Raw genomic sequence first — 115343 nt, forward strand, 5'->3', positions numbered from 1 at the left:
CATCATCTTATTAATGTTCACATCCTCCGGCAACACCCCCAACCAAGCAAAATGCTGCTTTTCTTGAGGTATTCTCTTGACACTCAAGTTTAATGATGCTGTTAAACTCAAGCGTTTTAAACTCGCCTCATCGGTAATTTCTTGGGCTTCCGGTCGGTCAAAACTGGTTAATCTCGCTACCTCTTGCTGAATATCTCTCAATAGTTCATCCCAAGTCGTACCACTAGCAACTTCGGCCGCTGCAAGTTCCAACGCGAGGGGGAGATAACCAACACCTTGAGCTAAATTTTCTGCTGAGTGACGTTCTGCACCTGTAATTTCCCGTCCTAATTTCTTCGTCAGCAACGCCATAGCTTGAGTTGGTGTCATGATATCCAGGCTGTAGGTGTTAGCTGCTAAAGCATCGGCAATTGCTGCTTCACGAGTTGTGACTAAAACCTGACACCGCACCCCACCCACATTAAACGCTTGGGCATCTTGCGTATTCCATGCATCATCCACCACTAGCAACACAGCTTTGTCATAAAGCAGCGTCCGTAAATGATTAGTAGTTGCTTCTACACTAGTAGGTTTAAAGCTGTAGTCTCCTAATGCTTGTACCCAGTCACTAATTAAAGACAGCACATCAGGCTGTTGACCTAATGTAGCCCACAAAATCCCATCACAAAACCGAGTTTGGATTTCTGCATCTACTGCTAAAGCTGCGGCTAAGGTCGATTTACCCACCGAACCCAAACCATGAATCGCCGTAATTACCAATGTGCGATTATCTTCTGTGAGCAGGCGAGTTTTTAAATCATCGCTGTATTCTGGGCGTTCAACAAAGTGTGCAGGTAAAGGTGGTGCTTGAAATATGGCAAGTTGAGTTTGGGGTACAACAGCAACACCCTCATCTTCAGGGTAATTAACTTCTAGTTGTTGAGGTTTCTTTGGTTTGTTGCTTTGCCATACCTCATCAAACTTTTCCAGGTTCTTTTCTTTATCCCTTGACCATAGCTTTAAAGTAAAGTGCCACTCATCAGCACCCTTGGTTTGAATCCGGTTATCTTCCAGAATTTTGACAAAATCCTTCAGTAAATGCAGTGCGGCGCGGATTTGCGTTTTAGTTAACTTACCTGGATATTCGTCTTTTTGCGTCAACAACTCCAAAGTTACCAGAGTTGTGTTCATCGTCAGCTTGGGGTTAGGGCTATCTTCTTCTTTCCAGTGATACTCAATATTCAAATTATCTTCCGCAAATTCCCCAGCCGCAAAACCAAGCAACGCCGCCAATAGACGCTTAACTCGCGTTTTGATTACATCTCCGTAAGTAGTTTTTGGCATTGCATTTCCAAAATCGACCAAAAAGTTTGGGGCTACCCCAGTTTGAAACCACTACCCCAAGCTGATTGAATCCTGATTTTAAAGCATTTCCCCAGAGTTTGGTTGCTTCAGGACACAACCCCAAAGAGATGCTTTAGCTACGCCGACTTGGGGCATTGGGCATTGGTAACTCTTTGCTATGCCCTATGCCCTATGCCCTATTCCCCATGCCCACTTAACGTTGAAATTGCTTCAGCGCTTTATACATTTCTGGTAGCCGGTTATAAACCGCACATACTCTGAGATATAGTTTGTGGGGAATGGCGGGAGTACCAGAGACAATTTCTCCTGGTGCAACATCATTATGAACTCCTGCTTGCGCGGATGCGATCGCACCGTCGCCAATTTTGACTTGATTGGCTATTCCGGTTTGTCCAGCTAGGATGACGCGATTACCAATTTCTACGCCACCAGCCAGTCCAGCTTGTCCGGCGATCGCACAACCAAAGCCAATTTTGCAACCGTGACCAATTTGCACTAAGTTATCAATGATTGTATCGTGACCTATCCTGGTTTCGCCGACGGCGGGGCGGTCAATGGCGCTGTTAGAACCAACTTCTACGCGGTCTTCTAAAACAGTGTAGCCGGATTGTTGCATTTTTACCCACCCACTACGTGTAGGTACATAGCCAAACCCTTCAGCACCGATGACAACGCCACTATGAATAAAACAATCTGCACCAATTTGGCTGCGTTCGTGGATGGTACAGTTAGCGTGTAAGGTAGTGCGATCGCCTATGGTAACATCGGGATAAATGACGACATTCGGGTAAATAATCGCACCATTACCAATTTTTACTCGCTGCTGAATCACTACATGGGGGCCAATGTAAACATCGCTACCAATTTCGGCTGTGGGGTCAATTACTGCCGTGGGATGAATTGCGGGGCTGGGGCGGTATGGTTGATAATAAACTGCGATCGCTTTAGCAAAAAACAAGCGTGGTTCTTTAGTAGCTACCCAAACAATATTCCGTTCTTGGGCTTGCGCCTGTAAGGTTTTGTCTTCTGGAAGGATTAACGCACCAGCATTAGTTTTACCCACCCAAGAGAAAAATTTCGGCCCTTCTATATAGCTGAGATTACTACTATTAGCTTCATCAATGGCTGCTAAGGCTGTAATTTCTGGATCACTGTTGGGGTTAGTGTTGAGGCTATGGTCAGTAACAATATCATCAAATCGGCTGATAATTTCGCTGAACTTCATTGTTATTTATTGATGAGACATAAACAAAAGCAAGATAATTGTCGCTCTTTGTCAGCCAGATGTTCACGATTTACATTTTTAAAATAGTGATCGCACAGTATGATGTAGAGGCGATCGCGCCTGTAAACGCCACCATACAGCGATTGTCAGTTGCGGAGGAATTTTCTCTTCACCAGTCTCTAGTTTGTCAACGGGATAACGAAACCAACATACTTTCCAACCGTGATTTAGTTCCTCAGCTAATAGCCAGGCTTGTTCGTAGCGGACTAAATCACTGATCCAAATTGGTTCTAACCCCGCTTGCTGAGAGGTTTTGACGATAAACTCAGCAAAAGCGATCGCATCTTGTCGATGTTTCTTGATACCCTGGGGTATATAAGTTTCTGCATACTGCCAAAATAAAGTTTTGAAGTTTTTACCGAGTGCGATCGCAGTGCGTGGTAGTAGTTTTGATAATAAATTTAATCGCTTCCACTTTAGAGAATTGGCAAACAAGTTAACTTGTGGGGTAGCAAGTTGAGATAAATTCTCTATTTCAGCATCGCTTAGTCCCAATTCTGCACCAACGACTTTTGGGTTAGCAAAGAAACTGTTCCTGAATTCAGTATTAGTATACAGTTGGGCTAAAATCTGCTGCGTTTGTGCTAAACCCATTTACCATGACTCCTGGCGATATGTCGTGCTTGTTGCAGTTCTGCGACTAATTCTGCAAAGGCTGGTAAGTTTTCATCTCGTTCGAGAACCATTCCTTTGACTGGAAACTTGGCGACAACATCATCCATCAGTTGCCAAATTTCGGCTGGTGTCGAGTGGGAATGGCTATCAATCAACACACCATCATGCCAATGTCCACCGACGAAATGCAACTGTACAACACGTTCTAGGGGTAATTGTTGCAGAAACTGCTGCACATCATAGCTGTGGTTAACAGCATTAGTGTAGAGATTCGTCACATCTAACAGCAACCCACAATCAGCACGTTCTGCTACTTCTGCTAAAAATTGGGCTTCTGTCATCTCCGCACCAGGAAGCGCCACCAAATAACTAATATTTTCTAATATTAATGGCACATCAATCCAGCGACGCACTTCAGCGATGTTACGACAAACAACTTCCACAGCTTCCTGGGTATAAGGTAGCGGTGATAAATGTCCAATATCAATTCCCCCAGCTTTGGTAAAACAAAGATGCTCACTCCACCAAGGCGGGTTAAGCTGCTTAATCAGTGCTGCTAGTTTACTCAAATAATCTCTATCCAAACCTTCAGCACTACCTAACGACAAATTAATTGCATGGGGAATTAGGGGGAAATGCGCCGCCAGCAATTCTAATTCCTGCTGTTTTGCTGCGGGTGCATCTAAATAATGTTCAGCAACAATTTCTAGAAAGTCTACTGGCTGACGATTGAGAAACAATTCACTTTTAAAGAGTTCTCTAAAGCCTAACCCCACACCTAAATTCGGGAGATGAGATAACATCTTATTAGCAATTCAAAATTCACAAAGCCATATATGACAAGGTTCCAAAGTTTGCACCTGTGGCTAAATTTTGGAGAATTGGGAAGCTAAACCACATCTAATTTGCATAATCTTCAATTGTATATTTATTGTGGGGCGGGCATCTTGCCATATGTGTCAACTTAAGCTGAAAGCTATATACGGCGCGTGTTGTACAAAAACCCTCGCCCTCATCCCCTAACCCCTTCTCCCCCTGGAGAAGGGGAATTAAATCTCTTGCTCCCCTCTCCCTGTGGGAGAGGGGCTGGGGGTGAGGGCAAAACCCTGCAACCAAGCGGGTTTCACGTTAAGTTGACACTACTGGCATCTTGCCCGCCCAATCTATGCAAGTTAAATGCCTTAACAGCTTATTTAACCACTGCAGCCACCACAGCCACCACCGCAACCGCCACCGCAGGAACTTCCACCACTGCAGGAACTTCCACTACTGCAACCACTATCAGAGGAGTTGCTTCTTTGGCTACTGGTTCTAGATGTCGCAGGATAGAAAACTTTGTAGTATGAATCGTATTCAGTACCAGCGAGTGCTTCCACGCCAAAGAGTGCTACTAGCAAATTGTAATTAAATCCTGAAAGGAAGCTAGAGTTCTTCGCCTTAGTCTTCAATTGAGCAAATGTAGCTTGGAGTTGTTGCAGGTAAACTTGTCCTCGATAGCTAAGGCGCGATCGCATCCGGCTTAACCATAAAATACACATTATCGATATGACAGCCATAAATATGAGCAGGCTGACATTATGATGGTTATTTTCTAAAGCAATCAGGAGTTTATAACCACCTAAACTGAAAATAATTGTAGCCGCAATTAAGCCAACTTTATAATTCCATCTTTGCCATTCTTGAGCATATAATAGTTGTTCATTGCGTAGTTTTCCTTCAAAAGTATCGCAATATAATACTACTTTCGAGGCTATTACCCAGAGAGATTTTGCTTCTGGAGTTGTTGAATAACTAAAAAACACTTCTCTCTCTATAGGATGCAATTGCAATACATTCTCATGCTCTGATGTTTGGCTGATTTTCTCTCCAGTAATCTGTAGATAATTCTTTTGAATTAAACTCAAAATTGCTACCTTTACTACTTCTAATACTCCCTCACGAAAGTAAGCAACTTCGTAAGGATCTGGTTCGCTAGGGATTAAAGGTAAAGGTTGATTTGTTGTCGGATCTTGTACAAGTTTCCAGCAACCAAAAAGTGTCAAGCTAATGACGCTACCATACAAAAGTAAGAAGTTTGGCCCGTACATATCTGCAATTGGGTTATGTAGCAAGGCTTCCATAAGGTTTTACTCCCAATTATCACACCACTAGTACCTCAAGGCGGAAGTCAAAAGGAGCCAGTGCGTTGCGCGGGTTCCCCGCGTTGTAGCAACTGGCGTTCAAAAGTCAAAAGTCAAAAGTATTGTTTTCTCTGGCTTTGACGTTTTATAAATGGTCTATTGATTCCCGCCAATTTGTACGAAATATATTAGCTCCATATATACAAACAACAAGAGTTATCGTGTTTACGGAAAACTTTGATATTAATATCAGCAGTGCATCAGTTTTTCCGCCATAACCCACCCTACCACTGCTATTTTGAATCTTGTACAGACGCGATTCATCGCGTCTCTGCAATTCTTCATTAATTAAAAACCTGAATCCTCAAACAGAAATTAATCAGCACTCATCACGGGTAACTTGGTTCCGCATCTTTTGCAAAACCCAGCATCCGCATCGTGGTAAGCTAAACCGCACCCAGAACAATTTGCTTCTATTTGATTTGCAGTTTTTACCAATCGCTTAATTAAATCACCAACTTGCCAAGGAATTAAGGCGATACCTGTCAAAATCATCAATACTGTTAACCAGCGTCCTAATTCAGAAGCGGGTGTTACATCCCCAAAACCCACAGTTGTCATGGTGACAATGGAAAAATACAATGCATCTAAAAAAGTGGCGAAACTTTGGGGATTAACAGGATGTTCAACTTGATAAATTAAGCCAGAGTAAACAAATATAATCGCAAATAAGGTAAATAATATTCGTGCAAATATTACCCCATCTTCAGTACTGACACTACCAAAGAAAAATTTTTTATCGATAAACCTGATTAGCCTTAAAATCCGAAACCATCGTAATAAACGAATAAAGCTTAAATCTACAGCTCCTAGAAAAAATGGCAAGATAGCAATTAAGTCGATAATGGAATATAGACTAAAAAAATACTTGAGTTTATTTTCTGCGCTCCATAGACGGATGGCATATTCAACTGCAAAAACTATGAATATAACAGTATCAATAATTTGTAATTGGAAACGGAGAGAATCAGGAATATTATAAGTTTCTGCTACGAAAATTCCTGAAGATAAAAGAACCAATCCGGCGATAGTTAAGTTAATTACTTGTCCTAGTGGTGTTTCTATGTCTGTTAAATAGAATTCGGCTTTTTCTCTGCTCAGTAACATATATAACCCTAACTATTTTTCAGTATTTCGTAGAAACAACATTTAAAATGCGATATTCTTAACAAGTATCTTTTTCCACTCCTTAGGTAATATGGATCGTGAATATTTTATGCGCCTAGCGATCGCAGAAGCAACAAAAGGTGATGCACCTTATGGCGCAGTGATTGTGAAAGATAACGAAGTTGTTGCCGTAGGTCATAATACTGTAAGACGAGATCACGATCCATCTGCTCATGCAGAAATCAATGTTATTCGTAGTTTAACAGCTAAAATTCAAAATCCTTCTTTGACAGGGTATAGCATATATACCACTGCTGAACCTTGTCCTATGTGTGCAACTGCTTGTGTGTGGACGGGTATCTCTGAGATTATCTATGGTGCTTCTATTCAAGATTTAATTTCCATCAATCAATCACAAATTGAGATTTCTTGTGAAGAGGTGATTGCTAAATCATTTAGAAATATCAATGTGATTAAAGGAGTTTTAAAAACAGAATGCTTGGCATTATTTAATTAAACGCCAAGCATTCTATTTTATTTAAATAGCGATTGATTTGTCACTGATTAAAAAAGCCAGATCAATTGGGGGATTCTCCCCCAAACCCCCGATTGGGTGACGGTTGCGTCCCCCAAACCCCCTCCAAAATTATTGTTCTGTTTTCTTTATTGAGTAACTAGTTTTTTTGGTTTTGTTATCAATTAATTTTCTTAAGTGAACTGTATTTCGATATAAAGTTACTGTCTTTTCCATATTTGGATATTGAATAAAATAAATAATACAGTTTTAAAAAAAGAATGCGACATATGGGTAGGGGAACGGCACCTGTAATATAGTTGATATACCTAAAGATTGTAGATGCCGTGCCCATACAAAGAATTTATCTGTCGCAAACATTATTTGAATTTGTATAAACTTTAGTTTATTAGTAATAATTTTCATAGATAATTAATCGCCGTCATTTAAATATGCTAAAAATGTATTAGCAAAAATGGCAGCTTGAGTGCGATCGCGTAAATTGAGACGATTCAACATATTGGTCACATGGTTTTTGACTGTCCCCTCAGAAATGTAGAGTTGTTGGGCTATTTCTCGATTACTAGCGCCTTGAGCAATGAGGCGTAAAACTTCTTTTTCTCTAGGAGTAAGTTCTGCTAAACTCGGCGGAATTTCTGGTGGTGGGGTAGGTTCTAAAGTGGGAAACTGCATCAATAATTTTTTGACTATTCCTGGCCCTAATTGGGTGTAACCTTTGTGAACAGCACGAATTGCAAAAGCTAATTCTTCTGAAGGTGTATCCTTGAGTAAATAACCCATTGCACCATTCTGGAGTGCAGCTTTGACATATTCATCATCATCAAAAGTTGTTAATACTAAAACTTTAATACCGCTAAATCGCTGTTGAATTTCTCTTGTAGCTGCAACTCCATCCATAATCGGCATTCTAATATCCATCAATACTACATTCGGTTGCAATTCGGCAATTAAATTCAGTGCGATTGCTCCATTTTCCGCTTCCCCTACAATTTCTAAATCTGTTTCTAATTCTAATAAGGCTCTTAATCCTTGACGAATTAGATTTTGGTCATCTACTAGTAATACTTTAATCATCTATTCAGCCTCATTAGAGGAATATCAACTATAATTTTACAACCCTCTCCAGGTGTACTGTTAATATTAAATACACCACCAATTGCTAAAGTGCGATCGCGCATACTTTGCAAGCCAAACCCAGTAGTATTTTGCTTAAAGTCAAAACCTTGACCGTTATCCTGAACAGTTAAATGTAAACCCCTAGGAGTTTTATCTATTTCTATCCTCACTTCTGTGGCTTTAGCGTACTTAGAAACATTAGTCAATGATTCTTGAATGATGCGGTAGATAGCAATTTTAATTTCGCTAGGTAAAGGATGATCTAAGTTAATCATGCAAATTGGTGAAAAGCCATTGGCATGATGAAAATCTTCTAATAGTTGATTAATTGCTTGCTCTAATGATTGTTCTTGTAATGGATGAGAACGCATCGTAGAAATAGATTGTCTCACATCTTGTAATGCTTTAGAACCTAATTCTTTCGCTCTTTTCAAAAAATCATGAGCTTTATTAGGATTAGATTGCGACAATTTTAAAGCTGTTTCTAATTGCAGATTTAACGCTGTTAAGGAATGTCCCAAGGAATCATGAATTTCTCGCGCAATGCGATTACGTTCTTCTAAAGTTGCTTGGTTCTCAATGCGGAGAGCATATTGACGCAATTTTTCGTTAGCAACAGCTAATTCTTCCCGACTTTGGCGTTCAGATAATACTGTATTCATTAGCATTAATACAAAAATCAAACTTAAGCCAAATAATAAAGATAAACTCAGAGTTAAAAATTGAAATCGTTCTTGGACTTGGGGAATAGGAGAAAAATTCTGCCACTTACGTTGTAGTGTCAGCCAAAATAAAAGAAATGATATAGATGTAACTATTAAACGCCCTGGTAATTGAAAAATTAAGCAACTACGAGTTACTAAAATCATATAGATAAAAGGAAAGAGCCGAGAAATTCTCCCACCTACGAAACCAGTGGTAAAAATCAAAAAAACTTCAATAGCTGTAAAAATTATTTTACTTATCTGGTTGCCGGTGGGTAATCTCAAACCCATCAAACCAAAAATAATTAAACAGCCAGTTGCAACTATTAAATTCTCGGGACTGGGTTCGTGAAACCTACCAGCAAAACGTGGCGGTGGTGGAGATGGCATAATCGCAGTTAGCATAGCGATCGCTAACAGTATCCACTCTAAATAAAGTAGAAATCGAAACGGATGATTGTTAATTTGTATTGGGGGTTTCATAAAACTAAAAGTTAATTAAATGAATTAATAAAATTCTTTGCTTAAATTTTTAGTGAATAATACTTCTACATAGCAAGAGCTTGATTACTCAAATTCTTACAGCATGGTTTTTATTTACGTACATCCACCGAGTTAATTGCAAGCCTTTTAAATAGAAATACAAAAATAAACTGCTAAATCAGCAGTTTTTTCACCTTAATTTAATTTAGCTGAAATTACTAGTATGATTGCTCATGAATGAATAATGACTAAAGTCATGGGTGTATCCGTGACTTTTGCCTCATGTGTTTACCAAAGACGAGTTCGTAAGATGGTGACATCAGAAAAAGAAAAAACACACGAGGTCAATCATGAAAGTTAAAACATTATCCTTGGTAGCTGGTGCGATCGCTTTAACTTTAACAGCAACTCCCTTTGCGGCTCAAGCACAACGAGGTTTTTCTGGACATAAGCAAGTAGTTGCACAAAACACCAATGGACAACGTGGAGAACGCCCAAATAAAGGGCCTTGGCAACAATTAGGGTTAAGCGATGCACAAAAAACCCAAATTCAGCAAATTCGCCGCGATACCCGCACCCAAATTGAAGGAATTCTTACCCAAGAACAAAAAGACCAGTTAAAAGCGCAATTTGAGCAACGTCAAGCGCAAAGAGGTCAGCGTCGCGCCCAAGGTGCACAACGTCCCCAAGGTCAACAGCCTGGTGAGTTTGGCAAAAAAGGTTTTGAGTCTCTGAATTTAACAGAAGCCCAAAAAACCCAAATCAAGCAAATTATGCAGAATTCACAACAACAAATCCAAGCAGTTTTGACTCCCGAACAACGCACAAAATTACAGCAAATGCGTGAGAATGCACGTGCACGCTGGCAACAACGTAATTCTAACCAAGGCACACAACAACCATAAGTAAAATCATAAAATAAAGGCTTACTACCACTTTCTACCCCATCAAAAATAAGTGTTAATTCCTAAGATTATCTTGGTTGTTTGTTTGTTCTAAACCATTGTTAAAAACTAAATTCCCAACTTTAGCCAAGAAGTTGGGAATTTGCATATCACAATCTACAAATAGAAGATGATGCAACCTGTTACTGCTTCCGCAAATGCCATTCCTCGCCTGCAACAACTCTTAGATTTACTTGACCGTAAAGCTGAAGCTCAAGGGCTAGCTGTGCCGCAAATAGTATACATCGAAAAATTGCAGTTGCTTCCTCAAGGCACTTTTGGCAGAGCTTGGGCAGATTTATTGCAGCAAAATAACTTAAAACCCTTCACTACAGGCCCTCGTCGCAAACAACTCCACGATGGTATTCATGCGATTACAGGCTATGGTACAGACTTGATTGGGGAAGCAGAAGTACAGGCTTTTCTCTTAGGAACCAAGTTTAGTCCTATTAATTTTATGTTGGGTTTGGGGCTATTACGTGCGATCCACAGATACCAAAATCATCGGCAAAAGTTTAGTTGGGAAAAATTGTGGCAAGCATACCAACGCGGTTATCACTCCCATTTAGACCCCGATACTTGGCAACCAGAATTATTTTGGCACTTACCGTTAACTGAGGTGCAAGTTTTATTTGGTATAACCCAGAATCAATCATCAAAATTGCTGTAGAGACGCGATTAATCGCGTCTGTTGATTTTAACCTTGTTACTTTAACCCCTAGCTTTTGCTGGGGGTTTTGAGTTATGAGTTATTCAAAACTCTTTGTTGGATCAAAATGTCTAAAGAATTCATCATTGGTAGTAAAGTACGTGTTGTTGCACTACCGCCTTACGTCAAAACTGCCGAACCCATGCCCATGCTGCGCCCCCCAAATGTCATTCAACTGGGAGAAGAAGGTATAGTGATGGATCATCGTCCTGGTGGATATTGGGGTATTCGCTTTGCTAAAGGGGCTTTTCTCCTCGATAGCCAATACATAGAAAGTACAGATGTCCCAGCCGAATCTCAGCCGGAATCAGAAGAACAGTGAATAAGAACTGTAAACTTATGTTAAGTTATCATTCTTATCTGTACCATGATTTCTCGCCGCAATTTTTTAAGCATATTATTTGCCAGCTTTGTTGCTGTCAGCAGTTGGCTGAACTTTACACCAACTGCTGATGCGCTGGGTGGAAAACTACCCGCCATAAATCAACCTGCACCGGAGTTTACCTTGCCTACTAACACAGGCAACGGTAACATTTCTCTTTCGGACTTGCGTGGTAAATGGGTAGTTCTTTATTTTTATCCCAAAGACTTCACCTCTGGCTGCACCATAGAGGCGCGGCGTTTTCAGCAAGACTTACCCAAATATTTAGCCCAGAATACTCAAATTATTGGAGTCAGCGCTGATGATGTAGATTCTCACGCAGAATTTTGTGATTCTGAAGGGCTAAAATTCCCCCTGTTAGCAGATACAACTGGCGCAGTTAGTAAAGCCTATGGTTCTTGGATTGGTTACGTTTCTATGCGCCACAGTTTTATCATCGATCCAGATGGGATTCTGCGTGAGACTTTCGTTAAAGTTAATCCCAATATTCACAGCACAGAAGTACTAGCGCGGCTGGAACAGTTACAGTCAACAGCTTCTTAGGATAGACGAGGAATGAGGGGGATGAGGAGAAATATCCCATTTTGAAAAAACAACGCGATAGATGAGTATGGGCACGGCACCAGTAAGATAATTTAATATTCCAAAAGCTTGTGGTTGCCGTGCCCTGACAAAGAATTTATCTGTATATTGCCGCCTTATATCAAAATATGGAAGTTCAAAGTTGAACTCTTAACTAACGGCGACTAAATCTCTAGAGGGCGCTGCTTTAATGCAGAGATATACCAATGCGATTTTATTTTTGACAAGTCCAGAGTCAAAAGTCAACCGTTTCCCCTTGTACCCAATTACCCAATGCTCAATGCCCAATGCCCGATTCCCCAAAATTAATGTAAAATAAATATGCCCCTGGGGGGGATTTTGAAGTGTGGTATTTTAAGTAAGATAAAGTTTAGTAACAATTATTAAAAACATTGATTAATAATACATTGTCCTCATACGGTACTCCTACCGGCTCTATAGATACTGAATTGCAATCCATTAATCAAGGACGCAAAGGCATAGGTGAATTAGAAACTACACTCTCCAATTCTCCCAATTTGCCCATATCTCCGGCTTCTACAAAAGTTTGGTTAGTGTTTGCGGCGGCGGTATTTTTGGTATCTGTACCAGTATTTATCGAAGCGCCATTAGTGCGATCGCTTCCTAGTTTGAGTTTAGCGATCGCAGGCTTGTGGGTATGGCTGAGTTTTAATTTAATGTCACGTCCCGCAACATATCTTTGGGGCGATTTGCTTTTAGGTTTTAGCTGGAGTTGGCTAGCAGGGGCAATTTACTGGGGATGGTTTCGCTGGGAACCGTTATGGCATTTACCAGTAGAATCTATTGGGTTACCCTTTGCTTGTTGGTGTCTGTTCAGAAATTGGGGCAAAGTCGGTAACTGGTTTTACTTAGGTTCCTTGTTTGGGACAGTCTTAACGGATGTGTACTTTTATTTAGTAGATTTAATTCCCTATTGGCGGCAAATCATGCAAGTTGAACCAGAGGGAGTCTCAGCAATTTTACAAAATGCTGTTATTCAAGTTAGAACACCTTGGGGACAAGCATGGGCGATCGCCTTAGCTTTAGTATTATTAACAACAGGTCTTATACCCCTACTCACTAAGCAAAGACATTGGTACGCCTTCAGTGGTGCAGTTTTAAGCACTATTTTAGTAGACAGCCTATTCCTCTTCGCCGCACTCTTTGCCTAAAAAAACACTAATCCCCAATCCCCAGTCCCCAGTCCCCAGTCCCCAACCCCTCAAAGATTCAAATTCAACAATTGCGAGATTGCAGGTAACAACTTATGCCCATTTTTTACTAATCTGGCAGAAGTGGGTAAACTAGCCAACGTACCAATCAAAATCTTAAACGCAGTTCTGGCTAACCTGTGTATATGTCCTTCTTCTGGATTTTTCCCAGCTTCCGCTAAAGCCATTACCTGCTCTAATGCTTCGGCTTTATCTTCAGGTTGTAATTCTCTATTCGCTTCAATTTCTGATTGCAACTGTTTCAGCAGGTTAGCTAATTTTGCTGCTTCTGGAGAATCTAAATTTTCAAGTTGGTTAATACTACTATTAACAAGGTTATTCGCTTCATTAATAGTAACTTCACTTACCATTGATTCGCTCAATTTTTCAATGTAGCTACCACTAGTAATCACCACCATTTCATCAGTTTTAACAATTCTTCTTCTCTGTTGAGCAGCCACTAAAACGGCTTGAATCACAGAGTTTTGCGGTTGCAGTACTAATGCTTGTTTAAATTGTTCTTTTGCGGCTTCAAATCTTCCTTGTTCCATTAGTTCTTGTCCGTAACTCAGTAAAGCTTGAATAAATCCATCCTGAGTTCTAATTGGATCGACTTTATAAGCTCTAGCATAAAGTTCTACAGCTTGGTCAAAATCTCTAATATCTATGCAAATTTCAGCTAATCTAAACAATGCATCAAAATGGTTAGGATTAGCCTGTAAGACTTGCTCGTAGAGATTAGCTGCAGTTTGTAAATCGCTATTTTGAGATAACTTTACTGCTTGTTGATAAAGGCGATGAGCTTGCGAATCCAGCTTTTCTAATTCCCAAATTTCTCGCCTTAACGGATATCTTTTGACTAACCATTTACGGACTAACTCAACTGTTACCTTATAGTTATTCCAGCGTAATGGTTGAAATATTCCTGGTGTTATATTATGTAAAAAATTCCATTGCAATAATCGCTCTTCTGCTATGTGGAAAGGCTCAGTTAAAACTACACCACATTGCACCAGCAGTTTTAACGGTTCTCCTTTAGCAACAGATGTTGTTTGTTGTTGAACTTCTGCTACTGCTGAGAAGATTACTCGCTCAGTAATCGGTAAACCATCTCGGAACCACGCTAAACCAGCTTCACCAATTTCAATGGCTTCCTCAACAATATTTTGTACATCACTACGAGTTACTTGCCAGCGTTGTTCTTCTCTAGCTTGAGAGAAAAGTGCAAAGCAAATCACTTGCGTAAAATAAGGATGTCCGGCTGACAATTCTAAAATTGCATCTATGGCATCAGGCTCATATTTGAGAATATGCTGTGCAGGTTTGGTAATTAATTGTTCTGCACTTTGTCTATCTAATAGACCAATTTCTCGATTTGGTGCTTGCCTAAATAAACTTAGTAAATTTGGTAAATCATCCAATTGTCTCCCAATAACTGGAATGATAAACAGTTCTTTTTGGGAATAAACAACCGATTGGAGACAGGGAAAAAAGTCAGCAACAGAGGAATCTTGACCAGAATCACCTAAAACATCAAACTCATCCAACAAGAGTACCAAGTTTTTACCATTAATTACTTGATAAACTTGGGGTAAAAATTCATTGAAAAATATGCCTGCATCTTTTTGCAGTTGTTTTTTTGTTGGTAAAGCAAGTTGGCGGCGATGTGGATGGCGATAATCATCTAAATAATCAATAATCTCTCTTGCTAGTTCATATAAAACCTCACTTAAGCACTTTTGACTTTTACCTTCTAGCGACAAAGGTATAAAGAAAAAGTTTTCTAAATCGATAAAGTGAGGAATTTGGGACAGCACAGACGACTTACCAATCCGGCGCTGACCGTGGAGTAAAATTACTTGTGCGCCTTGGTTGAGATTGTCATAAATAAAATTGAATAGGTCTTCACGCCCAAAAAATAACTCTGGTTCATAAATTGGACGACCAATAACATACGGATTATCTTCCCAATTGGTTGAAGACACCATTCTCGCCAACTCCTCCCCAGAGGAAGTAGATCTAGCTTGTACTTTAAGCATACGGCACGTGATAATTACTTCTCAAGTAGGATCGCCCGCTAGTTTGCGAACAATCCAAACTAAAGACTGGACGATATCTCGATGCTGCCATACCCAACGAATCGCTTTTTTAACTGTACCTGCTTGTTCCCGGCTCATCAAATTGAGAAAAACTTTCTCTCTTCCTTCCAGTTGCGCCTCATTAGTGTTGTATATTTCTTGGATTACCCACCACTCCATCATTGATGAGTTAAAAGAATAGATAGTTTTCCCTTCATCTAATGTGCGCTGAATTACGCCTCGTTCCTCTAAATCTACTAGTTCCCGGCTGCGTTGGCTAAAAACTAAATCAACGTCGCCTAAAGCATAGCGAGTACTTCTGTTTAAGCGACCTTGCAACCGCACCAAGGCAATTAGCATTAAGAGAATCTGTTCTTCTTCAGTGGAAAACCTCCAAGTATCGCGGAAATATTGCTCGGTAGCGCTTTCAAAATCCTGAGCAAAAGACTGAATATCAGGGGTATTTCCTGCTAGTAGGGTGTCATACAATAAATAACCGGCATTTTGCAGCAGCGCTGGGTGTCCATCGATAATTTCTAAAACTCCGGCTCGCAAACTTCCTGGAATGGGTATGGCTAGCTGATTATTAACTTCCGTAGCCGGTAATGGTCTTAATAACCGGAAGAGATAATGATTATACCACGGCGAACCACCCGGTTTGATGGTCGGCCCTAATTCATTAAGGCGGCGAAAAGTAGTAACAATAGTTGAAAGGTATTTGCCTTCATTGCTGTGAACTGCCAAATCCCGGAACTCACTTAAGAAAGTCAGCATTTGGGTTTCGGTGTATTGCTCATTAGGTTGCAGCGCGGCATCATAATCATCTAACAGTAGCAACAAAAACTTGTCACGCTGCCCAATTTTCCGCAGCATTCGCCGCAAGTCTCCTTTTTCTACCTTTTCTTCCTGCAATAACTGTTTAATATCAGTTTGGAGAGGCTCATCATCTTCCGTTGCATCTTGCAGCAAGCTGAGGATTTCTCGCCAAAAACCAGAGGCGGTAAACGGACTGATACCTGCACAGTTAATAGAAACAATCAACGCTTTAGATATATCTCTTCCCCGCGCTTCCCAAATTTTCGGTGAAGCAATATACCGCAATAGCGAAGACTTACCCATTCCAGGACTACCATAGATAGCCAAGTGTGCGCGCCGAGAAATTTGATCAAAAGCGGTTCTGACTTCCGCACTGCGTCCGAAAAAGTATTCCGGTGGTACTGGGCCACCAACAAAGAAGGGATTTTGTGACATTAATGTAATTAAGTGAAGAGTCAAGGGTCAAGGGTCAAGGGTCAAAAGTCCAAAGACTATTATCAAGTTTTGGGTCGAATTTGACTCCATAGCCTTACAGCTAATTACATTATTAACTTGATGATGCGATCGCATCTTCCTGACGCGACAATTAGCGATCGCACTAACCAGATTATACTTCTGGATCAACACCCAAGGCTCGTAATTGAGCAGCTAGGCGTTCTGCGCGTTGGCGTTCCTGTTCTGCTCTTTCTTCACCAGTTAACAACAAATTACCTTGCTCATCCCACCAGCGCAGCCAAGGTATTTCTAGATTCTGATATTCTCCTTGCCATATACCTAACTCTACTCCCAACGGGATAATGGCATAATGTCCACGTTCATTAGGTGAGATTAATTGATATTGTCCGCCAATTAATTCATAAACTTCAACGCTGGCTTTATTCACTTCATAAATGCCGTAAAAAGACGGATGAATTACTTGTTCATAAATCCAGAATTTACCCTTCCAAGGCGTTTTATCTCGTTCTTCTGTACCATCACCAGAGACAAATTCTAATGCAATCAATGGAGCAATGAACTCTCGCCACAATACGTAAGACCTACGGATTTGCCCATCCAGCAAGGGTGGTACATTCGGCACATAAAACCAATCTGGTGCTTCTGCGCCTTTTTCTGGGGGGTCAGTCATCCGCCAATATATACCGCTATCTTGACCTATGCAGTATTGCCCATCTGGATGGCGTTTTTGCAATATCGGTTGAATGGAGTCGGTAAGTAGAATGCTTTGGGGATGTTCCTGAAAATTTTTCACGAAAGTACCATCAGACTCTGGTAGCTGCGTATGGTCGGGAAAAGGTGTGAGTTCGTCGGTGAAATTGATTGCAGAGGTCATAATGTTACCTTTGCACAGGGGTAAGAGTTGTTTTTTAGTTTAGCAATTTGGAAGAAAAAGGGCGATGTCTGCTGACAAGCAGCTGCGCGTTTACGCACCTTTAACCTCATGCAAAATATTAAGTTTCTAATTCAACGGCGAGCAATGGTTTTAAGAACTTTATTCTTCTGGAAAATTAGCTAGGTAAATAAACTGACATCTACATGAAAATAGTCCGCAAGCGCTTCTGCTTGAGTTTTACTAATAGTGCGATCGCCATTCACAATTTGCACAGCAACATCCAAAGATCCAACTACCTCTACTAATGCTTCAGTAGTCATATCGCGTGCATCCATCAGATGCATTAACATCGAATTGGGTGTACCTTTGAGCATTGGGTAATGGGTTTCTTCAAACTGCTCAATTAATGTTACCAAAAGTTGCAACAGCATTTCCTCTTCTGGTGTCCGATTAGGACGATGTTCTAAGGTTAATGCGAGTGCGATCGCTTGTTCGTTTTCTTCTTCCGTAGTAATTATTTTTGGCTGATACTCGGCTAGTAATTTACCGTAAGATTCAGGATTAAAAGTACGGGTCATTTTTCCATTTATCCTTATCATATTCGGCGTGAGTTAGGACATATTTAATATAAATTCTTTGAGTTTCGTAAACAATATCAACAATCAAACGATAGTTGTTTCCTTTGATATTAAACACGGTGAAGTTGCCAACGGCTTCTGCTTTTGGATAAATAGATTGAACTTCAAGCAGATTTTTCCATTCAGCTTTAGTTGCCACTCTATACCAATCATAAAGTGCCTCACAGACATCTGCGTGTGCTTCACAAAAATCCCGCAGAATTCTGCGACTAATAACGTGCATTTAAATTTACTCTAATTAAAACTATGAAAATTGTCTCCCAAAATATAGCTTTTAGAGATGGGTTAATTGTCCAAGCTAATCAAACAAATGTACAGAGTTATGACTACTAAGTATATCGGACTGCTTAATTGTTAGTTGTTGGGTAGGCGTAGCCCGCCGCAGGCATCGCCAAAATAGCAATTGTAGTATCCGAAGCAGCAATTGTAGTGTCAAAAGCAGCAAATGTAGTATCCGAAATGGCAATTGTAGTGTCAAAAGCAGCAAATGTAGTATCCGAAATGGCAATTGTAGTGTGCGAAACAGCAAATGTAGTGTCGGAAGCAGCAATTGTAGTATCGGAAATAGCAATTGCGACGCTGAAAACCCTATTTTGTGGTCAGAATACTACATTTGCAGGGGTAAGGGTTGTTTTTTAGTTTAGCAATTCAATGAGAAGAGAGGCGATCGCACTTTCTCTGCTTTGTCATCAGGTAAAAAATGCGATCGCCTTTGCTGTTTACTTAGTTAATACCAAATTCATGGGCTTAACTCCTGCTAAATCTAAAATCTGCGGAATTAAGTCTTCTCGCTTCACAGCCATCATGTGTACACCTTGGCATAATTGCTGTGCTATTTGCACTTGCTCGGCAGCAATTTTTACACCTTCCTCTAGTGGGTGTTTGGCTTTGGCTAACCGATCAATTATGTGCTGCGGTATATTTACACCAGGAACGCACCTATTAATAAATTGGGCATTTTTTGCAGATTTCAGCAGAAAAATTCCTGCCAAAATTGGTTTATTACAACCTGCGGCAATTTTGTCCATAAATTTCTCTAATCGCTCAAAGTCAGTAATTAACTGACTTTGAAAAAATTGCGCTCCTGCTTGTAATTTGCGTTCAAAGCGACTTTGCAAACCTGACCAACTAGCGCATTGTGGATCGACTGCTGCACCGACAAATAAATCAAGTGCGCCATCACTCAAGGGTTGCTCGTTACTGTCAGCACCTTGATTGAGGTTGCGAATTAATTGTAGCAGGCGTACAGCTTCTAAATCAAATACACTCTTAGCATCGGGGTGATCACCTGCTTTGACTGGGTCACCCGTGAGAGCTAAGATGTTACGGATACCCAAGGCGTGAGCGCCCATCAGATCAGCTTGTAAACCAATCCGGTTGCGATCGCGGCAAGCAATCTGACAAATTGGTTCAATGCCATGTTGTAACAAAATTGCTGATGCCACTAACGAAGACATCCGTAATACTGCGCGGCTACCATCGGTAACATTGACGGCATGAACCCTCCCCTTAAGGGTCGCCGCCATATCAAGCATATGTTTTGGATCTCCACCTTTAGGAGGTGCTACTTCAGCAGTTATTAAAAATTCGCCTGCTTGCGCGGCGCTGCGGAAGGCGTTCAAGACTGTCGGAATCTGGGTATCAGGCATAACATTCAGATTTCAATTTTCTTACAGGGTAAAGCAAATTACACCCAAAAGTGAAATCTTTAGAGAGGAACAGAATAGCCTAAAGCCGCTTTGACTTCTGCTAGGGTTTGGTTGGCAACTGCTTGGGCTTTTTGGCGACCATCTCGCAACACAGACTCTAAATAGCCTTTATCTGCCATTACCGCTTGATATTTATCTTGAATCGGTTTGAGAGCTGCGATCGCTGTTTCTGTCAACAAGGGCTTAAATTGTCCCCAACCCATATTTTCGCATTCTGCTGCTACCTCTGCTTTATTTTTACCAGATAACAGCATATATAGAGTTAACAAGTTATTACACTCTGGACGCTCTGGATCGTCAAAAGTTAAGCCCCGAACTGGATCGGTTTTACAACGCTTAATTTTATTGGCGATTTGCTCTGGTGTATCTAACAAATTAATTCGGCTTAATTCCGATGGATCGGACTTGGACATTTTACGGGTACCATCGGTCAAACTCATCACCCTTGCACCTTCTTTGCGAATCAAAGGTGCTGGTAGCTTTAACACAGGCTGATCTGGTGTCGCAAATAAGTGATTAAAACGGTTCACAATATCCCGTGTCAATTCTAAATGTTGCTTTTGGTCTTCACCCACAGGCACAAAATCTGCTTGGTACAGCAAAATATCAGCAGACATCAGCACTGGGTAATCCAACAAGCCGACACCAACATTTTCCCCTTGTTTTACAGCCTTTTCCTTAAACTGGATCATGTCTTGCAGCCAGTTGAGAGGTGTAATGCAGTTGAGCAACCAGGTAAGTTCGCTGTGTGCCGAGACGTGAGACTGTACAAAGATAGTGGAATGATTTAAATCCAGACCACAAGCTAAATAGAGAGCCACGAGAGTATAGGTATTAGATGCCAACTCCTTAGGATCGTGTGGCACAGTGATTGCGTGCAAATCAGCGACGAAAAGGTAATTGTCGTAATCACTCTGGGCTTCTACCCAATTACGAATCGCTCCCAAATAGTTGCCTAAATGCAAATTTCCGGTTGGTTGAACTCCCGACAGAACGCGCTGCTTGCCCATAAGTTTCCAGTTTAGTTATCTCAAATCCGCCCTATGTCCAGCGACGGTTACAAAACACATTTAATTTTGACATTTTCTAGATGCAATGGGCATGGGGAATGGGGCATTGGGCATTGGGCATGGGGTAATGAGTAATGAGTAATGGGTAATGGGTAATTGGTAATTACTTTTTCCCTCATCTCCCTCATCTCCCTCATCTTCCTTATCTCCCTCATCTCCCCCTGCCCCCTGCTCCCTGCCCCCCTGCCTCTTTCACTGCACAGCAAATATCTAGCGACTTAATCAATAAGATGATTAATGCTTAGTTGAGCGAAGGTTAAAATTCTGCTAAAAGGTTCTAATTTTAGAGAATCTAATTTATTTGACTAGAAATTATAAGGCAAGAGTTGTCTTTTTGGTTCTTTCTTGCTGCAGGCTAAATATCTTGACTTTATTAGCTTTTTGCTCTCAGGTATTCATAGGCGATCGCTTACCAGCAAGCATGAATATTCATGCTTTATATCTTCATGTATATTTAGACTTCTATCACTGAAGAGAAAATTTGACAGGCAATTATGAAAATTGGTCTTTTTTAGGCGATATCTACAGGGTAAATACATCTATTTTTTAGCTAGCTTACCTATTAGATAATTTTTTATGGCAAATTTTATACTGATATTTATTTTAGTTACTTATTTGATATAAGCTATAGCTTGTAACCTATTGTGTCTATCATCAAACTATCTTACAGATGTATATTATTAAAATTGACGTATTTTGCAATACATGGTATTAGTTAGACATAATTTCACAGAAACTTTATAATACTCTCAGAAAATCCAGCTAATATAATTTGGCCGGGATCAGAGTATACAGGGTGAAATTACCAACTTATAGATTATTAACGGGGTGACTTGGAAATAATTTCTAAGTTGATGAGGAATTTCCTCACAATATTTTTACTGGCATCTATATTCCGTAAATCGTTCTCGATAATTTTCTTTTTTAAGAAAAAATATTTGTTGTTCTCTAGTCATTAATGACTCTCTTGGAGGTGCTTTTCAGTAAATGGAAAATATAGATAATAATGCTTCGTCAACTACGAAAGATGATATTGTCAGCAGCGAGATAGAGACAGAAGCACAGGAAGAGGGAATTAACCCAGATGGGATACCAAATGATCCTTCTTATAACCGTCAGTGGGGTTTACAGAAGATTAATGCATCCACAGCTTGGGATTATACTCAAGGTAGTAAAAGTGTAGTTGTAGCTGTTATTGATACTGGTGTTGATTACAACCACCCTGACTTAGCTGCAAACATTTGGACGAATACCAAAGAAATCGCTGGTAATGGCATTGATGATGATGGCAATGGCTACACTGATGATATTCATGGTTGGGATTTTGGTGATAACGACAGCGATCCCAATGACAATGACACCACCAAAAGCAAGCGCGGTCATGGTACTCACGTAGCAGGTATTTTGGGTGCTGTAGGAAACAACAATCAAGGCACCATCGGTGTCAGCCCCAATGTTTCCATCATGATCACCAAGCATTACCGCACCAATGATTCAGTGGGGTATTTGTGGGATGTTCCCAAAGGCATCAGATACGCTGTAGATAATGGTGCTAAAGTTATCAACCTCAGCTTAGGCTCCAGTTCTTTTGACCAAGCACAATTTGACGCTCTGAGCTATGCAAACCAAAAAGGTGTTTTAGTCGTAACCTCAGCCGGTAATAATGGTCGCAATAATGATGTGACTCCGTACTATCCAGCGAACTACGATTTGCCTAATATCATTACCGTTGCATCTCTCGGTAAAAATAACAATTTAGCTAGTGACTCCAGCTATGGTTTCCAAAGCGTAGATATAGCTGCACCTGGGGTAGATATTTATAGTACCTTCGCTGATAGTAGATATGCTACATGGGGTGGCACCTCAATGGCTACGCCCTTGGTAACTGGTGCTGCGGCTTTACTGTTGGCAGCTAACCCAAAACTCACAGTATCAGAACTCAAACGTGACATCCTCGCCAGCGTTCAGCAAGTCCCGGGTTTGCAAAGCAAGGTGGCTACTGGTGGATACTTAGATTTGTCTAAATTAACGCAATTTTTGTCAACAGCAACCCCTCAAGCGAATAGTGTAACCGATAACACGACTGATACACCTGCTGCAGAGCCAGTTCCGACTCCAGCCGAAAATACTAATGATGCTAGCGGTATTAGTGATAGTGACAATATCTCTAACAATGCTAATAATCAGACTATCTATGGCAGTGTCGATAATGATAGCCTCACTGGTGCTTCAGGCAACGATACTATTTTTGGTAATGATGGCAATGACTCCATTGATGGCGGCGATGGTAACGACGTTCTGAATGGCGAAAATGGTAATGATACCATCGCAGGTGCTGCTGGTAATGATACAGCCAATGGCGGCGCTGGTGGTGACAGACTCTATGGTGCTGATGGTAATGACAACCTCAATGGCGATGCTGGCAATGACAAACTCTATGGTGATGCTGGCGATGACATCCTCAATGGTGGTTCCGGTAACGATACCCTCAATGGTGGTGCTGACAATGACACTCTCATAGGCGGTAATGGCAAAGATATCTTAACAGGTGGTGATGGTGACGATGTTTTAATAGGTGGACTGGGGAAAGACATTCTCACAGGCGGTTTGGGAAAAGATATCTTTGTCTTTGATTCTCTGTCAGATAAGAAAGATGCGATCGCAGACTTTTCTAGTTTCGAAGGAGATAAAATTCAAATCGGTTCTAGCTTTGGTACCGACCTAAGCCTGTTCAGCTATGACAATATTACAGGTGCTTTGAGCTTTAATAATGTTCAATTTGCTACTCTAAATACTGATTCTATGTTTAATCCTCAGCAGGATATTATTGTCTAAGCCAGCGTTTCCTTAAGAAACGCGATGGAAACAGGTTTCTTAAGGAAACAGTACCTCAGAATTTCTTCCCCATTACCAATTACCAAGCAACTACCTGATTTCAGACATCCACCTGTCAATAGTAGGGAAATTGCTAATTTTGGTCTTCATGCCATCTTCTATAATTTATAAAACCTGCACAAATAAATCTTAGGCATGAGACTGTGACAGAAACTGGAAGCTACAAAGATACTGTAAACCTACCCAAGACTAGTTTTGATATGCGAGCGAACGCGCTGAAGCGTGAGCCGGAAATTCAAAAATTTTGGGAAGAAAATAACATTTACGATCGCCTGTCGCAAAACAACCCTGGCGAATTATTTATACTACATGATGGGCCTCCCTACGCAAATGGCTCGCTTCATATTGGTCATGCCTTAAATAAAATTCTCAAAGATATTATTAATCGCTACCAACTGCTACGGGGGCGTAAGGTTCGTTATGTGCCGGGTTGGGACTGCCACGGCTTACCCATTGAACTGAAAGTTTTGCAGAATATGAAATCGGCAGAACGGCAAAATCTCACGCCTTTGCAACTGCGGCAGAAAGCGAAACAATTTGCTTTAGCAACAGTAGATGACCAACGCCAAAGTTTTAAACGCTATGGTGTTTGGGGCGATTGGGAAGATCCTTATTTGACTCTCAAGCCAGAGTATGAAGCTGCTCAAATTGGTGTATTCGGGCAGATGTTCTTAAAAGGATATATCTATCGTGGTTTAAAGCCTGTTCACTGGAGTCCCAGTTCTAAAACTGCTTTGGCTGAAGCTGAGTTGGAATATCCAGAAGGTCACACTTCCCGGAGTATCTATGCAGCTTTTCCCGTTACGAGTCTTGCGGAAGCTGCAAAATCGCTATTAGGTGAATATCTGCCAGATTTGGGTGTCGCTATCTGGACAACCACACCTTGGACAATTCCAGGTAACTTGGCTGTGGCGGTGAATGCAGACCTTAACTATGCTGTGGTGGAAGTTTCCCGCAAAGATGCAGAAACGCAGACGGGATTTAAATATCTCATAGTTGCGGCTGATTTAGCAGAACGCTTATCTGCAACTTTGGAAATTGAATTAACCGTAAAAGCCACATTCAAGGGGAAAGATTTAGAACATATCACCTATCGTCATCCTTTATTTGACCGCGAAAGTCCGGTTGTAGTAGGTGGCGATTACATTACCACTGAATCTGGTACAGGGTTAGTTCATACTGCCCCTGGTCATGGTCAAGAAGACTACATCGTTGGTCAGCGCTATGGTTTACCTATCCTTGCGCCAGTGGATGATAATGGTAACTTTACCCCAGAAGCCGGACAATTTGCTGGGTTGAATGTGTTGGGTGATGGGAACCAAGCGGTAATTGATGCATTAACGGCGGCGGGTTCTTTGTTGAAGGAAGAAGCTTACGCCCATAAATATCCCTACGACTGGCGGACAAAGAAACCGACAATTTTCCGCGCTACCGAACAATGGTTTGCTTCCGTAGAAGGATTTAGAGAAGAAGCATTAAAAGCGATCGCTTCGGTAAAATGGATTCCAGCCCAAGGTGAAAATCGCATCACGCCAATGGTAGCGGAACGTTCTGATTGGTGTATTTCCCGTCAGCGTTCTTGGGGTGTGCCAATTCCCGTATTCTACGATGAAGAAACTGGCGAACCACTGCTGAATGAGGAAACCATCAACCACATCCAAGCAATTATCGCGGAAAAAGGTTCCGATGCTTGGTGGGAACTTTCTGTAGAGGAATTGTTACCCGAACCATACCGGAGTAATGGCCGTTCCTACCGCAGAGGTACAGACACAATGGATGTCTGGTTTGATTCTGGTTCATCTTGGGCTGCTGTCGCTAAACAGCGTCCAGAATTGCGTTACCCCGCAGATATGTATTTGGAAGGTTCCGACCAACATCGCGGCTGGTTCCAGTCAAGTTTGCTCACCAGTGTAGCGGTGAATGGCATTGCACCTTACAAAACTGTGCTAACTCACGGCTTTGTACTAGATGAACAAGGCCGGAAGATGAGTAAATCTGTGGGGAATGTAGTCGATCCGCAGGTGATGATTGCTGGCGGTAAAGACCAGAAAAAAGAACCCCCTTATGGTGCTGATGTGTTGCGTTTGTGGGTGTCGTCGGTAGATTATACTTCCGATGTGCGTCTGGGTGGCAACATCATCAAGCAGCTAAACGATGTCAGAGGGAAGATTCGCAATACAGCGCGGTTCTTACTGGGTAGCTTGCATGACTTCGACCCGGAAAAAGATGCAATTCCTTTAGCGGAGTTACCCGAACTCGACCGCTATATGCTGCATCGCATCACCGAGGTATTTCAGGAAGTCACAGAAGCCTTCGACAGTTTCCAATTCTTCCGCTTCTTCCAAACAGTGCAAAATTTCTGCGTTGTGGATTTATCCAACTTTTATTTGGATGTTGCCAAAGATAGACTTTACATCAGCGCGCCGAACGCTTTCCGCCGTCGCAGTTGTCAAACAGTACTAAAGATAGCTTTAGAGAATTTAGCACGTGCGATCGCACCTGTGTTATGCCACACTGCGGAAGATATTTGGCAACATCTCCCCTACACAACACCCTACAAATCCGTATTTGAAGCTGGTTGGGTACAAGTAGAAGAAGCATGGCTAAATCCCGAATTAGGCGAGTTGTGGCAAACATTGCGACAACTCCGCACCGATGTCAACAAGGTGTTAGAACTAGCGAGAATAGAAAAACTCATTGGTTCTTCCCTAGAAGCGAAAGCTTTAATTCACATCCCCCACAAACAGTTAGGCGATGCAATCAAAGCTTTTGACTCTACTAAAGGTAACGGTATCGACAAACTGCGGTACTTATTGCTGACTTCGCAAGTGGAATTATTAGATTCCCCCGAGAAACTGCAAGGATTGAAATACACAGCACAAACCGAAGACTGGACAATTGCAGTAGTAAATGCAGACGGCGAAAAATGCGATCGCTGCTGGAACTACTCCACCCACGTGGGAGAATCAAAAGCACATCCCCTATTGTGCGAACGTTGTGTTTCAGCCCTAGCAGGCGAGTTTTAAGAATTGGGGATGGGGTAATGGGTAATTGGTAATGGGAATTAATCTCCTGTCCCCTCATCTCCCTCATCCCCATCCCCCAATCCCCTAAAATGAATAATGTAGGGGTTTCCACGGCGCGAGGAATTTGATGACTAATCTCTTACAAGAAGCATTTGCTGTGGTCTCACAGCTACCTGAAGCTGAACAAAATGCGATCGCTCAACTCATTTTGCAGCAACTAGCCCAGCGCGATCAATCACTGCATAAAATACCTATAGATTTTATGCAATTCGCTGGTATTGCTAGTGCTGAAGAAACTATCCTTCTGCAAACTCTCGAACGTGATATTGAAGAACAGCGATCGTTAGACTTGCAAAGACAAATTGACCTGTGAAAAAAGCTTTATTAGATACTAATATCTTGTCATACTTCCTGCGAGGTGAATTGCAAGTCGTCACAAAATTAAGTGAATACCAACAATTTCACAGCAATTTGACTTTTTCTATTCTCACTTACTATGAAATCAAGAGTGGCTTACTTTACAAAGATGCAGGTAAACTGCTTCAACAATTTGAAATTCTTGCTAATGGTAGTGAGATTTTACCACTTGATCTAGAAATAGCTAATGTTGCAAGTATCATTTACACAGACTTACGTCAAAGAGGTTTACTAATTACTCCAATTGACTTGCTAATTGCAGCATCAGCAATTCAACATGATTGTGTTTTAATTACTGCAAATATTAAACATTTTCAAAATATCTTTAACTTAGAATATGACAATTGGGCGGCACCTCCCTTATCATGAAAAACTCCATCCCCTTATGGATGGAGTTTTTCATGACTTATTTATCTCCCTTTTCCCCCTCATCCCCATTCTCTATAACTTCTGCAACAACTCCTGAGTTAATTGCAAAAATGCTTTAGAACCAGGAGATTGCGGACTCATTAAAACAGCCGGCATAAAACTATCAACAGCCTTAGCCACATTCACATCTACTGGAATTTGATTTTTACAAATTTTTTCTACACCAAAATCTTCCACAACACGATGCATTACTTGTTTGTAGTATCTGCTAGTTAGAAGATTTGAACTCGACATACTAAATACTATACCCAGCATTTTTATATCGATTTTCGCTTCATGTTCGTGACTATCTTTTAATTGTCCAATGCGTCTTTCTAACAATTGAATACCTACTACAGATAATGGTTCTGGTTTAGCAGGTAAAATATAGAAATCACTACAAGCCAAAGCACTACGAGTTAAAAGATTATAGCCAGGGGCACAATCTAAAATGATAAAATCATACTCTTGGCGAACTGCCTTTAAGATGTTATTAATTAACACCCTTTCAAAGCGATTCCAAACCATTTCAAAATCCTGCTCTCCTAATGCCACCGATTGTTGATGCAGCATTTCGGAGACGACAAATTCATCATATAAATCGATATCTCCTGGTAATAAATCTAATCCAGGTAACTTACAAACATTTGCATAAACGATATCTTGAATTGTCAATTTAGCATCCGGTTCTGGCGCTATAACTTGGTCTATTAAATATCGAAATGTCTTTCTATTTTTCCGCCGTTTGGCAAATTCCAAAGGCGACATCAAACTGAGTGTGGCGCTAATTTGGCTATCTAAATCTAGAACCAACACCCGCTTACCATGATACTTAGCCAAACAAGTAGCTAAATTGACTGTAATGGTGGTTTTACCGACACCACCTTTCATATTTGCAGTTGCAATTACATATCCCATTGCTTAAGTCCTTTGGCGACGCATCCCCATCTAGGTAGCGCACACCCCTCCTGATATATGGAAATTGTCGTTAAATTTAATATTTCTGGAATACACAAAGTACTCCAGTGATATTGCCGTGATTGAGGCAGTCAGAATTATAGCAGTGAGTAGCACATTACTAACAATTAAGAAAAAATTAGTTTTAGGCTAACGGTAGTTGAATTTTAGCTGCTAATAAACTCTGTAGACGTTGTAGCTGCGGCCCGACTTGGTAAAGTAAATCACCTTTCCCTAATAAGTAAGCTGCTAACGCTGATGTACCACCTAAAATAATTTTGGAATCTGCTTCACTTCTAGTGCTAAGGGCAATTCTTCCTGGTAAATTAGCGCGAATTAGAGGGGTAACAATCCCTGCTTCCGGACGTTGAGTGGCAATAATCAGATGAATTCCGGCAGCCCTGGCTTTTGCGCCCAATCTTTTAATACTTTGTTCTAATGCGGTGCGAATTTCTTTTTCTGCCATAAAGTCTGCATATTCATCAAAAATACAGACAATGCGAGGAAGAGATTGTGAGCAACGTTGATTATAACTACTCAAGTCAGCACAAGCAGCTTTCTCAAACCTTTGGTAACGAGACTCCATCTCTGCAACTAACTCATCCATTAGTTCAATAGCGCGATCGCTATCCTTAACAATAGATGAATATGACCAAGACATTTGCTCAAACTCTGGAAACGTCACCCGTTTAGGATCAACGAGGGCAACTTTCAGGTGTTGCGGGGAATGGCGATATAGTAAGCTGAGGAGGAGCGATCGCAAAAATTCACTCTTACCACTCCCAGTTGTACCCCCAACCAAAAAGTGACAGGTATTCGGATCAGATAAATCAGCTTCTATGAGTTCTCCTTCTAAATTTACCCCAATCGCAATTTTTACAGGTGCATTTGCGGGTAAAGGTTGCGGCTGAATATAAGTTTCAAAGTGAGCAATTTGCCGATCTGAACGTGGTAAATCTATACTGACATACCCAGCTTGTGGCGCAATCAAAGGCGGATTTGCTAAACCTAACTGCACTTGCAAATCATTAGACAACCGAAGAATAGAATTTACACTCACCCCTAAATGAGGTTTCAGTTTCACCCGAATAAAAGCAGGCCCTACAGCCGCACCTTGATAATCAACTTTAATTTTAAAAGATTGCAAGGTAGTAACTAATTGTTCACCAATTTCATCACCTAAGGTTGATGTATCCTCCTCTTCAGTCGGCGGTTTTGGAGTATCAACTTCTGCATCTTCAAAAAAAGTTTGACACTTTTGTTGCTGAGGACAAATTTCACACAAATCAGGCTGAGTAGTCCGTGGCGGTGAATTGGGCTGAGACTGTTCCCAACTTAACCATTCTTGCATTTGTTGTAATTTATAGGGAATCAACTGATGCACAGTATTTTCTAGTTGTTCCCAAGAATATTGATATTCTTTAAATTCTGGTAAAACACAGTAAACTGCTGAGTCAACAGGTACTTTTTTCTGATGATGCAGCATATAACTATAAAGAGAAACTTGAGCCAATTGTGCTGATGGATCTACAGATTGATAGGTTTTAAACTCCACTACACAAAGGCGATTCAATTCAAAATTAAAAACTAAGCAATCAAATTCACCCCTTACCAGTTGCTGCGTTCCATTAGGTAGCTGAAAGTAATGCTCAACGCTGTGTTCTCCAGAGAGAAACGTATTACTAATAACTGTTTCTGCATTACAATAGCGCCGATTAATTACTAACAATTCTGCAAAGCGTTTAATTAATCCTTGTAATCCCTGCCAAACTTGTAAAAGTGCTTGAGCTTGACTACCATCTTTCTCAACTGCTTCTTGTAGGTAGGGAAAGAATTCTAATTGATAAAATATTTGTTGCATTTGTGAGGCAACTTCCTCTACCTTTATCTGTGCTGCTTCAGATTTAAATAAAGCTTTAAATTGCGGTTCAATAACAGCTAATTTTACAAATTTATCTGCTAATTTATGAAATGGGTTACCAATACCAACAACAGTATTTGGTGGTAAAAATATTGCTTTATCTCCAAATGTATGATTGAGATAGAATAAGCGGGGACACTCAAAAGCAAGACGGACTTTCGTCACCGTTAATGATGAATTCTCAGATTTGCTTTTTGGTTGATGTGAGCCATTTTTTTTCATATCAGCATTAGATATTTCTAGTAAACGACGGTGTACAGCCGCTAAATAAACCGTATCCATCGCCGCATATTTCAGCTGCTTGCTGCTCAGAGGACGCTTTCCCCAATCGCTTGCTTGTTCTTCTATATCTACATCTGTGAAATTGCAGAGTTCTACTGCTAAAGTCTTAAGTTTTAAATCAGATACTTGCAGTCTTTGAGAGGTAATTTTTCTCGCCAATTGTAAAGTACAAGTAACATTTTTAGCTAACTTACCGCCTAAATACTTTAAATCAAAGCTAGAATTGTGAAAAATCTTTTCAATATTAGGATTAATCATGATTTGGTTAATAAAATATGCTGCCAAATCACGTTTATTTAAGACATCGAGAATATAAGCGGATTTGCCTGTTGAGTCTGTTGAGTCAGTCAACACCTGAATCAGCGATAGCTTTGGATAGTAAGTATTCCAGTCAGCAGTTTCTGTATCTAACCAAAGAATTTTAGTAGATGCTAACTTCGATATTAATTGTCGGATTTCTGTTGCTTCTATCAGGTATTGCATTGACTAAAATATTTGAGCAAAGACTATAAAGCAATCAAACAAATCAATTTGTCTTGTAACTTGGCTTTGGGATTAATAATTTTCACTTTTTTTTCCTGGCATAATAAGTCAATTAGGTCATGAATTTCACTTTCTTTTACAGTAGGAAATTGCCGGATGACTTCCCTAATTAAAGCTGTAACTCCCATAAAAGCTTGAATTTTGATTTGATTCAACATGAAATCTTTTACAAGTTTTAAATCTTGTTTTCTATTGTCATTATCCCTAACAGTATCTTGTTTCGGAACAATACCTAAATCTTGCAATAAAGCACATTTATGCAAAATCTGTAACTCCCGAATTAGAGATTGTAATTCCTTTAAAGTGATGGTTTTACGTACCAGCACTAACTCATGTGCAAGCGCCGAATTAACTAAGCTATGGTATGTAGCTAAGTAATGGACAGAACCTAGACTTGGCTTGATATGAAGATGATGAGTATATGTAAAAATCTGTCTGTAAATTTGATTTCCTGCCAGGTTTGGTTGACCAACTCCCGCAAAACGGATGAGTTTTAACTTCTGGCATAAATTATTAGAAACCACTCTCTGACAAGCATTCATTACATCATAAAATGGTTTCATACCTGGATCTTCTGTCCAGACTATCCCTACCTTTTCTTTAGTACTAGGCTGTTGATAACTTACAGAATAGCTGGCATATTTTCCACTTAGAAGTTTAGGTTTAATTTCCTGGATTTGTAAAGCTTCTAAAGCTTCCTGTACTAACCTAATTAGTTCAGGCGCTGCTAATAAGGTTATCTTAGTAATTTTCGCCTGAACTTTTTTATATTCTTGTTGCCATATTAACTGTAATTCTGCTTTGATTTCATCTGGTGTAGGCGGTGGGGGTGGTGGTGGTGTCCCATCATCTAACCATTTTGGCTTCGGAGATTTTTTATCTCTGAATAACCATTCTTTATATTCTTGAAATAATTGCTTTCCTAGCGTTAACGCCATCCGTGGTGAGGCTTTACGGCTAGGAAACGCTTTCCACAAAATTTCAGCAGTTAGGGGGTAAATTGGAGACTTAGGTAGAGAGTAAGCTTGATGATGTATTTGATAGAGTCGAGAAGCTAATAGAGCTTCTGCTTCCTCTAAAGTAATACGTTTGAGGGGTACTTTTACACTAGCTCTATCTAAATCAGAGGGTTGAATTCGCTTGTAGTTATCATTCCATGTACTAGTTCTGACACTGATAATAATTAAAAATCCTTGCCATTTACCGTTATAAATTGCAGAGTTAACGTTAAATAAAGCTTGTATATCAATAGAGCCATCTGGCAAACGAGCAATAGAATCTAAGTTATCAAAACATAAAACTATAGGCTGAGTTTTACTAGATATCTTGCTGAAATTTCCTAAAATCCCTCGTGCCGTATCTTCACTATCAATAGATTGTTTAATTTGGAGTTGTTTCAGGCTTTCTTCATCTAAATCATCCCCTTTTAACCATTCACATGCCAGGGAGTTTAAGTTTGGATCAGTTAGGTCATAAAGAACACCAAAAAATTCATTTGCATTATAAATTCCTTTAGTACCTATGGTCTTTTTAAGGATATCAACAAATAATTTTCGCTCACCTTTATTATCTGTTTTTGTTCTTCCAAAAAATCCTTTAATTTTGTCAATAAAACTTTTTTGTTCAGATTGTAATCCTTTACTGATATTAGACAAACAGCTTTTGAGCCAAAGGATTAATTGAGAATCAGTTTGTCCTTCTGGAGCATTCACCAAGCTATCAACAGTATGGCGTAAAATATGTCGCCAGATATGATCGCTTTGAGGGAAAGGCTCAATGTATGCGAAAAAGGCCTGCTCGTTGAGCCTTTGTTTCAAACGACCCATGAAATGAGTTTTCCCAACACCAGCATCACCGTAGAGAATTACAGTCCGAGTTTGATGATCTTGAGAAATCTGTTCTAAAACACTTTTGATTTGAGTTAATGCTTCTTGATGAATAGAGTCAACAGTAGAAACTGGCTTTTGTTCTTCCCAAAAGTTACCTGCTGCAAAGTTATCAAATGGGTTAAGCGATTGTTTAATAACATCGTCAATTGTCAACATAATGATATCTCTGCTTTTTTAAAACTCATCCGATTTGTAATTAGCACATAGACATTTAATTAACGGTGATAAAAAATAAGGAGCCACCGCTTATTTGAGAAATTCCAGCTTCAACTTGTTCGGGTGTATAATCACGTGGCTCTGCTAAAGTACTCAACTCAATTTTGTTAGCTTCTTCGAGACGATACAAAGCCTGATCTAATTCATCCCGTGAAAGTGGTGGTTGTAACTTTTGCCGCAAATGAAAAATAGGTACATAATTATCCGTACCCAATTCTTTATCTAATTTCTCAATAATTTGTAAAATTTCTTCATCACTTATATTACTAATTGTTTCCAAAGCTGACTCTGTCGCAATTGGTAGTGAATTAGAAACTTGTTCTGGCTTCACCCGCAGATTTTTACGTAAAAACCGCAGGTAATTATTTAGCAAATCAAGACTGATAACAGGGTTAGAGCCTTTTTTAGGAATGTAATCATCCCGCAGTTCCGCAATTCCTCTTTCAGTCAGCCAAACCTCAGCTTTAGTTTTTTTAATTCCCCATTCAGCGTCAATTAATCCCCGTTCACTCAGGGTTTTCAATATCACATCTCGTTCAGCAGCTTTTGGCGAGGTGATTTTGCTGGGGGCGATTTTCCCAGAAACTTTACTTATCTTCTCCAGTACCTTGAGTTCTTTGTCTGTAATCGGTACTTGGGCTGCATCAAGCTTCAGCAGAGCTTGACCTGGCGGTAAAATTTTAACTGTCGTAATCTCACGGGTATAGTCTACCAGTTCGCGATCGCCCAAACTTTTACAAATTTTGTTTTTATCACCTTTAAAAACATCAAAGGTGGTGGCGCTAAGACTAGAGCGATAATTGGTACACCCCAACAACTTGAGTAGAAACTTTAACTCGTTCGTTTCCATACTAGTAATCTTGCCTGTATCTAATTAAGCATTAAGCACTACTCTAGCTCGAACAGCAAAAATTGACACACTTTTCTGATCGTAGCACTATATTCTGTGACTACGGAAAAGTGTGCGATCGCATATAAACCATTTCTAATTAATTGAGTAAATATAACTTCTTACTGCTCATAGCTTGATTGTGAAAAACCTAAAGTTTTACCAATAAAATAAAAATGGTGCGTTGCTTAGTTAACGCACCATAAACTACGGGATAGAAGACAATTTATTTTTTAGTATTTTTTGAATTTCTAATTCCTATATATCCGCTTTTGCGATTAATGTTTACGCTTAAACTCTTCTCAAAGCATTAAACGCTTTATTCCGCAACCCACCCGGTAACAACGACAAACCTAAACCAGTCCAGGCTTTAGTATTAGAAAAAGACTTACCAGCCAAAACAAACTCTCTACCAGATTGGATTTCGCCTTTTTCAATTAAACGTAAACCTAATATTAATTTTGCTTCTGCCAGGCGATTTTTTCTAATCGACTCTAATTTTTCTGAATCAAACTTATAATTTTGCAGGTATTTAATCTTATCAAATAAATAAGGAATCGCCCGATTAATGCCTTGCTGTTCTGCATGGCAACGATATTCCATTAATAATTCTGGTAAATAATAACCTTTTTTACCAGCCAAAGCTAGCCTTACAAACAAATCATTATCTTCGCAATTTTGAATATTGGGAAGCATAAAACCCAATTCTTGCAATGTTTGGCGACGGAATAATGTTGCACCTACTTGAAAGCTTTGGTAAATAAAAACTACCTCTAGTAAATTATCAACAATACCAGCCCCTAATTTCTTCCTACCCCAGCGACGAGAATTTTCCTGAGTCATCTGATCATTGCGGTTATTATTAATATCAATGATCCAGTGGTCAGTACCAACAAAATCAATGCCAGGATTTTGTTCAAAAATGGCAACAGTACGTGCTAAAAAATCAGGTGTCAGTCGGTCGTCGTCATCAAATTTGATAAAATACTCGCCACTAGCTGCATTAAAGCCAGAGCGCATATTATTACTTTTACCAATGTTTTGTTGATGATGAATATATTTAATGCGGTGATCTATGTACTGTGACATCAACTCCGGTGTACTATCACGCGAACCATCATCACAAACAATTAATTCAAAGTCCTGGTAAGTCTGGTTGATGACGCTCTCAATGGCGTAAGGTAAGAGATTAACTCTATTATAAGTAGGAATACAAACACTAATTTTAGCCACAATAGTAATAATAAATATTGTTTAACTACAAGGTCTTACCAAGTTAGAATTCGGTCTATTGCTAGAATTCTCTATTTCAATGTTACCTTATCGCTCAATTGTCTTATTTCATCTGAACATCATCTTTATTCAGGAATAATACTGAGTCGTGTTCATCTAATAATTTCTCAAACAATAGTTCTTAGCGTATCTGCATCAGTAGATATATTTAATTGGCTGCTTTGCTTGATATATTGGCATATAATTTTCCGTAGATACAACAATTAAAACGGCAATATACAGGAAATTCATCTAATTGCTAGCCAATCAGTAATGAACTTTTTACTAGCTTTAATTTACTAAAATTTCACAAAAAATATATAAGGGATTTTCATGATGACAATCAGCAGTAACTGAGGTCATTGTATATATATATATTCATTTCTTATTGTGATTACAGATATCAATTCTATGAATATCTTAATGCTATCTTCCACCTTTCCCTATCCACCAACGCGGGGTGGAACACAGGTGAGGACGTTTAATTTACTTAAGTATTTAAGTCAACGCCATAGTATTACGCTGGTAACTCAACGTGATGCTACTGTCACAGAAGCGGAAATAGTAGCATTACAAGATTGTGTGGATCGCCTAGTGGTTTTTGAACGTCCCCCAGAATCAGGAACCTCTGCAGGAATATTTCAGAAAATTCAGCGCTTCATCTCATTTTTGCAACAGGGAACACCACCAAGCGTCATCAACCGTTATTCAAGTGAAATGCAAGAGTGGATTGATAACTTTGTAGAGGCGGGAAAATGCGATGTCATTACCTGCGAACATAGCGTGAATGAAATTTATGTGCGATCGCATTTCCAAAAACAGCTAAGAACTGTAGTCAATATTCATAGTTCGGTATACGGCAGCTGCTATAACCAACTCGCAACTGGGATTTCCGAAAATAAGTTGAGGGATAAAATTAATCTGCCACTTTTACGCCGTTATGAACAAAGCTACTGCTCGAAGTTTTCTGAAATTGTCGTGACAACAGAAGAAGATAAAATTCAATTACAAGAATTTAATCCTCATAGTGAAATTACAGTGATTCCTAATGGCGTTGATTTAGTGTCATTTCCCTACAGAATTCACGATCCGGGAGGACATCGCTTAATTTTTATCGGCGCAATGGATAATTTGGCAAATATTGATGCGGTATGCTTCTTTAGCCAAGAAGTATTGCCAGAAATCCAAAAAATTTATCCTGATACAACTTTGGATATTGTTGGTAGTCATCCAACCCCAGAAGTTTTAGCACTGAAAAAACAACCGGGAGTTACTGTAACTGGTCGTGTACCTTCAATGTCCGAATATTTACATAAATCAACCGTCTGCATTGTACCAATGCGGACTGGTTTTGGCATTAAAAATAAAACTCTAGAAGCAATGGCTGCTGGTGTACCGATAGTTGCAAGCGATCGCGGTTTAGAAGGGTTAGCGGTAGATGGTTCTAGTACGCCTGTACGAGCCTTGAGAGCAAATACACCAGCAGAGTATGTCAGCGCCATTACTCAACTATTTAATAGTCCACAACTGAGAGCCGAGTTATCTATTAATGGCAGAGAACTGATAGAAACAGAATTTACCTGGGATATAGCCGGTGAACGCTATGAAAAAGCTTGTTGTGGAAGTGATGGGAATTATGAAATTTGAACTATTACTGATTCACAATAGAATTATTGTTCCATTGTAGGTACAGTAAAAATTCTGCTGCCAATAGGAATCCTTGTACTAGGTTGAGCTGTCTCTGGTGTAGTGACAGTAACACTAGTAGAAGGATTACTCAGGTTTTCAGATAAAATATTGGGTTGGTTATTTGTAGAAGAACTGGAATTATTAACTTCAGATGGCGTAGTGGGATTAATGCCAATAGATGGTTCTGTAGATATGGGGCTAATCTTATTAGTATCGTTGTTATTGGATTCTGCTGTAGTTTGTGCTTGGCATGGCATCACAGTCAAAGCAGAAATTGAAACTACAGCCAGTGCAATGATATTTTGACAGTATTGGTGCATATTCTTATTGATGTGATGAGGGGTTAGACTTTGAACAAGGGAGATGCACTGAACTCTTAGCTCACCAATTTTCTAATTACTAAATTTGGTGAAGTAGATTTTTTATCTTGCAAATTGCTGTAATCACAAACCATCTTGATGCTAAATATTGAAACTTCATTAACAACTTTTTTATTAAGCAATTAAATATTAGGTTGCTAATTAAAGTATTTATGTATTGCTAATACACTTATTCTTTAGATATCTTGTTTGAGAAATCAGCTTGTGCAACTACCAATAAATATACTTGTATAGTCATTCTTTACATAAGAGAAAAATTACGGATTTTTGTATAAAAATCCGGAATTATCACCTCAAACGCTGGTTCGTATATTTATCAAACCCAACAATAAATATATAAAGTATTAAATGATGAAATATAAAAAATTGCTTTATATCAATTTGCGATAAAGATGCATAGCAATAGAAAAATGCTGAAAGTCTTTACCTCAATACAATACTGGCATCAAAATCTGATCGCTCCATAACACTGATTCATTAATCAAATACAAGCAATTCTTCTAGGGTATACAGCAACTAACTGTATATCCCAGGAAACGCTAAAGGCAGATATATCTATATACTTGCAGCCAGACTGTGAGGCTTTCTTAATCTGCAACTGGATCGCAACGAATTTCAATCATAAAACCATCAGGGTCATAGAAGTATACACCTCTACCAGTGGGACGGGTAACTGGGCCATGAGCGATCGCAATTTGATTATCTTTGATTACTGCTACTGCTTGATCGAATAATTGCGGATCGATGTCAAATGCTAGGTGGTATGCTCTGGTGAAGGACTTCTCTGGGTTGGGATCTGGCGGTGATAAATCCGGTTCCCCAAATAAATCTAGAATTGTGCCATCGGGAGTAATGAAGTTAGCTACTTTCCCCGCAGCGACAAGTTCAACCAAGGTTGCGGGTACTTCATCACCTGTAAGTTCATGTAAACCTAAAATATTGCCATAAAAATGTCGGGATGCTTGCATATCTTGAACGTTGAGCGCAATGTGATGTACCTTACGTAGAACACCAGGCGCTAAGACACTGTTCGCAGCACAAGAGCTAGATAGCATGGCAGAATCAACTTCCCTACAAAGATAGAAGATAAACTTTTTGCTCAAAGTTTATGCTTTATCCTAAAAACTTACCATGCCTTTCGATTATTCTTTAGACTTTGCCAATATTAATTTTCGCCAACATCCTGAACTTTATCGTGTTGGTAAAGGTGAGCAGGGTGTACTTTTGGTAGAGCCATATAAATCGGAAATTCTTCCTTTCTGGCGATTTAAGAATCCAGAGATTGCTAAAGAGTCGAGTGAGAAGATTTATGAGATTTTTTTAGTTTATTTAGAAAATAATGATTTTATTGGTGCAGACATGGCACGCAAGTTTTTACAAATGGGTTATACGCGATCGCGCCGTTATGCAAATCATAAAAGTGGTAGGAAATACAAATCTAGTTCGCCAGTAGCAGGTGAGAAAAAAGAGATTCTACCTTATGACGTAGACCCTGTTAAAGCAGAATCAGCAGCAATATTTAAAACCAAATGGATACAAGCAAAGACAAATGAAAAGTATCTCCAGCTTTTAGCAGAACATAAACGAATGTACGAGGTAGAGTAATTCGATTACTGAAATACAAGTAGTTAAAACGGCGCTAAAGCGCAACTACTAACATTTTCTAATGCAATATTTTAGCAGTGTCAATGCGCTAATAACGCACCATCCCAAGCTTTTGGTGCGTTACTGAAATTTTTCAAAGAACAAATAGAATTGCTATATTAGCCGGAAATGAATTTAGTGTTCAAATATATCTTTATATTGCAATAAATCTAAAGTCACGATTGTGGGCAGAACTTGAAAACATTCTTGAGCAATTTGCCAACGCTCTTCTCTTTTGAGCATAGCAATTAGTTTATCTCTAACACTAAGTAAATAGCGCACATCATTAGCAGCATAATTGAGCTGTTCTTCAGATAAATTAGCAGCATTACCCCAATCAGAACTTTGAGCGCTTTTATCAAGTTCGACTTTTTCTAATTCCTGAACTACATCTTTGAGCCCGTGGCGATTAGTATAAGTACGTGCTAGTTTACTAGCTATTTTGGTACAAAAAACAGGCTGAACAGTAATACCTAAGTTGTAACGTAAAGTAGCAATATCGAACCGTGCAAAGTGAAATACTTTCTGGATGTTGGCTGCTTCTAACAGTTTTTGTAAGTTTGGTGCTTCAGTTTGTCCTTTAGCGATGCGAATTGCAGTAACTTGCCCCTCTGGGTTACATAATTGGACAAGACAAAGGCGATCGCGCTGTGGTAGTAATCCCATTGTTTCCGTATCCACAGCGATCGCCTCTGATTTTAAATACTGAGACAGCACAGCGTCACTCAGGTCGCGATCGCTCACTTGAAAATCTTGTAATGTCATGAATCACTCAAGAATAATTGCAGTGCCCAACAGAAGCAATTTCTATGAGACACTACATTATTATTGTGCAAAAAAAGCAGAATTTCTAGCCATTTCTGAGGTGACTGGAAGAGGTAAAGGGGAAAGGAGCAGGGAGCAGGGGGAGAAAGAAAAATATTATCTGAGTAAATTGGATAATTTATTTTCTGAAAGTCCCGAATGCAGTAGCTTCAGCCTGTAGGTTCGTTGTTAAGTGGTTTCAAAGAGTAGCTGCGCTTGTACAAAAAACTCAGCACTACCATGACGACTGTGAGAAACTTTTGGCTAGCTGCACTAATTAGTTTGCAAGAAAATCTGTGTGAGATAGACTTCGCCTTTTTGATTAGCAGCAACGCCAATCCCTGTGAGATTATACTTTCCCTTGATGTTCTTGAGATGCCCTGGACTATTGAGCCAACCAATCACAGCTTGTGCTGCCGGATCGCTATATCCTTGATTAAAAGCAACATTTTCCCCTGCACTTTTGTAAATAATCGGGAGAATAGTAACTCGCTTCTCAAAACCTTGATGGCTAAAAGGAACTTTACCATTAGCCATATTTTGACTATGAATTCTTGCCTGCCGAGTGATATTAGCATTCAGGGTCAACTTTGATAAACCTTTAGAAACACGATATCGATTAATTTGGTCAAAAACTGATTTTTCAAGAGATGTAGTTTTAAAAACAGTATTTGATGCAACAACCTGATTTGAAGCGATCGATAACGGTTTATTATTAGGGTTTTTTTGTGGAGAACTGTGACCTGAAATAGGAGTAGTTGTTAATCCACTGGCAAGGACAAGCGTACTTAAAGCTATGCCAAAAGCAGTTTGTCGTAACATGGAAATTACTTAATGTATAGAGTTATAAGACCTCTAATCTACCTTATTCTTCCTAGCAGAAATACGAGGATACTATTAAGGCTTGATGAACTTAGAGAAATTTTGCAACTGCTTTACAGTAAATACAAGTAATCACCTCCAAGTTTATACACTAGGATAGATGTAGATGTTTCAGATGCATTAAGTAGCTTAACGAAGTGATAGCTGTCCCTGAAAAGATAAAAATTATCTGAATCTTTAAAAAAGATAATGTAGTATCTTCTAGACAAATGTTATGGGCACTACATTTTTCATTAAATAAATTGGCATAAATAAATATTTACGATTGAAGTCAGAGGCTGTTGCGAAGCGCTGAAGAATTAGCCAGCAGCTATGAGCAAGATTTTCAAGACCCAAGGTATTGACAGCTAGAAATCACTTGCAACTTTGAATTTTATAGCCCGCAGCGTAGTCCACTCACTGGAAAGTTATGAGGCGGTAGTGTGTTGGAGAGGTTCTTTTCGTTGTAGCAACTGGCGTTGCTGAGTAAAATTATTGAGTAAAAATCAATACAGTTCAGTTAAGCTCATTAGCGATTGATTTGTCACTTATTAAAGAAGCCAGAAGAAGTGGGGGATTCTCCCCTAAACCCCCCGATTGGGTGACGGTTGCGTCCCCCAAACCCCCTCCAAAATTATTGTTCTGTTTTTTTGTTGAGTAACTATTTTTTTGGTTTTGTTATCAATTAAAAACTAATATTTCAGAGTTTAAAAATGTAAGTATACTTTTATTTATTCTTCTCTGTTCCATCCCTAAGCAAGTAATTTCAGGCATCAAAACAATTTTTAGATATAGCAATCCTAAATTTGTTTATCAGCAACACTTCTTAAAGATAATCAAAGTTTTTATCGGTGAATAATAGATAAATTTTAACGAAAAAACTATTATATGTAACATTAATATAAATTTATTGCTGGTTTTACTACAATCTGTGAGTGTCAGTAATTTCTTGGGAAATCTAAGGATAACCTAGAATTTCTGCTGACTTAACTTTGTAATTAAGGAGTAAACCCTTGATACAAGAACACTCCAGGCTATCGGTATCTGACGGAGAAAATCATCGCTCACGTAATTTACTGATTCGATTTATTGTTGGTGGTACTACCCTTGTAGTCAGTATTTCTGCATATTTCAGTTATCAAGCTGCTAGAAATATGACGCTCCAAGATTTGAGACAGAGTGCTTTTTTAGAAGTACAGAGAGGAGGTGATGAAATTGAGGAGTGGTTACACGTTCGCCAAGTAGAAGTAGAAACCCTGGCTAATACTCCAACTGTACGCTCCTTAACTTGGTCTATTGCAGAACCTTATTTAACCGCAGAAGTTAACAGGATCAAAGAATTTTTCTTTTTCCAAATGGTTAACTTAGATGGCTCATTTGCTAATACCAAAGTTGGCCCTTCAAATAAAAATATTAAGGATAGAGACTTCTTTCAAAAAGCGATCGCAGGTAAAAGCAATATTTCCGATCCCTTCATTAGTCGTTCTACAGGAATTCCGTTAATTGCGATCGCAACTCCAATTTGGGCAACTACTCCGCCAGTTGGTTCGCCAATAGGAGTTTTCCACGGTAATGTGAAAGTCGATCATATCCAAGAGGTTGTCAACTCGTTGTACTACGGCCCCAACAGCTATGCTTTTGCGCTGAATTCCCAAGGACAAGCGATTGTACATCCCAACTCTGCGTTAATGTCAACCATCGAAAAACCCGCACCTAGTTTGCTCAAAATTGGCGATCGCAATTTAAATGCGATCGCGCAACGGATGGTAAACAAAAAGCAGGGAATTGAGTTGATGGAAATTGACGGTACTCAAAAATATGTAGCTTATTTGCCGTTAAAATCTGCTAATTGGTCAGTAGCTTTGGTAATTCCCCGCCAAAATATTGAATCTCGACTGCAATTCCTCGATGCGATCGCCTTAATTGTCGGTGGGCTGACAGTCACCATGATTACAGTATTGTGGAGAGTACAAGCATTTGAACAAGCTGAACTCAAAAAATCTAAAGCAGCAGCAGATACAGCTAATTTGGCGAAAAGCGAATTTTTAGCCAACATGAGTCATGAACTGCGAACACCTTTGAATGGGATTCTCGGTTGTGCCCAAATTTTGCTACGTTCTCCAGCTTTACCTGAGTCAGAGCAATATCACGTCAATATTATTGAGCAATGTGGTTCTCATCTGCTGACTTTAATTAATGACATTTTGGATTTGTCTAAAATTGAAGCTAAAAAGCTAGAACTGCACCCCCAAGATGTACATTTGCCTTCTTTTCTGCAAGGAATTGCAGAAATTTGCCAGATTAGGGCAAAACAAAAAGGTATTTTGTTTATTTATGAACCTGCAAGTAACTTGCCAACAGGGGTTCATGTCGATGTCAAAAGATTACGTCAAGTATTATTGAATCTGCTGGGAAATGGGATCAAATTTACAGATGCGGGTAAGGTGACTTTCAAAGTTGAAGTCATCGATCAACCTCCCAGTGATGAGCAGATAGTTAAACATCAGATTCATTTTACTGTAGAAGATACGGGAATTGGTATAACTCCCGCAGAATTGAGCAAAATTTTTCTGCCATTTGAACAAGTAGGCGATAAGAAGCGCCAAGCTGAAGGTACTGGGCTGGGTTTAGCCATTACTCGCCAATTGGTACAGATGATGGATAGCGATATCCATGTGCAAAGTCAAATTGGTGAGGGGAGTAGCTTCTACTTTGAGTTAGAGATTCCCACAGCTCATGATTGGGTACAGTCTGCAATGACTATATCAGACAAACAAATCATTGGCTTTGCAGGAGAACCTTACACCATCCTGATGGTTGACGATCGCTGGGAGAATCGCACAGTGATTACAAACCTATTGCAACCACTGGGTTTTAATGTAGTGGAAGCTACCAACGGTAAAGAAGGTTTAGAAAAAGCGATCGCACTCCAGCCAAACTTAATCATCACAGATTTGCTGATGCCAGAAATGGATGGCTTTGAATTGATTCAAAATCTGCGTCAGACCCCAGAAATTCAGGATGTCAAAATTATTGTCTCTTCTGCTAGTGTCTTTGAAGCCGACCAATATCGCAGTCTGCAAGCTGGCGGTAATGACTTCCTCAGCAAACCTGTACAGGCTGATGAATTATTGCAGCAATTAGCTAGCCACCTCAATATAGTGTGGATTTACAAGCAATCTCAAACTGAAGTAACAGCCAAAGAATCTACCACAGCCAATAGCCAATCTCCCCAATTAACTCCCCCCAGCACAGAAGTTTTACAGGAACTAATTACCTTAGCTAGTAAAGGTAACTTTAATGCCATTCTCAAGTGGGCCGATCAACTAGAAGACACAGACATCATATTTGCGCCATTTGCTAACGAACTACGGCAATTAGCTAGGCAATTTGATGAAGATTTAATCCTCAATTTCTTACATCAATATGCAGTGGAAAAAGTATGAACAATACTATAGGAGAGCCTTCTGCTCAAGGAATTATTTTAATAGTTGATGATAACCCCGCTAACTTACAGGTTTTATCCAGTTTTCTCGATCAATCTAACTTTGAAGTTTGGGCAGCGCGCAGTGGTGAGAAAGCTCTTCAGCGATTAGAAAATGGTGATTTACCTGACTTAATTTTGCTAGATATCATGATGCCGGGTATGGATGGGTTTGAAACTTGTAAATATCTCAAAAGTAATCCTCGTGTCCAAGATATTCCGGTGATTTTTATGACGGCTCTTTCCGAAACATCTGATAAAGTCAAAGGCTTGAGGTTAGGAGCCGTAGACTATATTACTAAACCTTTTCAGCATGAAGAAGTTTTAGTCAGAATCGAAAATCATCTGCAACTGAGAAATCTCACTAAGGCTTTAATTTCCAAAAATGCCGAATTGCAAAAAACTCAAACTCAACTGATTCAAGCTGAAAAAGTAGCAGCTTTAGGTCAACTAACCGCAGGAATTGCTCATGAAGTCAATAATCCGATCAATTTTATAGCTGGCAACTTAAATTTTGTGGAACAATATGTACAGGAAGTAGTTAGTTTACTTCATCTCTATCAAAAACATCTACCTGACCCACCGGATGAAATAAAAACCGCAATTGGCAAAAATGATCTCAACTTTTTATTAAATGATTTATCGAAAATTATTCAGTCTATGCAAGTGGGTACGAGTCGAGTTACAGAAATTGTCTCATCTTTAAATAAGTTCTCACGCCACAGAGAAGCAGGTAAGAAGCTAGCTAATTTGTACGAAGGTCTAGAAAGTACAATAATGATCCTGGGACATCGCTTCAAAAGCAATGGTCATCACCCACCTATTAAACTAGTTAAAGCATATGCCGATTTACCACTGATTGAGTGTTATCCTGGGGAAATTAATCAGGTTTTTATGAATTTAATTTCTAATGCAATTGATGCCATTGAAGAAACATATAAAAATAAAGACTTTAATGAAATTTCTCAAAATCCTGGTGTCATTAAAATCACAACTGAAGTAATAAAAGAAAAAGTTATTATCAGAATTGCAGATAATGGCTCTGGTATTAACAAGGCAGACGAAGCTAAAATATTCGATGCTTTTTACACCACAAAACCGATTGGTAAAGGTACAGGGCTTGGTTTATCTATTGCTTATCAAATTGTAGTTAATAACCATAATGGTAAGCTGACATATAATTCAATGCCAGGTGAGGGTATAGAGTTTATCCTTGAATTACCAGTCCGATAACACCAATTTTACATTGCATCAATTTTTTAAATTTAAATTTTTCAACTAGCAAAAATCTGGCAATAACAAAGCTCCCCATTCGTGGGAAGCTTTTTTTATTTAGCTAAAGCTTTAGTATGTTTTTATTATCTTTATTCTTAACAAGCTAAGGTAAACAATTTTTTTCGTAGAGTTTGCCAAGAGTCAAAAGTCGAAACATTTGGCTTTTGATTCTTGACGTTGAACCTGGGACTGTTTCTCAAAAGGGATTGTAGATCAAAGAAAAGTATAGCCCATTTTCTTGCCATGTATTCTCCCGAGATTCTACAGATACTAAGGGAACACCCCAGTCAAGACGCGCGGTGAAGCGATCGCCTTGTGTCCACCTTAAGCCTAAACCCACAGAAGCCAAGGTGTTAGGATCTGGGTTGGCTCGATTAGAATTATTCCAAGCTACACCAAAGTCAACAAATGGTGCCAGATGCAAGGTACTACCGATTTGGGGTAAACGAAGAATTGGTACTTGAACTTCTGCTGAAGCAAAAGCCCCATTATCCGTTAATAAGTAATCTTGGCGATAGCCTCGAACTGTATCAATACCGCCTAAACCTAATTGTTCTAAAGGCAGCAAGCTTTTTGATGCTAACTGTGTATTTACACGTAATAGTAGTAATGTTTCTGGAGCTAATAACCTTGCCCATTGGGCTTGTCCTTGCCAAGCAAAAAAGCGGCTATCAGGCCCCTCTTGATTAATCGTCGCATCCAATGCACCTATACCCAAATTAAATTGCGATCGCAAAGCAATTACTTCCCGACTGTTGCGCGTTGTCCACTCTTGGAAAAATCTAATTGCAGATATGCGTGTCCTTCCTTGTTCATCGGCTCCCAATGAAGGAAAAGGTAAACGTTCACCTTCAATATAAGTAGCTTCGCTCTCGCGCCGCGAAGCTGTCAAACCTAGAGCTAACTCTTGTGTAGGAGTTTGAATGATGGGCTGGCGGAAAGTAATCTCGTAATAACGCGAAGATGATTCAATATCTAGAATATTGAAAGGTTCTTCAATAACATTGCTCGATGTGGTGCCAAAGTTGAAAGATAGTGTACCGTTACGGGCGTTGAGCGGTAATGTATAACCAACATCAAAGGCATTACTACCATCAGTATTAGTGTATGCAAAATTCAAGCCATCTCCAAATCCTAGTAAGTTGGCTTGATTGATTTGTAAGCGACGGCGAAAACTACCAACACTAGGCGATCGCGCATTATCTAGAACTACTTGAGCGCTGAAGGATTGTGCTTCTCGTACCTCAACTTGTAATACACTCACACCAGGGCGAGATCCGGCGGAGAGTTCCGCCGATAAGTTTTGAATCAAAGGATTCAACTGTAATAGTTGCAATGCTTCTAGCAACTGCTCCCGATTTAGTGGCGCTTTGGTGGCGATCGCTAGACGGCTACGTACATAATTAGAGTTCAGTCTGCGAGTCCCAGTTACCTGAATTTCTTCTAATTTACCTTCAACAACCTGAATTTTAATTACACCAGATTTGATAGTTTGTGGTGGAATATAAGCACCAGAGGTAATATAGCCATTTCTTACATATAAATCAGTAATTTTAGAACGAGCCTGAAATACCTCAGCCAAAGATATTGGTCTGTTGATAAATTCTTTAGTTTCTGCTGCTAGTTGTTCAGGAGTAAATACAGTGCTACCAACAACCTCAAATCTTTCTACAACAATATTTTCTGGAAGATTTTCTGGTAAGGTTTGCTCGGGTGCTGGAGTGAGGTTAGGAACAGGAAGAAGTTGTTCTGGTGGTGGTAATGGTTGTGGTGGTTTAGGTAAAGGCGTTGGAGAAGGTACAGGTGGTTGTACATCTTGTGGTGGTGGGAGCTGTTGCGCTTGGATGGAATTAATATTTGGGATTTGTGAACTATTAATAGCCTGGGCTTTTGCTGATTTAGCGTTGATGTTGGCCAGCAACACAAATATACTCAGTTGTAATAACAAGACTCCATACTTATGAAGTAATTTATCGCTCATCATGGTTTAGGGCTATTTCAACTTACATTAAGATTTAGTAAAAAGCAGCTGACATTACAAGATAGCAGCTAGCTGGATATTTACTGACAGTAAATTCATCTAAGTTAAAAAATTAAAGCTTAGACTCAGTTTACAATTAGATTTTCACCATTATCCGCTATAATTACGAATTAGCAAAGAGAGTAACTTATAATATTTAAAACATAAAATTAATTAAAAAATACCAAAATTGAGTTTTATTTATCAACTTATAATTAATTGCCAAAATGGCTTTATTTTAGAATTTGATATTTTTAATTATAGGAATAATTGGCAATTAATTATATTTTTATCAAGGGAACTCTCATTGGAGAATTTTATACAAAATATTAATAATTAACCAGTAATATTTTGTTCCGGCTTCAAAGGTTGTCTATATAAGTCTTTGTATTTCATTATTCAAATTTGATACTTCAGCCTGCTTTTACCATTTGATAATTTTCATAAATATCCCTCGCTCTCAGCAAATTTCCGCAAGCGTGGTAAACATTGACGTTGATAAAAACTGCTTAAAGTGGGAATAGATAAACCGAATTCTTCAGACAATTCCTTCCAACTAGCTTCTGGGGGTAGACGTTTCAAAATTAATACCTGACAATTGACATCAGAACGTCCTTTAATATAAGTACTGCGGAGTTCTCCTTGAGAGTCAGCTTCCGCCCATATTCTGACATTATCTAAAATTGGGGGAGCCTCAGGGGTAGCAGCTAGGTTGTCCACAGGATCAAGAATATCGCTGTTGTCACCCGAACCCGATTGTCGAATCTTCAAAGGTACTTTGATTGCTTGTTCTCGTTGCTGGCTTAAGTAAAAGTCTTGGAGTCTACGTTTTAGGTAAGCATTCAACCAAGTGACGACACTACCATAATTGGAGTCATAGGCTTGACCTGTCCTAGCTTCACAAATATTCCGACAGAAATATAACCAAGTTTGTTGGAGTGCGTCTTGATAATAAGGAGTATTTTCACGCCAGAGCCTACTTGCAGTCAAACGAATGATTTGCGTGAGCAGCTTCTGACGCTCTTTACTTCCGGGTGGGTGTTCACAAGCTTGGGCAACTAAATAGCGCAGCTGTTCATCCAATTCAACCATAGCAATCTGGATAAAGAAAGCAAGAATATTTTAAGGCAAATATTTCCCCAAAAATCTATTATTTCCAGCTTAGGCAATTTTTTTTCTTTCACGCGCTTAAATGAATAAAAAATTGTCATTTATATGATTAGACAATAATTTAATATACTGTTTGTTTACTTCTGGGATTGGTCAACTTCCTTGCGCGTTTTAGGCATTTAATTTTGAATAAATCTCATTAACACAAAATGACGTTACCTATTAAAAAAAAGAAAGGGAAAGGTAAAGCTTTGTAATTCCTTTTCCCTTTTTATCCTGAATTAACCAGTTGAACTATAACCCTAACCAGGAAAAGAAACTCTCCCACCAAGAAGTTGTCAAATCGCTGACCTTGAAATTCATTTTGCGGCGAATATCTTGAATATTCCAGTTCGTTAGCTTGGCTAAAGTTTGCGCTTCTTGTTCAAAACGCTTAGGCAATGATTGCTTATATTCTCGCCCAGCCGGACAATTTAGGTCGCCTGTAAACGGATGTTGTAAGATGTAACGACCTTGAAAAGATTCCCGGTTAGAAGTTTCTTGGAACATTGGATCTTCGGGGAATTTGTTGCGGGTGTAGCGAATATGCAATCGACTGATAAACACATTACTACTAGGAACAGGTGGACGAAAACCACGAGGTAATGTCCGGTTATTCCGAGAATCATCATCCAGCCAAAATACACCTGCTTGCTTGAGTTCTTCTAAAGATAAAGGTTCGGCAGAGCAAGGATCGCAACTACTCATATCCCAGGCATATTCTAAGAAAGCTACTTTCCTATCTTCTTTAACGTAGGAAGTTTGGAACATGGACTTATAGAAGTCACTAAATTCATTTTTGATAAACACCGGAATATTAGCGTCAGAGGGAACTTTTACTGTGCGATAGTTAGTAGTTTCTGCTTGCCCTTTGGGAGATAAAATGTAAACAATCACATCCTGTTCAGCTGCGGCGTTAATCATACCTAAACGAATCGGCAGCATGAACCTAGGTGATTTGTAAAATATTTGCAGAGGACGAAGTAACTGATAGCCAGATTGTTCAAATTTATCTAGGTTAACTTTCGCTACAAAAAATTTCATTGCAGAGCGAATGTATGGCTGAAGTAAGTCTTTGGCTCCCTTAGGAATTTTGTAGCCATTTTGATTGAGCCAAGTTTCCAAACCTCCAGACTCTTTAGCGCTGAGAATCACAATATCGTATTCGCCAACATTAAACCGCGCCTCAACAGTTACACCTAAATTACTACCGCCTCTTCTACTAGCCATCTCATCTCTGGCTGCGGCTCTAGGTGCTGCTTGTGGCATATTTTCACCTTCGTAAACAGGAGCGCAGGGATCTGAATCAAAATATTCTACTAATCGTGGCGCGCTAAAAGCATCAAGCCGTTCAATAATTTTGGGTTCAGCAACACGAACTTGGTCTTTTTGCAAGACAGTTGGTACAGGTACAACGATCGCAAAATCTTTGACTGCACCCTGAAAATCATTAGCCATTGTCAAGACAGTGCGATCGCCATCTCGCGCAATTACTACCTGAGAAGCTTGATTATAAAGTTTGCTATCAGCTTTAGAAACATAAAATCCGCAAAATGCCCATGCTGTAGGCGTAAAACACAGCACAGCTATTAATGCAATGACTATGGAAATTAAGAATCTTAAGGGTTTCATATTATTTTTCAATTGTGTTTAAGAGGCTAGGGATTAGTACCGTCGTGAATCCAAAATTCACAAAAAATACAGCGTCAGCATTTCCTTGAGTTGCAATGGTTTGTTTATTTTGTCATTGGCTGATTAGGAGCTAGGATTTAGGGAATTAGAGATTTGAGTGTTATCGGTAACACTAGCGTTATCGTCTTTTTTCCACCAAGAATATTCCGGGGCTGACCAGAAAGCATCAAACAAAATAGTTAATGGTGCTAAGATAAACAACGCCCAGAAAACCGCGCTGGAAATAAAGAAATAGTTCCGCAGTATAAAAGTGAATATGGCGATGCATACTGCCCAAACTAGACGACCAATTCGGGCATTGGGAATTGAGCGCGGATCTGTCACCATAAACAGGGCAAATAGCAATAAAGATCCACTCATCAAACGATGACAATAAACATCCCAAGTCCAGCCTAGCCAGAGATTGCGAATAGCTTCTAGCAGAGAGTAGGAACCCAAGAAAGCAGCTGTCGTATCCCAACGACCAACTCGCTGCAAAATCATGCCACCAGTCCCAAAAAACAATAGTCCATACCACCAGTCTTCTCCCCACTGTCCTGGCGAAACCCAAGCATCAGAGGTGAGCAGCAAGGCAGTAATAATACCAAAGTTGGCAGGATTGAAGAAATGTTTATTACCAACTTGGAAAAAAAATTTACTAGCGATCGCACTTGCTGCGGCTAAAGCCATCGTTGTCCAATGATCGGCTCGCAACAGCAAACTGAGTCCCAAGGATGTAATTAAAGCACTGCGAAGATTGATGTTTTGTTCTTTACTCAAAATCGATGACAACATCCATTGGGTTAATAGACAAGTCGCGATCGCGACTCCGATCAACTCCGGATGCAATGTCCAGTCCCTTGTGCCAATTCCCAAAGCTAGAAACAAGGACAAAAATAGAATTTGATAATCTCGGATATCATTAAGCAAAATTACCCGCATATTCAGGGATTACGCGCAGATTTTTCCCCAATCTAGACGGATAAATGCTGAGATAATACAGTTGTTACAGTTTTTGTTACAAACTGAAGGACTGAAACCAGGAAGTCTTCTATTATTTGCTAGTAGTAAAATGGCGATCGCTTTGATGTGAACTAATGTTGCGGATAGATTCGCTACAATGCAAAAACAGATTGCTTCTCAAGTCTTTAATTTATGCTGATCCGTCCTGCTACGCCAGCTGACGTACCCAACGTTTTACCAATGGTTGCAAAGATTTGTGCTTTGCATGAAGTCTGGGACTCAGCTAAATATGGGTTTCTACCCCATCCAGAACAACGATATCAAAACTGGTTGGGAAGGCTGACAAATAGCGATAGCAGCGTATTTCTGGTAGCTGAAGATGAAGAGAATTTAGTAGCGTTTCTGGTAGCGACAGTTGAGCGAGAAATTCCTATTTATCGGTTAAAGGAATTTGCCTTTATCCATGATGTTTGGGTTGAGCCAGATTATCGTCAACGAGGGGTAGCAAGGGAAATGGTAATACTGGCTGTTGAAAGCTTTCAAAAAATGGGAATTAAACAAATAAGGCTGGATACTGCAGCAATTAACGAAGCAGCGCGGCGGTTATTTGCATCTTGTGGTTTTCGCATCAGCACTATAGAAATGCTGATGGAATTAAGCCAATAGTTGTAGAGACGCGATTAATCGCGTCTTTATTCACAAGTCAAATGACTAATGACTAACTAGCTAAAAGCGTTTTTTCTAGAGGAGTCCAACGGAAAGCGCGATCGCCACCTCTTTCAATCACTACTTTGACTTTTGGTTCCAAGCGTGGTAGAGCCGTCAAAAAGTCAAGTTCTTGATTGGAAAGAATATGCCCCTCAATAATCCACAGAACCAGTCCTTTAGACTTTGGCGGTAACTGTTCTAGATGAGAACTGATAATAGGTGGCAAATAGTATACATAACCTACTGCTGCACCAGTACCAGTACTTTTTTTACCCAGATGAGGTGGTCTGACTCCATGAACTCCTGTGAGATAGGCTGCCAAATCTCCTAGTCCCTTAGCAGTAATGTGGAGGGTTTCATACCCAGTTGCGCGCAGTCGGCGACGGTACCGACCTTCATAACCCCCTTCTGGAGGAACATAAACACCAAGAGAACCAACTTTTTCTAGTTCGCGAATAAAAGCGTTGCCAGTGGTAAGTAGTGCCATAGATATTCGTTCTATCTCACTTAGATATCTCTATTATTTACCGCGAACTGCTAAATTCAGTTCAATAATAAACTTATGATCTGGATTAGCTTTACTTGGTACCAATCCATTGATATCGCTTCAATGTAATTTTGATACCTCTGGGCAGGGGGAAGATAGAGCATGAAGGATCTGGGCAGTCATAACAACTTCCTATTAGCATTAGCAATTACCAGTTACCGATTACCCAATGCCCAATGCAAAAAATTTATAGACAAATCTAAATAAATCATTTATATTGTTAGATTGTGACCAAATACGCAAATTAGATTGCCCTCTTATTGGCATTCTGAGCTAGTGTGAGCATCAAGGGCTGATGACTTGACTCCAATAAGGATGAATCTAGCTGAGACTGGCCGAAGACTGGTACACTAAAAAAGCTTTCGGGTCAAATACAGAACTTACGGCTGGAGAATTTCAACCCAACCCTAAGTTCCAGACTACATTCACTCCTGTAGTCCTGAAAAAGTAGGCAAAACCTTGAACAATAGTTTAAGGTATTTTAGTCGGAGTAGAAATTAAGCAGTAATGTTGGTTTGATCGCATTACATAAGTCTTAGTTGCAGGATACTGGGTGGCAAAAGCTGCTTAAGTCCTACTACCACACGGCTGTCGTCTAAAGTTGGGCAATCCACTCAGGACGCTGCCTCCAGAAAGTGCCTAAGCAATTGCTCGGATGAAAGCATTGCTGCACAAAGCGCAAAGCTCTAAAGCCTTGCCTTGATTCCAGAAGTTAACTCTTCCCAAAGGAAGATGCTTATGGCTGTTCTGGTGAACTAGTGAGTGAAAGTAAACGGATTCACCAAACAGTAAGGACATAGTTTTGTTTGTCCCGGAGAAGTTGGAGTGGCTAAAGCGGCTCTAAATTTCGGAGGCTATTCCAACCTCGCTCGGTATGCACAAATCATGTCTTTGAGAGTCCGATGCCAAGGTTAGCAAGTAGATAAGGAGAACCAGTTACTGTGTCTGTAGGTATTCTCGGCACCAAGCTGGGCATGACCCAAATTTTTGACGATGCAGGAGTAGCAATTCCTGTCACCGTCGTCCAAGCGGGCCCATGCACCGTTACCCAAGTTAAAACGAATCAAACTGATGGTTACGCTGCCATTCAAGTTGGTTTTAGGGAAGTTAAACCTAAGGCACTAAACAAACCGCTTTTAGGTCACTTAGCAAAATCATCTGCCCCAGCGTTACGTCATTTGAATGAGTATCGTACAGATACTGCTAGCGATTATGCTTTAGGTCAAGAAATTAAAGCAGATATTTTTAGTGCAGGTCAAATTGTAGATGTAATCGGTACAAGTATCGGACGTGGCTTTGCAGGCAACCAAAAGCGTAACAACTTTGGTCGTGGGCCAATGTCACATGGTTCTAAAAACCATAGAGCGCCCGGTTCGATTGGTGCTGGTACAACCCCAGGTCGTGTTTATCCCGGAAAACGGATGGCAGGACGCTTAGGTGGTAGCCGTGTCACAATCCGCAAGTTGACAGTAGTGCGAGTAGATGCAGAGCGCAATTTACTGCTAATCAAAGGAGCCATTCCTGGAAAACCAGGTGCGCTGGTAAGTATCGTACCTGCCAAGCAAGTTGGGAAATAGTCAAGAGTCATTATGTTGTTGTCATTAGTCATTAGTCATTGGCTAAGGACAAGTGACAAAGGACAAATGACAAAGGACAAATGACAAGGGACAAGTGACAAAAATGGTTCAGAGTATAGTTAAAAATTGGCAAGGAGAACAAGTCGGAGAGACTTCGTTTGATTTGCGCGTTGCCAAAGAAGAAACAGCGGCTCATATTGTACATAGAGCCTTAGTTAGACAACAGACTAATGCTCGTCAAGGAACTGCTAGTACAAAAACCCGTTCCGAAGTAAGAGGCGGTGGACGCAAACCTTGGCGGCAAAAAGGTACAGGCCGCGCTCGCGCTGGTTCTATTCGTTCACCCCTGTGGCGTGGTGGTGGTGTGATCTTCGGGCCCAAACCCAGAGATTTTGATTTAAAAATGAACCGCAAAGAGCGGCGTTTGGCACTGCGAACAGCTTTTGTCAGCCGTATTGACGATTTGATTGTAGTAGAAGAATTTAGCGAACAGCTATCTCGCCCCAAAACCAAAGAATTAGTCGCAGCACTAGCGCGTTGGGGAGCTGCTCCAGAAGCTAAGACACTTTTAATTTTGTCTGAAATTGCGGAAAATGTGCACTTGTCAGCCCGCAATGTAGAAAATTTAAAGGTAATTGCAGCCAATCAGTTAAATGTTTTTGATTTACTGCACGCTGACAAAGTTGTAGTTACAGCCTCAGCTATAGAAAAAATTCAGGAGGTCTACAGTGCCTAACTTCGACCCCCGCAACCTCGCTGACTTAATACGTCGCCCAATTGTGACAGAAAAAGCGACCATCCTGATGGAGTTAAACAAATACACTTTTGAAGTAACTCCTCAAGCAACTAAACCAGAAATTAAGGCTGCGATTGAAGACTTATTTCAGGTCAAGGTTGTCAAAGTCAATACTTCTAACCCACCACGGAAAAAGAAGCGTGTGGGCAAATTTATTGGTTACAAGCCCCAATATAAGAAAGCGATAGTAACAATCGCATCTGGGGATGTAGAGAAGGTTAGACAAGTTCTATTCCCAGAGGTCTAAAGCAAAAATGGGTACTCGTTCTTATCGCCCCTATACCCCTAGTACTCGCCAAGTTACAATCTCTGACTTTGCGGAAATTACCAAAAGTGAGCCAGAAAAATCGCTCACTAAGTACGTACATCGTCCAAAAGGACGAAATAATCAAGGGCGGATTACAAGCCGTCGTCGGGGTGGCGGGCACAAACAACTTTACCGCATCATCGATTTTAAAAGAGATAAACGCAACATTGCAGGGACAGTCACAGCAATTGAGTACGATCCCAATCGCAATGCGCGCATTGCTCTAGTTTTGTATGAAGATGGTGAAAAACGCTATATTCTCCATCCCAATAACTTAAAAGTTGGGACAAGAATTATTGCTGGGCCAGAATCTCCTATTGAAGATGGCAATGCTTTACCTTTAGCGAATATTCCTTTGGGTACCAGCGTTCATAACGTAGAAATGACTCCTGGAAAAGGTGGTCAAATTGTGCGTTCTGCTGGTGCTACCGCGCAGGTTGTAGCCAAAGAAGGTAATTACGTAACTTTAAAACTACCTTCTGGTGAAGTTCGTTTAATTCGCCGCGAATGTTACGCCACAATTGGACAAGTAGGTAACACCGACGCGAGAAACTTGAGTGCTGGTAAAGCTGGGAGAAATCGCTGGAAGGGTCGCCGTCCTAAAGTTAGAGGTAGCGTCATGAACCCCGTTGACCACCCCCACGGTGGTGGTGAAGGTAGAGCGCCAATTGGGAGATCTGGGCCTGTTACTCCTTGGGGTAAACCGACTTTGGGTGCTAAAACTCGCAAACCCAAGAAAGCTAGCAGCAAATTCATTGTCCGCCGTCGCCGTAAATCTTCTAAACGCGGTCGTGGTGGTCGTGAATCCTAAATTTAGTTGTGGGTAGTGAGTCAAGAGTGCTGAGTAGAATTGTCCAACTCAACACTAAAAACTCAAAACTCAAAGCTTAAAACTCAGAACTCAGAACTCAGCAATTAAAAATATGGGTCGTTCTCTTAAAAAAGGTCCTTTCGTAGCCGATCACTTACTCAGCAAAATTGAAAAGCTGAACGCTAAAAACGAAAAACAAGTTATTAAAACTTGGTCGAGAGCATCGACAATTTTACCCTTAATGGTAGGTCACACGATCGCAGTCCATAACGGACGGCAGCACGTCCCCGTTTTTGTGAATGAGCAAATGGTAGGTCATAAATTGGGAGAATTTGCCCCCACACGTACCTACAGGGGTCATGGCAAAAGTGACAAAAAATCAGGGAGATAGTTAAGAGTCTATTGACTCTTGACAACAGGAGAAAATTATGGCTACTGATACAACTGAAGTCAAAGCGATCGCTCGTTTTATCCGCATTTCTCCCTATAAAGTACGTCGTGTACTCGATCAGATTCGGGGCAGATCGTACCGAGAAGCGCTAATTATCCTAGAATTCATGCCTTATAGAGCCTGTGATCCAGTTTTAAAGGTTCTCAGAAGCGCTGCTGCTAATGCCGAGCATAATGCTGGTTTAGACCGCGCTCAACTCGTAATTACTCAGGCATACGCAGACCAAGGCCCAGTACTCAAAAGATTCCAACCCAGAGCGCAGGGTCGAGCTTACCAAATTCGCAAGCCAACGTGTCATATCACTGTAGCTGTAGCCGCAGGCGCTGCGGAATAATGACTAGACACGAACCCATTGCGTAAAGTAAGAAATTTTAGAGGAACCATTCGTGGGACAAAAGATTCATCCAGTTGGTTTTCGGCTGGGTATTACACAAGAACACCAATCTCGCTGGTTTGCAGTTCCTGACAAATATCCAGAACTGCTCCAAGAAGACCACAAACTTCGTCAATACATCGAACAAAAGCTAGGCAGACTTGCTCAAAACAACGCTGGCATTTCAGAAGTACGGATTGAGCGCAAAGCCGACCAAATCGACTTAGAAGTTCGTACAGCTAGACCTGGCGTAGTAGTAGGTCGTGGTGGTCAAGGTATCGAATCCTTACGTACCGGACTGCAAGAACTTTTGGGTAGCAATCGTCAAATTCGCATCAACGTAGTAGAAGTACAACGAGTTGATGCTGATGCTTATTTGATTGCGGAATATATCGCTCAACAACTAGAACGACGCGTATCTTTCCGTCGCGTAGTCCGCCAAGCGATTCAACGTGCCCAACGCGCTGGTGTTCAAGGCATTAAAGTTCAAGTTAGCGGACGGCTCAACGGTGCAGAAATTGCTCGTACAGAATGGACTCGTGAAGGTAGAGTACCTCTACATACCTTAAGAGCTGACATTGATTACTCTTACTGCACAGCTAAAACCGTTTATGGAATTCTGGGCATTAAAGTATGGGTATTTAAGGGCGAAATCATCCCCGGACAAGAAGAAGCCGCGCCCGCACCCACATCTCGGGAACGCGAACGTGAACCTCGCCGCCGTCAACAACAACGCCGTCGCCAACAATTTGAAGACCGCTCAAATGAAGGGTAAACCGTTATTAGTCATGAGTCATTAGTCATAAGTAAATGGCAGATGACAAATGACAAATGACAAATGACACATGACAAGTGACAAACCATGTTAAGTCCAAGAAGAACTAAATTCCGCAAACAACAGCGCGGACGGATGGAGGGTCTAGCCCACCGTGGTAGCACCCTGAACTTTGGCGATTTCGCACTCCAAGCACAAGAACCCGCTTGGATTACCTCCAGACAAATCGAGGCTTCTCGTCGAGCCATGACCCGCTACATTCGTCGGGGTGGACAAATCTGGATTCGGATTTTCCCTGATAAACCCGTAACCATGCGTCCAGCTGAAACCCGGATGGGTTCCGGTAAAGGTAACCCAGAGTTTTGGGTAGCTGTAGTTAAACCAGGGCGGATTTTGTTTGAAATCGCTGGTGTTTCCGAAGAAGTTGCCCGCGAAGCCATGCGCTTGGCTGCATACAAGCTGCCAATCAAAACTAAATTTATTGTGCGCCCTCAAGTACAGGAGCAGGAGTAGGTTATGCCTCTTCCCAAGATTTCAGAAGCTAGAGAATTAACAGACGAAAAACTGGCTGAGGAAATTGTTGCTGTTAAAAGACAACTATTTCAGTTGCGGTTGCAAAAAGCGACCAGACAATTAGACAAGCCCCATCAGTTTAAACATGCCCGACATCGCCTAGCACAATTGCTAACGGTAGAAGGAGAACGCAAACGGGCAGCAAGTCAACAGTCTCAAGAACAAAAGTAGGAGATTATGGCAGTCAAAGAACGAGTTGGCTTGGTAGTGAGCGATAAAATGCAAAAAACGGTAGTAGTAGCCGTAGAAAACCGCGCTCCTCACCCCAAGTACGGCAAAATTGTAGTTCAAACCCGGCGCTATAAAGCTCATGATGAGGACAATCAGTGCAAAGTGGGCGATCGCGTTCGCATTCAGGAAACTAGACCCCTGAGCAAAACCAAGCGCTGGCAAGTCACAGAAATTCTCAACGCTAAAGCTACAACTTAATAGTTGTTATCGAATTAACAACTGAACAAGGGAGACAAATTGTGATTCAACCCCAGACTTACCTGAATGTCGCAGATAATAGTGGTGCCCGGAAGCTAATGTGCATCCGCGTATTAGGCGCAGGCAACCGTCGTTATGGTGGCGTGGGTGATAAAATTATTGCCGTTGTCAAAGATGCTCAACCCAACATGGCTGTGAAAAAGTCAGATGTGGTAGAGGCAGTAATTGTCCGCACGCGTAAAAGTATTAATCGAGACAGCGGTATGAGCATTCGATTTGACGATAATGCCGCAGTGATCATCAACAAAGATGGTAATCCCAGAGGCACAAGGGTATTTGGCCCAGTCGCACGGGAACTGCGTGATAAGAACTTCACCAAAATAGTTTCTTTGGCTCCGGAGGTGCTGTAATGGCAAAACAGCCACAACCCAAGGTGTTTCATAAAATGCACGTCAAAACTGGCGATACTGTACAAGTCATCGCTGGTAAAGACAAAGGCAAAGTTGGTGAAGTGATCAAAGCACTGCCACAACTTAGTAAAGTTATTGTCAAAGGCGTAAATATTAAAACTAAGCACGTGAAGCCCCAACAAGAAGGGGAATCAGGAAGAATTGTTACCCAAGAATTCCCGATTCATAGCTCCAATGTGATGCTTTACTCCACTAAGCAAAACGTCGCCAGCCGCGTATGCTACACCTTCACCCCTGAAGGTAAAAAAGTACGGAAGCTCAAGAAAACCGGCGAGATCCTGGATAAATAGTCATCTCCCAAGGGACGATTTTAGATGAGATTTTAAATTCAATCTAAAATCCCAAATCTAAAATCTAAAATTCGCGCTTCCCTGACCAAGACCAGGGATAAACAGGACAAAAAACTATGGCGACCACAAGACTCAAAACCTTATATAACGAGACAATCGTCCCTAAACTGACCAATCAGTTTCAATATACCAACGTTCATCAAGTACCGAAGTTGGTCAAGATTACTGTGAACCGAGGTTTGGGAGAAGCAGCATCCAACGCTAAAGCACTGGACGCGTCTCTAAACGAAATTGCCCTGATCACTGGTCAAAAACCAGTAGTAACACGGGCGAAAAAGGCGATAGCTGGCTTCAAAATTCGTCAAGGTATGCCTGTTGGGATCATGGTGACCTTAAGAGGCGAAAGGATGTATGCCTTTCTCGACAGACTTGTTAGCTTATCCCTACCCAGAATTAGAGATTTTCGCGGCGTTAGCCCCAAGAGCTTTGACGGACGCGGTAACTACACTCTAGGCGTGCGAGAGCAGCTGATTTTTCCAGAAGTCGAGTACGACAGCATCGATCAAATCCGTGGTTTAGATATTTCCATCATTACCACAGCGAAAAACGACGAAGAAGGTCGTGCCCTACTGAAAGAACTGGGTATGCCTTTTCGCGATCAATAAGTTCATCTAAAGAGGGAACGATGGCGGCTAACGACACAATTGCAGATATGCTGACGCGCATCCGCAATGCCAACTTGGCGAGGCATCAAACTACACTAGTGCCCGCAACAAAAATCACCCGTAGTATTGCTAAAGTGCTACGTGAAGAAGGGTTTATTGCTGAATTTGAAGAATCTGGTGAAGGTGTAAAACGCAATTTGGTGATTGCCTTAAAATACAAAGGGAAAAATCGTCAGCCACTGATTACTGCCCTCAAGCGGGTTAGTAAGCCAGGTTTGCGAGTTTACTCCAATAGAAAAGATTTACCCAGAGTACTGGGCGGTATCGGCATTGCCATTATTTCAACATCCAGTGGGATTATGACAGACCGCGAAGCGCGTCGTCAGAACTTGGGTGGAGAAGTACTGTGCTATGTCTGGTAGTCATTAGTCATTTGTCATTAACGTAACGGCAAAAGACAAAAGACAGATAACAAAGGACAAAATAGTCATGTCTCGTATTGGTAAACGTCCAATTACTATTCCTGCCAAAGTGCAAGTGGCAATTGATGGCACAAAAGTTGTCGTCAAAGGGCCCAAAGGAGAACTTTCTCGGGATTTACCTGCCCAAGTGTCAGTCTCCCAAGAAGGCGAAACATTATTAGTAACCCGTAGGGATGAAACTCGTACCTCTAGGCAAATGCACGGTTTGAGCCGTACTTTAGTAGCCAACATGGTCGAAGGTGTATCCCAAGGTTTTCAGCGCCGCTTAGAAATCCAAGGTGTTGGTTACCGGGCACAAGTCCAGGGTCGTAACCTCGTTTTAAACATGGGTTATAGCCATCAGGTACAAATTGAGCCTCCCGATGGTATTCAGTTTGCTGTCGAAGGTACAACTAACGTCATAGTTAGTGGCTATGACAAGGAAATAGTAGGTAACACAGCAGCAAAAATTCGTGCCGTTCGTCCACCAGAACCATATAAAGGCAAGGGTATTCGCTATGCCGGTGAAGTGGTCAGACGTAAAGCTGGTAAGACTGGTAAGAGTGGTAAGAAGTAAACATGAAACTTACTCGTAGAGAATCAAAAACACGTCGCCATAGACGTATCCGTGGTAAAGTTCAAGGCTCTCCAGAACGCCCACGTTTAGCGATATTTCGCTCTAATGAGCATATTTATGCTCAAGTGATTGATGATACTCAGCATCATACTTTGGTTTCGGCTTCAACTGTAGAACCAGAGTTGAAATCAAGTTTAGCGTCAGGCGCTAACCGCGATGCATCAGCGCAAGTGGGTAAACTAATCGCAGCGCGATCGCTAGAAAAAGGCATCACCAAAGTAGTATTTGATCGCGGTGGTAACCTATACCACGGTCGCATTCAAGCACTAGCTGATGCAGCACGTGAAGCTGGTTTAGATTTCTAAAGTCATTTGTCATCAAGTCATTAGTCGTTAGTCATTGGACAAAAGACAAATGACAAAGGACAAATGACAAAAGACAAAGGACAACTGAGCTAATAGAGAGCATTTAATTATGGCAACTGGTCGTCGTAAAGCGAACCGCGCAAAAAAAGAAGAAACTAACTGGCAAGAGCGGGTCATTCAAATCAGACGGGTGAGCAAGGTCGTTAAAGGTGGTAAAAAACTTAGTTTCCGTGCGATCGTCGTCGTTGGTAATGAACGCGGTCAAGTTGGTGTAGGGGTAGGCAAAGCCTCAGATGTAATTGGTGCCGTAAAAAAAGGCGTAGCCGACGGCAAAAAACATCTTATTGATATCCCCATTACCAAATCTAACTCCATCCCTCATCCCATTGATGGTGTGGGTGGCGGAGCTAAAGTCATTATGCGCCCAGCAGCACCCGGTACTGGGGTAATTGCTGGCGGTGCTGTGCGGACGGTACTGGAATTGGCAGGAGTTCGTAACGTTTTGGCCAAGCAACTCGGTTCCAACAATCCGCTCAACAATGCGAGAGCCGCAGTCAACGCCTTATCAACACTGCGTACTTTATCTGAAGTCGCTGAAGACCGGGGTGTTCCTATTGAAAATCTCTACATTATTTAGTAGAGCCAATTTTGCCTCCTCCTTTGTGTAAAAAAATACTATTTACATCATGAGACTCAACGATGTTAAGCCTCAAAAAGGCTCAAAAAAACGCCGTAAGCGCGTAGGTAGAGGTATTTCAGCCGGACAAGGTGCAAGTGCCGGTTTAGGGATGCGGGGTCAAAAATCCCGTTCTGGTAGTGGTACCAGACCAGGGTTTGAAGGTGGTCAGCAGCCATTGTACCGCCGCTTACCTAAGTTGAAGGGTTTCCCGATAGTTAATCGGAAAATTTACACTACGATTAATGTAGAGAAGCTAGCTTCTCTCCCTGCTAATACAGAAGTAACTTTGGAATCCTTAAAAGCAGCAGGTATTCTGACTGCTGTTAAAGGCCCATTGAAAATTTTGGGTAACGGGGAATTGAACGTTCCGCTCACAGTTAAAGCGGCAGCTTTTACGGGCCAAGCTCGTAGCAAAATTGAGGCGGCTGGAGGAAGTTGTCAAGTTCCAGAGTGAGCCAGAATAGCGTACTTACAATGCTAGCCAACTCGCTTCCAGCGCCTGGTTCACGATAAAGGTAGCACTCTATGATCAGTCGAGACAAAGCCCCAACGGCTCAAGAAACTTTTATGCAGATGGCTCAAGCAGCTGGACTGAGAGGTAGGCTGCTTGTCACTGTCGGTATTTTAATTTTGGTTCGCCTGGGCATCTTTCTGCCTGTACCTGGTATTGATAGAACTAGGTTTCATGACGCTATATCGGGCAATAATTCCATCTTCGGCTTATTGGATATCTTTTCCGGGCGAGGACTTTCGACTTTGGGAGTTTTTGCTTTAGGTATTTTGCCCTTTATTAATGCGTCCATTATTATCCAATTACTCACAGCAGCTATCCCATCTTTAGAAAAGTTACAGAAAGACGAAGGTGAAGCTGGTCGGCGGAAAATTTCGCAGATTACACGTTATGTGTCTTTGGGTTGGGCAATTATTCAAAGTACAACTTTTTCTGCTCTGTTCCTGCAGCAGTTCGCTTTACAGCCAGGCCCCTTATTTGTAGCCGAAACTGCGATCGCCCTTACAGCAGGTTCAATGTTCGTAATGTGGGCATCAGAACTGATTACCGAGCGCGGTATTGGAAATGGAGCATCATTGTTGATTTTTGTCAACATTGTGGCATCTCTACCGAAATCATTGGGCGATACTATCGACCTGGTGCAAGTTGGCGGTCGAGAAATAGTTGGTCGGGTGATTGTACTAGTAGTGGTCTTCCTCGCAACAATTGTTGGTATTGTATTTGTGCAGGAAGGAATTCGCCGCATCCCCATTATTTCGGCACGTCGCCAAGTAGGACGGCGAGTTTTGGCAGAGCAGCGTAGTTATCTACCTCTAAGACTCAATTCTGGCGGTGTAATGCCAATTATCTTTGCCGCAGCGATTTTGAGTTTGCCACTACTAATTGCTAATTTCACCAAAAATCCGGACTTGGCAAATATCGTTAATACTTATCTCAGTCCTGGTGGCTCTCAAGCTTGGGCTTATGCCTTGGTCTACTTAATTTCTATTGTTTTCTTCAGCTATTTCTATTCTTCGTTGATTGTCAACCCCGTAGATGTAGCACAGAACTTGAAGAAGATGGGTTCGAGTATTCCTGGAATTCGTCCTGGTAAAGCAACTAGTGAGTACATTGAGCGGGTGATTAATCGACTGACTTTTTTGGGTGCAATCTTTTTGGGCTTTGTTGCAATTATCCCCACAGCTGTAGAAAGTGCTTTAGGAGTACCAACTTTTAAAGGCTTAGGTGCTACATCTTTGCTGATTCTAGTTGGTGTTGCGATTGATACAGCAAAACAAGTCCAGACCTATGTCATATCTCAGCGCTATGAAGGAATGGTGAAACAATAGTGACGCAGTTAATCTTCTTGGGACCACCTGGAGCTGGTAAAGGAACTCAATCGCAAAAATTGGCGCAAAGCTTGCAAATACCGCATATTTCTACTGGTGATATTTTACGGCAAGCGATGAAAGACCAAACTCCGTTGGGTGTAAAGGCTCAAAGCTATGTAGATAGCGGTGAGTTAGTTCCCGATGAACTAGTACAGGACTTGGTACAGGAACGCTTAGGTCAAGCGGATGCTCAATCTGGTTGGATTCTCGATGGCTTCCCTCGTAAAGTATCACAAGCTGAATTTTTAGCAAAATTGCTGGAAACAATCCATCAAGCTGGCGAAAGGGTAGTAAACCTAGATGTTCCAGATGATGTTGTGGTAGCAAGGTTACTAGCACGGGGAAGAAAAGATGACAGCGAAGAAGTTATTCGTCGTCGTCTAGAAATTTACCGTTCGGAAACCGCACCCTTGATTAATTATTACCGCGATCGCCAAAAGCTCCTGACAGTCAATGGTAATCAGTCCCCGGAAGAAGTCACTGACGCACTCCACAAAGTAATAGCGTTTTAACAAAAGCACCATAAAAGGGGTAAGAGAGCAATAGATCATTTCTCAATTTACCCCTCACCCCAATTTCAGATACATATAAACTGCACTACTAGTAGTTAATGTAGGGCAGAGGGTAATTTTAGCTAAGATATATTAAGAAACTGTTGATATATTACGTAAAATATGTTCTCTTGCAGGTGAAGCTACCGCAACAGAACAGGAGATTGTTGAGTTGAGGAAAAAACAAATTGTCTAAGCAAGATTTGATTGAAATGGAAGGCACGGTCACCGAGTCATTACCTAATGCGATGTTTCGTGTTGACTTGGATAATGGCTTTAATGTCTTGGCACACATTTCGGGCAAAATCCGCCGCAATTACATCAAGATTTTACCTGGCGATCGCGTCAAAGTGGAGTTAACCCCATACGACTTGACAAAGGGCAGAATCACTTATCGACTACGCAAGAAGTAAGGCTATGTAGAGAATATTACCATACAAACAACTTTTTTGGATATTCCTTAGTCATTTAACTGACTAATTTTCTGAGAAATGCTATAATTCACTATTTGGAGTTAATTACAAAAGGCATGAAAGTCAGAGCCTCAGTCAAGAAGATTTGTGAAAAGTGCAACGTGATCAAACGCCGTGGTCGCGTCATGGTGATTTGTGTTAACCCCAAACATAAGCAACGTCAAGGATAGCGCTCTGAATCTAATCCAGAGACAAGTGTGACACACACCAAAAACAACCCAAAATGCGAGTAATCGCGTTTTTATAACAGCAATTGCGAGAACAAGAGGGAGAAATTCATTGTGGCACGTATTGCCGGAGTAGACCTGCCACGCGATAAGCGTGTGGAAATTGGTCTCACCTATATCTACGGAATTGGTTTATCTAGATCGCAAGAAATTTTAGCGACAACAGGTGTAAACCCAGATACCCGTGTAAAAGACCTTAGTGATGCTGATGTTGCTGCCCTCCGAGGCGAAATAGAAAGCAACTATCAAGTTGAAGGTGATTTGCGCCGCTGGGAAGCAATGAACATCAAGCGCCTGATCGACATTGGTACTTACAGAGGCCGTCGTCATCGCATGGGCTTACCTGTTAGAGGACAAAGGACCCGCACAAATGCCAGAACCCGCCGTGGTAGAAGGCAAACTGTAGCCGGGAAGAAGAAGGCACCAGGCAAATAAAATTTCACTGCTTGCTCATCAAAGCAAAGTTTACTTTAATTTCACTACACAACTATGGCGCGACAACCAACCAAAAAATCTGGGAGCAAAAAGCAGAAGCGTAACGTACCCAACGGTATGGCTTACATCCAGTCTACTTTCAACAATAGCATTGTCACTATTACCGACCAAAACGGAGATGTGATTTCTTGGGCAAGTGCTGGTTCTAGCGGTTTTAAAGGGGCAAAAAAGGGAACTCCGTTTGCTGCACAAACTGCTGCTGAAAGTGCAGCTCGAAGAGCTATCGATCAAGGAATGCGCCAAATCGAAGTTATGGTCAGTGGACCAGGCGCAGGTAGAGAAACTGCCATTCGAGCGCTGCAAGGAGCTGGATTGGAAATTACCCTCATTCGGGATATTACTCCAATTCCTCACAATGGTTGCCGTCCACCTAAGCGCCGCCGAGTTTAGGCCCTACTTAGTAGGAGGTAACCGCAAGAAGTTCGAGGATGGGAAAGTCACCTGTAATGCCTGCTAGAAGTTCGAGCTTGCAGACTGCTGTGGACAGACTCAGCTTTTGAACTTCAGGCGGCTGGGGCGACTAGAAGTAAAGTTAGCACTTCGGAAAACCCAAAATTAATTATTAACACCCATGAGCTAAAAAAGGAAATTAAATACCAGTATTATTAGCTGGATAATTGATACACCTACAATTAAGCTTCAGGGAAAAAACTAAATTCAGGAGGCAAGCGATTTGCCTACTAGTAGCACCTTAAAAAAAGGGAGGCAACTCCGTGGCGCAGTTTCAAATTGAATGTGTAGATTCTAATACTGAGGAAAGTCGAAACCATTACAGTAAATTTGTCCTCGAACCTCTAGAACGCGGTCAAGGTACCACAGTTGGTAACGCCTTACGTCGCGTTTTACTGTCAAATCTAGAGGGAACGGCAGTTACAGCAGTGCGGATAGCAGGCGTTTCACACGAGTTTGCCACAGTTCCTGGTGTGCGGGAAGATGTGTTAGAAATCTTGATGAGAATGAAAGAAGTCATTCTCAAAAGCTATTCATCTCAACCTCAAATTGGGCGGTTACTCGTAAACGGCCCTACAACAGTTACGGCAGCACATTTTGATTTGCCGAGTGAAGTAGAAATCATCGATCCGACTCAGTATGTAGCGACCTTAGCAGAAGGTGGCAAGCTGGAAATGGAATTTCGGATCGAGAAAGGTAAAGGTTATCGCACTGTAGAGCGAGGACGCGAAGAAGCTACATCTTTGGACTTCTTGCAAATCGACTCGGTGTTTATGCCAGTCCGAAAAGTCAATTATAGTGTTGAAGAAGCCCGGGGGGATGGCTCGATCACTAAGGATCGGTTGCTGTTAGAAGTCTGGACAAATGGTAGTATTTCTCCACAAGAAGCACTATCATCTGCGGCCGGAATTCTGGTAGATCTATTTAATCCTCTCAAAGATATCTCACTCGAACCTACCGATACAGGTTCAGATATCCCAGACGACCCAACTGCTCAAATTCCGATCGAAGAATTGCAACTCTCTGTACGGGCATATAACTGTCTCAAGCGAGCACAAGTTAACTCTGTAGCCGACTTGTTGGATTATACCCAAGAAGACTTGTTAGAAATTAAAAACTTCGGTCAGAAGTCAGCGGAAGAGGTAGTTGAAGCTTTACAGCGGCGCTTAGGCATTACCTTGCCCCAAGAAAGAAGCTCTAAACACAGCTAAATCAAAACCGTTAGTAATTGATAGTGCATTATTATGCGTCACCGTTGTCGGGTCAAAAAACTTAGTAAACCAGCAGACCAGCGTCGCGCTTTGTTGCGCGCGCTTACTACTGAACTGGTTCGTCATGGAAGAATTACCACAACTTTAGTTAGAGCTAAAGTTGTGAGAGCTGAAGTAGATAAAATGATTACCTTAGCTAAAGACGGTTCCTTGGCATCCCGCCGAGCAGCTCTAGGTTATATCTACGACAAACAACTAGTTCATGCTCTATTTGAGCAAGCTCCCACTCGCTATGCTAACCGTAACGGGGGTTATACTCGCATCCTGCATACAGTCCCTCGTCGAGGCGACCATGCTGAGATGGCCATTCTTGAACTAGTTTGAGAAGGATGAAGGATGAAGAATCAGAAAAGTAAAATTCAGACTTCAGACTTCAGCCTTAAGTAATTCTATGTTAGAAAGCCACCAGCCAACAGGAACTCACAGAGTCGCCCTGGTAATCCAATACCTGGGCACTCATTTTCATGGCTGGCAACGGCAAAAGCAACAGCGTACAGTCCAAGAAGAAATAGAAACTGCGATCGCGAAAATTCTTGGGTATCATGTGACACTACATGGCGCAGGCAGAACTGATGCTGGAGTTCACGCCGCCGCCCAAGTAGCACATTTTGAAGCCACAGGTTTAATTCCCCCTCACAAATGGGCAGCCATCCTTAATAGCTATTTGCCCAATGATATTTTAATCAGGGCTTCAGCAGGTGTAGGTAACCGTTGGCACGCTCGTTTTAATGCAGCCTATCGACGGTATCGCTACACAATATACACTGAAGATCAACCCAACTTGTTTGTTAGACCCTTCAGTTGGCATTATTATTATGCGCCCCTAGATGAATCATTAATTAAGGCTGCCCTCAAACCCCTGCTGGGAAAGCATCATCTTGCTGCTTTTCATCGTGCAGGCTCAAAGCGATCGCATTCTTGGGTAGAAGTACAAGCAGCTGAGTGTCATCGCAGTGGGTCATTAATCCATATTGAAATTCAGGCAGATGGATTTTTATATGGCATGGTTCGGCTGTTGGTAGGGATGTTGGTACAAGTAGGTACTGGACAGCGCACCCTCGCTAACTTTACTGAATTGTGGAAAGCTGAACGACGAGAAGAAGTAAAATATGCTGCACCGCCTCAAGGTCTATGCTTGTTGCGAGTTGGTTATCCAGATTTCCCTTTTTCTTCAGATGTTTGGTATGACAATCTGCCAAAATTAGTTTTTAGTCAAGAGTCAATGGTCAAAAGTCAATAGTCAACCAGCACTAGCCTAATGACAAAGGACAAATGACGAATGACAAATGACAAAGAAAAATGACAAAGGACAAATTACAAATGACTAAAACATACCTTCCTCCTCAAGATGCTCTTGAGCGTGAGTGGTACGTAGTAGATGCTACAGACCAACGCCTTGGCCGCCTCGCCAGTGAAATCGCTATGGTTTTACGAGGCAAAAAGAAAGCTGAATATACTCCGCACCTAGATACAGGTGATTTTGTCATTGTTATCAATGCTGAGAAGATAGCAGTTACAGGTAAAAAACGTACCCAAAAGCTCTATCGTCGCCATTCTGGCCGTCCTGGTGGAATGAAGACAGAAACCTTTGCTAAACTGCAACAGCGTCTACCAGAAAGAATTGTAGAACACGCTGTTAAAGGCATGTTACCCAAAAATAGCCTGGGTAAGCAGTTGTTTACTAAGCTGAAAGTCTATGCTGGGCCAACTCACCCCCATGCAGCGCAAAAACCTAAAGAACTGAAAGTTAATACAATTCCTGGAGCAGAAAGTTAATGATAGCAGTAGCGGAAACTACTAGTGGTCGTGCCGTATACTGGGGTACTGGCCGCCGTAAGTCAGCAGTAGCAAGAGTAAGACTGATTCCTGGTAGCGGTCAACTGACTGTAAATGGTAAAGATGGCAACTTGTATTTCCAATTCAACGCCAACTACCTGGGCGTGATCAAAGGCCCTCTAGAAACATTGGGTCTAGAAAACGAATATGACATCTTAGTAAAAGCTGAAGGTGGTGGCTTAACCGGACAAGCTGATTCTATCCGCTTGGGTGTGGCTCGCGCCTTATGTCAGCTAGACCCAGATAACCGTTCCCCTTTAAAAACAGAAGGTTACCTGACTCGTGACCCACGAGCTAAAGAGCGGAAAAAATACGGTTTACACAAAGCCCGCAAAGCACCTCAGTACTCAAAACGGTAGGGTATTGGGCATTGGGCATGGGGCATTGGGCATGAATTTTTTCGCCTTGTCCTCTTGGCCTGCTTTGCCTACGCTTTGAAATCATCTGAAAGTTATAATTGATATAGATTCACCACAAAAGGAACAATGGCTAAACCTGAAATTCATCCCAAGTGGTATCCAGATGCGAAAGTTTACTGCAACGGTCAAGTTGTAATGACTGTTGGCTCTACCAAGCCAGAACTGCACGTAGATGTTTGGTCTGGAAACCATCCTTTCTACACCGGCACCCAGAAGATTATCGATACTGAGGGTCGAGTAGAGCGCTTCCTTCGCAAGTACGGTATGAGCAGCACTCAAACCTCAGGCGACACAGACAAAAAGTAGCGGGTTGGCTCTGCTGTTAACGACGACCCTGCAATCAGCTGGGTCGATTGTCATTTAATGCTTGAGCCAACTTGTTATTTTAAGGAGCGTCGCACTCATCATGGCTGAATCATACCTGCTGGACAAACTAAAATCTGTTGAACAAACCTTTAATGAATTAACTCGTCGTCTTGGTGACCCCGATACCGCGAGAAATCCTGACGAGTTTCAACAAATTGCTAAATCTCGTTCTTCTTTGGAAGAGGTAGTTAATACCTATGAAACTTGGAAAGTCGCCCAAGAAGATTTGATTGGAGCGCGTCAGGTTTACAAAGAATCGGCGAGCGATCCGGAGTTGCAAGAAATGGCAGCCCTGGAAGTAGATGAACTAGAGCAAAAAATAGAATATTTAGAGAACCGCTTAAAAATATTGTTGCTACCCCGCGATCCCAACGATGATAAAAACATCATGTTGGAAATTCGCGCTGGGACTGGCGGCGACGAAGCGAGTATTTGGGCAGGCGATTTACTGCGGATGTACTCTCGCTACGCTGACGGCCAGAACTGGAGAGTGAAACTAGTGAGCGAGTCACTAGGTGAAATGGGCGGCTTTAAAGAAGTAATCCTGGAAATTCAGGGTGAGAGTGTTTACAGTAAGCTGAAGTTTGAAGCTGGAGTACATCGCGTACAGCGTGTACCTGCAACCGAAGCTGGGGGAAGGGTTCACACCTCTACAGCTACAGTGGCTATCATGCCAGAGGTTGATGATGTAGAAATCCACATTGACCCCAAGGATATTGAAATGACCACAGCTCGTTCTGGTGGTGCTGGTGGACAAAACGTCAACAAGGTGGAAACTGCTGTTGACTTGATGCACAAACCTACAGGAATTCGGATTTTCTGTACAGAAGAACGCAGCCAGTTGCAAAACAAAGAACGAGCAATGCAAATTTTGCGAGCGAAACTTTACGAAATGAAGTTACGCGAACAACAAGAAGCTGTAACTTCCATGCGGCGATCGCAAGTTGGTACAGGGTCGCGATCGGAAAAAATTCGCACCTATAATTATAAAGATAACCGCGTTACCGATCACCGTTTGGGACAAAACTATTCTCTTAACCCTGTATTGGAAGGTGATTTAGAGTCAGTTATACAATCTTGTATCTCTCAAGACCAGCAGGAACGTTTAGCAGAGTTAGCGACCTCTGGTGCTACTAGCTAATTGTTTTGTAATAAATTTTCTTAAACCGCTTGTTGTGATGTTAGTTTTAACACCGACAGGCGGTTTTCTAATGCAGTATAGATAGCATCCTGCATTTCTTGGAAATAATGATAGTAGGCAAATTCGTACTGCATTATATGATTTAATTTCTTCCAATCCTTGAGGATTTGGCAGTTATCTACTAACTGTTCGACTTCCTTTTGCCAACGGCTAAAAATTCGGTAACTGAAAAAGCTGCTGCAAATGTTACCCTGCTCGTCCCAATAAGAAATACAAACCTGATGCTTCAGACAATGGATTTTCTTGATTTGCTTAACCTTGTAGCCTTTGACTATTAAAGCTGCTTTAGCCTCAGCATGAGAAATATGCCACTGTTCTGGTTTAATTTTATTAGCGGTAATCAGGCTTTGACCCTTGCGGCGATACGAGTTAATTTTGCGCGGCTTGTACAACATGATGCACCTTTTTCCCATGATTTAGCTGCAAGCGGTTTGTCACGAATTTCCGCGATAAAATGAATTAGTGTCTTCAATCTAAATTGATTGACATTTAAACTTGTAATTTAACAGCTTAGATTTAACTTACCATTGGCAAGCAAACTTGTAAATGGCAAAACTAAATATTTATTGGCGAGCAAGTAAACCCATGAATCTCGTTGAAAAAATACTACAGCAGTGGATTTAGAAGCTAGAAAGAAACTTATTGAAGTCGTGAAAATGGCTCGTGGCTCTATGAGTCAACGAGCTTTTGGTAAGCTTCTGGGTGTTTCGGCTACTGCTGTGCAATTGTGGGAAAAAGGCGAATCGATTCCAGATACACAGAATTTAGCTAACATCGCAGCCAGAGCAGGCTACACAATGGAGGAGTTGCTTAACTACTTAGGTGTTAAGCCAATGTCAGAATCCTCCGATGTCAACCAGATTGTGAAGTACATCAAATCTATGCCATTGAATGAAGTAGCAATCATTGGTAGAGCTGTAATGGATAGATTGGCTGCGGCGGCGGAAGCGTCTGTAGATGAAGCAAAAGCAAGTTGAATATTTGTGAGCGATCGCTTCTTTGTCTACAAGTAAACTTGTAAAGTTATTTGTATAGACAAACAAAATATTGTTAATTTTTATTACAAATATCTAATAATAAATACAAATTTTATCAGGATATTGCTTTCTGCTTTTTGTGCATGAGATAGCACTGGTGAAGATGAAAATTAAAGCAATAAAGATGAAATTGCTTTGGCTTATTGGATGTGGAAGCCTCGTGTATTAATTGAGATAATGTTACAATCTTAAATTTTCCGAGGTGTATTTATGTCACTACCCAATGAACCTTCAGCTTGGCAAGTAGAATCAAGCGATGTTTTTATGCCAATCTACTATAAAGGCGATTTAGCTGGTTTTTTTAAACGAGAATATGCAGATGAAATTATTAAGTTTTTAAACCAGGACGAAGTTTTAAAAAAAGCACTTAAATTGGCTTGCACTGATTTAGTTAAAGCAACTGGTGGTGACAGTAAGCAAGTCAAAGATAAGATAAGAAAATATATAAAAATTAGCGAACGTCCCAAATATGGAACTAGGGCGATCGCACTTTTATTAAGTGAAAGACAAAAAGCTTTAGATTTGAGTAGTCAGGAGTTTGCTAAATTTTGCGATACCTTTAAAGTTTCTCCTTCTGAACTCAATAATATTTATGCTGGAGAAGTTATTGATGATAGCTTATTAGCACCACTTTCACGAATATTAGGTATATCAAAAGAACAGTTGCAAGAAGTACGCGATGGTGCTGAAGAATAAATTAATAGACGCATCTATAATACAAAACTTGTAGACTTTTGTGAAAACTGACATTTTATTTTATCGGCTATTTCAAGAAATACCTAGTATTTTCTTTGAAATCATTGGCAATCCTCCTGAGGAAGCAAACAATTATCTGTTTTCATCAGTTGAAATTAAACAAACTTCATTCCGAATAGATGGGTTATTTTTGCCTATAGAAATTATTGATAGACCAATTTACTTCGTTGAAGTTCAATTTCAACAAGATGACGAAATTTACTCACGACTGATTGCAGAAATAAGTTTATACCTGCGTCAGAATAAACCCAAAAATGATTGGAGTGCTGTAGTTTTATACCCAAACAGGAGTGTAGATACAGGAGATATTAAACACTATCGTGAATTCTTTGCTAGTCAAAGGATAAAACGGATTTATTTGAATGAATTGGGTGATACTGCTACTTTACCAGTTAGCATAGCAACCGTTAAATTAGTAGTTGAAGATGCAGAGATAGCGATTCACCAAGCGCAAGAGTTAATCAAGAAAACTAAGCAAGAGACGAACTCAAAATTACAGCAGCAATTATTACAATTAATAGAAACTATCTTAGTTTATAAATTTCCTAACATGAGTCGGGAGGAAATCGAAGCCATGTTTAGTTTGAGCGAGTTAAAACAGACAAGATTTTATCAGGAAGCTTTTCAGGAAGGCAAAGAAGAAGGTGAGCGCACAGGTAAGTTAAAAGCAGTACTACCAATGTTGACAGCTGGGTTGACTGTAGAGCAAATAGCTCAAGCTTTAGAATTGAGTGCCGAGGAAGTCAGCCAAATAGTACAACAGCAGGCTTCTAATTCCACCAGCAGCAAAGAATAACAGCACAATTTAAATACTAGAGTAGGGAAATGTCGAAATAGGTGGTTGTGATTAGGTATATATAACTTAATTAGCTGTGAGCGTGGCAATCTCAAACTCTTTTTTTATCATTCAGCAATTTTTCCCGACGAAATATTAATTAAATTTTGTTAAGATTGACACGGCATTACCACTTCATCCCGAAATCACCCATTCCCCTACCTGAGAAAAACTTGATGCTGCGACTAGAACATATTAGTAAAATTTATCCCACAGGTGAAGTTCTAAAAGATATCAACTGGGAAGTTAAACCTGGCGATCGCATCGGCTTAGTCGGTGTGAACGGCGCAGGTAAATCTACCCAACTGAAAATTATCTCTGGAGAAATTGAACCGACGGCTGGGGAAATTATTCGTCCTGCAAGTTTACATATAGCCTACCTCAACCAAGAGTTTGAAGTAGACCCCGGCCGCACTGTGAGAGAAGAATTTTGGACTGTTTTTAAAGAAGCAAATCAAGTGCAGCTTTCCATCGCCCAAGTGACTAGGGATATGGAAACTGCAACTCCAGAGGAACTCGATCACTTAATTAACAAATTGGATCGCTTACAGCGCCAATTTGAAGGCTTGGATGGCTACGGTTTAGAAGCACGCATCGGCAAAATCTTACCAGAGATGGGATTTGAACAAGAAGATGGCGATCGCCTCGTTAGCGCCTTCTCTGGTGGTTGGCAGATGCGGATGAGTTTGGGTAAAATTCTGTTGCAAAAACCAGATTTATTGCTACTGGACGAACCAACAAACCACTTAGACTTAGAAACTATTGAGTGGTTGGAAAATTACTTAAAAAGTCTAGTTACTCCAATGGTGATAGTCTCCCATGACCGGGAGTTTCTTGACCGCCTCTGCACTCAAATTGTAGAAACAGAACGTGGTGTTTCTACTACTTACCTGGGTAATTATTCATCCTACCTGCAACAAAAAGCTGAAAATCAATCAGCACAGTTGAGTGCTTACGAAAGACAGCAGAAAGAACTAGAGAAACAACAGGCTTTCGTTGACAGGTTTCGCGCTAGTGCAACCCGTAGTACTCAAGCCAAAAGCCGCGAAAAACAACTAGACAAAATCGAGCGAATTGAAGCACCTACAGGTGGTGTCAGAACTCTACATTTTCGCTTTCCCGATGCACCCCGTAGCGGACGAGAAGTAGTCATCATTAAAGATTTAACTCATATCTATGACGATAAAATCTTATTTTTAGGAGCCAATCTCTTCATTGAAAGAGGCGATCGCATCGCTTTCTTAGGCCCCAACGGTGCGGGTAAATCTACTCTACTGCGGGTGATTATGGGTATGGAACCACCCACCGAAGGTAGCGTTAAATTAGGCGATCACAATGTGATTCCTGGCTACTTTGAACAAAATCAGGCAGAAGCTTTGGATTTGAAAAAGACAGTCATGGAAACTATTCATGATGAAGTTCCAGACTGGAAAAATGAAGAAGTTCGTACATTATTAGGACGCTTCTTATTTACTGGAGACACGGTATTTAAACAAGTTGGTGCATTAAGTGGAGGCGAAAAAGCACGTCTAGCTTTAGCAAAAATGCTCTTACGTCCAGCAAATTTACTAATCTTAGATGAGCCGACAAACCATCTAGATATTCCAGCTAAAGAAATGTTGGAAGAAGCCCTGCAAAATTATGATGGTACAGCGATTGTTGTTTCTCACGACCGTTATTTTATCTCGCAGGTAGCCAATAAAATCGTCGAAATTCGTGATGGTGAATTCCGCGTTTATTTAGGTAATTATCATTACTACCTAGATAAAATTGCTGAAGAAAAAGAAGCCGAAAAACTAGCTGCGATCGCGGCGGAAAAAGCCGCTAAGAAAGCTGCTAAAGCCGCTAAAGCTTCGGCAAAACGCAAATAACAAGTTAGTAATAACACTGAATTTTACGTAGTGTGCATGATGCTAGTTGAAAAGTGTTCAATCTCAGCTTTCAACATCATGCACTACTGCTATACAATGATGAATTAGACAGTAAATAGTATATTCTACAGAAATAGCAAGAAATCTACAAAAGTTGCATAAAAATGCTAATTTAAAGGCTGGCTGCTAAGAATACACAACAGCTTTTTGCATAATTAGTCCCACACAATTATCACAAAAAATAAGCAAAAGTTACTAAAGTTAAAAAAACTCTAAAAAATACTGAATTTTTTGATAAAAGAAGTTAATAAGCAGAAATCCTCTTGCAGTGGTGATTAGCAGTGGTATCATTCGGGTATTACAAAAAGTAAAGGGCAATTTTACTATGACCAAAGCACCTGTTGCTCCTGTGGTGCTAGTCATTTTAGACGGATGGGGCTACTGCGAGGAGAAGCGTGGAAACGCTATAGCTAATGCGAAAACTCCAGTCATGGATAGCTTATGGACAGCTTATCCACACACCCTCATTCGCACATCAGGAAAAGCCGTAGGGTTGCCAGATGGTCAAATGGGCAACTCGGAAGTTGGTCATTTGAACATTGGCGCTGGGCGAGTAGTACCGCAAGAATTAGTACGCATCTCCGATGCAGTGGAAGACGGTTCTATTAAGCTCAATCCAGCACTTGTCAAAATTTGCCAGGAAGTGCGCGATCGCAATGGCAAGCTTCACATGGTAGGTCTGTGTTCAGAGGGTGGAGTACATTCCCATCTCACCCATTTATTCGGACTACTGGACTTAGCTAAGGATCAGCAAATTTCCCAAGTTTGTATCCATGCGATTACCGATGGTCGTGACACCACGCCGACCGAGGGTGTTAAAGCAATTGGGCAGCTGCAAGAATATATAGACCGTGTAGGTATAGGGCAGATAGTCACCCTCAGCGGTCGCTACTACGCGATGGATCGCGATCATCGCTGGGATCGGGTTAAACGTGCCTATGACGTAATGACCCAAAATGAAGTAACCGATAATCGCCAAGCCGTAGAAGTTTTAGCAGCATCCTACGCCGCCGGAGTCACAGACGAATTCATTAACCCCACACGTATTGCTCCTGGCGCAATTGCAGCCGGGGATGGAGTGATATTCTTCAACTTCCGCCCCGATCGCGCTAGACAACTCACTCAAGCTTTTGTCAGCCCACAATTTACAGGCTTTGAAAGGCAGTTAATTCAACCACTTTCTTTTGCTACTTTTACTCAGTACGATCCAGATTTAAAAGTAGCTGTTGCCTTTGAGCCACAGAATCTCACAAATATTTTGGGAGAGGTCGTCGCCAATCACGGATTAAAGCAATTCCGCACTGCTGAAACCGAAAAATACGCCCATGTTACCTACTTCTTTAATGGCGGTCTAGAAGATCCTTTCGAGGGCGAAGACCGGGAACTCGTAAGTAGTCCTATGGTAGCAACTTACGATAAAGCCCCGGCGATGTCCGCCGCCGCCGTTACAGAAGTAGCGATCGCAGCAATTGAAAAATGTATCTACTCGTTAGTTGTGATTAACTATGCTAACCCAGATATGGTAGGGCATACGGGTCAGATAGAAGCTACGATAGAAGCAATTGAAAAAGTTGATCTCTGTTTGGGTCGCCTACTTGCTAGCATTACTAATGTTGGGGGGACAACAATTATTACTGCCGACCACGGTAATGCTGAGTATATGCTTGATGATGCGGGTAATCCTTGGACAGCCCACACCACTAACCCCGTCCCCTTAATTTTGGTGGAAGGAGAAAAAGCGAAAATCCCTGGACATGGTACAAATGTCGAACTGCGAAGCGATGGCAAGCTAGCCGACATTGCACCAACCATTCTAGAGATTTTACAACTACCTCAGCCATCAGAAATGACAGGGCGATCGCTAGTTGTATCGGCTGGATATGATGTGCAACGCAGTCGTACTCCCGAACCAGTAGGTTTGTAAAAAGATAACAGTTAACTGTTACTTCAACCCTGACACTTCTGTTTTGAAATTGACTATCTATTTAGATTGCTACCATGACAGTTTCTAATATTGTTCAAGGCATTTGGGCGCTTTCCGCCGTTGGTTTAATCGTCTTAGTACTGCTGCATAGTCCTAAAGGAGATGGTATTGGAGCCATTGGTGGACAAGCTCAACTCTTTAGCAGCACTAAAAGCGCAGAAAACACCTTAAACCGAATTACTTGGGCATTAACAGTAATTTTTCTAGGTTTAACAGTAGTTTTAAGTGCTGGTTGGCTACCTAAGTAACCATAGGGAATAGGGACATGGGGCAAAAAATCCAATACCCAACACCCAACACCCTAAAAAATTTATTTACATCACAGTTACTAGCAATTCTTACCTTAGCGATAGGTACAGGGCTGCTAGTTATTTTTACGCATCTTCCTGCAAATGCTCATTTCGCTTCCCTAACGCCATATTCTAGGGATTTACTCGCTTCTCTCCCTACCGCCTCATTTCCTACTCCAAAGCCTCATCCTCTACCGCCAACGCTAGCCAAATGGCAAGATAATACCAACAGTGGCGATTACTTTGCTCAAATTACAGCCACCCAAGTTGGTTATCTAGTTTGGTCACAGTTTCCTATTAAAGTTTACGTAGAAACGCCAACAGCAATTAACAGCCAGCAAGCTCAAGCTTGGGTTAACAGTGTCTTACAAGCTGTGCAAGAGTGGAATGCTTACTTACCTTTATTGATAGTGGAAAAAACAGAGGTTGCAGATATTAAAATTTTCCGAAAAGCACCACCTCTGCAAATTTCACCCACTGATAAAATTCCCCGTGCGCGTTCTGCTTTAACTACCTACGAGTTATATACGAATAACAAAGTTTTGTTGCACCGCTTCACTATATTGTTGAGTCCTAGCCAGACGGGTAATTATGGCCTAGCCGCAGCGCGTCATGAACTCGGCCATGCTTTGGGAATTTGGGGGCATAGTCCGTTACAAACCGATGCTTTATACTTTTCTCAAGTTCGCCAACCACCGCCAATTTCTGTTAGAGATGTTAATACTTTGAAGCGAGTTTATGAACAGCCAACCAGTTTGGGATGGTCTTTAGTAGAGAATTAAAAGATTAAATCAATTATATTATATGGTGATTGTTGCTATCAGATTGCTACTCATGCCTAAGAAATGACAAGACCTTACCAAATTGTAGTGGATACTAATGTATTGCTTGCTGGTTTAAGATCCAGTCTTGGTGCATCTTACAGACTATTAACAATACTTAACGATAGGCGTTGGCAGTTGAATATTTCTACTACTTTAGTATTTGAGTATGAAGAAATTCTCAAACGAGAAAAATATCAGATTGGATTGAGAGATCAAGACATCAACGATGTTATTGAAGGTATTTGTAGCATTGCCAATCTATGTAGTATTTTTTATATATGGCGACCATCAGCACGAGACCCTGACGATGATTTCCTCATTGATTTAGCTGTTGAATGTCAGGCTGATTTTATCATCACTTACAATCAAAAAGATTTACAAGCCGCACAACAATTTGGAATCAGGTTAGTGTCACCCAAAGAGTTTTTACAAATAGTAGGAGAAATACAATGACTAATTTAAATGTACAACTACCTGAATCTTTGTATAAACAAATTGAAGCCTTAGCAGCTAGAGAAAATGTTTCTATTGAACAGCTTGTAGCTATTGCTTTATCTGCACAAGTTTCTGCATGGTTGACTAAGGGCTATTTAGAAGAAAAAGCTAAAAGCGGTAGTTGGGAAAAATTCCAGCGAGTTTTGAATAAAGTCCCTAATGTAGAGCCAGAAGAATACGATAAATTGTAGTAACTTATATGTAATTAACGACAATATGCGCTTCGCACATTCCGTCCCGACTACCTAATATTTATATAGCAACAACAGAAAAAATTTCATATTTAATCTGGACATCGCCAAAAAATATTGGTGATATTACGGGTAAATAATGACATTTTTTTGATTTAACCGTATTTTCTCTATATCAATAAATAAATAAGGAAGTTTACAATAAATCTCGTTGATAATTTATCTGAACCCTTTTTTATGCCTACACACGGCCCTAAATCTCATACTATCGACTCCGATGGAAATATCATTTTAAAATCAAAACATTTAGGAGATGTGATAGAAGTTAATATAGATAAAGTCAAACGTCGGTTTTATGGTATTAAATTAGATGGTACTCGTATAGAAGATGATGGTGATTGTGGAGGTGATTTTGCTCAACCAGTCATGCTTTATAAAGTCTATTATTGCTTTGCAAATGATACTTGGGGAATAGGATATCGGACTAAAGATAAAAATGAAAAAAAGTGGAGGGATGGGTTTAAAACTGCCAGAGAAGCTTGGTTATATAGAGAAGCTTTAATTGCTGGTGGTATAGCTAAAAGATAATTAGCCGAGTCTTTGCCATCAGTACGATCGCATTTTCCGCAACCTTTTCTTCTGTCTGTTATAGTTAATTAGTTATAAATCAAATAAACAAACCACAGTCAACCCTAAAGAATTCGCCCAAAGCTTGAGCTTGAGCTTTACTCATTTCCTGCTGACCATTAAGCACTTTTGAAACTATTTCTTGGCTACCAAAAATACTAACCAAATCTGATTCTTTTATATCCCTTTGTTCTATCAAAAAACGTAATATAGAATCAGGCTGAGATGTCTTCCCTGGTGAATAATATTCTTGCTCAAACTTCTCAATTAAAATAATTAGCAACTCATAAAGTTCATCTTCTTCAGGGCTGCGATTATTACGGTGCATTAATTCTTCTACAACAGTTAAGGCTTTTTCATTCTCTTCTTCATTCCTAATCAGTTTTGGTTGATACTGGGCTAATAACTCTTTATATTTATCTGAATTAAAAGTAAGGGTCATTTTTCCATTCCTCCTTATCATATTCAGCATGGGTAAGAATATATTTGATATAAATCAATTGTTTTTCATAATCTATACTCACAATTAAGCGATATTTATTACCTTTAATATTAAAAACAGTAAAATTACTAACTGCTTCTGCTTTCGGAAAAACTGATTGTACCTCAATCAAATTAGACCAATCAGCTTTACTGGCAACTTTATACCAGTTATCAATAGCGTCACGGCAATCAGCGTGGCTTGCAGTATATTCTCTTAAAATTCGGTAGCTAATGACGTGCATTGCTCATAATTCGCCATCCTATTTTGGAATTTATAGCGCGATCGCACTTAGTGCTTTTATTTTTTATATGCTTACTGAATGTTGAGGTGGAATTAAACTATATCAACTAATTCAACATGTACCCTTTTACCCACTGCTTTCGCCGCACGTTCAAGAGTATCTAAGGTTACAGACGTGTTATTGGGATCTAATAACCGATCGAGAGATGATCTGCTGGTTCCCATCATTTGCGCCATTGCTGTCTTATTCAAATTTCTTTTGTTCATGGCTTCGCTAATTTGCCATGCAATAATACGTTTTGTAGCAATCAGGTTAATTTCTTCAAGTGTTCCTTCTTCTTCAAAAAGGTCATCAAGAGATGAACCGATATGAGGATTTTTTTTCATCCTTGTGCCTCCAGATTTCCCTTACGTTTTAACGCTATAGCTAATTCCTTTGTTGGTGTTTTTCGAGTCTTTTTGATAAATCCGTGTAGAAGTATCATTTCGCCTTCAAAGAAGCAAAATAAAATACGCGCAATCCGTCCATTAGTTAAATTGGTTCGTACTTCAAACAAACCATCACCCATCGAACGGCAGGTTGGCATCCCAATTGGCCATCCAAACTCAACTGTCTTGATATCAGCACCAATTAATTTTCGATCTTCTTTATCTAGATCCTTTAACCAATCACGAACAGGCTCTACACCATTATCACTTTGATAAAATCTTGCTGGAACTCGTTTTTGGTTTTGTTGTTCTTTTTGATTCTGTTCTTCGGTCATCTATACCAAATTTTCTGATAATAATCAGATTAATTTGATGTTACTTCTAATGTACCTTTTTTGGTACACAACCCCAACCGTATTATTTTTGTGTAAAAAATTACCTTTATTTGCGTCTTTTTGTAAGATAAAAAAGATGTGATCAAATACTTGAAAAATCTGTAAATGATAAATACTAACTTCAATTATCCAGAATTAAAAGTATAGCTGCACTCTTTTATCCTCTCAGATGCAGTGCAGCTAACCAAAATTGATATCAGAACTTGCTTATAATCTATGACTTACTGGTAAAGGTCGCTGGAGTAAAACTTCGCGGTACAACTGTTCCAAATGAGTAATATTATCAGTGAGGGTATAGCGTTCTAGGACACGATTTCTCGCTTTCTGCCCTAATACAGTTGTTAACTCAGGATGGTCTTGGAATAGTGGTAAGAGAGTTTTTAATTGCGATCGCACGGTCTTCGTATTTAAAACTACCCCTGCGCCTTTTTCTAATACCTCTCCATCTGCACCCACATCTGTAGCTAAACACGCCAAACCGCAAGCCATTGCTTCTAAGAGAGATAAAGATAAGCCTTCTACCAACGAAGGCAAAACAAATACATCTGCTCCCCGTAGAATTTCGATGCGTCGGTTTTCATCGGCAATGAATCCTAACCAAATAATGCCTTCCTCTGTACCATAAAACGGCTGTAAAGACGGCTTCAAAGGCCCATCGCCCACAATCAGCAACTTGCTATCGGCTTCCAGTCCTGACTGTTTCCAAGCGCGTAGCAGCGGTTCTACATTCTTTTCTGGTGCTATCCGACCTTGATAGACAAATAAGCGTTCGGCTTGAAATTCGGCTTTGATTTGAGAAGGGCCTGGAGAATATTTAGCGGTATCGACACCGTTGGGGATAACTGCAACATTTTCTTCCCGCACACCCATCCGCCCTAATAACTCGCGCTGAATTTGGGAAAATACAATCACGCGATCGTAGTTCACTAAGAAAGGTGCGTATAGCTGATAAGCCAAAAGTTGCGTTCCCGAAATTAATTTTGCCCCTTTCCCTGCAAATGGGGTATGGAAAGTCGCAATTAGAGGCAAATTCAGTTGCTGACAAATTTCTGGAAGAATAAAGTCCAAGGGAGATAAAGTCAAAGAAGCGTGGACTATATCTGGTTTAATTTTCCGCAACGACTCAGTTAATACTTTGGTTGCTTTGAAAGTGGGAATTGTGTAAACCTGGGACTTGTAAATGAAGGGTAAGGAAACTTCTTGAAATTTTGGCCAGTTATCAGGTTCAGGTTCTTCTTGAGCAAAGTGGAGAAAGCTAACTTCATGCCCTCGGTCTAGTAAGGCATTTGTAATTTCTCGACTGTAGGTAACATTGCCGCAAAAGGGTGATTTTTTTCCAATCCAGGCTATACGCATTCTTTATTTAGTTATAAGAACAGCGGGTTTAATATTGAGTTTTTGTTGCTTTGTGGTTTTGCTTTTAGCTGTTGTTATCGCTGGCTTTTTAGTTAGTATTACACCCCATTGTCTCTACCCATAAAATAGCCAAATTCTCAGATTAATTTAGCTAGTTTAGTTATAGCTGTAGTTATCCTACTAAGAATTTGTGAATAAATATGAGTCAATCAAAACCAATTGAGCCAGGATTCACAATGATCCCGAGTTAAGCCTATAGTGATTTATGGCTGAGTTCAGTCTATCACGAAAATTTCAGCTTTCAGTAAATGATTAATTATGTCAAGCTAATGTTTAATTACTCACGATGAGAGGTATACCAAGTAAAGATACCTCCAAAAAACACAATTACAGCTAATGATAAAAAGACAGCTTGTAATCCAATAAAGGTTTCTGCTACACCTGCTAATGCTAAGGGTAAGGAAAGAGCAATATTAATGACATTATTTTGCAAACCAAAGACTTTACCCCGCATTTCTGGTGGGGTTTCTGTTTGAATTGCAGTTTGCATTGGGATACCCACAAGTGCGCCAAAAACACCCAATAGTGCTACTAACAAAAGCACGATCCATAGCTGTGTTGTAAAGATGGATAACCCTATTAAGGAAGCTGCCATCCCTAAACAACCACAAAGACTCAGGGCAGTATAGGAGAAACGTTGACCAAACTGACCGAGAATTGTTGCTCCTGCGGCAATTCCCACACCACCTGCTGCTAATAAAAAGCCAAATTGCGAGGCTTTCATGTTGGGAATGATTTCTGCCATTCTGACAGCTAAAACTGTTAAGGCAGCAAAGATGGAGAACAAGATAATTAACTGTACTAGAGCGCTACGAACACGATGATTATCTTTGAGATAACGTAATCCATCGCGTAAATCTGAGAAAACATGAGGAAATTCCGTTTCTGCGTCGTGAGCTTTTTCGTTAGTTACTAAGAAACTCAAAATTATCCCCGCGATCGCATAACTTCCACCTACGACCATTTCTTTACCAAATCCGCCACTTGCACCCAGATTTAGCCAAAGTTGATCCGCGATCGCTAATAGTGGTTCGCCAACCGCAAAACCAACAATCACCGAGGCCATCATTGTTGTGGTGTACAGTGAGTTAGCTGAAAGTAAATGCTGTTCTTCCACTACCAAGGGAATTGCTGTTTGTTCGGCTGGAGCAAAAAACTGTGTGAGGGTGGAGACTAAAAAAGTCACGCCTAAGATGATCAAAAAACCTACAGGCAATACTCCCACTGGTTGCCAATCATGAGTCAACCATAACAGCAAGGGAATCGCTAACACTAACATTCCCCGCCAAACATTTGTGGCTACTAATACAGTCTTTTTCGACCAGCGATCCACAAATACACCAGCCACAGAACCGAATAACACAGCTGGTATGGTAAAAGCCATCATTAAGGCCGATACCCAACCACTAATGCTTTGATGACTCGCTTGAAACTGCGTATTAATCAAAGCAATCATCAACACCAGATAAACTTTATCTGCTAGTTGACAAAAAACTTGTCCACCCCAAAGTGCTAAGAAATTTGGGTTTTTTAATACAGGTAAAAAACCCTTTTGGGGTGCATCATTTGATGGTTCATCTTTACCTGAATCAGGCCCCTTGATATCAGGTGGCTCTTTTGCTGAGGTAATAGCGGCTTGGCCATTAGCCTCAGCCTGAGTAGATTTGTCTTCTGAATTAATGAAATCAGGTTTTGATGTTTCCGATAACCAATTTCTATTATTTGGCGAAATCTCCCGGGGGGAAATTTCGTGGTTATTGATTTGACTGGGCCGAGACTTCGGGACAGCACTCAAATGGCTGGGTGCTGTAGAATCTGATGCTCTATTCTGTTTTTTGGCGTAGCTCGGTGACAAAGGCAGGATTTTTGTATCCAAATCAGACGGTTGCATCATGGTTGGCAGCAAAATAAGAATCGATTAAAGTGGCGGAGCGGATTGGATGACCCAAATGATACTGAGCATAATGGCGCAGAATTTGCTCAACAGCTAACCAGTGATTATCTCTGGTGGTACTAATTTGCATTATCTCTGGTTGTGACAGCTGCTGCAGAATATCAAGTTCTTTTGCATTTAAACGCCCAGAAATCACAGGTAGTTCTTGGCGATGCATCACTGTTTGGTAACCCGAGATGGTTGTAGCTGGGGTTGGTGGAGAATGAGGCGATCGCGTTTTGGCAGAGTTGATTTGTCTCTCCCTCTCTTTTTGTTTTCGCAAGTCTTCCCAAGTCTCTAAGCAAACTGTGCCACCAGCAGAAATACTAAATCCTACCTGCCACTGCGGGTTTGTAAAATTTGGCATCAGCGGCCGTTGCGTGAGACAACAAACTTGCACTTGCGGGGTTAGTCCCGCCAAGGCTAAAAGGTGAAACACTCCCTGAGACAGATGAGCTAAGATACTAGCTTCGTTGTTAGACACTGCCTCTAACCGATTGAGATGTTCGTTAAGCAACTCATAAAGTTCTTCTTGGGGTTGTTCGCTTAAAGCTTGACTGAGGACTATTTCAGCTAGATATTGGCTAGCTGCCAATTTCCCTAAATCTTTAGTCAAACCTGGATAGGTTTTTACTGTTTGTGCTTGTGTAATTTTATCGAGCGATCGCCCTTTAGCAATCAGTAGTTCGTTGACAACAAACATCCCACTCCTACCACCCAGGCTTGAATTGTGCTTACGTGCCCCTGGGGCAACTGCTCGGATTAAACCGAACTCTTTTGTCAAAATTGTTACTATTCTATCTGATTCTCCCAGTGCCTGGGCTTTCAGATTAATTCCTGTTACTTGATAGGTTTTACTCATTAGCCAAGAGTCCGTAGGGGCGGGTTAAACCCGCATATCTAAGGGTAGATGCGATATTTTCGTTAAACCCACCCATACATTAGTCATAAATCATGAGTCATTGATCTGAGTACAAAGAACGAATGAGCAAACGGCAAATGACTATTCCACCTTTTCCAGGTTATCGCGCTGGCGGATTAAATCGATACCGCGAGATGTGCCTAATCGAGTAGCACCCGCCAAGATTAATTCTATGGCTTGATTCACAGTACGAATACCGCCTGAGGCCTTAATCCCTACTCTTTCGCGAGCAATCTCCTTCAATAGTTGTACATCTGCTACTGTCGCCCCCCCATTCCAACCTGTACTAGTTTTCAAGAATGCGGCCCCTGCTTCCATCGCCAATTCTGCTGCCATTCTTTTCTCCGCCTCTGTCAACAGGTTGGTTTCTAAAATTACCTTTACAGGTTGTCCGGTTTCTTCACAAATTTCCGCAATCTCGCGGTGGACTGCTTCAGTTTTACCAGCTTTTAACCAACCCAAGTTGAGGACTACATCAAGTTCAGTGGCTCCATTTTCCACTGCTTCTTGAGCTTCATACAGCTTCACTGCGGAAGTAGTCGCTCCAGTAGGAAAGCCAATTACTGCACAGACTTTGGGATTTTTACCGTGGAGGAGTTCTGCGGCTTGCTTGACATAGGTAGGGTGCAAGCAAACCGCCGCAAAATGAAATCTGTCTGCTTCTTCACACCATTGCTCAACCTGCTCTGGAGTAGCCGTTGGCGTTAACAGGGCGTGATCGATAAATGGCGCAATATCAATGTCGGGATAGTCTGCTGCCATCGTGCCTTTTGCCAATTATTGATTATTAAACTTTATAAAAAATTAAAACATTTCTTATATATATATTAAACCACATTTATTACGAGTTTATCCTGAAAACCGAACTGCTGAATAGGTCTGAGATATCGACTTTCTAGATGGACTGAAAACACTTAAGTATTCAAGTTAACATTAGACACTTTTAACTTGAGTACGCTTAATAGGATTTTAGCTACCAATTAATAAGAAGTTAAGAATAGTTTCAGCTAATGCTTTTGATGCCAAATATGGTACTCCATTGCCAATAGTTTTAAACATATTGGTGAGTGACATATCCTCTGGAAGTGCGAAATTTGCAGGTAAAGATTGAATTGCTAAGGCTTCAGCAGCAGAAATTCTTCTGACTTTGTAAGGATGCAAATGTACTTCATTGTTGCCATAACAAGCAGTTGGCGAGTAGCGCCATCTATGCAAGCGTTTGAAGGACTTTCTCGAATCATCTCCCTCATCAACTGAAGCGAATTTTGTTATTCCTGCTCTAGGTTGAAAATAATGGTGAGCATTGGGATGTTGAGCCACATTATTTTTTCTAAACCAGTATTCAACTGTGAGTTCTTGAGGAATATTTTCCGGACAAGGAATTATAGAATCTTCTTGGAATGATGTGCATTGACTCCAAGGGTAAGCAAAGACTTCTTCTTGAGGATATAAAATGTAATTTTCCCAAGGAAATAAATTAGCAGTTTTTACATTTTCGCGTGCTATTAAGCTGTTTCGGAAGCCTATTAGAATAATCCTTTCTCTATCCTGTGGAACACCATATTCAATAGCATTAATTAAGCGTTCTGTTAATATATAGCCAGCTTTTTGTAATTTCTGCTTTAACGATTCAAAAAATAAACGATGTTTTTTTGTGCGCCACAAACCTTTTACATTCTCAAATAAAAAGAAATCTGGTAAATGATGACAAATCAATTCGATATAAGATGCAGAAAGTTTACCATTATCACCCAAATGACCTTTATTTTTTCCACCTATTGAAAAATCTGGACAAGGAGGCCCGCCAATAAAGCCAACAATATTATAAGATTTTCGACAATCCTGGACTAATTCACCCAAACGTTGAGCGGGTAATCCTTCTAGAAGTTTAGTGACATCTGCAGCTTCACCTTGATGATACCCATATTCAGGCACTGGTAGATTGAGAATTTCCCGTGAATAACTATATGCGGCAAGGAATGGCGGAAATATTTCATTAACATAAACAATCTGAAAACCGCTATTTTCAAATCCTAAATCGAGGAAACCGGAGCCAGCAAAGAAGGAGAATATACAAGGACGGTAATTAGCCATCTATATAACTACGAGATTTTCTTTAATTTCTCAGAAAAAAGTCTCGTCTAATACTAATCAGCCTGCGATTTGAATCGCAGGCTGATTATCTACTGACATTAAGATTTAAGTTAATTTAAGGGAATTATCCCACAGCCTTCTCAACAGCAACTTCTGGTAACAAACGCTTGACACCTTGCTTTACAAAACCTTGCAGAAAAGCCATCTGCTGATTTTGCTGGAAGACATTTTGTAAAGTTTGCCGCAATTTTTCCAAATTCAAGTTATTGCCAGAATCTAGAGCAATTTCTTGTTGTTGGAAATACTCTACTAAACTTAAACCAGCTACTCTGGTGAGATATGCCGCACTTACTCCCTGTACCACGCCACCAGCGACAAAGGTGACAGCGTTACTTTTGAGCACAGTACTCACAGCTTTAGTAGAAAGTTCGACTAAACCTAGCTTCAGCATTAAACTTCCCATTGTTCCAGCGACAGTTTGCGCCTGTTCTAAGGAAAATTTCTGCTGATAGATATTACCCAAATCCATTACCATTTGGGCATTAATCGCCGCAGTTGCTAAAACATCGAGTGCGGGGACTGGGTTAGCAAAAGCAGCAGCCGCAGCTATCCATTGATATTGTTCGATAGCTGGGGTAGCGCGATCGCGTCTAATATCATTTAGCCAGGTTTTCGCCTCAGCTTTCAGCAAGTTAGCTGTTCTAATGGTTGTTGTCCAGACTAACTTTTGTGCTTGCTGGGCTAAAATCTCTCCTAGTTGCTGTGTCAAAGACTGGATATCTGCTGCTGGTTGTTCTAACCACTCTTGTACAGCACCGTCAGCCTCATGTTTCCGGACTTTGATGGGAATAGGAGAGGCGGCTGTTGCAACTAAATTTCCTTGTGTCCGTTGTTTCAGTGACAGCAAGATGCTAGCACGTTCATCGGGTAAATACTGGTCTTGTTTGTTGAAAACCAGCAAAACTGGTTGATTTGCAGCTTTTAGCTGCTGTAAAGTTTGAAATTCTGAATCGGTTAAATCACCGTTAGTCAGGAAGAGGAGAAAATCAGATGTTTTCACTTCTGCCAAAACATCTGTATCTGATTTGTTACCAGCTTGAATAAATAAAGGTGCTGTCTCTTGGAAGCTGACTTTTTGCTTGATTTCTGATTGCCAGCTAGATTTTAAAACTTCAATTAAGGTAGTTTTACCGACAGATTTCCCACCAGTAACAGCTAGTTTAAGTTCTTGCCTATCTAAATCTAAGAGTAATTGGTTAACTTGTGTTCGTAAGTTCCCTAAGGCTGGATGTTGTTCTGATTCTTGTGCCAGTTGGTTAATTACGGCTTCGGCTTTAGCGATCGCATTTTCTACATCTGCCCGTTCTACAAGCATGATATCAAGCTGCTCTACACTAGCTTTCGGGCGATTTTGCTGCAATAACCACAAACCACCGCCGACTGCCAAAGCACTCAGTAAACCAAATTCTCCTACCTGCACTATGGAATCTTGCCAACTGTCTAACATCCACAGAGAAAACGACAGTCCCAATCCTCCTACTAAAATTGGTCGTTGCAACTTCACAACTATGACTCTCCGTGCTTTTTGGATGGCTTACTCCAGAATAGATCAAAATACAACAAATCCCTGCAATCTTAACTGATTGTAGGGATTTGTTTTTTACTTCTATTTGGTGGCGGGAAGTGGATTTGAACCACTGACCTTCGGGTTATGAGCCCGACGAGCTACCAGGCTGCTCTATCCCGCGTCGTTTGCTTACTTTACTAGTATAACCACAAGTTATAATTTTGGCAACTATAAAAGCGATAATTCTCCCACAACTTCTAAACGCTTGTATTTTCCCAAAATCATAAACTTCTCAGCTAGGCTTTCAGCGACGCTGGGCGTAATCCAGCCCATTTGTTGAAGCAAGTGAATAGCAACTGCGTATTTTGCTCGCTTTGACCCATCCATAACTTTAATTGCCAATCCCATGCCTTCCCCTAACCTACCGATGCACTGTACTCCTTCGGCACCAGCTTTGCTTACCAATTCTCCAGGGGTTAAGCGCATGAGTTCCGTATCAAATTCGCCATCGCCAGCTACCATTGTGGGATGATGAGTCATGGCCCGGACAATGCGCTCCATATCCAAAGTTTTACCAGAGGCTAGCAGGGCGTACAGAGAGCCCATCTGACCGAGTTGCATCAAATAAGTTGGTGCGCCACAGTCATCATGAACACCGATAAATTCTTCCGATGGCATTCGCAGTAATTCTGCTACCTTGCTGAGAATTAACTGTTGGACTGGGTGTTTGCGTTCTAAGTAGTTATTTAAAGGCCAATGCCTTTGTTGGCAAACAGCTAACATTCCCGCATGTTTACCAGAGCAATTGTATTCTAGAGGACTCCGCTTACCTTCGGGAATCGGGCATTGGAGTGCGCTGGGGTCTAGATCGGCCCGCCAAAGAATGTTAAATACTTGTCTTACCTGCTCTATGCTACCTTTGTGGGAGCTAGTGATAATCGCTAAATCGCGATCGCTGAGGTCATAGCGTTCAAGTGTGCCGGTAGATGTGACAGCGAGTGCCTGAAATGGTTTGAGTGCTGAACGCACAAATGCAGCCGTTTCCGCATTACCGGCTACGGATAAAACCCGCCCCCGTTCGTCGCATACAACAGCCTGGACTATATGCCTCGATTCGATAATTCCTTCCCGTAGCAACCTCACTTCTAAGGCTGCGGCTTGAGTTCGTTTTCCCATTGTCATGGGTTAAAATCTATCACTTTTTTGTTATTTTTTTATTATTTGTTTATTTTAGTCACTTGCCCTCTGCCAAATGACTATTTATAACAAATGCCAAACTATACTACCAGCAACAAACATTCCTGCCAAGCTAGCAAAGGTAAGTTGCAAGCGGCGGAGAATGGGTTTGATTTCGTAGGTGGCAATTAAGCGATCGCGGTTTAAGACTTCCTCTGGTTTGATCCAAGTTTGACCGTCATACCACCCAGATTCTTCGTAAAATACTGTGGGGCTGGTTAGGCGATCGCTGACGTAATACCAACCTAAGTACAAACGTACTAATAAGAGAATTACGCCGATACTTGCTCCTAATGCGCCACAAAGAATAAATTGGGCAAGATGTTTATGTGGGGGAAAACTGGCGGCTGCGACAGGCCCTGCTAGCACCCACGATAAACTCCAAATCCACAGCATTTTTTTGATATGTTCGCGCCAATTTAAGGCACAATCACGAAATAACCAAGATGTTTTTAATTCTTCGTACTCGTTGAGTGGTTGTTGTTCAGTCGGAACTGGGCAATTGGAAACCGAGGATTTGATCATTTTGCCTTACCCCCACCGTCATCGGTTGTTGGCAGTTCTAAACGTTCAGCATGAGACCAGAACGCTTCTAAATTATAAAACTCCCGTTCCCTGGGCATCATGATGTGAACGATCACTTCGCCATAATCTTGCAACACCCAGCTTCCTTCGGCTTTACCTGCTGTCCGCAAGGGATTGCGTTGCAGTTCGGTTGATACTTTGTCTTCAATTGCTTCTGCAATCGCTCTGACTTGGACTCTTGAATAGCCAGTCATCACCACAAAATAATCTGCTAGGTAAGATACATCTGCTACTCTGAGTATTAGAATATCGCCAGCTTTGCGGTCTGATGCGGCTTCGGCAACGGTTATCGCTAATTTTTTGCTTGCTTCATCGCTGGGGTCTTGTGGACTGGCGATCGCAGTTTTTCTTAAAGATACAGATTGCGTTGGGAATTCTCCTTGGAAATAATCAGACATTAAACCTCAGGTGCTTTAGCCCTTTTGTTACATTTTTTGACAATTACACACAACTCATCAATCATGAGATGTAACTATGTAAATTGTTTTTTTTGCATACTAACAAAAAAATAGACTTTTTGGATTTGGTAAACAGCAATCAAGCGTACCATGCTATGGGAGCTAGTGTAGCTACTTAGTATGTTGTAGTGGTTGCTTTATGACAATTTTTGTAGTATTATCCGCATCTTTCATAGATTAACTTCAACCCTGATTTTTATATTCTGACCTATTGGCGACTTTAGCTGTATTGATAATTTTGCAGGCTAGTAGTCAAAGACACAAACAGACAATCTTTCTGAAAATTCCTAATACTTGTGGTTAGAACCTGCAGGTCTAGACCAGAGCATTTTACATAGAGTTCCGCAAGAGTCAAAAAATTTACTCTACAATCCTTTTGCTGATTTTGGATGTACTAATCAAATGACTACATTCCCAGCCTTGTTGGGAAATTATGAAATTAATGATGATTTTTGGGTGATAAACAAAGTGTTGATCTAGTCAGTGCAGCTACATAGCACACACAGGAATAATTACAGAAAATAAGATACCTTCCAAGTAACCTAAGATATATTTTAGAATCTTCCTTGAGTCAGAAATTATTAGTTAAGCTCTATAATAATGCTCGTTATATTTCGGCTTTAAGTACTATGCAGAAAAAATTAAAGTATAGGCAACTAATAATCTGGTGTGTGATTTTGGTAAATAACAAATACTTTTAAATATTTTTACAAGTTAATTAAAATGTTAAAAGACCCCTGCCTGCGGATGCTAAGACAGGGGTCTATTGTATTTTTAATTTAACGATTAAACTTCTTGGTTGGAGATATTTGTGCTGGCAATGATTGCCTCTTCTGCTTTTAGCGCATAGCATAAAGCCTCATAGTTATTTAAAGCTTGCTCAAAGCTATATTGCTCAACAGCATATTGGCGACTTTTATAACCGAGATTTTTAACTTTATCTGGGTTTTGGTACAAGTCTAGAATTGCGTTGGCTAAAGCTTGAGCATCTTCTGGTGGCACCACACATCCACCACCACTTTGTCTAATAGCTCTTGCAGCTGTACCATTTTCTGGTACAGATGCAATCAATGCTCGCCCACTAGCAAGTAGTACTTGTATTTTGGAAGGCATATTGAATGATATAACATTCTTCTTTTGCACAACCAAACCAACATCCGCAGCTGCTAACATTTCTGGCAGACGTTCGCGGGGTTGAAAAGGTAGTAACAAGACATTATCAGCACCATAATCGAGACAGTCTTGTTGAAGTCTCTGCAATCCTTTAGCCTCTCCAGCAATTGTAAACACAATGTCTGGGATATGACGTAACAGAGCCGCAGCTTTCACAACTGTTTCTAAGCCTTGAGTTAGAGCAATATTACCAGAATATAAAACTACAAATTTGTCTTTGAGGTTGTGTGTTTCCCGAAACGCGTTATTTTCTCTAGGTAAGGGGCGAATAAAATTCACATCAACCCAATTGGGAATTTGCACAATTTTGTGAGATGGTACACCCTTCTTGAGCAAATTTTCCACGAAACCATCAGCGATGACGCTGATTTTAGTAGCGCTATGATATGCAAATTTCTCTAATTGTGTAAATACTTTGATTAGAAATTTGTTCTTTAGCAGCCCTACATGAATAGCTGCTTCCGGTAAGATATCTTGCAGGTTTAAAACTACAGGACAAGCACGCAACCATCCTACAAGGGCTGCTGGCAAACATACAGGCAATGAAGGCGAAGTAGAAATAATCACATCTGGCCGCCAGCCTATCATTGCAGGTAAAAAACTGGTGACTACAAAACTAGCATCTAACAATATCCGATCTAGCAAGTTTGGTTGTGGACGAATCCAAACATAACTGCGTTGAATTTGGACTCCATTTTTAGATTCTGTTGAATACAATTTACCGCGATAGCCAGGGTAAATTTGACGTTCTGGATAGTTGGGCATAGCTGTGACTACACGCACTTCATGTCCCCGCTTCACAAGTCCCTCGGCTAATTCAGTCATTAAGGGAGCAATACCAATTGGTTCTGGGTAATAGTTGTAGGAGTAAATCAAAATCCGCATAACAAATTAGTCAGAATTATCTGGCTTTGTATTGAAAAAGAATGTTTTTCCCAAGAATTTTTGATTTTACGTTTTACGTTGCACCCATAACTAAATTGTCCTTGCACAGCCTTGCTATGTCAGTGACTTTTGGTTGAAGATTAAGTAAATTTTGATATTTCATGCGTAAGCACTACGTAATTTATATAGAGGCTGGTTGCTTCTTATATGATTGTTTTGTAGGGTAAACCTACCTAAGTATAATCTCTATTTTTATTAATTAATTAACCTTTAAATAAGCATCAAAATTACTTTAATAAAAGTTATAATAAGTAGATTTTTTCCGATAAAGGCTAAAAAATAATCCTCAATTAACCCAGAATAAATATAATTAAAGACATAGTATTTACACCAGTAGTAATCATTAGAACTACTGATTCAAAAAAATAATTATTTTCAGTAAATATATTGTAAAAACTCAGATAAATTATAAAGTTATCATCACAACGACTAGTGAGATAATGTATTTAATTGCACAAGACCTCAATGTTTAGTTGCTAATGAAAAAAGCGACAAATGCCTAACAAAGAGAATAGATAGAGAATTTAGACTTGATTATTTACAACTGGATACTTAAAGCAGCTTCTTATCCAGAAAATGGATTGAATTCTCAGTATAGCGTCTTGAAAGTTAATATAATATAAATTTATTGTGGTGACTTATTGAATTTTAGTCTTGACCAATCTGTGCTATGGGTCGTAAGACCATTTCACTTGAAAAATATACAGATGGTTAAGTGAAAGGAGTAGAGGCGCAGCAGAAGTGATTTGTATAAATGTTTGAAACGCAGAGGTTAGCGCAAAGTAACGCAGAGTATTTTTCAAGCTAAACCAAGTCTACTTTGAAACCCATAGTTTTTTCACAATCGGGTTTTATTCCCAAATCTTACACACTTCCCTATTCCCTATTCCTTTTTGAAAAACTACAGATCTCATCTTGGACAAGGTTTAATGCACTAAGAATTTATGAAATGCTGTATTTAGAGAATTTGCGATAAAAATTTGCGAGTTCGTTCTTCTTGGGGTTTGTTAAAAAAGGAGTCTGGTGTAGCTGACTCAACTAGTAAACCGCTATCCATCAAAATTACTCTGTCAGCCACCTCACGAGCAAATCCTACCTCATGGGTAACTACTACCATCGTCATGCCGTCACGGGCAAGACTTCGCATCACATCCAAAACTTCCCTCACCATTTCTGGATCTAAAGCTGAAGTGGGTTCATCAAATAGCATAATCTTAGGCTGCATTGCTAACGCACGTGCGATCGCTACCCGTTGTTGCTGTCCCCCAGATAATTGTCCTGGATATTTATGTGCTTGCTCTAAAATTCCCACCCTTTCTAAGAGTTGCATTGCTAATTCTTCAGCTTTCCCTTTCGCCCACCGACGCACCCAAATTGGTGCCAAGGTGATATTTTGCAGCACTGTGAGATGGGGAAATAAATTAAACTGTTGAAAGACCATTCCCACTTCTTTGCGAATCGCATCAATATTCCGCAAATCATGGCTGAGGGTAATACCATCTATAACAATTTTGCCTTGTTGATATTCTTCTAAAGCATTAAATGTACGGATAAAAGTAGATTTACCCGAACCTGAAGGCCCCATCAATACCACTACTTCACCACGATTTACAGTCAAGCTAACACCTTGGAGGACATGAAATTGCCCATACCATTTGTGAACATTCTCAGCAATAATTATCGGTTGTTGGTCTAACATAAAATTTCACCTTTTAACTCTGATTCTCTGTCTCTGGTAGGCATTATTTTCTCTTCTAACTACTTAACTGCTTTTCTAATTTCCGAGAAGCCAGAGACATTGAGTAACAAAATACCCAGTAAATCAATCCAATAAACAAATAAACTTCTGCGTAACGTCCTATAAATTGCGGCTGCGCTAAAATTGAACGAGCTATGCCGGTAAGTTCCACTAATCCCACCAAAGATAACAGTGAAGTATCTTTAAATAAACCAATAAATTGACCAACAATTGCCGGAATTACTGCACGTAAAGCCTGTGGTAATACAATCAATATCACGACAAACAAAGAGTTGAAACCTAGCGCTTTAGCCGCTTCAATTTGCCCTCTTGATATCGCCTGGAGTCCGCCTCGCACATTTTCTGCCATGTAAGCTGCGCTGAATAATACTAATCCTGTAATGGCTCTGACTACCCTATCTAAACGCAAATCAACTGGTAGAAATAATGGCAGCATTACCTGTGCAAGGAATAAAATTCCAATCAAGGGCAATCCTCTAATAATTTCAATGTACAGGATAGAAAACCACCGGACTACAGGTAAATTGCTAGTACGTCCAAAAGCTAGTAAAACTCCAATAGGGAAAGACAGTACAATACTAACTCCTGCCATCAACAGAGTGAGTAACAAACCATTCCATAAATTTGAGGGCACAGATTGTAGCCCAAAACCACCACCGATTAACCACAAAATTATAGGAAAAGATAAAATCCAGATGAAAGATAGCCAAGGTGCTATTAATTTAGTAAATCTCTTTCCTAGCAAAAAACTTATCAATAATAAAACAGCAATTAATAGTAGATAAAGGCGGGATGTTAAATCTAAAGGAAAAATAATTAATAAAACGCCAATAATTAAACTAAAAATAGCAAGCCCAGACTTTGTTAAATTTCGTTTACTAGAAAATACTCCCCAAGTTATCGCGCCTAATGTAGAAGCGATCGCCAGTACAATCCAAACTCGCCAGTACAGAGATTGAGGGAATCTTCCTACTAAAAATAAACGTAAATTTACTGAAACTACTGCCCATTGTGCTTGGGTAGTTGCCCAAGTTAAGATTCCTTTAGCTACCCAAAATAGAAATATTAAGCAGACGATAGTTAATAAGCTGTTGTACCAAGTACTAAATAGATTTTTACGCAGCCACAATATTTGAGGGTTTGTCATTTGTTATTCTTGTTATCTTTTTATCGGAAAAAGCTAGGTTCAAAACCTCGCCCCTAGTGGGCGAAAAAATCCTTGTTTCTCAAGGCAGGTAGAAACCCCAACCCTTGTTGGTGGCTGTATTTAATTTTGAATTTTGAATTTTGAATTTTGAATTGATTCATCTTTCCTTAATTTGTACTGTGCGGTTAAAGAGATTCATGACTACGGAAATTGTCAAACTAAGGGTGAGATAGGTAAGCATAATCAGTAATATTACTTCTACTGCTCTCCCGGTTTGGTTAAAAGTTGTAGAAGCGACAAAATAAATATCGGGGTAGCCAATTGCGATCGCCAAACTGGAATTTTTGGTCAAATTGAGATATTGACTCGTTAAAGGTGGAATAATTACCCGCAAGGCTTGGGGAAATACAACTAAACGCATGACTAACCCAGGTTTTAAACCAAGCGATCGCGCTGCTTCCCATTGTCCCTTTGCTACTGATTGAATTCCACCTCGGACAATTTCGGCAATAAATGCACCTGTATAAAAAGTTAAACCTAGTAATAAGGCTGAAAACTCTGGAGACAAGGTAAACCAAGGCAATTCGATTCCATTTTGACTCAAGTAAACTAAACCCCAGAGCGAAATTTTACTTTCTACTTTGGGAAAACCCAGAAAAACGGCAAAGTACCAAAACAGCAATTGCAGCAGTAAGGGAGTATTGCGGAAGATTTCCACATAAACTAGGGCAATATTTTTTACTAGCCAGTTATCCGAAAGCCTAGCAATTCCCGCACTCACACCCACAATTGTGGTGAGAAAAATTCCTGTAACTGCTATCCGTAAGGAGTTAACTAGTCCTACCCACAAAGCACGACTGTAAGTATCAGTTGGCTTGTAAGTAATTACAGTTTCACCAATATCAAAAGATGCTTGCTGTTTGAGGAAGTCAAAACCGAACTGAATGCCTAATTGCTGTAAATTACGGTTGAGGTTGCCCCATAATATTGTGACGATTGCTACTGCTAAGAATACAGCAATCAACTGTCCCGCAATCTGCCAAAATCTGCGATCGCGCCACAAAGATTTCATATTGGTCATTTGTCATTTGTCATTGGTCATTTGGTAATTGGTAATGGGTAATTGGGGTTTATAAGAGAGAACAAGGCATAATTTTGAATTTTGAATTTTGAATTTTGAATTGATTTGTCTCCCTCATCCCTAATTACCGGAATGGTGGCGAATACAGCAATCCACCTTTTGACCAAAGTTGATTTTGACCGCGTGGGAGATTGAGTTTTGTTTTGGGGCCGAGATTGCGATCGTAAACCTCGCTATAGTTACCGACGTGCTTGATGATTCTGGCGGCGAAGTCGTTTGTTAAACCCAGTCCCTCACCCAAGTTGCCTTCTGTTCCTAAAAATCGCTTAATATCTGGATCGCTACTCGTAGCGAATTGTGCAATATTCTGGGAATTAATGCCTAACTCTTCAGCTTTGACTAAAGCATAAACTACCCATTTCACAGTATCAGCCCACTTGCTATCCCCTTTGGCAACAGCAGGTGCAAGGGGTTCTGAAGAAATCACTTCATCAAGAATCACGTTATCTTCTGGTTTGGGTAGAATGGAACGCCTTGCTACTAAAGCTGAACGATCGGCTGTGATTCCGTCACAACGTCCTTCTGCATAAGTAGCAAAAGTAACATTTACATCCTCAAATACAACTGGTTTATAAGTAATATTTCGCTTCCGCATTTGGTCGGCTAAGTTCTGTTCGGTAGTCGTACCCGTTTGCACACAGATAGCTTTGTCTTTGAGGTCTGCTAAGGATTTAATACCGCTATTTTTACGAATCATCACCGCTTGACCATCGTAAAAAACTACAGGCGCAAATTCTAAGCCAACTGAGGTTGTGCGGCTTAATGTCCATGTAGTATTACGGCTGAGAATATCTACTTCCCCAGTTTGTAAAGCTGTAAATCGTTCTTTGGAATTTAGATTACGAAATTCTACTGCGTCTGGGTTATCAAATAAAGCCGCAGCTACAGCGCGACAGACATCAACATCAATTCCGCTATATTTACCATCAGTTCCAACAAAACTAAAACCTGGAACTTCGCCACTTACACCGCAAATCAGCTGACCACGATTTTTGACAGTGTCCCAGCGATTGCGATTTACTGGAGATGTGGAATTACTACCAGGCGTGGTGGGTGTCTTTGGATCTTCTGACGGCTGATTACAAGCACTGAGGGCAAAGATTAGGGGTGCGATCGCTAAAATTAATGCTGATTTACGCATAAATCTATAAACATTTACGAAGTAAAAATGTGTTTAGTACTACAATTTCTCTGTGAAAATAGGTAGATGTCTGTAATATAAAACTTTTTGTGACTCTTTGATGAACTTGTTTTCAGTTGATTGTGATTTAATTTTTTAGCTGATTTTTACCCAAGCCAAAATAATAGATAAAAATAGTAAATTTAGCTTTATTGTGAAAATATCATTTTGTACAAAATAAACTTTTGAACATATTTTTTAATAGATATAAGTTCAATTTATTGCAAAAATTAATATTTTTTAGAGCTTTGGAAAAAATGACTAGTTTTTTTAATTCATCAAAATTAGGAACAAAGTAGATTGTCTAAATTTCCAAAATAATCAAAAATATCCATACAATAATTTTTAGCAAATACAGCCAAAAATACTTATATATAAAGCTTGGCAAGGATACGGCTATTATCAAAAACCTATTTAAATATGAGAATACAATTATTTTAGTTGTTACGAAAAGCTGCAAAGTGGGTTTGACTGCGGTAAAATTTTCAAGATGACTTTTTACTTTGATGGAGCAGTCCGACACTTATTAATCATCAAGAGATGGATTGCATACTCTGATGAAAAGAGAAGTAACCCTACCAACCTAAGCATAGGCCGCTAGCAGGTTAAACTAGATTTGGTAACAGCTGCTCCACCGTTCCTTGTGAGGCTTTTATGGGAGCTAATCTGACACAGATTGCCAAATACTTAGACAACCTTGGTTGGGAATATCGCTTTGATGACGAAGAGGATCGCATTATCACAGGTGTGGAAGCTGATCACCTAGAAGACTTCCTAATTGTTGTGCAATTAGATGAGGAGGGCAAGTTTTTTCGGGTATTTGCACCTCAAGTACTAGCAGGAGTTCAAGAGCATCCTTATAAAGGAGCTATCCTCCAGACAATGCTGGCCATTTCCTGGGAAACCAAAATGCTGCAATGGGAGTATGACCCATCTGACGGCGAAATCCGTGCCATTATTGAGTTTCCACTGGAAGACTCAATTCTTACAGAAAAACAATTTAACCGTTGTTTGAGTGGATTAATACAAATTGTTGATAGCATAGCCATGCCACGCCTCAAAGAGGTAATGACAACCGGACATGATCCTGGAAATATCGAACTTGGGGAAAGACTTTTACTAAGTATTCAAGAAGAAGCCCCGGGATTACTAGAAATCCTCGAAAAAGCAATGGAAGCTAGGAAAAAACGAGGAAGTTTTCCTCACGAGTGAGGCGAATTATCACTTAAATAGCTATACTCCAAAGTGATACCCTCACTATATACTGAATTTTTCTAGGGCTGGATTTTATGACATCCTATGCAACCTCCTCTGCCAAGGCGGAAATGAGTGAACTTCGGCGGTTGAAAAGCTTACTACCACCAGAATTGCAGAGCTGGGTCACGGTTGAAGGCACAACTGAGGTCAATCCACCCCTGGTCCGTAGCGAAGAAATTGGTAAAGACCAGGTAGAAATCCAAATTGACTTGGTGAAATGGGATAGCCTCGCGATGGATCAGCGTAATCTGCTGTTTTGGCACGAAGTCGCCCGCATTCAAAATGACACAATTCCCAAAGATGGTTGGGAAATGGCAGCACTGGCTATCGGTTTAGGTGGTGCTGTAGGTGAGTTGTGGGTACAGGATGGATTGTTACTAGTTTTAGCCTTAGCACTTTGTGGCGTATCTGGCTGGCGACTATACCAAAAAAATAACGGTGAAAAGCAACTAAAAGAATTATTAGATGCTGACGAAAAAGCGATCGCACTTGCAACTCGCTTTGGTTATAGCCTCCCCAACGCCTATAAAAGTCTAGGTAGCGCTTTAAAAACTTTAATAGACAATACTCCTAGCAAACGCCAACGCTCTAGATATGAAGCACGCCTTTCTGCTCTCAAACGCAGTGCTAATAAAGCCAAAGCTAAATCTAGACCAGTAGATGATAGTGCTGATTACTAAGTGCTGAGTGCTGAGTACTGAGTGTATTTTTTTCTCAGAACTCAGCAGAGTTTATAGCTGATTCAACATTTTATGGGTTTGAGGCACGACAAGAACGCGCTTTAACCACCGCTTCATGAATGCTTGCCAATGCAAAACCTGGTCGGGAGTAGGGGCGAGTATAGTTTTTGCTGTAGATTTTTCGGACACTGGCAAAGGTGTCACAGGTTGTAAGAACACTGGGATATCAGGACTAACAGCTGCTACCAACAAAGCTGAACGTTCTAACTCAGTTGGGTCTGTCTGTTGGGAAATAATTATCTTGACAAAAACGTTTAAATGTGAATCATAAGATAATTTCAGACATTGTGCGTGTTCTTGCCAATAGCTTTCACCGCTGACACTAGGTAATTTTAAATCCATACCTACGGAGTCAAGGTAGGGCAAAATCATTGCCAACTGTTCTGGACGATGACCTCCAGTTTCCAGATATATAGGCAGATTGGTAAGCGATCGCACTTGTGGCAGAAATAGCTCTAAAAATGGCGCATGAAGCAAGGGTTCGCCACCCGTTAAGCTAATGCTATCGTGTATAGACGGTTGGTTTTGCCGTTCCACCCATTCTAATAAAATGGGCAGTGGGATAGGGTTTGAGTGCTCTTCAAAGTCTCGTAATCCAGGGGTTCGCTCTATCTTACAAGTAGAAGGTGCATTCCAAGTATGGGCGCTATCGCAAAAGTGACAGCGTAAGTCACACAAAGCAAAGCGAATAAAAATCTGACGTGTCCCGACATTCAGTCCTTCCCCTTGAATAGCAGAAAAGACCTCAATCAGGCGTGCAGTAGGTTTAACCGTAGTTTTAGCAGTCATGGGATGATTAAAAAAAGCGATCGCGCTGCGTCGTCACAAAAGCAAGTAAGTTTTTTGGCTCTTGTTCTATTGTGAATCGTCGCTAGCAATCTCTAAGCTCACCCCAGAAGAACTTACGATTAGTCCTGATTCCTACTTAATCAAGATGAGGTTAGAGAATATCTACGTCAAAATTAATGATTGATAGCTTACATTTAGACGGCAACGACAGTGCAAAGCTTCATAACTAGCCAACCCAAAGCGGTCGATTTCCCGGTGACTTCCCTAAATGACATGGCTGTAGTCCAGGTACCAAACCGATTGAGTGTGCTTGAGGCCGTAGGCTTTAAGCAAATCTGCCAAGAGTTAACCCTGGAACATTCTCATATCAAACAAATCATTATTGACTTTCACCAAACCACGTTTATGGATAGCAGTGGTTTAGGTGCCTTAGTCAGTAATTTTAAAACTGCTCAGGAAAAGAGCATCGCCATTATATTGCGAAATGTGACACCGCAGGTAATGGCAGTTCTTAACCTCACAGGTTTGGATCAAGTTTTTGCCATTGAATCTCTCAGCAGTTTATCACCGCATAGACAAAGCCACATTGTGGAAAACCACAAGTTTTCTGCTCGCAAGGTTGAGCCGCTACCTACTACTCATCCTTCTGTGGCATCTTGGATGAAACGGTTGATCGACATTGTTGGGGCACTGGTAGGCTTGGTAATTACAGGAGTCTTGTTAATTCCCATTACAATTGCTATTCAAATTGACGATCCCGGCCCCCTTTTCTTTCAACAAACTCGCTGTGGGTGGATGGGTAAACGTTTTGGAATTTGGAAATTCCGTTCCATGTGTGTGGATGCAGAAGCCAAAAAATCCCAAGTCCAAAACCAAGCGCAAGGAGCTTTCTTTAAGAATGATAGCGATCCTAGAGTCACGCGGGTAGGGCGCTTTTTACGGCGAACTAGTCTAGATGAATTACCGCAATTCTGGAATGTTCTTAAAGGAGACATGAGTTTAGTGGGTACTAGACCTCCAACCCCTGATGAAGTAGAACGCTATGAAGTACCTGAGTGGCAGCGCTTAGATGTAAAACCAGGTATGACTGGTGAATGGCAAGTCAACGGACGGTCTAAAGTACGTAGTTTTGAGGATGTAATCCGCCTGGATTTGCAGTATCAAAAAAATTGGAGTTTACTGTATGATTTCAAGCTAATTTTCAAAACTTTAGCCATTCTATTTAATAGAAATAGTGGTGCAGTTTAGCCAATTACCTTGATTTTTAGTCTGTTGGTAATTTATAACTTCCAGAATTAATTATTACCAATGCCCAAGCTACTTATGAGCTTGGGCATTGTTTATATCAAATAGCTATCGACCAAAGTATCGTTGATATAAATCGCAACTAATCATCACCTGATTATTTCGCATATTTACCAATCCGATACTATGTAGCTTAAAAGCTTGTACTGGCTCTAACGCTATGGGTGCTTTTGCCTTTAGTACTTGCTCAAAAGCCATTGCAAGCTCTGGATGTTGTTGTAAATACCATAAGAGTTGGTGAAGATATTCGCTATAAATTCCTGTATCGGAAGCTGCGGTTTGCATCAATTCTTCCCAAGTTAAATCTTGGTGTGCTAGATGGTAAAAAGCCACACGTAGCAAATAAGGATGACCAGCTACCAGCCACATAAGTTCAGCTAAATGACCTATTGAAATATTAAGTTGATGACGCTGTGCTAAATCTTGTACTTGCTCCCAGTTAAATGAGCGTATCTGCACTGAAAAACCAACCTGAAAGGGAAATTTAGCAATACTTAATGGAATATATAATTCTGTAGATTTACTTACTATTAGTCGGAGTTTTTGCCATATTTTACTATCTTTAGCTTCCTCATGCCAAGAACGCAATAAACATAAAAAGTCTTGAGCAATTTCAGGATATTCAAAAATCTCATTGACTTCATCTAAAGCCAATACTAGAGGATTGTCTATTTGTGGCAACAAGTATTCTTGTAAATAAATTGTGCAGTTGGCTTTACTACCCAAATCTTCATCCCAATAATCATCTAGCTTATTTTTGAGCTTGAGTTTATGGGTAATATTGGCACACAGCCAACGCAATACTTTATTTAAATCAGTCAAAATTTTATTATCTGCTTGTAAAAGATTCAAGCTGACAGTTTGATAACCTATGGTAGCTGCATGAGCCAAAATCCTAACCATAAAAGAGGTTTTACCCATTTGTCTTGGTGCTTTAATTTGAATTAAAGACCCTGGATTGGTAATCTCCTGATAGCATCTATGTTCATTAGGAATTCGCTCAATGTAAAAGGCAGAATTTAAAGGGACATAGCCTTTTGGTAGTTCTAAATCTACTGTATTTTGATAATTGGCATTGATTAATTTTGTAGGCGAAGACAGTGGGTTAATATGGTTTTTAAATAAAGTATTGGCAATTGTTGGGTGATTAACATACTGTAACTGCCCAGTATAATAAGGCTCTAGTCGCTTTCTCAATCTTTCAATTAAATTTTGACTTCTACTAGAACTTTGATTTGCTCGTCGCCTTTCAATTACAGCATGAATATTAGTTTTATTAACTTTTTCCCCTAGTACTTCCGATAGCAGTTTCCATAGTTGCGGGGCTACGGTTTGCTTAATATAACTTGCAGAATATTGGAATTCTTCGGCAATCTGGTTATAAGTTTTTCTTTGCCCATCCCAAGATTCTTGCAAGACTGCTTTTTGAATATCAGTTAGAGATTTTCCTGTCTTGGCATAAATTAGTTGTTCGACGAATTGTAATCCTCCCTGGACATCTTTCATAGTGACTTAAGGTGAAGGGCAATTAGAATAATTTATGCTAATGTATCCGCAGATTTACTGGATAAAAATCGCTATTATATTATTCCCAGTTTTTAGCTAACTTAGCCAAGAAACCTCAAATAAAAAATTGCTGTTTCTTACGAGTAAGAAACAGCAGTGACAATAACAGGTTGGCAATAACTAAAATTTATTAACTTATACTTTGGCTGTTGCTTTAACTCGCTGTTTTTGATTCAGCATAGAACTAGCAGCTAAAGCACCAAAGGCGACTACGCCTAAAGCAGAACTCGACTCAGGCACTCTTTTTGGTGGAACAGCCGCAATTTTAGCGTAAAGGTAAGCTGAGTTATTCTTACCTTCTTGTGAAATTAAACTAGTGACAGGAGTGCCATTAGCAGTTGTACTAAATCCTACCAGCTGTAAAGTATAGTCTACGCCAGCAATAGTAAAAGTATTTACATTCTTTGGGGTAGAAAAGGTAATTTTATCAGAACAGCCCTGACTGTTGCTCCCATAAGCACATACGCCAGAGTTTAGCGTTTCGTCAATATTAAAGCTAAAGTTAAAGGTCTGTGATGCTACAGATAGATCGCTAAAGTCTAATTTGAGGCCAAGGTCTACTTTTGAGGTAGCTCCAGATGCGATCGCATTGTTATAGTGTGTCAGAGTACCAATTTGAAATACTTGATTGAGATCGAAGGTTAAATTACTAGTGCCTTGAAATCCTAAACCACTCTGACCATTGCCTACATCTTGTCCCCAACGTACTTGGTTTTCTGTGGCTGTTGTAGTTGCTGTATTAGTTGAGAGTAGTTTTGTAGTCGTTGTACTTTTGGAATTTTTTGTATTATTTGTGTTGTTGATAATTTGCGGTAGACTTACGACATTTGATATTACACCAGGCTGACTTGTTGTAGATGTTGTAGATGTTTTACCTGTTGTTGCATCTTTTGTATTTGTTGTAACTTTTGTAGTTTTAGTAACTGTTGTAGTGGTTGTATTAGTTGTGTATGTTAGATTTCTGATAGCTTGTGTTGTTAAGGTCGTATCTGTTTGTAGTATTGTATCTGTTGTAATATCTTGATATTTGAGATAACTTCCACCAACAGGTTTACTCCAGGTACCAGAAGAACTTGTTAGTGATAAAGCGTTAGCTGAAGAAGCAAAAAATCCTAGCGCTGTGGTAGCAGTAATCGCAACGGAGAATTTTGTCAGGAAATTTAAGGTTGCCATAGAACTAATTATTTGCAGAAAGTGAAGGTGAATAGTGGAGATGCTTGCTTACAAGATTTTCTGATTGTTATAGCTTTGTGTAATAGACCTTGTAGCAACCCAAAAATAGCTGACCCTGACTAGTAAAAATTAACTGAAAATTTGTAAACCCCAATTAGGGTTAAGAGAGCCTTTTTGCAAAAAGGTAGGGGTAAAAAGCAAGCTTGCAATGTTTAGAGAATCTTTGTATGTACCCTACCTATTGACTTAGATAAAATATCTTGTTCTTAAAGAATCATACATGTTGCTTGATTGAGACTTATCAAACTGATTTAGTTAATCCTACATTTGCGAACCAATAATTTGAATGATTGTTCTCAGTATCTCAACGGATAGATGCAAGGTAAATATATAAATGTTCGTATCTTGATAGAGCGCAATAGATAAGAGTTGTGTTTACCAAGTTTTTAATCGAGCTATTGCTAACTTTTTATAGCTCTTAAAAAAATAATTGACAAATTTTATGTGTTGTGTAACAAAAATAATTATTCATGAAATAGTAAAAATGTCAATATATATAAGTTATTATCTTTGCCCTTAGATAACATCCCTGATAACAATAACCTGAACTTCCCCCTGTGCAAATGTACTAAACAGACCTAAAAGGCTTGTATTGCTTTGGATACAGGCTTTTGTTGGAGAACGCTTGTACCCATGTAATTTAAGATTATTTTTAGATTATAGAGGGCAATAAAATCGGACAATTGTAGACATGTATATAGAACGTGTCCCTAACAGAAACTCTCCTCCTGCCGTACTACTTCGCGAGTCGTATCGTGAAGGAAATAAAGTCCGCAAACGTACCCTAGCAAACCTCTCAAAATTACCTGATTCGGCTGTAAATGGGTTGCAAGTTTTATTGAAAGGAGGAGTGGCAATTGAAAGCTTGCCATCAGCGTTTAAGATCATCCGTAGTCGTCCTCACGGTCATGTGGCAGCAGTATTGGGAAGCTTAAAAAATATTGGTTTGCATAACCTAATTAGTGAAGAAAATACCAGGGAAAGAAGATTAGTATTGGCGATGATAGTAGCGCGGATCATCGACCCACGTTCAAAGCTAGCCACAGCCAGAGGACTCAGCGATGAAACATGCTTCTCTAGCATTGGAGAAATATTGAGGCTAGAAGGCGCAGATGAAGACGAATTATATCAGGCAATGGATTGGTTGCTGGACAAACAAGAAACAATTGAAAATAACTTGGCAGCCAAGCATCTAGCCGAAGGAACATTGGTTCTTTACGATGTATCGAGTAGTTATTTCGAGGGAAAAACTTGTCCGTTAGCTCAGTACGGTTATAACCGTGATGGCAAAAGAGGTAAATTACAAATAGTATTTGGATTACTTTGTAGTCAAGAAGGCTGTCCAATAGCAATAGAAGTATTTTCCGGGAATACTGCTGACCCAAAAACATTTACTCTTCAAATCAAAAAACTTAGAGATAGATTTGGTATCAAACAGGTAATTTGGGTTGGGGATAGAGGAATAATTACTTCGACAAGTATTAAAGAAGATTTGAAAACAGCAGGTTCAGTAGACTGGATAAGTGCTTTGCGTTCGACTCAAATCCGTTCTCTGGTTGAGCAAGACAGTATTCAACTATCTTTATTTGATGAACACAATCTCGCTGAAATATCATCTGATGATTATCCAGGAGAAAGGCTGATTGCTTGCCGTAATCCTATCCTGGCAGCAGATAGAGCCAAAACTAGAGAAGAACTATTGCAAGCAACACAAAAAGAATTAGACAAAATTGTGGTGGCGACAACTAGAGAAAAACGTCGTTTAAAAGGGGAATCGAATATTGGCTTGAAAGTTGGACAAGTTCTCAATCGTTACAAGGTAGGGAAGCATTTTAGCGTAGATATTCAAGCGGATAGTTTTAGCTATGAACGTAATGCACAAAGTATTGAACGCGAAGCTGCACTTGATGGGTTATATGTGATTCGTACTTCTGTAAAACCCGAAGTTTTAGGAGCCAAAGAAACTGTTAAGACTTATAAGAGCCTTTCACAAGTTGAACAAGCTTTTCGCAGTTTTAAGACCGTTGATTTAAAAATACGTCCTATTTATCATCATACAAGTCAAAGAGTTAAAGCACATGTGTTTTTATGTATGTTAGCTTATTATGTCGAATGGCATATGCGAGAAGTTTTATCTCCAATTCTTTTTGATGAAGATGATTGGGAATCCGCTGAACTCAAACAAATATCTGTTGTTTGTGCTGCTCAAAGTGATAAAACTTTAGCTAAAGCTCAAACCAAACGTACTGAAGATAATTTGCCAGTTCATAGTTTCCAAACTTTATTAGCTGATTTAGGCACTATTGTTAAAAATCAAATCCAATCTACTCTTCAGGGAGCTAGTGACATCATTTTTGACAAGATTACTGAACCGACTCAATTACAACAAAAAGCTTTAGATTTGCTTGGCGTTTCCTTGATTTGTACCCAGTAAACCCGCAACTAAATTCTTGAAATCCCTTGCTATGCATTGCATACAACTTTTGTCAAAGGGGGAAGTTCAGAATAACAACACGCTAGCTTGCGATCAGGCTCCGGGAATGTGTTTACGCACTGAGAAATGAAAAGGGTGCGATCGCCTGAATAATTCTTTAGGAAACCTACTTCTGTTCGCAGTAGGGAGTTAGTTAAACTTATATATCTTCAGCCAGCATTGATTCTTTAACTGCGGGCAATAACTCATCTTCTGTACATTTATATTAATCTTGTAGGCGTTTCTAGAAGGCCTTGATTTATCCATCAGAGAGTAGTGTTGTCCATCTTGTCAGTCTCTCAATGGCAGGGATGAGAATGCATTTAAGGTGATTGAAATGCTTGGAGCTTCAACCATTGGGTGAGGTGATGTAACTAAGACTTTGTCTGCTGTTGCTGTTTTAGCCTAGAATTTCCGCAATTAAAGAATGGGGAGTCTGTTAAAGACATAAACCATCATCACATATCTTAACGACTGTAGCTATTTGGTATTTGGGGTTTGGTGTTGGGTGTTTTTCCCAATTACCAATTACCAATTACCAATTACCCAATCCCCAAACTCACTGTTTAGCTACTTTCTGATACTTCCCCGGATACTTCCGATGGAAATATTCTTCCATAATTTCTACAATCATCGGGGCGGCAACACTACCACCACCGCCGCCGGAATGTTCAGCAAAGGCTACTATTAATAACTCTGGCTTATCAGCTGGGGCGTAAGCACCAAACCAAGCGTGATTTTGTTTAACACCACGTTTCCAGGCTTCGGCTGTACCACTTTTACCCGCTACGGGGGGAAGTGTTGGTTTATTTAAAGCTTTACCCGTACCTTCAGATACCACTTTCCGCAAACCATCGCGGAGAACTTTAATAGTTTCTGGCTTCATATTTAACGATGAACGCCAGGTTTTTGCTTCTTCATTGTCCTTGAGTAAATGAGGTTGGACGCGATCGCCACCATTAGCCGGTACAGCAAACATCACCGCCACTTGCAGAGGTGTGGTTTGTAAAGCACCTTGACCAATTGACATATTGATGCTATCGCCTACAGTCCAAGGCATTTTCCAGGCTTTCTGCTTCCATGTCTCATCGGGAACTAAGCCTTTTGCTTCTTCGGAACTAAATTCAAAGCCCGTTTTTTCGCCAAATCCATATTTACGAGTCCACTCAATCAAAGTCGGGCCGCCTACTGCTCTCCCGATTTGATAAAAGAAAGTATCACTACTCCACTGCATTGCACCGACAAAACCTAAAGGCCCAAATCCGGCGTGGTTCCATTCACCAAATGTAGTACCACCAATATTTAAGGAACCATAGGTTTGCAGCACAGTATTGGGAGAAAATTTACCTGATTCCAATCCCGCAGTCGTGGTCACAATTTTAAAAGTACTGGCAGGTGGAAAAGCACTGAGGGCGCGATTGACTAAGGGATGTTCTGCGCCTTGAACTGTTTCCCAGTCTTTTTGGGAGACTTTTTGTTTAGAAAAAATATTGGGATCAAAAGTAGGGTGAGACACCATTGCTAAAACAGCACCATTTCTAGGGTCAAGCGCCACGACCGCACCATTGCGATTACCCAAAGCTTTTTCTGCTGTTTTTTGCATCTCTAAATCTATAGTTAGGTGCAAATCTTTACCAGCTTTAGCTTGTTTTTCTCCCAAAACCCGCAACGGCCGACCTCTACCATCTACTTCTATTTGTTGTCCTCCCCATTCCCCTCTAAGTATCTTCTCATAAGCTTTTTCGATTCCCATTTGCCCAATTACATCGCCTAATTGATAGCCCTGTTGTTTCTTTTCTTTTAACTGTTCGGCTGTCAATTCGCGAGTATAGCCCAGCACATGAGCTACATCCTTACCCTCGGGGTAATAACGTACCGCATCCAGATGTATTTCTACCTCTGACAGTTCATTCTGATACTCTTTCAATGCGGTAATTTCTGCTTCACTTAAATCACGGGCAATTCTGATCAGCGAGGAAGAGTTTCTACCCGCATCTTGTAGTTGTTTTTCCAGATCTGCTACAGGAATTTCCAAAATTTGAGATAGACGTGCACCCACAACTGGCCAGGAAGGTTTGGTGTGAGCCATCGGCCACAAATATACAGAACGAGAATAGCGAGTACTAGCTAAAAGTTTGCCATTCCGGTCAAAAATATTCCCTCGTTCCGGTTGTTTAGGAATCATGCGAACGCGGTTTGATTCAGCTCGCTTGCGATGACTTGCCCCTTCGACTATTTGCAAGTACGCCAAACGCACACCTATACCACTTGTCAAGAGGAGCGTCAAGATAATTAGAAATGTGGGTTGAAAGTTTTGACCGACTGTACGTGTATTTTTGCCATTTCCCAGTGGACTTGGTTGCAATAATGCCATAAGACGAATGTGTACTGCAAACTTAATATTTATTATCTATACAATTATGCTGCTTTAAAGTTCAGTATTTTATAAGATTTCAGGTAAGGGGTAATGGGTAATGGGTAATTGGTAATGGGTAATTGATATTTTTTATTTCTCCCTCATCCCTCCAATGCCCAATGCCCAAATTCATTTAATCTCCAGTGCTACCGCTATTCTGATTGCCTTCAGACACTGGTTTTTGATATTTGCCAGGATATTTATGCTGAAAATAAGCTTCTAGCACTTGTAACGCCATAGGGCCGCAAACAGTACCACCATGATCTCCAGAGTTTTCACCAAAGGCTACCACCACAATTTCTGGCTTATCGCTGGGTGCATAGGCTCCAAACCAAGTGTGATTTGGGCGACCTACACCTGCTTCGGCTGTACCACTTTTTCCCGATGCGGGGGCAATGGTGGGCACGTCTAAGCGCTTACCTGTACCTTCACTTACTACCTTCCGCAAGCCGTCACGAAGCACTTTAATAGTGCTGGGTTTCATATTTAATGACACTCGCCAGTTTTTGGCTTCCTCGTGGTCTTTGAGCAAATGCGGCTTCACGCGGTATCCGCCATTAGCGGGGACAGAAAACATAATTGCTGATTGTAGCGGTGTCACCTGCAAAGCACCCTGACCAATTGACATATTGATTGTGTCACCCACAGTCCAGGGCATTTTAAAGACTTTCTGCTTCCAGGTTTCATCGGGTACTAAACCTTTGGATTCTTCATTGGGGAATTCAATTCCAGTTTTTTGACCAAAGCCATATTTGCGACTCCATGCGATTAAATCCGGGCCGCCCACTCTTCTACCAACTTGATAAAAGAAGGTATCACTACTCATAGCCAGAGCGCGAGGAAATCCCAAGGGGCCAAACCCGGCGTGGTTCCACTCCCCAAAGGTTACTCCTCCCACAGTTAAGGAACCAAATGTTTGTAAGACGGTATCAGGTGAAAATTTACCTGTTTCTAAACCAGCTGAGGCGGTAATAATTTTGAAAGTACTGGCTGGCGGAAAAGCACTCAAAGCACGATTCACTAAGGGATGGTCTTTACCTTGGACACTTTCCCAATCTTTTTGAGACAGTTTTTGTTTAGAAAAAATATTGGGGTCAAAGGTGGGATGAGAAGCCATTGCTAAGACCGCACCATTATTAGGGTCAATGGCGACAACAGCACCTTGATATTTCCCTAAAGCTTGGTCTGCGGCTTTTTGCAAATTTATATCTATGGTCAAATGTAAATCGTTACCCGCCTTCGCTTGTTTTTCTCCTAAAACCCGAATCGGACGACCAGCGCCATCTACTTCTACCTGCTGACCACCCCATTCACCTCGGAGAATGTTTTCGTAGGCTTTTTCAACCCCCATTTGCCCAATTACATCTCCCAAACGATAGCCTTCCTGCTTCCTCTTTTCTAGCTGTTCAGGAGTTAATTCTCTGGTATAACCCAGTACATGAGCTAATGCTAGCCCCTCTGGGTAATAACGCACGGCTTCTGTATTAATCTCTACACCAGGGAGTTCGTTAGCATACTCTTTCAAAGCCGTAATTTCTGCTTCGCTAATATCACGAGCAATACGGACGAGTGAGGAAGAATTAGCACCTGCCAGTTTGAGCTTCTTTTCCATGTCATCCTGGCTAATGTTGAGAATTTTTTCCAATCTTGGCGCGACAATCGACCATGAAGGCTTGGTATGAGCCATCGGCCACAAATATACAGAATGGGGATAGCGCGTACTAGCCAATAGCTTGCCATTCCGGTCGAAAATATTCCCCCGTTCCGGTTGTTTAGGAATCATGCGAATGCGGTTAGATTCTGCTCGCTGTCGGAGTTTTGGCCCTTCGACAATTTGCAAATATGCTAACCGCGCATCAATCACAGCCGTCATGATCAGCGTAAATATAATTAAAAATACTGATTGAAAACCACGACCAACTGTCCGTGTATCTTTTTTGCTACCTGGTAGAGCCGATGGGATAAAATCCATAAGAAAAAATAAAGATTAAGAAATTAGTATTACTTGTATACACAACCCTAAAGCCTGCGACTCAGTATAAAACGCCAATTAGTTAGGAAATTATCTTCCAGAACAATTGTTTTTCACGGATACAATTAAACCAAAGTGCCAGGGGTAGTTTGGTTAAAAAACTACATTATTGGGCACAATCACGTAAGATCATGGCATTTTACTAAGGATTATGGCTCAAACTGTGACGCAGAATCAGAGGGAAATGATGGCTTTGCAGCCGCTTGATGTTGAGCTGCGTAATGTGTTCAAGTTTTTTCACCAGGAACCAGCAGTCAATGGCGTAGATTTGGAAGTCAGACAAGGAGAATTTTTTAGTATCCTTGGGCCTTCTGGTTGTGGAAAAACAACTATATTACGTTTGATTGCTGGGTTTGAAACGGCGGATGCCGGTAAGGTACTGATTCAGGGACAGCCTATGACTAATGTCCCGCCTTACCGCCGACCTGTCAATACGGTATTTCAAAGTTATGCATTGTTCAATCACCTGAATGTGTGGGATAACATTGCCTTTGGACTGCGATTGAAAAAACTCCGCAAGTCAGACATCGATCATCGAGTCAAAGAAGCTTTAAAACTAGTGAAAATGGAAAGTTTGCGATCGCGCTTTCCTAATCAACTTTCTGGTGGTCAACAGCAAAGAGTAGCTTTAGCCAGGGCTTTAGTCAACCGTCCATCTGTGGTGTTGCTAGATGAACCCTTAGGCGCATTAGATTTAAAGCTGCGTAAGGAAATGCAGGTTGAGTTATTAAATTTACACCAAGAACTGCAATTGACCTTTATTATGGTCACCCACGACCAAGAGGAAGCGCTTTCGTTGAGCGATCGCATTGCGGTGATCAATCAAGGGAAAATCGAGCAAGTTGGTACTCCCAGCCAAATTTACGAATTTCCTCGCACTACTTTTGTGGCTGATTTCATTGGTGATACTAATTTATTTAGTGGTGAAATTGCGGCTTTTGATGCTACTAATGTCCAAATTGAAACGAAAACTGGACTAACAATTGTTGTGGCTCGCCATGAAGAAACGCCAACTGAAATATCACAAACAGTAGTCGTGTGTGTGCGTCCTGAAAAAATTCAGTTATCGCTTTACCCACCAAATTTGCCGCATAACTGCTTTGAAGGACGACTAATTAACGTCATGTATTTAGGTACTCACGTTAATTATGTTGTGGAATTAATTAATGGTATTAGTATCAATGTTCTACAACCTAATACCTTTGGTAACTTACCCGATCCCAATACACCTATATATGCTTGGTGGGAAGAAAGTGATTGTTTGGCTATTAGGGAATAGTCAAGGGTCAAGAGTCAAAGGTCAAAATTTATGAAATGTCTAGTAAATATTTTCAAGAATTGAGGGTTTATAAATTAGCAGAAAAATTAGCTGATGAAATTTGGAGGATAGTTGATGAATGGGATATGTTTGCTAAAAATACAATAGGGACACAAATGGTAAGGTCAGCAGATAGTCTTGGTGCCAATATTGCAGAAGGTGTAGGCAGAGGAAGTTACCAAGACAATCGAAGATTTGTCAGAATGGCGAGAGGTTCTTTAAATGAGACTCAACATTGGCTAAGGCGAGCATATAGACGGAAATTGTTAACAGTTGAACAGATAGATCTACTCAAATCGATACTGGATGAACTTCGCCCTCAATTGAATTCATACCTCAAATCTATAGGTAACATAACAGAAAAATCATGAATTACTTTTGACCCTTGACCCTTGACTCTTGACTCTTGACAAATGAAAAACAGACGCAAATTTATCCAATCAATAGCAGCATTTTCTAGCTTATCTTTAACTGGATGTGGCTGGCGGTTAGCTGATGTCCGCGCTAATGCGAAAACTTCTGGTCAACGCGACCAATTATATCTTTATACTTGGACGCAATATACTGATAGCCAATTACTAAAAACTTTTAGTGCCCAAACTGGCATGAAAGTACTAGCTGAC

Annotated in this window: 117 protein-coding genes and 1 tRNA gene (2 of these 118 running past the window's edge); 64 read left to right on the forward strand and 54 right to left on the reverse strand. The window is 40.6% G+C overall.

All coding sequences use genetic code 11. The features are described 5' to 3' along the window. From AACU25_RS07920 to AACU25_RS07945, 6 genes are all read right to left on the reverse strand, one after another. Positions 1-1323: the beginning of an NB-ARC domain-containing protein gene (locus AACU25_RS07920; RefSeq protein ID WP_321206576.1), read on the reverse strand. It extends 3624 nt beyond the left edge of the window; 1323 of the gene's 4947 nt are visible here — the first part of the coding sequence; its start codon is at positions 1321-1323; its stop codon lies off the left edge, out of view. 214 nt (positions 1324-1537) lie between these two features. After that, positions 1538-2569, reverse strand: a complete 1032-nt coding sequence (lpxD, locus tag AACU25_RS07925) for a UDP-3-O-(3-hydroxymyristoyl)glucosamine N-acyltransferase (protein WP_096574666.1) — start codon at positions 2567-2569, stop codon at positions 1538-1540. A 78-nt stretch (positions 2570-2647) separates the two neighbouring features. Then, complete coding sequence (locus AACU25_RS07930; RefSeq protein WP_096574667.1) at positions 2648-3223, reverse strand: hypothetical protein; 576 nt, start codon at positions 3221-3223, stop codon at positions 2648-2650. After that, complete coding sequence (locus AACU25_RS07935; protein WP_096574668.1) at positions 3214-4047, reverse strand: MbnB/TglH/ChrH family RiPP precursor modification enzyme; 834 nt, start codon at positions 4045-4047, stop codon at positions 3214-3216. The genes AACU25_RS07930 and AACU25_RS07935 overlap by 10 nt, the downstream gene beginning before the upstream one ends. A gap of 390 nt (positions 4048-4437) precedes the next feature. Further along, positions 4438-5364 carry a TIGR04222 domain-containing membrane protein gene (locus tag AACU25_RS07940; RefSeq protein ID WP_096574669.1) on the reverse strand — a complete coding sequence of 309 codons (927 nt, stop codon included), beginning with the start codon at positions 5362-5364 and terminating at the stop codon, positions 4438-4440. 375 nt (positions 5365-5739) lie between these two features. Beyond that, on the reverse strand, positions 5740-6531 hold the full coding sequence (locus AACU25_RS07945) for an ion transporter (protein ID WP_096574670.1): 792 nt from the start codon (positions 6529-6531) through the stop codon (positions 5740-5742). A gap of 91 nt (positions 6532-6622) precedes the next feature. On the opposite strand from AACU25_RS07945, the gene AACU25_RS07950 reads away from it, so the two are divergent. Further along, positions 6623-7048 carry a nucleoside deaminase gene (locus AACU25_RS07950; protein WP_096574671.1) on the forward strand — a complete coding sequence of 142 codons (426 nt, stop codon included), beginning with the start codon at positions 6623-6625 and terminating at the stop codon, positions 7046-7048. A 429-nt stretch (positions 7049-7477) separates the two neighbouring features. Here the strand turns inward: AACU25_RS07950 and AACU25_RS07955 are convergent, their stop codons facing one another. Together AACU25_RS07955 and AACU25_RS07960 are read right to left on the reverse strand one after the other, a co-directional pair. Beyond that, a complete protein-coding gene (locus AACU25_RS07955) occupies positions 7478-8140 on the reverse strand; it encodes a response regulator transcription factor (protein ID WP_096574672.1) in 663 nt (220 codons plus the stop codon). Then, complete coding sequence (locus AACU25_RS07960; protein WP_096574673.1) at positions 8137-9369, reverse strand: sensor histidine kinase; 1233 nt, start codon at positions 9367-9369, stop codon at positions 8137-8139. Before AACU25_RS07960 ends, AACU25_RS07955 begins: the two co-directional genes overlap by 4 nt. A 350-nt stretch (positions 9370-9719) precedes the next feature. Between AACU25_RS07960 and AACU25_RS07965 the strand changes: the two genes are divergently transcribed. The 5 genes from AACU25_RS07965 (at position 9720) to AACU25_RS07985 (ending at position 13158) form a co-directional block, all read left to right on the forward strand. After that, entirely contained in the window at positions 9720-10274 is a 555-nt protein-coding gene (locus AACU25_RS07965) for a Spy/CpxP family protein refolding chaperone (protein WP_096574674.1), read from the forward strand. A gap of 169 nt (positions 10275-10443) precedes the next feature. Next, complete coding sequence (locus tag AACU25_RS07970; RefSeq protein ID WP_321206768.1) at positions 10444-10983, forward strand: Coq4 family protein; 540 nt, start codon at positions 10444-10446, stop codon at positions 10981-10983. 106 nt (positions 10984-11089) lie between these two features. Next, entirely contained in the window at positions 11090-11344 is a 255-nt protein-coding gene (gene sipA, locus AACU25_RS07975; protein ID WP_045869812.1) for a regulatory protein SipA, read from the forward strand. A gap of 45 nt (positions 11345-11389) precedes the next feature. Next, positions 11390-11947 (forward strand): peroxiredoxin, encoded by a 558-nt coding sequence (locus tag AACU25_RS07980; RefSeq protein WP_096574676.1) that lies wholly within the window; start codon positions 11390-11392, stop codon positions 11945-11947. Positions 11948-12378: 431 nt separating this feature from the next. Beyond that, positions 12379-13158 carry a DUF3120 domain-containing protein gene (locus AACU25_RS07985; RefSeq protein WP_190445849.1) on the forward strand — a complete coding sequence of 260 codons (780 nt, stop codon included), beginning with the start codon at positions 12379-12381 and terminating at the stop codon, positions 13156-13158. Positions 13159-13208: 50 nt separating this feature from the next. Here the strand turns inward: AACU25_RS07985 and AACU25_RS07990 are convergent, their stop codons facing one another. From AACU25_RS07990 to AACU25_RS08010, 5 genes are all read right to left on the reverse strand, one after another. Continuing rightward, positions 13209-15185 carry an ATP-binding protein gene (locus AACU25_RS07990; RefSeq protein WP_190445848.1) on the reverse strand — a complete coding sequence of 659 codons (1977 nt, stop codon included), beginning with the start codon at positions 15183-15185 and terminating at the stop codon, positions 13209-13211. Positions 15186-15257: 72 nt separating this feature from the next. Beyond that, complete coding sequence (locus AACU25_RS07995; RefSeq protein WP_096574678.1) at positions 15258-16526, reverse strand: ATP-binding protein; 1269 nt, start codon at positions 16524-16526, stop codon at positions 15258-15260. 172 nt (positions 16527-16698) lie between these two features. Continuing rightward, a complete protein-coding gene (locus tag AACU25_RS08000) occupies positions 16699-17421 on the reverse strand; it encodes a Uma2 family endonuclease (protein WP_096574679.1) in 723 nt (240 codons plus the stop codon). A 179-nt stretch (positions 17422-17600) separates the two neighbouring features. Beyond that, on the reverse strand, positions 17601-17999 hold the full coding sequence (locus tag AACU25_RS08005; RefSeq protein ID WP_096574680.1) for a helix-turn-helix domain-containing protein: 399 nt from the start codon (positions 17997-17999) through the stop codon (positions 17601-17603). Next, positions 17983-18282: a type II toxin-antitoxin system HigB family toxin gene (locus tag AACU25_RS08010; RefSeq protein WP_096574681.1), complete on the reverse strand. Its 300-nt coding sequence runs from the start codon at positions 18280-18282 to the stop codon at positions 17983-17985. Before AACU25_RS08010 ends, AACU25_RS08005 begins: the two co-directional genes overlap by 17 nt. 206 nt (positions 18283-18488) lie before the next feature. On the opposite strand from AACU25_RS08010, the gene AACU25_RS08015 reads away from it, so the two are divergent. After that, positions 18489-18698 (forward strand): hypothetical protein, encoded by a 210-nt coding sequence (locus tag AACU25_RS08015; RefSeq protein ID WP_096574682.1) that lies wholly within the window; start codon positions 18489-18491, stop codon positions 18696-18698. An 80-nt stretch (positions 18699-18778) separates the two neighbouring features. Here the strand turns inward: AACU25_RS08015 and AACU25_RS08020 are convergent, their stop codons facing one another. Together AACU25_RS08020 and trpS are read right to left on the reverse strand one after the other, a co-directional pair. Continuing rightward, positions 18779-19708, reverse strand: a complete 930-nt coding sequence (locus tag AACU25_RS08020; protein ID WP_096574683.1) for a methylenetetrahydrofolate reductase — start codon at positions 19706-19708, stop codon at positions 18779-18781. Positions 19709-19767: 59 nt separating this feature from the next. After that, a complete protein-coding gene (trpS, locus tag AACU25_RS08025) occupies positions 19768-20778 on the reverse strand; it encodes a tryptophan--tRNA ligase (RefSeq protein ID WP_096574684.1) in 1011 nt (336 codons plus the stop codon). A 1047-nt stretch (positions 20779-21825) separates the two neighbouring features. Between trpS and AACU25_RS08030 the strand changes: the two genes are divergently transcribed. From AACU25_RS08030 to AACU25_RS08045, 4 genes are all read left to right on the forward strand, one after another. Continuing rightward, positions 21826-23673 carry a S8 family serine peptidase gene (locus tag AACU25_RS08030; RefSeq protein ID WP_096574685.1) on the forward strand — a complete coding sequence of 616 codons (1848 nt, stop codon included), beginning with the start codon at positions 21826-21828 and terminating at the stop codon, positions 23671-23673. Positions 23674-23876: 203 nt separating this feature from the next. Further along, positions 23877-26759, forward strand: coding sequence for an isoleucine--tRNA ligase (ileS, locus tag AACU25_RS08035; protein WP_096574686.1), 2883 nt, complete (start codon positions 23877-23879; stop codon positions 26757-26759). A 127-nt stretch (positions 26760-26886) separates the two neighbouring features. Continuing rightward, positions 26887-27132 (forward strand): hypothetical protein, encoded by a 246-nt coding sequence (locus AACU25_RS08040; RefSeq protein WP_096574687.1) that lies wholly within the window; start codon positions 26887-26889, stop codon positions 27130-27132. Then, positions 27129-27545 carry a type II toxin-antitoxin system VapC family toxin gene (locus tag AACU25_RS08045; RefSeq protein WP_096574688.1) on the forward strand — a complete coding sequence of 139 codons (417 nt, stop codon included), beginning with the start codon at positions 27129-27131 and terminating at the stop codon, positions 27543-27545. Before AACU25_RS08040 ends, AACU25_RS08045 begins: the two co-directional genes overlap by 4 nt. 72 nt (positions 27546-27617) lie before the next feature. Here AACU25_RS08045 and AACU25_RS08050 read toward each other — a convergent pair whose 3' ends face one another. The 5 genes from AACU25_RS08050 to AACU25_RS08070 form a co-directional block, all read right to left on the reverse strand. Further along, complete coding sequence (locus tag AACU25_RS08050) at positions 27618-28502, reverse strand: ParA family protein (protein WP_096574689.1); 885 nt, start codon at positions 28500-28502, stop codon at positions 27618-27620. Positions 28503-28686: 184 nt separating this feature from the next. After that, the gene (locus tag AACU25_RS08055) at positions 28687-31227 is read right to left on the reverse strand and encodes a DNA translocase FtsK (RefSeq protein ID WP_096574690.1); all 2541 of its coding nucleotides are present in this window, start codon (positions 31225-31227) and stop codon (positions 28687-28689) included. Between the two features lie 23 nt (positions 31228-31250). Continuing rightward, positions 31251-33332 carry an ATP-binding protein gene (locus tag AACU25_RS08060; RefSeq protein ID WP_096574691.1) on the reverse strand — a complete coding sequence of 694 codons (2082 nt, stop codon included), beginning with the start codon at positions 33330-33332 and terminating at the stop codon, positions 31251-31253. A gap of 55 nt (positions 33333-33387) precedes the next feature. Then, entirely contained in the window at positions 33388-34242 is an 855-nt protein-coding gene (locus AACU25_RS08065) for a transcription factor RcaD (RefSeq protein ID WP_096574692.1), read from the reverse strand. 330 nt (positions 34243-34572) lie between these two features. Further along, complete coding sequence (locus tag AACU25_RS08070; protein WP_096574693.1) at positions 34573-35514, reverse strand: glycosyltransferase family 2 protein; 942 nt, start codon at positions 35512-35514, stop codon at positions 34573-34575. Positions 35515-35964: 450 nt separating this feature from the next. On the opposite strand from AACU25_RS08070, the gene AACU25_RS08075 reads away from it, so the two are divergent. After that, entirely contained in the window at positions 35965-37200 is a 1236-nt protein-coding gene (locus AACU25_RS08075; RefSeq protein WP_096574694.1) for a glycosyltransferase family 4 protein, read from the forward strand. Between the two features lie 23 nt (positions 37201-37223). Here the strand turns inward: AACU25_RS08075 and AACU25_RS08080 are convergent, their stop codons facing one another. After that, positions 37224-37562 carry a hypothetical protein gene (locus tag AACU25_RS08080; RefSeq protein WP_096574695.1) on the reverse strand — a complete coding sequence of 113 codons (339 nt, stop codon included), beginning with the start codon at positions 37560-37562 and terminating at the stop codon, positions 37224-37226. A 647-nt stretch (positions 37563-38209) separates the two neighbouring features. Then, positions 38210-38677 (reverse strand): VOC family protein, encoded by a 468-nt coding sequence (locus tag AACU25_RS08085; protein WP_096574696.1) that lies wholly within the window; start codon positions 38675-38677, stop codon positions 38210-38212. Positions 38678-38753: 76 nt separating this feature from the next. Here AACU25_RS08085 and AACU25_RS08090 point away from each other — a divergent pair, with 76 nt between their 5' ends. Then, entirely contained in the window at positions 38754-39227 is a 474-nt protein-coding gene (locus tag AACU25_RS08090) for a DUF4385 domain-containing protein (protein WP_096574697.1), read from the forward strand. A 174-nt stretch (positions 39228-39401) separates the two neighbouring features. Here AACU25_RS08090 and AACU25_RS08095 read toward each other — a convergent pair whose 3' ends face one another. Together AACU25_RS08095 and AACU25_RS08100 are read right to left on the reverse strand one after the other, a co-directional pair. Beyond that, a complete protein-coding gene (locus tag AACU25_RS08095; RefSeq protein WP_096574698.1) occupies positions 39402-40031 on the reverse strand; it encodes a ribonuclease H-like domain-containing protein in 630 nt (209 codons plus the stop codon). A gap of 312 nt (positions 40032-40343) precedes the next feature. Next, positions 40344-40892: a CAP domain-containing protein gene (locus AACU25_RS08100; protein ID WP_096574700.1), complete on the reverse strand. Its 549-nt coding sequence runs from the start codon at positions 40890-40892 to the stop codon at positions 40344-40346. Between the two features lie 1052 nt (positions 40893-41944). On the opposite strand from AACU25_RS08100, the gene AACU25_RS08105 reads away from it, so the two are divergent. Together AACU25_RS08105 and AACU25_RS08110 are read left to right on the forward strand one after the other, a co-directional pair. Beyond that, positions 41945-44377, forward strand: coding sequence for a hybrid sensor histidine kinase/response regulator (locus tag AACU25_RS08105; protein WP_096574701.1), 2433 nt, complete (start codon positions 41945-41947; stop codon positions 44375-44377). Continuing rightward, positions 44374-45648 (forward strand): sensor histidine kinase, encoded by a 1275-nt coding sequence (locus tag AACU25_RS08110; RefSeq protein WP_096574702.1) that lies wholly within the window; start codon positions 44374-44376, stop codon positions 45646-45648. Before AACU25_RS08105 ends, AACU25_RS08110 begins: the two co-directional genes overlap by 4 nt. A 238-nt stretch (positions 45649-45886) precedes the next feature. On the opposite strand, the gene AACU25_RS08115 is transcribed toward AACU25_RS08110, so the two are convergent. The 4 genes from AACU25_RS08115 to AACU25_RS08130 form a co-directional block, all read right to left on the reverse strand. After that, on the reverse strand, positions 45887-47671 hold the full coding sequence (locus AACU25_RS08115) for a ShlB/FhaC/HecB family hemolysin secretion/activation protein (protein WP_096574703.1): 1785 nt from the start codon (positions 47669-47671) through the stop codon (positions 45887-45889). 480 nt (positions 47672-48151) lie between these two features. Further along, a complete protein-coding gene (locus AACU25_RS08120; RefSeq protein ID WP_096574704.1) occupies positions 48152-48802 on the reverse strand; it encodes a hypothetical protein in 651 nt (216 codons plus the stop codon). A gap of 312 nt (positions 48803-49114) precedes the next feature. Next, positions 49115-50491: a DUF2330 domain-containing protein gene (locus AACU25_RS08125; protein WP_096574705.1), complete on the reverse strand. Its 1377-nt coding sequence runs from the start codon at positions 50489-50491 to the stop codon at positions 49115-49117. 123 nt (positions 50492-50614) lie between these two features. Next, a complete protein-coding gene (locus AACU25_RS08130; protein WP_096583582.1) occupies positions 50615-51463 on the reverse strand; it encodes an RnfABCDGE type electron transport complex subunit D in 849 nt (282 codons plus the stop codon). A 222-nt stretch (positions 51464-51685) separates the two neighbouring features. Between AACU25_RS08130 and AACU25_RS08135 the strand changes: the two genes are divergently transcribed. Further along, positions 51686-52159, forward strand: coding sequence for a GNAT family N-acetyltransferase (locus AACU25_RS08135; RefSeq protein WP_096574706.1), 474 nt, complete (start codon positions 51686-51688; stop codon positions 52157-52159). Between the two features lie 52 nt (positions 52160-52211). On the opposite strand, the gene ndhN is transcribed toward AACU25_RS08135, so the two are convergent. Continuing rightward, positions 52212-52688 (reverse strand): NAD(P)H-quinone oxidoreductase subunit N, encoded by a 477-nt coding sequence (gene ndhN, locus AACU25_RS08140; RefSeq protein ID WP_045870375.1) that lies wholly within the window; start codon positions 52686-52688, stop codon positions 52212-52214. Positions 52689-53689: 1001 nt separating this feature from the next. Between ndhN and rplC the strand changes: the two genes are divergently transcribed. The 31 genes from rplC (at position 53690) to prfA (ending at position 71457) form a co-directional block, all read left to right on the forward strand. Further along, complete coding sequence (rplC, locus tag AACU25_RS08145) at positions 53690-54325, forward strand: 50S ribosomal protein L3 (RefSeq protein WP_096574707.1); 636 nt, start codon at positions 53690-53692, stop codon at positions 54323-54325. A 103-nt stretch (positions 54326-54428) separates the two neighbouring features. Then, positions 54429-55061: a 50S ribosomal protein L4 gene (rplD, locus tag AACU25_RS08150; protein WP_096574708.1), complete on the forward strand. Its 633-nt coding sequence runs from the start codon at positions 54429-54431 to the stop codon at positions 55059-55061. Next, positions 55054-55368 carry a 50S ribosomal protein L23 gene (locus AACU25_RS08155; protein WP_096574709.1) on the forward strand — a complete coding sequence of 105 codons (315 nt, stop codon included), beginning with the start codon at positions 55054-55056 and terminating at the stop codon, positions 55366-55368. The genes rplD and AACU25_RS08155 overlap by 8 nt, the downstream gene beginning before the upstream one ends. 7 nt (positions 55369-55375) lie before the next feature. Then, entirely contained in the window at positions 55376-56239 is an 864-nt protein-coding gene (gene rplB, locus AACU25_RS08160; RefSeq protein WP_096574710.1) for a 50S ribosomal protein L2, read from the forward strand. Positions 56240-56351: 112 nt separating this feature from the next. Beyond that, complete coding sequence (gene rpsS, locus AACU25_RS08165) at positions 56352-56630, forward strand: 30S ribosomal protein S19 (RefSeq protein WP_045870370.1); 279 nt, start codon at positions 56352-56354, stop codon at positions 56628-56630. A gap of 37 nt (positions 56631-56667) precedes the next feature. After that, the gene (rplV, locus tag AACU25_RS08170) at positions 56668-57024 is read left to right on the forward strand and encodes a 50S ribosomal protein L22 (RefSeq protein ID WP_045870369.1); all 357 of its coding nucleotides are present in this window, start codon (positions 56668-56670) and stop codon (positions 57022-57024) included. 52 nt (positions 57025-57076) lie between these two features. Next, on the forward strand, positions 57077-57838 hold the full coding sequence (gene rpsC / locus AACU25_RS08175) for a 30S ribosomal protein S3 (RefSeq protein WP_096574711.1): 762 nt from the start codon (positions 57077-57079) through the stop codon (positions 57836-57838). Positions 57839-57925: 87 nt separating this feature from the next. After that, positions 57926-58351, forward strand: a complete 426-nt coding sequence (gene rplP, locus AACU25_RS08180; protein WP_045870367.1) for a 50S ribosomal protein L16 — start codon at positions 57926-57928, stop codon at positions 58349-58351. 3 nt (positions 58352-58354) lie between these two features. After that, positions 58355-58582: a 50S ribosomal protein L29 gene (rpmC, locus tag AACU25_RS08185; RefSeq protein ID WP_045870366.1), complete on the forward strand. Its 228-nt coding sequence runs from the start codon at positions 58355-58357 to the stop codon at positions 58580-58582. Positions 58583-58588: 6 nt separating this feature from the next. Continuing rightward, the gene (gene rpsQ, locus AACU25_RS08190) at positions 58589-58840 is read left to right on the forward strand and encodes a 30S ribosomal protein S17 (protein WP_045870365.1); all 252 of its coding nucleotides are present in this window, start codon (positions 58589-58591) and stop codon (positions 58838-58840) included. A 41-nt stretch (positions 58841-58881) separates the two neighbouring features. Then, a complete protein-coding gene (gene rplN / locus AACU25_RS08195; protein WP_015129713.1) occupies positions 58882-59250 on the forward strand; it encodes a 50S ribosomal protein L14 in 369 nt (122 codons plus the stop codon). Further along, positions 59250-59600, forward strand: coding sequence for a 50S ribosomal protein L24 (rplX, locus tag AACU25_RS08200; protein WP_096574712.1), 351 nt, complete (start codon positions 59250-59252; stop codon positions 59598-59600). The genes rplN and rplX overlap by 1 nt, the downstream gene beginning before the upstream one ends. Positions 59601-59716: 116 nt before the next feature. Beyond that, the gene (gene rplE, locus AACU25_RS08205; protein ID WP_045870363.1) at positions 59717-60265 is read left to right on the forward strand and encodes a 50S ribosomal protein L5; all 549 of its coding nucleotides are present in this window, start codon (positions 59717-59719) and stop codon (positions 60263-60265) included. A 20-nt stretch (positions 60266-60285) separates the two neighbouring features. After that, complete coding sequence (gene rpsH / locus AACU25_RS08210) at positions 60286-60687, forward strand: 30S ribosomal protein S8 (RefSeq protein WP_096574713.1); 402 nt, start codon at positions 60286-60288, stop codon at positions 60685-60687. Positions 60688-60754: 67 nt separating this feature from the next. Further along, positions 60755-61303: a 50S ribosomal protein L6 gene (gene rplF / locus AACU25_RS08215; RefSeq protein WP_096574714.1), complete on the forward strand. Its 549-nt coding sequence runs from the start codon at positions 60755-60757 to the stop codon at positions 61301-61303. Positions 61304-61305: 2 nt separating this feature from the next. Next, positions 61306-61668 carry a 50S ribosomal protein L18 gene (gene rplR, locus AACU25_RS08220; RefSeq protein ID WP_045870360.1) on the forward strand — a complete coding sequence of 121 codons (363 nt, stop codon included), beginning with the start codon at positions 61306-61308 and terminating at the stop codon, positions 61666-61668. Positions 61669-61777: 109 nt separating this feature from the next. Then, positions 61778-62305, forward strand: coding sequence for a 30S ribosomal protein S5 (rpsE, locus tag AACU25_RS08225; RefSeq protein WP_045870359.1), 528 nt, complete (start codon positions 61778-61780; stop codon positions 62303-62305). Between the two features lie 49 nt (positions 62306-62354). After that, a complete protein-coding gene (gene rplO / locus AACU25_RS08230; protein WP_096574715.1) occupies positions 62355-62801 on the forward strand; it encodes a 50S ribosomal protein L15 in 447 nt (148 codons plus the stop codon). 71 nt (positions 62802-62872) lie between these two features. Beyond that, entirely contained in the window at positions 62873-64186 is a 1314-nt protein-coding gene (gene secY, locus AACU25_RS08235; RefSeq protein ID WP_096574716.1) for a preprotein translocase subunit SecY, read from the forward strand. Next, positions 64186-64740 carry an adenylate kinase gene (locus AACU25_RS08240; protein ID WP_045870356.1) on the forward strand — a complete coding sequence of 185 codons (555 nt, stop codon included), beginning with the start codon at positions 64186-64188 and terminating at the stop codon, positions 64738-64740. Before secY ends, AACU25_RS08240 begins: the two co-directional genes overlap by 1 nt. Before the next feature lie 227 nt (positions 64741-64967). Beyond that, a complete protein-coding gene (infA, locus tag AACU25_RS08245) occupies positions 64968-65192 on the forward strand; it encodes a translation initiation factor IF-1 (protein WP_006276978.1) in 225 nt (74 codons plus the stop codon). Positions 65193-65308: 116 nt separating this feature from the next. After that, positions 65309-65422, forward strand: coding sequence for a 50S ribosomal protein L36 (gene rpmJ / locus AACU25_RS08250; RefSeq protein WP_015129703.1), 114 nt, complete (start codon positions 65309-65311; stop codon positions 65420-65422). Between the two features lie 111 nt (positions 65423-65533). Next, entirely contained in the window at positions 65534-65914 is a 381-nt protein-coding gene (rpsM, locus tag AACU25_RS08255) for a 30S ribosomal protein S13 (RefSeq protein WP_045870355.1), read from the forward strand. A gap of 54 nt (positions 65915-65968) precedes the next feature. Beyond that, positions 65969-66364: a 30S ribosomal protein S11 gene (gene rpsK / locus AACU25_RS08260; RefSeq protein ID WP_010998331.1), complete on the forward strand. Its 396-nt coding sequence runs from the start codon at positions 65969-65971 to the stop codon at positions 66362-66364. 323 nt (positions 66365-66687) lie between these two features. Next, a complete protein-coding gene (locus AACU25_RS08265) occupies positions 66688-67635 on the forward strand; it encodes a DNA-directed RNA polymerase subunit alpha (protein ID WP_045870354.1) in 948 nt (315 codons plus the stop codon). Between the two features lie 33 nt (positions 67636-67668). Then, complete coding sequence (gene rplQ / locus AACU25_RS08270; RefSeq protein WP_096574717.1) at positions 67669-68019, forward strand: 50S ribosomal protein L17; 351 nt, start codon at positions 67669-67671, stop codon at positions 68017-68019. 67 nt (positions 68020-68086) lie between these two features. Further along, positions 68087-68935 (forward strand): tRNA pseudouridine(38-40) synthase TruA, encoded by an 849-nt coding sequence (gene truA, locus AACU25_RS08275; protein WP_096574718.1) that lies wholly within the window; start codon positions 68087-68089, stop codon positions 68933-68935. 80 nt (positions 68936-69015) lie between these two features. Further along, complete coding sequence (gene rplM / locus AACU25_RS08280; RefSeq protein WP_096583584.1) at positions 69016-69471, forward strand: 50S ribosomal protein L13; 456 nt, start codon at positions 69016-69018, stop codon at positions 69469-69471. Between the two features lie 2 nt (positions 69472-69473). Further along, positions 69474-69890 carry a 30S ribosomal protein S9 gene (gene rpsI, locus AACU25_RS08285; RefSeq protein WP_190445850.1) on the forward strand — a complete coding sequence of 139 codons (417 nt, stop codon included), beginning with the start codon at positions 69474-69476 and terminating at the stop codon, positions 69888-69890. A gap of 126 nt (positions 69891-70016) precedes the next feature. Then, complete coding sequence (rpmE, locus tag AACU25_RS08290) at positions 70017-70256, forward strand: 50S ribosomal protein L31 (protein WP_045870350.1); 240 nt, start codon at positions 70017-70019, stop codon at positions 70254-70256. Between the two features lie 100 nt (positions 70257-70356). Continuing rightward, the gene (gene prfA, locus AACU25_RS08295) at positions 70357-71457 is read left to right on the forward strand and encodes a peptide chain release factor 1 (protein ID WP_096574719.1); all 1101 of its coding nucleotides are present in this window, start codon (positions 70357-70359) and stop codon (positions 71455-71457) included. Between the two features lie 20 nt (positions 71458-71477). On the opposite strand, the gene AACU25_RS08300 is transcribed toward prfA, so the two are convergent. After that, positions 71478-71912, reverse strand: a complete 435-nt coding sequence (locus tag AACU25_RS08300; protein WP_096574720.1) for a hypothetical protein — start codon at positions 71910-71912, stop codon at positions 71478-71480. A 219-nt stretch (positions 71913-72131) separates the two neighbouring features. Between AACU25_RS08300 and AACU25_RS08305 the strand changes: the two genes are divergently transcribed. From AACU25_RS08305 to AACU25_RS08350, 10 genes are all read left to right on the forward strand, one after another. Beyond that, on the forward strand, positions 72132-72494 hold the full coding sequence (locus tag AACU25_RS08305) for a helix-turn-helix domain-containing protein (RefSeq protein ID WP_096574721.1): 363 nt from the start codon (positions 72132-72134) through the stop codon (positions 72492-72494). Positions 72495-72764: 270 nt separating this feature from the next. Beyond that, positions 72765-73250 carry a hypothetical protein gene (locus tag AACU25_RS08310; protein ID WP_096574722.1) on the forward strand — a complete coding sequence of 162 codons (486 nt, stop codon included), beginning with the start codon at positions 72765-72767 and terminating at the stop codon, positions 73248-73250. A 40-nt stretch (positions 73251-73290) separates the two neighbouring features. Beyond that, positions 73291-74106 carry an Rpn family recombination-promoting nuclease/putative transposase gene (locus AACU25_RS08315; protein WP_096574723.1) on the forward strand — a complete coding sequence of 272 codons (816 nt, stop codon included), beginning with the start codon at positions 73291-73293 and terminating at the stop codon, positions 74104-74106. A 215-nt stretch (positions 74107-74321) separates the two neighbouring features. Continuing rightward, on the forward strand, positions 74322-76016 hold the full coding sequence (gene abc-f, locus AACU25_RS08320; RefSeq protein ID WP_096574724.1) for a ribosomal protection-like ABC-F family protein: 1695 nt from the start codon (positions 74322-74324) through the stop codon (positions 76014-76016). Between the two features lie 385 nt (positions 76017-76401). Beyond that, the gene (gene gpmI / locus AACU25_RS08325; RefSeq protein ID WP_096583586.1) at positions 76402-78000 is read left to right on the forward strand and encodes a 2,3-bisphosphoglycerate-independent phosphoglycerate mutase; all 1599 of its coding nucleotides are present in this window, start codon (positions 76402-76404) and stop codon (positions 77998-78000) included. Positions 78001-78074: 74 nt separating this feature from the next. Further along, positions 78075-78308, forward strand: coding sequence for a preprotein translocase subunit SecG (secG, locus tag AACU25_RS08330; RefSeq protein ID WP_086762869.1), 234 nt, complete (start codon positions 78075-78077; stop codon positions 78306-78308). 17 nt (positions 78309-78325) lie between these two features. Beyond that, the gene (locus AACU25_RS08335) at positions 78326-79132 is read left to right on the forward strand and encodes a peptidase (RefSeq protein ID WP_096574725.1); all 807 of its coding nucleotides are present in this window, start codon (positions 78326-78328) and stop codon (positions 79130-79132) included. A gap of 63 nt (positions 79133-79195) precedes the next feature. Next, the gene (locus AACU25_RS08340) at positions 79196-79627 is read left to right on the forward strand and encodes a putative toxin-antitoxin system toxin component, PIN family (protein WP_096574726.1); all 432 of its coding nucleotides are present in this window, start codon (positions 79196-79198) and stop codon (positions 79625-79627) included. After that, positions 79624-79860, forward strand: coding sequence for a ribbon-helix-helix protein, CopG family (locus tag AACU25_RS08345; RefSeq protein ID WP_096574727.1), 237 nt, complete (start codon positions 79624-79626; stop codon positions 79858-79860). The genes AACU25_RS08340 and AACU25_RS08345 overlap by 4 nt, the downstream gene beginning before the upstream one ends. Before the next feature lie 237 nt (positions 79861-80097). Then, positions 80098-80448: a hypothetical protein gene (locus AACU25_RS08350; protein ID WP_096574728.1), complete on the forward strand. Its 351-nt coding sequence runs from the start codon at positions 80098-80100 to the stop codon at positions 80446-80448. A 79-nt stretch (positions 80449-80527) separates the two neighbouring features. On the opposite strand, the gene AACU25_RS08355 is transcribed toward AACU25_RS08350, so the two are convergent. From AACU25_RS08355 to AACU25_RS08445, 19 genes are all read right to left on the reverse strand, one after another. Continuing rightward, positions 80528-80929: a helix-turn-helix domain-containing protein gene (locus AACU25_RS08355; RefSeq protein ID WP_096574729.1), complete on the reverse strand. Its 402-nt coding sequence runs from the start codon at positions 80927-80929 to the stop codon at positions 80528-80530. Beyond that, positions 80913-81212 carry a type II toxin-antitoxin system HigB family toxin gene (locus AACU25_RS08360; protein ID WP_096574730.1) on the reverse strand — a complete coding sequence of 100 codons (300 nt, stop codon included), beginning with the start codon at positions 81210-81212 and terminating at the stop codon, positions 80913-80915. Before AACU25_RS08360 ends, AACU25_RS08355 begins: the two co-directional genes overlap by 17 nt. 92 nt (positions 81213-81304) lie before the next feature. Further along, positions 81305-81598, reverse strand: a complete 294-nt coding sequence (locus AACU25_RS08365; RefSeq protein WP_096574731.1) for a helix-turn-helix domain-containing protein — start codon at positions 81596-81598, stop codon at positions 81305-81307. Then, positions 81595-81975, reverse strand: coding sequence for a type II toxin-antitoxin system RelE/ParE family toxin (locus AACU25_RS08370; RefSeq protein WP_096574732.1), 381 nt, complete (start codon positions 81973-81975; stop codon positions 81595-81597). Before AACU25_RS08370 ends, AACU25_RS08365 begins: the two co-directional genes overlap by 4 nt. Before the next feature lie 267 nt (positions 81976-82242). Continuing rightward, positions 82243-83391 (reverse strand): glycosyltransferase family 4 protein, encoded by a 1149-nt coding sequence (locus tag AACU25_RS08375; protein ID WP_096574733.1) that lies wholly within the window; start codon positions 83389-83391, stop codon positions 82243-82245. A 337-nt stretch (positions 83392-83728) separates the two neighbouring features. Further along, complete coding sequence (locus AACU25_RS08380) at positions 83729-85345, reverse strand: MFS transporter (protein WP_190445847.1); 1617 nt, start codon at positions 85343-85345, stop codon at positions 83729-83731. Beyond that, the gene (gene recO / locus AACU25_RS08385) at positions 85329-86246 is read right to left on the reverse strand and encodes a DNA repair protein RecO (protein ID WP_096574734.1); all 918 of its coding nucleotides are present in this window, start codon (positions 86244-86246) and stop codon (positions 85329-85331) included. Before recO ends, AACU25_RS08380 begins: the two co-directional genes overlap by 17 nt. A 141-nt stretch (positions 86247-86387) precedes the next feature. Next, positions 86388-87068 carry a deoxyribose-phosphate aldolase gene (deoC, locus tag AACU25_RS08390; protein ID WP_096574735.1) on the reverse strand — a complete coding sequence of 227 codons (681 nt, stop codon included), beginning with the start codon at positions 87066-87068 and terminating at the stop codon, positions 86388-86390. Between the two features lie 207 nt (positions 87069-87275). Next, positions 87276-88400: a DNA cytosine methyltransferase gene (locus AACU25_RS08395; protein ID WP_096574736.1), complete on the reverse strand. Its 1125-nt coding sequence runs from the start codon at positions 88398-88400 to the stop codon at positions 87276-87278. Between the two features lie 124 nt (positions 88401-88524). Next, on the reverse strand, positions 88525-89970 hold the full coding sequence (locus AACU25_RS08400) for a slr1306 family protein (RefSeq protein ID WP_096574737.1): 1446 nt from the start codon (positions 89968-89970) through the stop codon (positions 88525-88527). Between the two features lie 101 nt (positions 89971-90071). Continuing rightward, positions 90072-90148: transfer RNA gene (locus tag AACU25_RS08405), tRNA-Met, on the reverse strand. A gap of 47 nt (positions 90149-90195) precedes the next feature. Beyond that, a complete protein-coding gene (locus tag AACU25_RS08410; RefSeq protein WP_096574738.1) occupies positions 90196-91149 on the reverse strand; it encodes an asparaginase in 954 nt (317 codons plus the stop codon). Positions 91150-91227: 78 nt separating this feature from the next. After that, positions 91228-91728: a CGLD27 family protein gene (locus AACU25_RS08415; RefSeq protein ID WP_096574739.1), complete on the reverse strand. Its 501-nt coding sequence runs from the start codon at positions 91726-91728 to the stop codon at positions 91228-91230. Then, a complete protein-coding gene (gene rsfS / locus AACU25_RS08420; protein WP_096574740.1) occupies positions 91725-92186 on the reverse strand; it encodes a ribosome silencing factor in 462 nt (153 codons plus the stop codon). Before rsfS ends, AACU25_RS08415 begins: the two co-directional genes overlap by 4 nt. Before the next feature lie 846 nt (positions 92187-93032). Continuing rightward, on the reverse strand, positions 93033-94304 hold the full coding sequence (locus AACU25_RS08425) for a glycosyltransferase family 4 protein (protein WP_096574742.1): 1272 nt from the start codon (positions 94302-94304) through the stop codon (positions 93033-93035). Between the two features lie 1018 nt (positions 94305-95322). After that, entirely contained in the window at positions 95323-96063 is a 741-nt protein-coding gene (locus tag AACU25_RS08430) for an amino acid ABC transporter ATP-binding protein (protein WP_096574743.1), read from the reverse strand. A 55-nt stretch (positions 96064-96118) separates the two neighbouring features. Then, a complete protein-coding gene (locus tag AACU25_RS08435; RefSeq protein ID WP_096574744.1) occupies positions 96119-97270 on the reverse strand; it encodes an amino acid ABC transporter permease in 1152 nt (383 codons plus the stop codon). 157 nt (positions 97271-97427) lie between these two features. Beyond that, on the reverse strand, positions 97428-98351 hold the full coding sequence (locus tag AACU25_RS08440) for an amino acid ABC transporter permease (protein ID WP_096574745.1): 924 nt from the start codon (positions 98349-98351) through the stop codon (positions 97428-97430). 124 nt (positions 98352-98475) lie between these two features. After that, on the reverse strand, positions 98476-99552 hold the full coding sequence (locus AACU25_RS08445) for an amino acid ABC transporter substrate-binding protein (protein ID WP_096574746.1): 1077 nt from the start codon (positions 99550-99552) through the stop codon (positions 98476-98478). A 693-nt stretch (positions 99553-100245) separates the two neighbouring features. Between AACU25_RS08445 and AACU25_RS08450 the strand changes: the two genes are divergently transcribed. Then, entirely contained in the window at positions 100246-100803 is a 558-nt protein-coding gene (locus AACU25_RS08450; protein ID WP_096574747.1) for a hypothetical protein, read from the forward strand. 77 nt (positions 100804-100880) lie between these two features. Further along, entirely contained in the window at positions 100881-101528 is a 648-nt protein-coding gene (locus AACU25_RS08455; RefSeq protein WP_096574748.1) for a DUF3318 domain-containing protein, read from the forward strand. A gap of 51 nt (positions 101529-101579) precedes the next feature. On the opposite strand, the gene AACU25_RS08460 is transcribed toward AACU25_RS08455, so the two are convergent. Further along, entirely contained in the window at positions 101580-102377 is a 798-nt protein-coding gene (locus AACU25_RS08460) for a 7-carboxy-7-deazaguanine synthase QueE (protein WP_096574749.1), read from the reverse strand. A gap of 210 nt (positions 102378-102587) precedes the next feature. Between AACU25_RS08460 and AACU25_RS08465 the strand changes: the two genes are divergently transcribed. Beyond that, positions 102588-103625, forward strand: coding sequence for an anti-sigma factor antagonist (locus AACU25_RS08465; RefSeq protein WP_321206767.1), 1038 nt, complete (start codon positions 102588-102590; stop codon positions 103623-103625). Positions 103626-103730: 105 nt separating this feature from the next. Here AACU25_RS08465 and AACU25_RS08470 read toward each other — a convergent pair whose 3' ends face one another. Both AACU25_RS08470 and AACU25_RS08475 read right to left on the reverse strand, forming a co-directional pair. Beyond that, positions 103731-105188, reverse strand: coding sequence for an AAA-like domain-containing protein (locus AACU25_RS08470; RefSeq protein ID WP_096574750.1), 1458 nt, complete (start codon positions 105186-105188; stop codon positions 103731-103733). A gap of 195 nt (positions 105189-105383) precedes the next feature. Next, complete coding sequence (locus AACU25_RS08475) at positions 105384-106421, reverse strand: choice-of-anchor K domain-containing protein (RefSeq protein ID WP_096574751.1); 1038 nt, start codon at positions 106419-106421, stop codon at positions 105384-105386. A 751-nt stretch (positions 106422-107172) separates the two neighbouring features. Between AACU25_RS08475 and AACU25_RS08480 the strand changes: the two genes are divergently transcribed. Continuing rightward, positions 107173-108915: an IS1634 family transposase gene (locus AACU25_RS08480; RefSeq protein WP_096573917.1), complete on the forward strand. Its 1743-nt coding sequence runs from the start codon at positions 107173-107175 to the stop codon at positions 108913-108915. Between the two features lie 598 nt (positions 108916-109513). Here the strand turns inward: AACU25_RS08480 and mrdA (AACU25_RS08490) are convergent. Both mrdA (AACU25_RS08490) and mrdA (AACU25_RS08495) read right to left on the reverse strand, forming a co-directional pair. Next, positions 109514-111328 carry a penicillin-binding protein 2 gene (gene mrdA / locus AACU25_RS08490; protein ID WP_096574752.1) on the reverse strand — a complete coding sequence of 605 codons (1815 nt, stop codon included), beginning with the start codon at positions 111326-111328 and terminating at the stop codon, positions 109514-109516. Positions 111329-111503: 175 nt separating this feature from the next. Next, the gene (gene mrdA / locus AACU25_RS08495) at positions 111504-113342 is read right to left on the reverse strand and encodes a penicillin-binding protein 2 (protein WP_096574753.1); all 1839 of its coding nucleotides are present in this window, start codon (positions 113340-113342) and stop codon (positions 111504-111506) included. A gap of 211 nt (positions 113343-113553) precedes the next feature. Here mrdA (AACU25_RS08495) and AACU25_RS08500 point away from each other — a divergent pair, with 211 nt between their 5' ends. The 3 genes in view from AACU25_RS08500 to AACU25_RS08510 are tightly spaced (at most 42 nt apart) and all read left to right on the forward strand, a layout consistent with a single transcriptional unit that may run on beyond the window. Then, complete coding sequence (locus AACU25_RS08500) at positions 113554-114681, forward strand: polyamine ABC transporter ATP-binding protein (protein ID WP_096574754.1); 1128 nt, start codon at positions 113554-113556, stop codon at positions 114679-114681. 35 nt (positions 114682-114716) lie between these two features. Then, positions 114717-115091, forward strand: a complete 375-nt coding sequence (locus AACU25_RS08505; RefSeq protein ID WP_096574755.1) for a four helix bundle protein — start codon at positions 114717-114719, stop codon at positions 115089-115091. Positions 115092-115133: 42 nt separating this feature from the next. Then, positions 115134-115343: the 5' end (the start) of an ABC transporter substrate-binding protein gene (locus AACU25_RS08510; RefSeq protein ID WP_096574756.1), read on the forward strand. The gene runs 876 nt beyond the window's last position; the window shows 210 of its 1086 coding nt (coding positions 1-210); its start codon is at positions 115134-115136; its stop codon lies beyond the right edge, outside the window.

The organism is Tolypothrix tenuis PCC 7101, from assembly GCF_963874875.1.
Classification (GTDB): Bacteria; Cyanobacteriota; Cyanobacteriia; order Cyanobacteriales; family Nostocaceae; genus Aulosira; species Aulosira tenue.

Bases quoted from the DNA above. Each gene is read 5' to 3' on its own strand.
- lpxD (WP_096574666.1), bottom strand. From the start codon at position 2,569: ATGAAGTTCAGCGAAATTATCAGCCGATTTGATGATATTGTTACTGAC.
- AACU25_RS07930 (WP_096574667.1), bottom strand. From the start codon at position 3,223: ATGGGTTTAGCACAAACGCAGCAGATTTTAGCCCAACTGTATACTAAT.
- AACU25_RS07935 (WP_096574668.1), bottom strand. From the start codon at position 4,047: ATGTTATCTCATCTCCCGAATTTAGGTGTGGGGTTAGGCTTTAGAGAA.
- AACU25_RS07940 (WP_096574669.1), bottom strand. From the start codon at position 5,364: ATGGAAGCCTTGCTACATAACCCAATTGCAGATATGTACGGGCCAAAC.
- AACU25_RS07945 (WP_096574670.1), bottom strand. From the start codon at position 6,531: ATGTTACTGAGCAGAGAAAAAGCCGAATTCTATTTAACAGACATAGAA.
- AACU25_RS07950 (WP_096574671.1), top strand. From the start codon at position 6,623: ATGGATCGTGAATATTTTATGCGCCTAGCGATCGCAGAAGCAACAAAA.
- AACU25_RS07955 (WP_096574672.1), bottom strand. From the start codon at position 8,140: ATGATTAAAGTATTACTAGTAGATGACCAAAATCTAATTCGTCAAGGA.
- AACU25_RS07960 (WP_096574673.1), bottom strand. From the start codon at position 9,369: ATGAAACCCCCAATACAAATTAACAATCATCCGTTTCGATTTCTACTT.
- AACU25_RS07965 (WP_096574674.1), top strand. From the start codon at position 9,720: ATGAAAGTTAAAACATTATCCTTGGTAGCTGGTGCGATCGCTTTAACT.
- AACU25_RS07970 (WP_321206768.1), top strand. From the start codon at position 10,444: ATGATGCAACCTGTTACTGCTTCCGCAAATGCCATTCCTCGCCTGCAA.
- sipA (WP_045869812.1), top strand. From the start codon at position 11,090: ATGTCTAAAGAATTCATCATTGGTAGTAAAGTACGTGTTGTTGCACTA.
- AACU25_RS07980 (WP_096574676.1), top strand. From the start codon at position 11,390: ATGATTTCTCGCCGCAATTTTTTAAGCATATTATTTGCCAGCTTTGTT.
- AACU25_RS07990 (WP_190445848.1), bottom strand. From the start codon at position 15,185: ATGGTGTCTTCAACCAATTGGGAAGATAATCCGTATGTTATTGGTCGT.
- AACU25_RS07995 (WP_096574678.1), bottom strand. From the start codon at position 16,526: ATGTCACAAAATCCCTTCTTTGTTGGTGGCCCAGTACCACCGGAATAC.
- AACU25_RS08000 (WP_096574679.1), bottom strand. From the start codon at position 17,421: ATGACCTCTGCAATCAATTTCACCGACGAACTCACACCTTTTCCCGAC.
- AACU25_RS08005 (WP_096574680.1), bottom strand. From the start codon at position 17,999: ATGACCCGTACTTTTAATCCTGAATCTTACGGTAAATTACTAGCCGAG.
- AACU25_RS08010 (WP_096574681.1), bottom strand. From the start codon at position 18,282: ATGCACGTTATTAGTCGCAGAATTCTGCGGGATTTTTGTGAAGCACAC.
- AACU25_RS08020 (WP_096574683.1), bottom strand. From the start codon at position 19,708: ATGCCTGATACCCAGATTCCGACAGTCTTGAACGCCTTCCGCAGCGCC.
- trpS (WP_096574684.1), bottom strand. From the start codon at position 20,778: ATGGGCAAGCAGCGCGTTCTGTCGGGAGTTCAACCAACCGGAAATTTG.
- AACU25_RS08030 (WP_096574685.1), top strand. From the start codon at position 21,826: ATGGAAAATATAGATAATAATGCTTCGTCAACTACGAAAGATGATATT.
- AACU25_RS08040 (WP_096574687.1), top strand. From the start codon at position 26,887: ATGACTAATCTCTTACAAGAAGCATTTGCTGTGGTCTCACAGCTACCT.
- AACU25_RS08050 (WP_096574689.1), bottom strand. From the start codon at position 28,502: ATGGGATATGTAATTGCAACTGCAAATATGAAAGGTGGTGTCGGTAAA.
- AACU25_RS08055 (WP_096574690.1), bottom strand. From the start codon at position 31,227: ATGCAATACCTGATAGAAGCAACAGAAATCCGACAATTAATATCGAAG.
- AACU25_RS08060 (WP_096574691.1), bottom strand. From the start codon at position 33,332: ATGTTGACAATTGACGATGTTATTAAACAATCGCTTAACCCATTTGAT.
- AACU25_RS08065 (WP_096574692.1), bottom strand. From the start codon at position 34,242: ATGGAAACGAACGAGTTAAAGTTTCTACTCAAGTTGTTGGGGTGTACC.
- AACU25_RS08075 (WP_096574694.1), top strand. From the start codon at position 35,965: ATGAATATCTTAATGCTATCTTCCACCTTTCCCTATCCACCAACGCGG.
- AACU25_RS08080 (WP_096574695.1), bottom strand. From the start codon at position 37,562: ATGCACCAATACTGTCAAAATATCATTGCACTGGCTGTAGTTTCAATT.
- AACU25_RS08085 (WP_096574696.1), bottom strand. From the start codon at position 38,677: ATGCTATCTAGCTCTTGTGCTGCGAACAGTGTCTTAGCGCCTGGTGTT.
- AACU25_RS08090 (WP_096574697.1), top strand. From the start codon at position 38,754: ATGCCTTTCGATTATTCTTTAGACTTTGCCAATATTAATTTTCGCCAA.
- AACU25_RS08095 (WP_096574698.1), bottom strand. From the start codon at position 40,031: ATGACATTACAAGATTTTCAAGTGAGCGATCGCGACCTGAGTGACGCT.
- AACU25_RS08100 (WP_096574700.1), bottom strand. From the start codon at position 40,892: ATGTTACGACAAACTGCTTTTGGCATAGCTTTAAGTACGCTTGTCCTT.
- AACU25_RS08110 (WP_096574702.1), top strand. From the start codon at position 44,374: ATGAACAATACTATAGGAGAGCCTTCTGCTCAAGGAATTATTTTAATA.
- AACU25_RS08115 (WP_096574703.1), bottom strand. From the start codon at position 47,671: ATGAGCGATAAATTACTTCATAAGTATGGAGTCTTGTTATTACAACTG.
- AACU25_RS08120 (WP_096574704.1), bottom strand. From the start codon at position 48,802: ATGGTTGAATTGGATGAACAGCTGCGCTATTTAGTTGCCCAAGCTTGT.
- AACU25_RS08125 (WP_096574705.1), bottom strand. From the start codon at position 50,491: ATGAAACCCTTAAGATTCTTAATTTCCATAGTCATTGCATTAATAGCT.
- AACU25_RS08135 (WP_096574706.1), top strand. From the start codon at position 51,686: ATGCTGATCCGTCCTGCTACGCCAGCTGACGTACCCAACGTTTTACCA.
- ndhN (WP_045870375.1), bottom strand. From the start codon at position 52,688: ATGGCACTACTTACCACTGGCAACGCTTTTATTCGCGAACTAGAAAAA.
- rplD (WP_096574708.1), top strand. From the start codon at position 54,429: ATGGTTCAGAGTATAGTTAAAAATTGGCAAGGAGAACAAGTCGGAGAG.
- rplB (WP_096574710.1), top strand. From the start codon at position 55,376: ATGGGTACTCGTTCTTATCGCCCCTATACCCCTAGTACTCGCCAAGTT.
- rpsS (WP_045870370.1), top strand. From the start codon at position 56,352: ATGGGTCGTTCTCTTAAAAAAGGTCCTTTCGTAGCCGATCACTTACTC.
- rplV (WP_045870369.1), top strand. From the start codon at position 56,668: ATGGCTACTGATACAACTGAAGTCAAAGCGATCGCTCGTTTTATCCGC.
- rplP (WP_045870367.1), top strand. From the start codon at position 57,926: ATGTTAAGTCCAAGAAGAACTAAATTCCGCAAACAACAGCGCGGACGG.
- rpmC (WP_045870366.1), top strand. From the start codon at position 58,355: ATGCCTCTTCCCAAGATTTCAGAAGCTAGAGAATTAACAGACGAAAAA.
- rpsQ (WP_045870365.1), top strand. From the start codon at position 58,589: ATGGCAGTCAAAGAACGAGTTGGCTTGGTAGTGAGCGATAAAATGCAA.
- rplX (WP_096574712.1), top strand. From the start codon at position 59,250: ATGGCAAAACAGCCACAACCCAAGGTGTTTCATAAAATGCACGTCAAA.
- rplE (WP_045870363.1), top strand. From the start codon at position 59,717: ATGGCGACCACAAGACTCAAAACCTTATATAACGAGACAATCGTCCCT.
- rpsH (WP_096574713.1), top strand. From the start codon at position 60,286: ATGGCGGCTAACGACACAATTGCAGATATGCTGACGCGCATCCGCAAT.
- rplF (WP_096574714.1), top strand. From the start codon at position 60,755: ATGTCTCGTATTGGTAAACGTCCAATTACTATTCCTGCCAAAGTGCAA.
- rplR (WP_045870360.1), top strand. From the start codon at position 61,306: ATGAAACTTACTCGTAGAGAATCAAAAACACGTCGCCATAGACGTATC.
- rpsE (WP_045870359.1), top strand. From the start codon at position 61,778: ATGGCAACTGGTCGTCGTAAAGCGAACCGCGCAAAAAAAGAAGAAACT.
- rplO (WP_096574715.1), top strand. From the start codon at position 62,355: ATGAGACTCAACGATGTTAAGCCTCAAAAAGGCTCAAAAAAACGCCGT.
- secY (WP_096574716.1), top strand. From the start codon at position 62,873: ATGATCAGTCGAGACAAAGCCCCAACGGCTCAAGAAACTTTTATGCAG.
- rpmJ (WP_015129703.1), top strand. From the start codon at position 65,309: ATGAAAGTCAGAGCCTCAGTCAAGAAGATTTGTGAAAAGTGCAACGTG.
- rpsK (WP_010998331.1), top strand. From the start codon at position 65,969: ATGGCGCGACAACCAACCAAAAAATCTGGGAGCAAAAAGCAGAAGCGT.
- rplQ (WP_096574717.1), top strand. From the start codon at position 67,669: ATGCGTCACCGTTGTCGGGTCAAAAAACTTAGTAAACCAGCAGACCAG.
- truA (WP_096574718.1), top strand. From the start codon at position 68,087: ATGTTAGAAAGCCACCAGCCAACAGGAACTCACAGAGTCGCCCTGGTA.
- rplM (WP_096583584.1), top strand. From the start codon at position 69,016: ATGACTAAAACATACCTTCCTCCTCAAGATGCTCTTGAGCGTGAGTGG.
- rpmE (WP_045870350.1), top strand. From the start codon at position 70,017: ATGGCTAAACCTGAAATTCATCCCAAGTGGTATCCAGATGCGAAAGTT.
- prfA (WP_096574719.1), top strand. From the start codon at position 70,357: ATGGCTGAATCATACCTGCTGGACAAACTAAAATCTGTTGAACAAACC.
- AACU25_RS08300 (WP_096574720.1), bottom strand. From the start codon at position 71,912: ATGTTGTACAAGCCGCGCAAAATTAACTCGTATCGCCGCAAGGGTCAA.
- AACU25_RS08310 (WP_096574722.1), top strand. From the start codon at position 72,765: ATGTCACTACCCAATGAACCTTCAGCTTGGCAAGTAGAATCAAGCGAT.
- abc-f (WP_096574724.1), top strand. From the start codon at position 74,322: ATGCTGCGACTAGAACATATTAGTAAAATTTATCCCACAGGTGAAGTT.
- gpmI (WP_096583586.1), top strand. From the start codon at position 76,402: ATGACCAAAGCACCTGTTGCTCCTGTGGTGCTAGTCATTTTAGACGGA.
- secG (WP_086762869.1), top strand. From the start codon at position 78,075: ATGACAGTTTCTAATATTGTTCAAGGCATTTGGGCGCTTTCCGCCGTT.
- AACU25_RS08335 (WP_096574725.1), top strand. From the start codon at position 78,326: ATGGGGCAAAAAATCCAATACCCAACACCCAACACCCTAAAAAATTTA.
- AACU25_RS08340 (WP_096574726.1), top strand. From the start codon at position 79,196: ATGACAAGACCTTACCAAATTGTAGTGGATACTAATGTATTGCTTGCT.
- AACU25_RS08345 (WP_096574727.1), top strand. From the start codon at position 79,624: ATGACTAATTTAAATGTACAACTACCTGAATCTTTGTATAAACAAATT.
- AACU25_RS08350 (WP_096574728.1), top strand. From the start codon at position 80,098: ATGCCTACACACGGCCCTAAATCTCATACTATCGACTCCGATGGAAAT.
- AACU25_RS08355 (WP_096574729.1), bottom strand. From the start codon at position 80,929: ATGACCCTTACTTTTAATTCAGATAAATATAAAGAGTTATTAGCCCAG.
- AACU25_RS08360 (WP_096574730.1), bottom strand. From the start codon at position 81,212: ATGCACGTCATTAGCTACCGAATTTTAAGAGAATATACTGCAAGCCAC.
- AACU25_RS08365 (WP_096574731.1), bottom strand. From the start codon at position 81,598: ATGAAAAAAAATCCTCATATCGGTTCATCTCTTGATGACCTTTTTGAA.
- AACU25_RS08370 (WP_096574732.1), bottom strand. From the start codon at position 81,975: ATGACCGAAGAACAGAATCAAAAAGAACAACAAAACCAAAAACGAGTT.
- AACU25_RS08375 (WP_096574733.1), bottom strand. From the start codon at position 83,391: ATGCGTATAGCCTGGATTGGAAAAAAATCACCCTTTTGCGGCAATGTT.
- AACU25_RS08380 (WP_190445847.1), bottom strand. From the start codon at position 85,345: ATGATGCAACCGTCTGATTTGGATACAAAAATCCTGCCTTTGTCACCG.
- recO (WP_096574734.1), bottom strand. From the start codon at position 86,246: ATGAGTAAAACCTATCAAGTAACAGGAATTAATCTGAAAGCCCAGGCA.
- deoC (WP_096574735.1), bottom strand. From the start codon at position 87,068: ATGGCAGCAGACTATCCCGACATTGATATTGCGCCATTTATCGATCAC.
- AACU25_RS08395 (WP_096574736.1), bottom strand. From the start codon at position 88,400: ATGGCTAATTACCGTCCTTGTATATTCTCCTTCTTTGCTGGCTCCGGT.
- AACU25_RS08410 (WP_096574738.1), bottom strand. From the start codon at position 91,149: ATGACAATGGGAAAACGAACTCAAGCCGCAGCCTTAGAAGTGAGGTTG.
- AACU25_RS08415 (WP_096574739.1), bottom strand. From the start codon at position 91,728: ATGATCAAATCCTCGGTTTCCAATTGCCCAGTTCCGACTGAACAACAA.
- rsfS (WP_096574740.1), bottom strand. From the start codon at position 92,186: ATGTCTGATTATTTCCAAGGAGAATTCCCAACGCAATCTGTATCTTTA.
- AACU25_RS08425 (WP_096574742.1), bottom strand. From the start codon at position 94,304: ATGCGGATTTTGATTTACTCCTACAACTATTACCCAGAACCAATTGGT.
- AACU25_RS08430 (WP_096574743.1), bottom strand. From the start codon at position 96,063: ATGTTAGACCAACAACCGATAATTATTGCTGAGAATGTTCACAAATGG.
- AACU25_RS08435 (WP_096574744.1), bottom strand. From the start codon at position 97,270: ATGACAAACCCTCAAATATTGTGGCTGCGTAAAAATCTATTTAGTACT.
- AACU25_RS08440 (WP_096574745.1), bottom strand. From the start codon at position 98,351: ATGACCAATATGAAATCTTTGTGGCGCGATCGCAGATTTTGGCAGATT.
- AACU25_RS08445 (WP_096574746.1), bottom strand. From the start codon at position 99,552: ATGCGTAAATCAGCATTAATTTTAGCGATCGCACCCCTAATCTTTGCC.
- AACU25_RS08450 (WP_096574747.1), top strand. From the start codon at position 100,246: ATGGGAGCTAATCTGACACAGATTGCCAAATACTTAGACAACCTTGGT.
- AACU25_RS08455 (WP_096574748.1), top strand. From the start codon at position 100,881: ATGACATCCTATGCAACCTCCTCTGCCAAGGCGGAAATGAGTGAACTT.
- AACU25_RS08460 (WP_096574749.1), bottom strand. From the start codon at position 102,377: ATGACTGCTAAAACTACGGTTAAACCTACTGCACGCCTGATTGAGGTC.
- AACU25_RS08470 (WP_096574750.1), bottom strand. From the start codon at position 105,188: ATGAAAGATGTCCAGGGAGGATTACAATTCGTCGAACAACTAATTTAT.
- AACU25_RS08475 (WP_096574751.1), bottom strand. From the start codon at position 106,421: ATGGCAACCTTAAATTTCCTGACAAAATTCTCCGTTGCGATTACTGCT.
- AACU25_RS08480 (WP_096573917.1), top strand. From the start codon at position 107,173: ATGTATATAGAACGTGTCCCTAACAGAAACTCTCCTCCTGCCGTACTA.
- mrdA (WP_096574752.1), bottom strand. From the start codon at position 111,328: ATGGCATTATTGCAACCAAGTCCACTGGGAAATGGCAAAAATACACGT.
- mrdA (WP_096574753.1), bottom strand. From the start codon at position 113,342: ATGGATTTTATCCCATCGGCTCTACCAGGTAGCAAAAAAGATACACGG.
- AACU25_RS08500 (WP_096574754.1), top strand. From the start codon at position 113,554: ATGGCTCAAACTGTGACGCAGAATCAGAGGGAAATGATGGCTTTGCAG.
- AACU25_RS08505 (WP_096574755.1), top strand. From the start codon at position 114,717: ATGTCTAGTAAATATTTTCAAGAATTGAGGGTTTATAAATTAGCAGAA.